Below are 103,583 nucleotides of genomic sequence, written 5' to 3'. Positions count from 1 at the left end.
CCCGCTCCGGATGGAGCGGCCTCGCCCCGGACCCCCGCTCCGGATGGAGCGGCCTCGCCCCGGACCCCCGCTCCGGATGGAGCGGCCTCGCCCCCGATCGGCGGACGGGCTGGGTTCGGACTTGTCCGGGCGACGTGACAACATGCCGTCATGTCCTCCGCACTGACCGATCTCTTCCCTCTCCCGATCGTGCAGGCCCCCATGGCGGGCGGCGTCTCCCTCCCGCAGCTCGCCGCCGCCGTGTCCGAGGCCGGCGGGCTGGGGTTCCTGGCCGCCGGGTACAAGACCGCCGACGGCCTGTACCAGGAGATGAAACAGCTGCGGAGTCTCACCTCCCGGCCCTTCGGCGTGAACCTGTTCATGCCGCAGCCGGAGTACGCGGAGACCGGCGCCGTCGAGGTCTACGCCCATCAGCTGGCCGGTGAGGCCGCCTGGTACGAGACCGAGCTGGGCGACCCGGACAGCGGCCGCGACGACGGCTACGAGGCCAAACTGGCGGTGCTGCTGGACAACCCGGTGCCGGTGGTCTCGTTCCACTTCGGTGTGCCCGGCCGGGACGTGCTGGACGCGCTGCGCCGGGCCGGCACGTTCACGCTGGTCACCGCGACCACCGCGGAGGAGGCCGTCGCCGTCGAGCGGGCGGGCGCGGACGCGGTGATCGTGCAGGGCGTGGAGGCCGGCGGCCACCAGGGCACTCACCGGGACGTCCCCGAGGCCGACGGCTCCGGCATCGGCCTGCTCTCACTGGTCGCCCAGATCCGGGAGGCCGTGAGCCTTCCGCTGGTCGCCGCGGGCGGTCTGATGCGGGGCAGCCAGATCGCGGCCGTCCTCGCCGCCGGGGCGAGCGCCGCCCAGCTCGGTACGGCCTTCCTGCCCACCCCCGAGTCCGGCGCGGCCGGCGTCCACAAGGAGGCGCTGACCAACCCGCTCTTCGCACGTACGGAACTGACCCGCGCCTTCTCCGGACGCCCCGCCCGCGGCCTGGTCAACCGCTTCCTGCGCGAGCACGGCCCGTACGCGCCCGCCGCCTACCCGGAGGTCCACCACCTCACCTCGCCGCTGCGCAAGGCCGCCGCGAAGGCGGGCGACGCGCAGGGCATGGCGCTGTGGGCGGGCCAGGGACACCGGCTGGCCCGCGCCCTGCCCGCCGGGCAGCTCGTGGAGGTGCTGGCGGGCGAACTCGACGCGGCGAGGACAGCGTTGTCGGGCGGTGGCGCGGCCGGTGCCGGTGGTGCGCGATGACCGCGCCCGTGTTCGTCGTCGAGGAACTGCCGGGCGGTCTTGCCGAGTTCGTGCTGGACGGGCCCGAGGGACGGCACGCCGTCTCCGTGAAGCGGCTGCGGGCCGGTGAGGAGGTCGTCCTCACCGACGGCACCGGCCGCTGGGCCCAGGGCGAGGTCGTCGCCGCCGAGGGCAAGGACCGGTTGGTCGTCCGTCTGGCGCGGGTGGCGGAGGAGCCCGCCGGGTCGCCGCGGGTCACCGTCGTGCAGGCGCTGCCCAAGGGCGACCGGGGCGAACTGGCCGTCGAGACGATGACCGAGACCGGCGTCGACGCGATCGTGCCGTGGGCCGCCTCCCGCTGCATCACGCAGTGGAAGGGCGACCGCGGGCTGAAGGCGCTCGCCAAGTGGCGGGCCACCGCCCGCGAGGCCGGCAAGCAGTCCCGCCGGGTCCGCTTCCCCGAGGTCGCCGACGCGGCGACCACCAAGCAGGTGGCGGCACTTCTGGCCCGGGCCGACTTCGCGGCCGTACTCCACGAGGACCGCGACTACGGCAGTGAGCCCCTCGCCACCGCCCAACTCCCCGCGGACGGCGAGATCGTGCTGGTCGTCGGACCCGAAGGGGGTGTCTCCCCAGAGGAGTTGGCACTCTTCGAGGAGGCCGGCGCCAAGGCCTACCGGCTGGGGCGGAGCGTGCTGCGGACCTCGACCGCCGGCACGGCCGCCGCCGCCCTGGTCCTGGGCCGGACCGGCCGCTGGTCCTGACCGGCCTGGGGCCTGTCGTTCGGATCACGCCGCAGACGCGGGGCCCGGCACGCTACATCTGCCGCGTTGTCGTCACTCGCCGACGCTCCGCGTCGACTCCCTCCTCCGCCTCGCGGCTGCACGGACCAGGCCCCGCTCACCGTGCTGCACATCACCGTCGATTCGCTGCGGCCCGATCCGCACGACAGGCCCTGGTCGTGGCGGCTGCCGCGCGGCTGACGGCGTCGAACAGGATCCAGCCGTCCAGCTCGGCCTCGCGCTCGTCCTGCGGGAGCAGTCCGCGGCGGACGGCCTCGTCGAGGAGGGCGCGCACGGTGCCGGGCCGGTGCAGGTTGAGGTGGTGGGTGCGGTCGCCGACGCCGCCGCTGTGCGTGTACGCGCCGCCGCCGACGTAACGGCCCTCGCCCTCCCGGAACACGACCCTGGTGCGCACGCCGTCCCGGACCAGGGTGAGGACGTCCCGGCAGCCCTGGCCGTCCCGGTGCCGGTGGCGGACCGTCCACAGGTAGGTGGTCGCGTCGTCGACGGTCAGTCTCCTCAGGCGTCGGTGGTCGCGCACCGGGCCACCGTAGACCGGGCCGGCGCTGCGGCGCATGGCGTTAAGTGCTCTACCGCGCCCCCGCGGACGGTGGCAGGCTGCCTTCCATGGGGGCATGGAGAAGACGGATGCGGGGCCGGGCGCGCGGGACACGCGCGGCGGCCGTGGCGGTGCTCGCGGTCCTGGCCGTGGGCGGGGCGGTGGCGTGCGAACCGGGCGGGATCGGCTCGGCGGCCGTCGCGTACACCACCGACGAGGCGGCGACGGCCGAGATCGAGCGGCGGGACGTCGACGTGCGGTGGCTGACCTGCACCGCCGACTACGGCGACTCCGCCGACGACGGCGCCTCCGCGGGCCGCGAGACGGTCGCCTCCGTCGACTGCGAGGGGGAGACCGGCAACGGGCGGGACATCACCGTCACCGGCCACGTCACGCGTGCCGTCGACGGCTCCTGCGTGCGCGGCGACCTCCGTGCGACGTCGGCGACAAGCAACTGTTCCGGGTGGGCGGGCTCGGCGACTGCGAGTCCGCCACCCCTTCGCCGCTCGCCCCGCCCCGCTCCGCACAGCCCGCCGAACCGGGGCGGCCCACGGTCACCGTGACCGTCACCGAGACGGTCCGGTGCGACGGCGACACGCGCTGCGGGCCCGCCGACACCAAGTGACCTGCGCGAGCAAGTGATCCGAACCCCTGTCGGTCTCCCCGACCCCCTGCTTAGAGTGATCGGGTGACACAGCCCGTGACGCCTGCCGCGTACTTCCGATACCCGCACCTGCACGGCGAGTTGGTGGCCTTCACCGCCGAGGACGACGTGTGGCTCGCACCCCTCGACGGCGGGCGCGCCTGGCGCGTCAGCGCCGACAACACGCCGGTCACCCTGCCCCGCATCTCGCCCGACGGCACCACCGTCGCCTGGACCTCCACCCGCGACGGCGCCCCCGAGGTGCACGTCGCCCCGGTCGACGGCGGACCCGCCACCCGGCTCACGTACTGGGGCAGCCCCCAGACCAGGGTGCGCGGTTGGACCCCCGACGGCCGGGTGCTCGTGCTGAGCACCCACGACCAGGCCAGCCTGCGCCGCAGTTGGGCCCGCGCGGTCCCGCTCGACGGCGGACCGGCCACCACCCTGCCGTACGGCCCCGTCGGCGGTGTCGCCTTCGGGCCGCACACCGTGCTGGTGTCCGCGTCGATGGGGCGCGAGGCCGCCGCCTGGAAGCGCTACCGGGGCGGCACGGCGGGCAAGCTGTGGATCGACCTGGAGGGTGACGGCGAGTTCACCCGGCTGCACGAGGACCTCGACGGCAACATCGAGTACCCGGTGTGGGCGGGTGACCGGATCGCCTTCCTCTCCGACCACGAGGGCACCGGCGCGCTCTACTCCTCCCTCGCCGACGGCTCCGACCTGCGGCGGCACACCCCCCATGGGGGCACCTCCCGCTCGAGCGAAGCCGAGAGCGGCGGAGGTTTCTACGCCCGCCACGCGGCCGGGGACGGGAACCGGGTCGTGTACTGCTCCGCCGGCGAACTGTGGATCCTGGACGACCTCGACGGCGCCGAGCCGCGCCGCATCGACGTCCGGCTCGGGGGGCAGCGCACCGACCGGCGGCCGTACCCGGTGCCCGCCGCCCGCTGGCTGGGCGCCGCCACCCCCGACCACACCGCCCGCGGCAGCGCCGTCGAGGTGCGCGGCGCCGTCCACTGGGTCATCCACCGCCACGGCCCGCCCCGCGCGCTGGCCGCCGAACCCGGCGTCCGCGCCCGGCTGCCGCGCACCTTCCGCACGGAGGGCGAGGAGTGGGTGGTCTGGGTGACCGACGCCGAGGGCGACGACGCCCTGGAGTTCGCCCCCGCCACCGGCCTCGCACCGGGCACGACCCCGCGCCGGCTGGCCGCCGGACGCCTCGGCCGGGTGCTGGAACTGGCCATGGCCCCCGACGGCAGCCGGGCCGCCGTCGCCGCGCACGACGGACGGCTGCTGCTCGTCGAGCGGGAGACCGGCGAGGTACGCGAGGTCGACCGCAGCGAGGACGGCGAGGTCCGCGACCTGGCCTTCTCACCCGACTCGGCCTGGCTGGCCTGGTCGCACCCCGGCCCGCGCCCGCTCAGCCACCTCAAACTCGCCAACACCGCCGACCTGTCGGTCACCGAGGCGACCCCGCTGCGCTTCCACGACTACGCGCCCGCGTTCACCCTCGACGGCAAGCACCTCGCGTTCCTGTCGACGCGCGCCTTCGACCCGGTCTACGACGAGCACGCCTTCGACCTCTCCTTCATCGAAGGGGCCCGCCCGCACCTCATCCCGCTCGCCGCGACCACACCCTCGCCGTTCGGGCCGCAGCGGCACGGCCGCCCCTTCGAGGCCCCCGACAAGGACGAGACACCCGACAGCGAGGGCACCCCGGCCACCCGGATCGATCTGGAGGGCCTCGCCGACCGGATAGTGCCGTTCCCCGTCGAGGCCGGCCGCTACTCCGGGCTGCGTGCCGCCAAGGACGGCGTGCTGTGGCTGCGCCACCCCGTGCGCGGTGTCCTCGGCACCTCCCGCGCCACCCCCGACGACGCCGATCCGGACACCGAGCTGGAGCGCTACGACCTCGTCCAGCAGCGCCTCGAACACCTCGCCCCCGACGCCGACGCCTTCGAGGTCAGCGGTGACGGCAAGCGCCTGCTGCTGCGCGCCGACGGCAAGCTGAAGGTGGTCCCCAGCGACCGGCGCGCCTCCGGTGACGAGGACAGCGACGGCAACCTCACCGTCGACCTCGGCCGGGTCCGCCAGATCGTCGACCCGGCGCCGAGTGGCGCCAGATGTACGACGAGACCGGCCGCCTCGTGCGGGACAACTTCTGGCTGCCGGACCTCGGCGGAATCGACTGGGACGCCGTCCTGGACCGCTACCGGCCGCTCCTGGACCGGGTCGCCACCCGCGACGACCTCGTCGACGTCCTGTGGGAGGTGCACGGCGAACTCCGCACCTCGCACGCCTACGTCATCCCCCGCGGCTACGGCGGCGGCGGCCGCCAGGGTCTGCTCGGCGCCGACATCTCCCGTCACGAGGACGGCAGTTGGCGTATCGACCGGGTGCTGCCGTCGGAGACCTCCGACCCCGACGCCCGCTCCCCGCTCGCCGCACCCGGCGTCGCGGTGCGCGCGGGCGACGCAATCCTCGCCGTCGCCGGCCACCCCGTGGACCCGGTCGCCGGCCCCGGACCGCTCCTCGTCGGTACGGCGGGCAAGGCGATCGAGCTGACCGTCTCGCCGTCCGGCGGGGGCGAACCCCGGCACGCGGTCGTCGTCCCCGTCGACGACGAGGAGCCGCTGCGCTACCACGCCTGGGTCGCCGGCCGGCGGGCGTACGTGCACGAGACGTCCGGCGGCCGGCTCGGCTATCTCCACGTGCCCGACATGCAGGCCCCCGGCTGGGCGCAGATCCACCGCGACCTGCGGGTGGAGGTGGCCCGCGAGGGGCTCGTCGTGGACGTCCGGGAGAACCGGGGCGGCCACACCTCCCAGCTCGTCGTGGAGAAGCTGGCGCGGCGGATCGTCGGCTGGGACGTGCCGCGCGGGATGCGGCCGTTCAGCTACCCGGAGGACGCGCCGCGCGGGCCCGTCGTCGCGGTCGCCGACGAGTTCTCCGGGTCCGACGGGGACATCGTCAACGCGGCGGTCAAGGCGCTGGGCATCGGACCGGTGGTCGGCACGCGGACGTGGGGCGGCACCATCGGGATCGACAGCCGGTACCGGCTGGTCGACGGGACGCTGGTCACCCAGCCCAAGTACGCGATCTGGCTGGACGGTTACGGGTGGGGCGTGGAGAACCACGGCGTCGACCCGGACGTGGAGGTCGTGGTGCGCCCGCAGGACCATGTGGCGGGGCGGGACGTCCAGTTGGAGGAGGCGGTACGGCTGGCGCTGCTGGCGTTGGAGGAGAACCCGGCGAAGGTGGCTCCGCAGCTCCCCCGGGCGTAGGTCGCAGGCGTCGGGTGGCCGTCCTGGGGGCTGCCGCCCCCGGGCCCCGCCTGCGGCCTGGACGGCCTCGTCCACGAACGCCGGACGGACCGGATGACGCAGGTCCGCGCCGCATCGTGGCGGCCGTCGCTACGATGCCCCACAAGAGATCACCGGTGCGAGGAGGATCCGAATGCCAGGCGAGCCGCAGGACGACTGTCTGTTCTGCAAGATCGTGGCGGGGACGATCCCCGCGACGATCGTGCGCGAGACCGAGACGACCATCGCCTTCCGGGACATCAACCCGCAGGCGCCCACCCACGTCCTGGTGATCCCCAAGGCGCACCACGTGGACGCCGCCGCCCTCGCCGCCGAGGCGCCGCAGCTCGCCGCGGACGTCCTGCGCGAGACGCGGGCGGTCGCCGACGACGAGAAGCTGGAGAGCTACCGCACGATCTTCAACACCGGCAGCGGTGCCGGTCAGACCGTCTGGCACGCCCACGCGCACGTCCTCGGCGGCCGTGGCCTCCAGTGGCCCCCCGGCTGATCCGTGTCCGTACGTGAACTGGTGGTCCTCGGCACCGCCAGCCAGGTCCCGACCCGGCACCGCAACCACAACGGCTACCTCCTGCGCTGGGACGGCGAGGGCATCCTCTTCGATCCCGGAGAGGGCACGCAGCGCCAGATGCTGCGGGCCGGGGTCGCCGCGCACGACCTGAACCGGATCTGCGTCACGCACTTCCACGGCGACCACTGCCTCGGTGTCGCCGGGGTGATCCAGCGCGTCAACCTGGACCGGGTCCCGCATCCGGTCACCGCCCACTTCCCGCGGTCCGGGCAGCGCTTCTTCGACCGGCTCAGGTACGCCACCGCCTACCGCGAGACCGTCGGCGTCACCGAGGTCCCGGTCGACGGCGACGGCCCCCTCGCCGTCACCGCGTCGTACACGCTGGACGCCCGCCGGCTCTCGCACCCGGTGGAGTCCTACGGCTACCGCCTGACCGAGCCCGACGGCCGCCGCATGCTGCCCGACCGGCTCGCCGCGCGCGGTGTCCGGGGGCCGGACGTCGGCCGTATCCAGCGGGAGGGTTCGGTCGGCGGGGTGTCGCTGGAGGAGGTCAGCGAGGTGCGGCGCGGGCAGCGGTTCGCGTTCGTCATGGACACCCGCCTGTGCGACGGGGTGGGGGAGCTGGCGGAGGGCTGCGACATGCTGGTCATCGAGTCGACGTTCCTCGACGAGGACGAGCAGCTCGCCGTGGACCACGGCCATCTGACCGCCGGTCAGGCGGCACGGGTCGCTCGGGACGCCGGTGTCCGGCATCTCGTGCTCACGCACTTCAGCCAGCGCTACGGCGACCCCGACGAGTTCGAGCGCCAGGCGCGGGCCGCCGGGTTCGTGGGGGAGCTGACGGTGGCGCACGACCTCCTGCGGGTGCCGGTTCCGAAACGACGCTAAAACACCCGTACGATGCTTTGATGCCCCTCCCCAAAGCTGAACTGCACCTGCACATCGAAGGCACGCTGGAGCCGGAGCTGGCCTTCGAGCTGGCCGCCCGCAACGGTGTCGCGCTGCCGTACGCCGACACCGAGGCGCTCCGCGAGGCGTACCGGTTCGAGGACCTCCAGTCCTTCCTGAACCTGTACTACGAGCTGATGGCGGTCCTGCGCACCGAGCGGGACTTCGAGGACCTGGCCGACGCCTACCTCGCGCGCGCCGCCGCGCAGGGCGTGCGGCACGCGGAGATCTTCTTCGACCCGCAGGCCCATCTCGCCCGGGGCGTCGGGATGGGCACGGTCGTCGAGGGGCTGTGGCGGGCGCTCGGCGACAGCGAGGCCACGCACGGCGTCTCCACCCGGCTGATCATGTGCTTCCTGCGCGACGAGTCCGCCGAGTCGGCGCTGGAGACCCTCGACGCCGCGAAGCCGTACCTCGACCGGATCACCGGTGTCGGGCTGGACTCGGCGGAGGTCGGGCATCCGCCCGTCAAGTTCCGCGCGGTCTACGAGGCGGCCGCCGCGCTCGGCCTGCGGCGGGTCGCGCACGCCGGTGAGGAGGGGCCGCCGGAGTACATCACCGAGGCCCTCGACGTCCTCGGGGTCGAGCGCGTCGACCACGGGCTGCGCTGCATGGAGGACCCGGCGCTGGTGGAGCGGCTGGTGCGGGAGCGGATCCCGCTGACGCTGTGCCCGCTGTCCAACGTCCGGCTGCGGACCGTCGACGTCCTCGCCGACCACCCGCTGCCCGCGATGCTCGACACCGGGCTGGTCTGCACGGTCAACTCCGACGACCCGGCCTACTTCGGCGGCTACGCGGGCGACAACTTCGACGCCGTACGGTCGGAACTGGGCCTGGACGAGGAGCGGTTGCGCGAACTGGCCCGCAACTCCTTCACCGCCTCCTTCCTGGAGGACGACGAGAAGCTGCGGGCGCGGTACCTCGCCGAGGTCGAGGCCTACGTGTTCTGAGGCGGGTCTCGGAGGTGGCGTCGTCCGCGCTTCGAAGCACTCCCCGGTCCTAGCCGTCCTGGCCGTCCTGGTGGACCCGGTCCACCAGGATGTCGATGACGAGCGGGGTGCGCGGGCCGAAGCCGAGCAGGACGCCGTCCTCCATGTCGACGACGCGGCGGTTCAGGCCGGCCGGGGTCTGGGCGATGCCGGGGATCTGCAGGAGGCCTTCGAGGCCGCCGACCGACTCCAGGCCCTTGGTCATCATGAGGATGACGTCCGGTTGCGCCTGGGCGAGAGCCTCGGTGGTGATCGGGGTGAAGGGCCGGTCCAGGCCCGCCTGCGTGCCCGCGTCCACCGCGCCCGCCGCGGCCAGCAGCGAGTCGGCGCCGGAGCCCTTGCCGCCGATCAGGTAGACGGCCGCGCTGCCCCGCAGGTAGAGGAAGGCGACCTTCGGCCTGCTGCCCTCGGGCACCCCGGCGCGGGCCGCCGCCAACTCGTCGGTCATGCGCTTGTTCAGGGCCTGGCCGGCCTCCTGCACCCCGAGGGCCGCCGCGATGCGGGTGGTGCGGGTGGTGACGTCGGACAGCTTGGTCGCCGGGTCCAGGACGACGACCGGGACGCCCGCGTCACGGATCTGCCGCACGGCCTCCTTCGGCCCGGTGTCGGTGTCGGCGAGCACCACCGTGGGCCGCAGCGACAGGACGCTCTCCGCGCTCACGTCGTGCGCCTTGGTGACCTGGGGGAGCTTCCTCGCCTCCTCGAAGGTGGCCGTGATGTCCCGGCCCACCACGCGGTCGCCGAGCCCGAGCGTGAACACGATCTCGGCGACGCCCCCGTTGAGCGGCAGGATGCGCGACGCGTCCTCCACGGTGACCCTCCGCCCGTCGGAGGAGTCGACGGTGACCGGCAACACCGGTGTGGGCGGGGCGCCTTCGAGCGGCACGATCGAGTTCTCGGCGAGTCTTTCCGCCGCGGCGGCGGCCCGCGCGCTCGCGGCCCCGGGGGAGGTGTCCGACGAGGCTCCGGCTCCCGTCCCGCCGCCTGCGCAGGCCGCCGTGAGCACGGTGAGGGCCAGGCCGAGGGCGGCGAGGCGGCCTCCCGCCCGGCGGTATACCGAGGGGCCTCTTCCGGTTGCGCGCATCGCTTTCCCTTCCACTCGTCCGACCCACGGCGTCTGGCACACAGTTGAGGAATAGTTTAGGTTAGCCTTACCTTAGTGTCGCGTGGTGGGGGTTTCCATGGCATCGGCAAGTGGCCTGCGTGGTAACGGAGTTGGCTGTCTTCTCGTGGTCGTCTCGGCGTCCGCCCTGTCGCTCCCCGCCGCACCGGCGCCGCCGCGGGCGGATCGGCGACGGGCCCGGAGGGGCAGAGACTCACCGTGTCCCAGTCGTCCGGCCTCGCCGCCGCGGGCGAGACGGTCACCGTGACCGGCTCCGGCTACAACACCGAGAAGGGCGTCTACGTCGCCTTCTGCGTGGACAACGGCGCCGGGAAGACACCCACCCCCTGCGTCGGGGGCGTCGACATGTCCGGCGAGTCCGGCGCCTCCGTGTGGGTCTCCTCCAACCCGCCCTCCTACGGGGAGGGCCTGGCGAAGCCCTACGGCGGGAGCGGACACAAGGGCACCTTCAGTGTCCGGCTCAAGGTCCGCGCCAAGGACGCCAACACCGACTGCACCGCAGCCGAAGTCACCTGCGCGGTCATCACGCGCAACGACCACACCCGGGGCGGTGACCAGAGCCAGACGGTCCGCATCCCGGTGACCTTCGGCACCGCGGGGGACGCGGGGACCGGCACCGGGGGCGCGTCGGCGGCGCCGAGCGCGAGCACCCCCGCCGCGGCGGGCACCACCGAGGCGTCCGGCACGGGCTCGGGCGGCTCGGGCGGTTCCGACGGTTCCATGGCGAGCACCGGCTCCGGCCTCGCGCTGCCCCTCGGCCTCAGCGCCGCCGGGCTGGTCGCCGCCGGGACCGGGACCTGGTTCTGGGCGCGCCGCCGCCGCACGGGCACCACGCCGGCGAACTGACGCGACCTCATAGGACACGCGACCTCATAGGAAACGCGACCTCATTGGACACGCGACCTCGTATGACGCAGGGAGAACCGAACATGGCGAAGAGACCCGGCGTCGTCGCCCTGGTGGCCGGCGCGCTGATCGCGCTGTGCGCCCCGGGCGCGGCGGGCGCACAGGAGGGACCCGGAGGGGACCCGCCACCGCGCGAGGTGTCCGGCGGATACGCGAACTGGGGCACGGCCGGGGCGGAGTTGTCCGACCGGGGCGTCTCGCTCGACGTGATGCTGCCCGCCGTACGGACCTCCGCGGACCGTGCCTCGTTCCCGGCGCTCGGTGGCGCTGCCGACCCCCGGACCGGTGGGGCCGACCTGGAGCTGGGCGGCGCGGCCCGCCTCGAGGGTCCGGCCGCTCAGCCCCTCGTCCTGGCCGGGCTGCGGCTGCGGCTGGCGGGCGACGGAGGCGCGCTGTACGCCCGTACGGTCGTGGACGGCCGGGCGGGCGAACTCGCCCTGGCGGACGTCACGCGGGACGCCGCACCCGCCGTACGGGCGACCGGTGTGACCTGGACGGGGCTGCGGGCGTCCCTCACCGCCGAGGGGGCGGCCCTGCTGTCCTCCTGGAGCGGTGCGCGGTTCGCGGCGGGTGACGGGCTCGGTGTGCTCGACGTGACGGTGGGCACACCGGCGCCGGAACCGGAGGCCGCCGAGACCCCGCCGGCCGCCTCCCCGGGCGCGAGGGCTCCGGAACCCGCGGCGGACCCGGAACCGGCCGCCTCCGTCGCGCACCCCACCCTCGCCCCGGGCGCCGAACAGACGGTGACGGGCGAGGGGTTCGAGCCCGGCGCGGTCGTGCTGGTCGCGATCGACGGCGACACCCGGTACCAGACGGTGGCCGGCGCGGACGGCCGCGTGGAGCGGACCTTCCCGGTGTACGCCACCGCCTTCGCGGGTGAGCACACGGTCGAACTCGCCGCGGTGACCGGCCGGCGGGCGGTGCTGAGCGTGCCGTTCGATGTCGGCGTGCCCAACTGACGGCATGCCAGGCCGTTTGCATACGCATACAGGAGCGGGCTGTACGGTCCGCTCCCCGGCATGCCAGAAAGCCATGTCTGCGCAGGTCGGTCGACGTTTCTCGGGATCCGTTGACAAACAAGCGAAGATCGTACTTAGGTTTGCCTTACTTAATTGCGCATTGATCGCGCTCGTCGATCCGAGAGGTCTTCCGTCATGAGACTCACCCCCCGCACCGCCGCCCGCGCCGGTGTCGCCGTCGTCGCCACCACCGCCCTCACCCTCGGCCTGGCCGGTTCCGCCTCCGCCGCCACCTCGACCCGTTCCGTCGTCGACGGCGCCACCACCTACAACCTGTCGGTGACCGCCCCCGACACCGCCGCCGCGTCCGGCCAGGTCATCACGGTCACGGCGCCGGCTACAACACCGGCCAGGGCATCTACGTCGGCCTCTGCGCGGTCGAGGGCAACCAGGGCGACAGCAAGCCCACCCCCTGCCTCGGCGGCCAGGACGAGAGCGGCTCCACCGGCGCCTCGCACTGGGTGAACAACCTCTTCGGCGGCATGTTCGCCAACAGCTCCAAGTTCGGCACCGGCGGCACCTTCAGCGTGCGGATCCACGTCGAGGCCACCCTCGACGACGGCCGGGTCTGCGGTCAGGACGTCGACTGTGCCGTGGTGACGCGCGCGGACCACTTCGACAGCGGCGACCGCAAGTACGACGTCCACGTCCCGATCGCCTTCCAGTAGGCACCCCGGCCGGCCCCTCACCGGGCCCGGCCTTCGGCGTCCCCCGGGTGCGGGGCGCACCCACGAGTGAGGAACCCATGAGAGACCACGCGACGGGCCGGCCGGCCCGGCACGCCCCCGGCACAGGCGCCCCGCGGCCCTCCTCGGCGCCGCCGCCCTGGTCGCCGCCGCGGCGACGGCCGTCACCACCGGCACCGCCGCCCGCGCCTCCGACACACCGAGGACGGCACTCGGCACGGACGGCCAGCGGCTGACCGTCTCCGCCTCCGCCGTCTCGCCGCCGACGGCGAGACCGTGCGGGTCACCGGCTCCGGCTACGACGCCACCAAGGCGATCTACGTGGCCCTGTGCAAGGACAACGGCGACGGCCGCGTTCCCACCCCCTGCATCGGCGGCGCCGACCAGAGCGGTACCGGCAGCTCCTCGCAGTGGATCGTCCCCGAGGGCGACGTCTACGCCGGCGACCTCGCCGTGACGTGGGGAGCGGGCGGCACCTTCGACGTCGGCATCGCCGTCAGGGCCAAGGACGGCAGCGTCGACTGCACCAAGGTCACCTGCTCCGTCGTCACCCGCGTCGACCACCGCAACGCGGGCGACCGCTCCCAGGACGTCCGCATCCCGGTCACCTTCGAGGGCCAGGACCCCGGCGAGGGCAACGGCGGCGGTGACGGCGTCGACGTGCCGCCCGGCACCCTCGGCTACGTCAGGCAGACCGACTTCACCACCGCCGGAAAGGTCCGCGACCTGCTGCTGCACCCCGAGTCGGGGAAGCTCTACGCCGGCTCGGACGACGTCGTGGACACCGGGGACGTCAACGAACGCGGCCTGTGGGTCCTGAACGCCGCCGACGGCAAGGTCCTCACCCACCTCGCGAGGTTCCCCGGCGCGGGCGGCACGGTGACCGAACGCGTCGTCAGCCGGATCGCCGGGCCCCTCGCCGGGGACGGCGTCCTCTTCCACTACCCCCTGCGCGGCCTCGGCACCGCGAAGGACGGCGACGCGGCGGCCGCCACCGTGTGGCTCAACGGCACCTCCTTCACCGCGGTCGGCGCCGGCACCGAGGCCGGCACCGCACTGGTCGCCCAGGGCGCCACGCTCTCCGAAGTGGACGCCGCCACCGGAGCCGTCCAGCGCGCCGTCGCCCTCGAAGGCGGCTCCCAGCTCGGCGTCGACCCGGCCCACAAGGCCGCCTGGTCCACCGGTTCCACCGGCGGACAGCTGCGCCGCGTGGACACGTCCGACGCCACCGCTCTCACCGTCACCGCGACGGCGGCCCTCCCCGCCGGAGGCATCGGCTTCGTCGAGGCCGACCCGGCCACGGGCAACGTCTGGGTGGGCAGCGGCAACTCCGTCCTGGTCTTCGACCCGGCCGCGAAGCAACTGACCACGATCAGCGGCCCGGACGAGGCCGTGGACGCGACCTTCGACGCCACCACCGGGCGCGCCTTCGTCGTTTGGCAGGACAACGGCGACACCGGCGACGGTGGCGATCAGACGAGCTCCCTCGCCGTGTACGACACGGCGACCTTCGCCCCGGTCACCGCGCCGGTCACGCTGGAGGGCAACCACTCGCAGCTCGGTGACGCCTCCGTGGCCGTCACCCGGGGCGGCACCTCCGTGTACGTCTCCAGTCCCACCGAGGGCAAGATCACCAAGCTCGACCTGCGGATGTCCCCCAAGGTCACCCAGGACCCCACCGACCGCACGGTCGCTCCCGGCGACGAGGTCGCGCTGGTCGCCGCCGCCGAGGGGACCCCGCGGCCCACCGTGAGCTGGAGCGTCAGCCCCGACGGCGGCCAGACCTGGACGAAGATCGCGGACGCCACGAAGAACACGTACGCCTTCACCGCCCGCGCCACCCAGGACGGCTACCGCTACCGCGCCGAGTTCACCAACGCGGCGGGCACCACACGCACCACGCCGGTCACCCTGACGGTCGAGGCCTCCGGCGGCGGCCCGACCCCGACCACCCCGCCCACTCCTGCGGCCCCCTCCGGCACGAAGACCGTCACGGGCACGGACGGCCAGAAACTCACGGTCACCCCCGTCAACGACCTCGCCACCGAGAACCAGACCCTGAAGGTCACCGGCTCCGGCTACGACGAGAGGAAGGGCGTGTACGTCGCCCTCTGCGTCGACAACGGCCCCGGTGAACTGCCCACTCCCTGCGTCGGCGGAGTCGACATGACCGGCGGCTCGCACAGCTCGGCGTGGATCTCCTCCAACCCGCCCGACTACGGCCAGGACCTGGCGACCCCCTACGGCACCGGCGGCACCTTCGCGGTGGAACTGACCGTCGACGCCAAGGACGCGTACACGGACTGCTTCAAGGCGACCTGCGTCCTGGCCACCCGCGCCGACCACACCCTCTCCGGCGACCGCTCCCAGGACGTGAAGGTCCCGGTCAGCTTCACCGGCCAGGACCCGGTCGACACGGACGAGAACCCGGCGGACCCGGGAGGCGCGGCGGGCGGCCCGACGGGCGGCACGTCCGGCGGCCCGACCGGAGACACCGGCACCACGGGCGGCACCGGCACCACCACGACCGGAGGCACCGGCACGACCACCACCGCGACCACCGGCGGCAGCCTCGCCTCCACCGGAGCCACGATCGGCACCGCGGCCGGAGCGGCCCTGCTGCTCACGGCGACGGGCTGGTACCTCCGCAGACGCGCACGGGCAGCAGCCGACAGCTAGAGCCCGGCCCCCGGCGCGCTTCCCGCGCGCCGGGGCCCGGCCGTGTCGTACGCCCCTCGGCGCGACGCGCGCGCCGGAACCTCCACCGGGATCTCCACGACCGCCTGTTCCGCCGCGCCCACCCGCGGCACCGCCCCGCTGGGCGTGCCGGTGGTCGCGGCGAGGAGGGCCGCCGGGGTCCCGCCGCGCCGCCGGACCGCGCCCGCCGGCAGCGGACGTCCGCCCGTGTGCAGCGCGACGACGGTCATCGGCACCGCCACGACCAGCAGCCCGGCGCCCAGCACCAGCCCCATCACCGGAAATCCGGCCTGCGCCGACAGGACGCTCCCGGTGAGCGGCCCGGCAGCCGTCCCCAGCGAGGACGCCGAGCCGACGAGGACCGCCCAGCGCCCGCGCGGGTCGAGCGAGGCGGCCAGCCCGATCAGGTACGACAGCACGATCGGGTAGAAGACGTTCCAGGCGATCTCCCCGGCCGCGAAACTCGCCGGTCCGGTCGCCGAAGCGCTCGCCACGACACACCCGGCGATCAGCACGGTCCCGCCGCCGATGGGCAGCGCCCGGCCCAGCCTTGCCCCCAGCGCCCCCGCCCCCAGCACGCCGAGCAGCCCGGCGCCGAGCGCCACGGCGAAGACGACGCCGACGGCGGCCTCGCTCAGATGCGCCTGCGTCAGCCCGATGCGCCCGCTGACCCCCCACAGGGAGTTCTGCACCAGCGACCAGAACGGCATGGCGGCGACCAGCAACAGCCCGGACCGCAGTTGCGGCAGTCGCGCGGACCCGTCCTCGCACCGGGCCGGAGCAACAGGCGCCCGCCCCGGAAGCCGCCCGGTCAGCGGCCATACGGCGACGGCGGTGAGGGCGATCGCGGCCAGGGGCTGCCCGTGTCCCGGCCCGAGGTGCGGCACCGTCAGATAGACGGCGCCCGCGAGCGCGGACACCCCGAGGAGACCGAGCGTGGAGGCGCGGTGCGGGTCGGGCTCGGCGGCGATCCGGGTGGCGGCGACGGTGGTGGCCGTACCGGACCCGAACCCGCCGAGCATCGCACCGGCGACGACCGTCGGCACGCTCGCGGCGAGGGCGGCCCCGCCGTACCCGACGACGGCGAGCACGAGGCCGATCCTGGCCAGGGTGCGGGCCCCGGTCCGCTCGACACGCGAGGCCAGCGCGAACCCGGCCGAGGCCGAACTCAGCAGCAGCGCACTGCCGACGGCACCGGCCTGCGTGGCCGACAGGGGAAGTCCCGAGTCCAGCCGTCCCACGACGGTCGGCAGCAGATAGGGGGCGAGATACCCGGCCGTGAAAAGGGCGACGAGGGGCCAGGGAGTGGTGCGGGGCGCGAACACGGGCGTTCCAGGGCAGGCGAAAGGAGCGGCTCAGCGAGAGAGGGGGAGGAGCGACGACCGTCGACGGACAGGAACGCGCGGCCAATTTGTATCAAGCACGCAGTTCCCAGCAGAAGCGGGAGAAGAGTGATCTGAGTCACTGGGAGTTTGGAGGCTGTTCCGCCGGGTAAGGGAATGGTTTTTTGCCCGCAGTCCGTACCGAGGGCTCCGTTGACGCGCGGGATCCACGTATCTAGCCTGCATCTCCATACATGGACAACCTTCATACAGGGAGATGGCCGGGTGGACCTCACCGTCAAGGACGTACGGCTGACGCCGATCCTGATCGCCGACCCGCCCCTCCTCAACACACAGGGTGTGCACCAGCCGTACACCCCGCGCCTGATCGTGGAGATCGTGACGGCGGACGGCGTCACGGGCGTCGGCGAGACCTACGGCGACACGAAATACCTGGACCTGGCCCGCCCCTACGCCAAGAAGCTGATCGGCCGACAGGTCAGCGACGTGAACGCACTGTTCACCCTCGGGGACGAGGTGGACGTGGACCGGTCACGGATCTCCGACCAGGTGGACGTGGGCGGCCTGCGGGGCGTCCAGACGGCCGACAAGCTGCGCCTGTCCGTGATCTCCGCCTTCGAGGTCGCCTGCCTGGACGCCCTGGGCAAGACCCTCGGCCTGCCGGTGCACGCGCTGCTCGGCGGCAAGGTGCGCGACGCCGTCGAGTACAGCGCGTACCTCTTCTACAAATGGGCGGACCACCCCGGGGCGGTGCCCCACGAGAAGGACGACTGGGGCGCGGCGATCGACCCGGCCGGCATCGTGGAGCAGGCCCGGACGTTCAAGGAGCGGTACGGATTCACCTCGTTCAAGCTCAAGGGCGGTGTCTTCCCGCCGGACGAGGAGATCGCGGCCGTACGCGCCCTCGCCGAGGCGTTCCCCGGCCACCCCCTGCGCCTGGACCCCAACGGCGCCTGGAGCGTGGAGACCTCACTGCGCGTGGCCCGCGAACTCCAGGACGTCCTCGAATACCTGGAGGACCCGGCGCTGGGCACCCCGGCCATGGCCGAAGTGGCGGCGGGAACGGACGTGCCGCTCGCGACGAACATGTGCGTGACGACGTTCGCGGAGATCAGGGAGGCCTTCGCCCGCGACGCCGTCCAGGTCGTCCTCTCCGACCACCACTACTGGGGCGGACTGCGCAACACCCAGCACCTGGCCGCGATCTGCCGCACCTTCGGCGTCGGGGTGTCGATGCACTCCAACACCCACCTGGGCATCAGCCTCGCCGCCATGACCCACGTGGCGGCCACCGTCCCCGACCTCCACCACGCCTGCGACTCCCACTACCCCTGGCAGTCCGAGGACGTCCTGACCGACCGCCTCACCTTCACCGACGGCAAGGTCACCGTCTCCGACACCCCGGGCCTGGGCGTCGACCTGGACCGGAACCGCCTCCAGCGCCTCCACCGCCGCTGGCTGGAGGACAAGGGCACCTACCGCGACCGGGACGACGAGGCGGCGATGCGAGCGGCGACCCCCACCTGGACGACGCCGTCGGTACCCCGCTGGTGACGGCCACGCACACCCCGCGACCCACCCTCGCGCGCACCCCCCCGCCGACACCCCGTCCCACCCCCCGACGCCGCCCCGCTGTCAGTCCCGTGGTGCACACTGGCCGAATCGGCACCACGTCAGGGAGCACACCGTGACCGCGTCCACCGGAGAGGGACACCACCGACACCCACGCCAGGCCCAGGTGGACCCCCTGGCCGCCCGGCGCACCCCCACCGACCCGCCCTGGGACGTCTACCTCACCGGCACGGTCTTCCTCGACATCATCTTCACCGGCCTGGACTCCGCCCCTGTCCGCGGCACCGAGTCCTGGGCCCGGGGCATGGGCTCCAGCCCCGGCGGTGTGGCCAACATGGCAGCCGCCCTGGCCCGCCTGGGCCTGCGGACCTCCCTGGCCGCGGCCTTCGGGGACGACCACTACGGCGAGTACTGCTGGGACACCCTGGAGCAGGGCGAGGGCATCGACCTGACCGCGTCCCGCACGGTCCCCGGCTGGCACTCCCCGGTCACGGTCTCGATGGCGTACGAGGGCGAGCGCACGATGGTCTCCCACGGCCACGAACCGCCCCCGGAGGAGCCCGCTCCGGCCTCCCCGCCGCACGCCAGAGCGGCCGTGGCGTCCCTGGTCCCCGGCAAGCGCGCACCCTGGATCGCGCAGGCGGCGAGCCGCGGCACCCGCGTCTTCGCGGACGTCGGATGGGACGACACGGGCGCCTGGGACCTGGCGGGCCTGGCCGACCTGGAGCACTGCGAGGCGTTCCTGCCGAACGCGCAGGAGGCCATGCGCTACACGGGCGCCACCTGCCCGCGCGCCGCGGCCCGCGCGCTGACCGAGCACGTACCGCTCGCCGTCGTCACCCTCGGTGCCGAGGGCGCGTACGCGGTGGACGGCCGCACGGGCGAGACCGCGGAGGTCCCCGCGATCGCCGTCGAGGCGCTCGACCCCACGGGCGCGGGGGACGTCTTCGTGGCCGGGTTCGTCACGGGCACGCTGGCGGACTGGCCGCTCGCGGACCGCCTGGCGTTCGCCGGCCTGACCGCCGCGCTGTCGGTGCAGGAGTTCGGCGGCTCGCTGTCCGCACCGGGCTGGGCCGAGGTCGCCGCGTGGTGGCGCCGCGTGCAGTCGGTGGAGGGCCAGAACCCGGAGGCACTGCGTCGGTACGCGTTCCTGGAGGACCTGCTCCCCACCCAGGAGGCCACCCCGTGGCCCCGCCGCAGAGCGGTCCCCACGATCGGTTTCGGCCGCTCGGCCTGAGGCCGCCTGCCGAGGGCCACCCGCCGTTCTGCCACCCACTACTCGCCGCCCGCCACCCGCCACCCGCCTCAGCGACCCCAGCTCACCTCCGCCCGGCCCGCCCACCCGCCACCCGCCCTCACGGCCAGTCCACCCGCCACCCGCCTCGGCAGTCACCCGCGGCCCGCCGAAGGCAGTCACCGCCCCCTCCGCCGGAGCACCCCTGTTCGAAAAGCCTTACAGCGTTGTCAGCCCCCTGGCGTACCCTGGAAATCGCCAGGCTGCCCTCGTGGCAGGCGAGACGCATCCGGGAGGACGTAGAGGCCTTCGGGCCGGCCTATGACTCAGACACCGACAGCTCACACGCCCGCGCAGGGCGAGGCGAGCGCACAGTTCACCGTTCCCGCCCAGCACCCGATGGTGACCGTGCTGGGGTCCGGGGATTCCCTTCTGCGCGTGATCGAGACGGCCTTCCCGGCGGCCGACATCCATGTCCGGGGCAACGAGATCAGGGTGGTGGGCGAACCGCGAGAAGTCGCCATGATCCAGCGCCTGTTCGACGAGATGATGCTGGTGCTCCGCACCGGGCAGCCGATGACGGAGGACGCAGTGGAACGCTCGATCGCCATGTTGCGGGTGAGTGAGAACGGGACGAGTGACGGCCAGGAGACCCCGGCCGAGGTACTGACGCAGAACATCCTGTCGTCCCGCGGCCGCACCATCCGCCCCAAGACCCTGAACCAGAAGCGGTACGTCGACGCGATCGACAAGCACACGATCGTCTTCGGCATCGGCCCGGCCGGTACCGGCAAGACCTATCTGGCGATGGCCAAGGCGGTCCAGGCGCTGCAGTCGAAGCAGGTCAACCGCATCATCCTGACCCGCCCGGCGGTCGAGGCGGGCGAACGCCTGGGCTTCCTCCCCGGCACCCTCTACGAGAAGATCGACCCCTACCTGCGCCCCCTGTACGACGCGCTGCACGACATGCTCGACCCGGACTCGATCCCGCGCCTGATGGCGGCGGGCACGATCGAGGTGGCCCCCCTCGCGTACATGCGAGGTAGAACGCTCAATGACGCCTTCATCATTCTGGACGAGGCTCAGAACACGAGTCCGGAGCAGATGAAGATGTTCCTCACCCGGCTCGGCTTCGACTCGAAGATCGTGATCACGGGTGACGTGACGCAGGTCGACCTGCCGAGCGGGACCAAGTCCGGACTGCGCCAGGTGCAGGACATCCTGGAAGGCCTGGACGACGTCCACTTCTCCCGGCTGTCGTCCCAGGATGTCGTACGGCACAAGCTGGTGGGCCGTATCGTCGACGCGTACGAGAAGTACGACGACACGCACGGCACGGAGAACGGCACGCACAAGGGCGGCCGGGGGAAGTCCGGGCACAAGGGGAAGTAGACCGAGCACCACCATGTCGATCGACGTCAACAACGAGTCCGGAACCGAGGTCGACGAGCAGGCGATCCTCGACATCGCCCGCTACGCCCTCGCGCGGATGCGCATCCACCCGCTCTCCGAACTCTCGGTGATCGTCGTGGACGCCGAGGCCATGGAGCAGTTGCACATCCAGTGGATGGACCTGCCGGGGCCGACCGACGTCATGTCCTTCCCGATGGACGAGCTGCGTCCGCCGTCGAAGGACGACGACGAGCCCCCGCAGGGACTCCTCGGCGACATCGTGCTGTGCCCCGAGGTCGCTAAGAAGCAGGGTGACGAAGCGCCGACGCGGCACTCCATGGACGAGGAGCTCCAGTTGCTCACCGTCCACGGAGTGCTGCACCTGCTGGGGTACGACCACGAGGAGCCCGACGAGAAGGCCGAGATGTTCGGTCTCCAGGCGGCCATCGTGGACGGCTGGCGTGCGGAGAAGGGCATGACCGGCCCGTCCCCGGCCCCGACCGTGTCATGAGCCTTCCCCTTGTCTCCGGTGCGATCGCCCTGGTCGTCGTCGCATGGCTCGCCGCCTGCGCGGAGGCGGGCCTCGCGCGCGTCTCCAGCTTCCGCGCGGAGGAGTCCGTCCGCTCCGGGCGGCGCGGCAGCGCGAAACTCGCCCAGGTCGCGGCCGACCCGACCCGCTATCTCAACGTGGCGCTGCTGGTCCGCGTGGTCTGCGAGATGGCGGCGGCCGCGCTGGTCACCTACGCCTGCCTGAAGACGATCGACGGCACGACGCCCGCCCTGCTGGCCGCGATCGGCGTGATGGTCCTCGTGTCGTACGTCGCGGTGGGTGTCTCCCCGCGCACCATCGGCCGCCAGCACCCGCTGAACACGGCGACGGCGGCGGCGTACGTACTGCTGCCGCTGGCGCGCATCATGGGCCCGATCCCGTCGCTGCTGATCCTGATCGGCAACGCGCTCACGCCCGGCAAGGGCTTCCGGCGCGGCCCGTTCGCCTCCGAGGCGGAGCTGCGCGCGCTGGTCGACCTGGCGGAGAAGGAGTCGCTGATCGAGGACGACGAGCGCCGGATGGTGCACTCGGTCTTCGAGCTGGGCGACACGCTCGTGCGCGAGGTGATGGTCCCGAGGACCGACCTGGTCGTCATCGAGCGGTACAAGACGATCCGTCAGGCCCTCACCCTCGCCCTGCGCTCCGGCTTCTCGCGGATACCCGTCACCGGGGAGAGCGAGGACGACATCGTCGGGATCGTGTACCTCAAGGACCTGGTCCGCCGGACGCACATCAGCCGGGAGGCGGAGAGCGACCTGGTGTCGACGGCGATGCGACCCGCCGCGTTCGTCCCCGACACCAAGAACGCCGGCGACCTGCTCCGCGAGATGCAGCAGGAGCGCAACCACGTGGCCGTCGTCATCGACGAGTACGGCGGCACCGCGGGCATCGTCACCATCGAGGACATCCTCGAGGAGATCGTCGGCGAGATCACCGACGAGTACGACCGTGAACTCCCGCCCGTCGAGGAGCTGGGCGAGGACCGCTACCGGGTCACCGCCCGCCTCGACATCACCGACCTCGGCGAGCTGTACGGCCTGGAGGAGTACGACGACGAGGACGTGGAGACCGTCGGCGGACTGCTCGCGAAGGCGCTGGGCCGGGTGCCGATCGCCGGGGCCTCCTCGGCCGTCGAGCTGCCCGACGGCCGCACCCTGCGGCTGACCGCGGAGGCCGCCGCCGGCCGCCGGAACAAGATCGTGACGGTGCTGGTGGAGCCGGTGGCGCCCTCGGAGGACGAGGAGGCGGAGTGACCCCCGAGGAGCTGCGCGGTCTCTGTCTGTCCTTCGAGGCGGTGGTGGAGGACTTCCCGTTCCGCCCGGAGATCTCGGTTTTCAAGGTCTGCGGCAAGCTGTTCGCCCTGACGAGCCTGGACGCGCGGCCGTTGACGGTGAACCTCAAGTGCGACCCGGAGGACGCGATCCGGCTGCGCGGGGAGCACCCCGGCCTGATCGCTCCCGGGTATCACATGAACAAGCGGCACTGGAACACGGTGACCGTCGACGGCGGCCTCCCCGACCGGCTGGTCCGGGAGCTGGTCGAGGACTCCTACGACCTGGTCGTGGCCGGTCTGCCAAGGGCGGAACGGCTCCGCCTCGACCGGCCCTGAGACCCGCCCCGGGGACCGGCCCCGGGACCTGCCCTGCCGTGAGGCCGGGCCCTGAGACCCGCCCTGAGATCGGGCCCTGAGGTCGGGCCCTGAGACCAGCCCCAGGACCCGCCGTGAGGACCCGCCGTGAGGTCGGGCCGTGAGGTCGGGCCGTGAGGCCGGGCCCTGAGGTCGGGCCCTGAGGTCGGGCACCGGGACTGACCCCGAGACGGCCCTGGGTCCAACCCTGGGACAGCCCGTGGACCAACCCCGGGACCGGCCTGGACCGGCCCTTGGACCTGCCCCGCAACCAGGCCCGGTCCCCGGGACCAGCCCCGCGACCAGGCCCGGAGACCCTTACCCTGAGCGGCTGCCGGGGCGGGCTCTTCGTATGCTCGGGTCATGACCGACATCAACGCGCTTGACCCCGAGGACCGCAAGATCGTCACCCTGGCCCGTTCGGCGCGGGCCCGCAACGGGGTGCCCGAGGGGGCGGCCGTGCGGGACGAGACGGGACGTACGTATGTCGCCGGGACGGTGGATCTGCCTTCGCTGAAACTGAGCGCGGTGCAGACGGCGGTGGCGATGGCGGTGGCGTCGGGGGCGGAGTCGTTGGAGGCGGCCGCGGTGGTGACGTCCGCGGAGGCCGCCGCTGGGGCGGATCTGGCCGCTGTCGCCGACCTCGGTGGGCCGGGGACGCCGGTGCTGGTGGCCGGCCCCGACGGTGTCGTCCGGGCGACCGTCTCCGCCGGCTGAGCCGCCCGACCGTCAGGTCGGCCGGAATTCAACCTTGTCGTTCTCGCCCGGCCACGCGTCAATGGAAGCGTAAAATCCGACGGACCGTCAGATTCATGCCCCATCGGCACCGGTGACCGCACCCACCCGTCCCGCTTCGGCCGTCCGTCTCCCCACATCCGGAAGGAGCCGGAAACTCCATGAGAGGCAAGCGAATCGGATCAGGTGCGGCACTGCTGGCGGGGACCCTCGCGGTCACCGGGCTGGCGCTCGCACCCACCGCCGCCGCCGTCACCCCGACGACGGCGACCGTCACCGCGAACTGCGGTCTGTTCGGCGGGGGTGCGGCCACCCTCACGGCCACCCAGAGCGGTACCTCCGCCACCCTCAAGCTCTCGTCCACCGCGATCACCGCGCCGATCGCGATCAACGCGAACAGCATCACCTCCACCCTCACGATGGCGAACTCGACCGGTGCCGCGAGGGTCTTCAGCGGCACGTGAACCCCGCCATGGCCGTCGGGGCCCGATCGTGGTCGGACCTCTCGCCGGGACCGTGGCCCGCGGTGACAGACTGGACTTCTACCGGGGCTCCCTGAAGATGGTCGTCTTCGGGATCACCGTCACCTGTACGGCGACCGGGCCGCAGTCGCCGGGACCGTTCGTGTTCGACTGACCGCACCGGTGAACGGAGCCATGGAGCCGTCAGTTTCCCTGCGGGAGCGGGAAGCTGACGGTTCGTCAGTTCCGCGTGCCGTGTCCATTGACTTCTCGCGCGATCCCCCTCTCAATGCCCCCTGTCGGCGCAGACGAGCCGCTGCGCCCGCATCCCTCAGGAGGGGGCACCCATGGGTCCGACACCCCAGAGTTCCCGAAGATCCCGCAGACGGCACTGGACCGCGCTGCTCGGGGCGACCGTGCTGGCGGTCACCGCGGGCGGAGCGCTGACGGCGCCCGCCGCCGTCGCCGCGGCGGTGGACGTGGACTTCCCGACGCACTGCGTCCCACCGCCCATCGCGGGCATCCCGCCGATCGACGGCACCACCACCGGGAAGATCACCGTGGACGACGCCACCCCCCAGGTCGGCGACACCGTCACCGTGACCTACACGGTGGTCGAGCCCGCCGCGAGCAACCCCACCGACCTGGCCCTGCCGGCCGACATCATGACGCCCACGGGCAAGGTCACCCTGGGCGGGGCGCAGACCGGCAGCGTCACCGTCGCGGGGCCGAAGAAGAACGACCCGGTGCCCGGCAAGGGCCCCTTCCCGCCGTTCTCCATGACCGGCACCTTCACCGTCACCGCGCCCGGCGCGATCACCCTGTCGCCCGGCGACTACAACATCCACACCAGCTACATCCTGGAACTGGACACCCCCTGCACGGTGACCAGCCCGCCCGCCCCGGTGTCGGAGACGGTCACGGCCGGGGACAACCCGCCCGCCAACACCCGAGCCATCTCCCTGGGTTCGGCCTCCGGTGCGCCGGGTGCCGCGGTGACCGTCACGGGCAGCGACTTCACGCCGGGCGCGACCGTCACCCTCGCCGGACGCTCCGGAAGCGCCCAGACCGCGGACACGGCCACCGTGACCGCGGACGCGCAGGGCCGCTTCAGCGGCTCCCTCGCCGTCGCCGACCGCACCACGACCGGGGTGGTGGCGTACGAGGGCGGCGCGTGGAGCGCGGACAAGGGCGCCGGGCCCGTCGCCTATGTCGTCCTCGACGACACGCCCGTACCGGACGGGAGCCAGAAGCTGACGACGACCGTGAAGGCGGGCACCCTGTCGATGGCGCAGGCCGGCGACGCCGTCCAGCTCTCGGCGGTCGACTTCGGGACCGGCGGCGCCTCGACCGGCAGCCTGAGGACGGTGACGGTCAAGGACTTCCGCGGCGGCCCCGCGGGCTGGTCGCTGACCGGCAAGGTCACCGACTTCACCGGACCCGGCGCCAAGATCGGTGCCGGCAAGCTGAGCTGGACACCCGCGTGCGCGACCGTCGCGGGCAGCCCGAGCACCTGCCGGGCCGGTTCGGCGGGCGTGGTGGGCACGGCCGGGGCGACCCTGGCCTCCGCCCCCGACGCCACGCTCACCGGCGGAGAGTTCACCGCCGACGCCCAGCTCTCCCTCGACGTACCGGCGTTCACGCCTCCGGGCACGTACGCCGGCGTGCTGACCCTCACGCTCACCTGACCCACGTCCACCGGTGGCCGGGCGCGCCCTCCGCACGGGCCCGCACCCGCCCGACCACCCCGCCGTGCCCGACGTCTGCGGGGGTCCGCACCCATGCGCAAGCCGTACGCCCTTCTCCTGCCGCTTCTGCCGCTCCTGCTCCTCGCCGCCGCCCCGGCCCGCGCCGCCGACAACGGCAGCTGGTCCGTGCAGCCCGTCTCCTCGGCCGTCGCCGCGCGGCCGTACTTCCACGTCTCCGCCGACCGGGGCCAGACCATCGAGGACAGTGTCGTCGTCGTCAACAAGACGGACGAGCCCCTCACCTTCCGGCTGTACGCCGCCGACGCCTACAACACCGCGCGGGACGGCGGGTTCGCCGTACGGACGCCGGGGGAGCGGATGCGGGGCGTGGGGGCGTGGGCGGAGCCCGCGAAGGACCGGGTCACCGTGCCCGGCCGGAAGTCCGTCACCGTGCCGTTCACGATCCGGGTGCCGGCGGACGCCGAGCCCGGCGACCATCCGGGCGCGATCGTGGCGCTCGACGAGCGCGTGGAGCGGGCCGACGGCTCGGTCGCGCTCGGGGTGCGGCGGGCCGTCGGCGCCCGCGTCTACCTCCAGGTCGGCGGCCCGAGGCTGCCCGCGCTGGCCGTCGAGGACGTCCGCCTCGGTCACGACCGGCCGCTCGTCCCCGGTTTCGGCGACAGCACGGCGACGATCTCCTACACCCTGCACAACACGGGCAACGTCACCCTCGATCCGAAGGTGGAGCTACGGGCCCGCGGCCTCTTCGGCCGTACGCTGCTCGCCCGCGACCTGACCGCCGTGCCCTCCGAGCTGCTGCCCGGCCAGCGCGTCCGGCTCACCGAACCCTGGCGGGACGCGCCCCAGCTCGACTGGGGGCACGTGACGCTGACCGCGAGGGCCGAGGACACCCGGGAGTCGGCCGGCGCGTCGTTCCTCGCGCTGCCCTGGCTGGTGGTGGCGGTGGCGTTCCTCGCCGGTCTGGTGGGCGGGGTGCTGCTGGTCAGAGCGCGTCGGGGCCGCGCTCGCCGGTCCGGACCCGGACGACCGTCCCGACCGGCACGGACCACACCTTTCCGTCGCCGATCTTCCCCGTCCGCGCGGCCCTGACGATCGCGTCGATGACGGCCTCGGAGTCGGCGTCCTCGACGACGACCTCGATCCGGACCTTGGGCACGAGGTCGACCTGGTACTCGGCACCGCGGTACACCTCGGTGTGGCCGCGCTGCCGGCCGTAGCCGCTGGCCTCGGTGACGGTCAGACCGTGCACGCCCAGTTCCTGGAGGGCGGTCTTGACCTCGTCGAGGCGGTACGGCTTCACGATCGCGGTGATGAGCTTCATGCCTGGGGCTTGACCTTCTGAGCGGAGGGGACGGAGGACGCGCCGACCGGGGCGCCGTGGCCCAGGACGCCGTGATCGTATGCGGTCTCGGCGTGCACCGTAAGGTCCAGACCGGTGTGCTCGTGCTCCTCGTCCGCCCGGAAGCCGAGGACGCGGTCGAGCAGCCTGGCGATGCCGTACGTCATCAGGAAGGCGTACGCGCCGACGGCGAGGACGGCCACGAGCTGCTTGCCGAGCTGGGCGAGCCCGCCTCCGTACAGCAGGCCCTCGGGGCCGCCGGTCATCGACTCGACGGCGAAGACGCCGATGAGGAGGGTGCCGATCACCCCGCCGACCAGGTGGACGCCGACGACGTCGAGGGAGTCGTCGTAGTTCAGCCTGAACTTCCAGCCGACGGCGTAGGAGCAGACGACGCCGGCGGCGAGGCCGACGGCCAGGGCGCCGAGCAGGGAGACCGAGCCGCAGGACGGGGTGATCGCGACCAGGCCCGCGACCGCGCCGGAGGCGGCTCCCAGGGTGGTGGGGTGGCCGTCGCGCTTCTGCTCGACCAGGAGCCAGCCGAGCAGGCCGGTGCAGCCGGCGGTGAGGGTGTTGAGGAAGGCGGCGGCCGCGAGGCCGTTCGCGCCGAGGGCCGAGCCCGCGTTGAAGCCGAACCAGCCGAACCAGAGCAGGCCCGCGCCCAGCATGACCATGGGGAGGTTGTGCGGACGCATCGCGTCCTTCTTGAACCCGAGGCGCGGGCCGAGGACCAGGCACAGTGCCAAACCCGATGCGCCCGACGTGATCTCCACGGGAAGTCCGCCGGCGAAGTCGAGCGCGCCGAGGCTGCCGAGGATCCAGCCGTCCGGGCCCCACACCCAGTGCGCGACGGGAACGTATACGAGGAGCGCCCAGACGGGCACGAAGACCAGCCATGCCCCGAACTTCGCCCGGTCCGCGATCGCGCCGCTGATCAGGGCCGCCGTGATGATCGCGAAGGTGAGCTGGAAGGTGGCGAACAGCAGGGTCGGCACGGTGCCCTGCACGCTGTCCGGGCCGAGACCGGCCATCCCGGCGTGCTCCAGGGTGCCGATGAGCCCGCCGCCGGCGTCCGGGCCGAAGGCGAGGGAGTATCCGGCGGCCAGCCACACCACGGTGACCAGCGCGATCGACACGAAGCTCATCATCAGCATGTTGAGGACGCTCTTCGTGCGGACCATGCCGCCGTAGAACAGGGCGAGGCCCGGCGTCATCAGCAGGACGAGGGCGGTGGCGGCGAGCAGCCAGGCGGTGTCGCCGGTGTCGATCTGTGCGGCGGCGAGGGTCACGGTCGTCTCCAACGGTGTGGGGGCTCGTCAGAGATTCACGGGCATGCGTTTCCGGTCGCGTACGGGTGTGTTTCCATGACGTTTCATTGCGTACGGGTTTCTGGAAACTCACGTCCGGGGGTGCTCTCGGGCGGTTGTACGGCAGGGCTTCGTGGATCAGGGAGAATGGGCGGCATGAGCGTTCGTACCCAGTCATCCGAACAGCCGGCCGAGGCCGCCCACCGGGCCGGCTTCGCCTGCTTCGTCGGCCGCCCCAACGCGGGCAAGTCCACCCTCACGAACGCTCTGGTCGGGACGAAGGTGGCCATCACCTCCAATCGTCCGCAGACCACCCGGCACACGGTCCGGGGCATCGTGCACCGGCCGGACGCGCAGCTGATCCTGGTGGACACCCCGGGGCTCCACAAGCCGCGCACCCTGCTGGGCGAGCGGCTGAACGACGTCGTACGCACCACCTGGGCCGAGGTCGACGTCATCGGCTTCTGCCTGCCGGCCAACGAGAAGCTGGGCCCCGGCGACCGGTTCATCGCCAAGGAACTGGCCGGGATCAAGCGGACGCCGAAGGTCGCGGTCGTGACGAAGACCGACCTCGTGGACTCCAAGACGCTCGCCGAGCAGCTCATCGCGATCGACCAGCTCGGCAAGGAGCTGGGCATCGAGTGGGCCGAGATCGTGCCCGTCTCCGCCGTCGGAGACCAGCAGGTCCAGCTGCTCGCCGAGCTGCTGATCCCGATGCTGCCGGAGAGCCCGCCGCTGTACCCCGAGGGCGACCTGACGGACGAGCCCGAGCAGGTGATGGTCGCCGAGCTGATCCGCGAGGCGGCGCTGGAGGGCGTCCGCGACGAGCTGCCGCACTCCATCGCGGTCGTCGTGGAGGAGATGCTCCCGCGCGAGGACCGCCCCGCCGACAAGCCGCTCCTCGACATCCACGCGAACATCTACATCGAGCGCCCCAGCCAGAAGGGCATCATCATCGGCCCGAAGGGCAAGCGCCTCAAGGACGTCGGCATCAAGTCCCGCAAGCAGATCGAGGCGCTCCTCGGCACGGCGGTCTTCCTGGACCTGCACGTGAAGGTCGCGAAGGACTGGCAGCGGGACCCGAAGCAGTTGCGGAAGCTGGGCTTCTAGGGGTTGGTGGAGGGGGGTTGCGCGGCCTTGGGGTGTGGTGCGCGGTGGGTGGCGCGTCCGGCACGGCTGCCGCGCGGCGGTAGCCGCAGGCTGATGCGGCCCGAGCGCCTTCGGGGAGCCCCCGGCACGAGCGCAGGCCCGGGGGCTGGGGGCTGAGCCCCCAGGGTGGGGACGGGAGAGGGCGGCGGGGGCGAAACCACGCGGTCGGCCGGCCTACGCCCCTCCCTCACCTCTGGGCCCGCAGGACCTCCCGTAGCCAGGCGTAGGACGCCTTCGGGGTGCGCCTGAGGGTGCCGGGGGCTGAGAAGTCCACGTGGACCAGGCCGAAGCGGCGTTCGTAGCCCTCCGCCCACTCGAAGTTGTCCAGCAGCGACCACACGAAGTAGCCGCGCACGTCCACGCCCGCCTCCACCGCCCGGTGGAGGGCACGCAGATGGCCGTCGAGGTAGGCGATGCGGTCCTGGTCGTCGATGCCGGGGTAGCTGCACCCGTTCTCGGTGATGACGACCGGCGGGAGGCGGTCGCCGTAGCGCTCCTGGAAACCGGTGAGCAGTTCCGTCAGGCCCTCCGGCACCACCGGCCAGCCGAAGTCGGTGACCGGGACGTTCTCGATCTGCCGGACGGTGAAGGGGAGTTCGGCCGGGATGCGCACCCCGCCGAACTCGATCTCGGTGCCTCGCGGGGCGCCGACGCGGGTGGGGGCGTAGTAGTTGACGCCGTAGAAGTCGAGGGGTTCCGCGATGACCTCGAGGTCGGACGCCACGTCGCCGGGCATCGACTCGCCGATCCCCTCGGGGTACTCGCCGAGCAGGAGCGGGTCCGCGAAGAGCCGGTTCAGCAGGAGGTCGTAGAAGGCGGCGGCCTCCTCGTCGGCGGGTTCCGGCGAGGCGGGCCAGGTGGGGCCGTGGGAGTTGGCGATGCCGACGTCCCGGGCGCCCGCCGCCCGCAGGGCCTGCACGGCGAGGCCGTGGGCGAGGAGCTGGTGATGGGCGACCGGGAGCGCGTCGAACATCAGCCGCCGGCCGGGGGCGTGGGTGCCGAGAGCGTGGCCCAGCAGGGTGTGTTCGGCGGGCTCGTTGAGGGTGATCCACTTGCGCACGCGGTCGCCGAGGCGGTCCACGACGACGGAGACGTACTCGGCGAAGCGGTGTGCGGTGTCCCGCTCCAGCCAGTCCAGCCGGGCCGGCAGGTCCCAGTGGAAGAGGGTCGGGACCGGGCGCACGCCGACCGCCAGCAGTTCGTCCACCAGACGGTCGTAGAAGTCGAGGCCGCCGGGGGAGTTCACCCGGGGCCAGGAGACCGAGAAGCGGTAGGCGTCCACGCCCAGGCCGGACAGCAGCGCCACGTCCTCGGTGTGGCGGTGGTAGTGGTCGCAGGCCACCGCGGCCGTGGAGCCGTCCTTGATCCGCCCCGGCTCGGCCGTGAAGGCGTCCCAGACGGACGGCTCGCGCGCGTCCGCCGCACCCTCGATCTGGTGGGCGGAGGTCGAGACGCCCCACAGGAAGCCGGCCGGGAACCGGGGTATCGGGTTGGCCGCCCCGCGCGGATCAGTCGCCATGGGCGCGATCATCCGTACCGCCGGTAAGGGAAGTCAACGCCCCGGCGTGGACTGCCCGTTACGCCCCCTCCTTCAGCACGCGCGAGATCAGCTCGCGCTGTTCCGGGGTGAGCCGGGGATCGGCCGCGTACACCGTCCTGCCGCCCACCGTGATCTCGTAGCTGAACCCGTCCGGGACCCCGGCGGGGCGGGACCGGTGGCCGTCCGCCACCGCCTGCTCGGCCAGGGCTTCCCAGGCGCGGGCATCGGGCCGCCCCGAGGTGTCCACCTCGGCGCCGCGCTCGATGCCCGCGAACCCGCCCGTGCGTCTCACATGAATCCGCATGGGACCGTGTCTAGTACGGATCTACAGGATCCGCACCCCCACCCGCTCCCACGCCTTCTCCACGGCCTGGAACTCCTCGCCGCCGTCGCCGAAGCGCTCCCGCGCGGCCTTCACGGTGAGCTTCGCGAAGTCGGTGAAGAACGCCCTCTCCGTCAGCTCGCCGCCGGTCAGCACGTCGTACCAGATCTGGCCCGCCTTCTCCCAGGCGAAGCCGCCGAGGGCGGTGGCGGCCAGGTAGAACGCGTGGTTGGGGATCCCCGAGTTGATGTGGACGCCGCCGTTGTCGCGGCCGGTGCGGACGTAGTCGTCCATGGTGGCGGGCTGGGGGTCCTTGCCGAGCACGTCGTCGTCGTAGGCCGTGCTGGGGGCCTTCATGGAACGCAGGGCCCGGCCGGTCACGTTCGGGGCGAGCAGTTCGGCGCCGATCAGCCAGTCGGCCTCGGCGGCGGTCTGGCTCAGCGTGTACTGCTTGATGAGCGCGCCGAAGACGTCGGACATCGACTCGTTCAGGGCGCCCGGCTGGCCGTAGTAGGTGAGGTTGGCCGTGTACTGGGTGACGCCGTGGGTCAGCTCGTGGCCGATCACGTCGATGGAGCTGGTGAAGTCGACGAAGATCTCGCCGTCGCCGTCGCCGAACACCATCTGCTCGCCGTTCCAGAAGGCGTTGTTGTAGTCCTCGTCGTAGTGGACGGTGGCGTCCAGCGGCAGGCCGTCGCCGTCGATCGAGTGGCGGCCGTACACCTTGAGGAAGTGCTCGAAGGTGGCGCCGAGGCCCGCGTAGGCGCGGTTCACCGTGGCGTCCTGGCCCGCATCCTCGCCCTCGCCGCGGACCTTGGTGCCGGGCAGGACCGTGCCGTGCCCGGCGTCGAACACGGTGCGCAGCGGCTGGTCCGACGGTGCCTTCGCCGCCGGGGCGGCCGCGAGGCGGAACTCGCTGGTCACGCGGCGCCGGGAGCGCAGCTCGCTGTCGCGCACCAGGGTGCGCCGCGCGGGTCCGGAGAGCGCGGGGTCGTCGCTGCGCGCCACGCGGTCGAGGACATGGGGCGGAACGACGGTGCAGAAGACGGGCTCGAGGCCCCCGTGGGTCGTCATGCCCGGCACCATCGCACCGCGTGACCATCCTGTCACCACCGGCAACCATGATTGGTGAAATACGCCGATAAACAGCCCTGCGTCGTACCGGTGAGTGGTATACGGCACTTTTCACCCGGTTCGTCCGCCCGGTCCCGCATACTGGAACAGGCCCACGCGCCCCGTGGGGCTCGGCTAAAGTGCGGAGCACTATGCGTTTCGGGCTGCTTCTCCTTAGCTGCCGCGGCGAGGGCCTGTAGTCGAGGCCGACTCCCTCCCCGCGGAGCTTGGCAATGCGTCGGCCGTCCTTTCGGACATCCTGAGGAGCCACCGCATCATGGCGAACCGCCAGCAGCCCAGTTCCATGCCGATCCACAAGTACGGGCAGTACGAGCAGGTCGACATCCCCGACCGCACCTGGCCGGACCGGCGCATCACCGTCGCCCCCCGCTGGCTCTCCACCGACCTGCGTGACGGCAACCAGGCCCTGATCGACCCGATGTCGCCCGAGCGCAAGCGCCGGATGTTCGACCAACTGGTCAAGATGGGCTACAAGGAGATCGAGGTCGGCTTCCCGGCCTCCGGTCAGACCGACTTCGACTTCGTGCGCTCGATCATCGAGGAAGAGGGCGCGATCCCGGACGACGTCACGATCTCCGTGCTGACCCAGGCCCGCGAGGACCTGATCGAGCGGACCGTGGAGTCCCTGAAGGGCGCCAGGCGCGCCACCGTCCACCTGTACAACGCGACCGCGCCGGTCTTCCGCCGGGTCGTGTTCCGCGGTTCCAGGGACGACATCAAGCAGATCGCCGTGGACGGCACCCGCCTGGTCATGGAGTACGCGGAGAAACTGCTGGGCCCGGAGACCGAGTTCGGCTACCAGTACTCGCCGGAGATCTTCACCGACACCGAGCTGGACTTCGCGCTGGAGGTCTGCGAGGCGGTGATGGACGTCTACCAGCCCGGCCCCGGCCGCGAGATCATCCTGAACCTGCCGGCCACCGTCGAGCGCTCCACGCCCTCCACCCACGCCGACCGCTTCGAGTGGATGAGCCGCAACGTCTCGCGCCGCGAGCACGTCTGCATCTCGGTCCACCCGCACAACGACCGCGGTACGGCCGTCGCCGCCGCCGAGCTGGCGCTGATGGCCGGCGCCGACCGCGTCGAGGGCTGCCTGTTCGGCCAGGGCGAGCGCACCGGCAACGTCGACCTGGTCACCCTGGGCATGAACCTGTTCTCGCAGGGCGTCGACCCGCAGATCGACTTCTCCGACATCGACGAGATCCGTCGCACGTGGGAGTACTGCAACCAGATGGAGGTCCACCCGCGCCACCCGTACGTGGGCGACCTGGTCTACACGTCCTTCTCCGGCTCCCACCAGGACGCCATCAAGAAGGGCTTCGACGCGATGGAGGCCGACGCGGCCGCCAAGGGCGTCACCGTGGACGACATCGAGTGGGCGGTCCCGTACCTGCCGATCGACCCGAAGGACGTCGGCCGCTCCTACGAGGCGGTCATCCGGGTCAACTCGCAGTCCGGCAAGGGCGGTATCGCGTACGTCCTGAAGAACGACCACAAGCTGGACCTGCCGCGCCGGATGCAGATCGAGTTCTCGCGGATCATCCAGGCGAAGACGGACGCCGAGGGCGGCGAGGTCACCGGCGGCGACATCTGGGCGACCTTCCAGGACGAGTACCTGCCCAACCCCGAGAACCCGTGGGGCCGCATCCAGGTCCGCAACGGCCAGTCGACCACCGACACCGACGGCGTGGACACCCTCACCGTGGACGCGGTCGTCGACGGCGAGGAGACCGTCCTGTCCGGCTCGGGCAACGGTCCGATCTCGGCCTTCTTCAACGCCCTGGAATCCATCGGCATCGACGTACGCCTGCTGGACTACCAGGAGCACACGATGAGCGAGGGAGCCTCCGCGCAGGCCGCCTCGTACATCGAGTGCGCGATCGGCGACAAGGTCCTGTGGGGCATCGGCATCGACGCCAACACGACGCGGGCCTCGCTGAAGGCGGTCGTGTCCGCCGTCAACCGCGCTACGCGCTGATCATCCGCATCGGGAGTTCGCGGGCCCCGGCCGCCGGAGAACGGCGGCCGGGGCTCCGTCGTATATCGGCCATCCGTCCGTGAAGGTCACGGAAAGGTCTCGTCCGGGGTGCTGACTCCGCCTCAATGATGTGGCTAACATCACGAAAGCGCGTGGCGATGTTGCCGCGGCGTTACGGAGGTGCGACGTGCTGCCAGAACGGGGACAAGACGGCCGTGCCGCCACCGGGTTCGCCCGCGTGCTGGGCCACCGCACCGCCTGGACGCCCGTCGGGGACGGCGAGTTCTTCTGCCCCGGCTGCGGCGGCGACCGCAACTACCAGCGGCTCACCGGCCGACGCCGCTTCACCCTGCTGGGCGTACCCGTGCTGCCGCGCGGCGAGACCGGCCCGGTCGTGGAGTGCGCCTCCTGTCGACGCCACTTCGGCACCGACGCCCTGGACCACCCCACCACCACCCGCTTCTCCGCGATGCTCCGCGACGCCGTCCACACCGTCGCCCTCGCCGTCCTCTCGGCGAACGGCACCTGCGCCCGTACGTCCCTGGAGACGGCGGCGGTCGCGGTGCGCGCGGCCGGCTTCCCGGACTGCACCCGCGAGCAGCTCGCCGCCCTCGTCGAGGCCCTCGCCGCCGACACCGGCCGGGTGCACGGCGAGCCCTGCACCCCCGGTCTGGCGATAGAGCTGCACGAGGCCCTCGACCCGCTGGCCCCGCACCTCGCCTCCGTCGGCCGCGAGTCGATCCTGCTCCAGGGCGCCCGCATCGCCCTCGCCGACGGCCCGTACACCCCCGCCGAGCGCGAGGTCCTCGCCACGGTCGGCGCGGCCCTCACCATCCGCGCGGACGACGTCACCCGGCTGCTGGCCGCGGCCCGCACCCCGTCCTGACCCGCCGGGAGCCACGCGGTCCCGCGGCCGACCGCCGCGGATCCGGGAAACCGGGCGCGCCCCGTCACCGTGGCGTACGGGTCCGGGCCGGTGGCACCGGGGACGATGGGGGCGACCGACGCCGGCCTCCGTGAGGGAAGCGATGTCCCACCCGCGCCGTACCCTGCTCGCCACCGCCGTGCTCCTCACCCCGTTCGTCGACGCCCTCCCGGCGGCCGCCGCGCCGCACTGCGCCTCCTCCGTGCCGTACGTGTCGGGGCGCGGCGGCTACGCCTCCTTCCGTATCCCCGCCGCCGTCACCACCGGGCGGGGCACCGTCCTCGCCTTCGCGGAGGGGCGACACGACGGGCCCGGCGACACCGGGGACATCGACATCGTCGTACGCCGCTCCACCGACGGCGGCTGCACCTGGGGCCCCCTCGCCGTGGTCGCCCACGGGGACGGGGACACCCGGGGCAACCCGTCGCCCGTCGTCGACCCGCGGACCGGCGCCGTCGTCCTGCTCAGCTGCGCCAACGGCGGCACCGCCACGGAGGCGCAGATCATGCGCGGGGAGGTGCCGCCCGAGCAGGGCCGGCGGGTGTACGTGCAGCACAGCCCGGACGACGGACGGCACTTCACCGCGCCCCGCGAGATCACGGCCTCGGTCAAGCCGCCGTCCTGGCGCTGGTATGCCACCGGGCCCGGCCACGCCGTCGCCCTCACCCGGGGCCCGCACGCCGGCCGCCTGGTCGTCCCCGCCAACCACTCCGCGGCCCCGCCGGCCGGTTCCTCCGACACCGGCCGGGAGTTCCGCCACTACGGCGGCCACGCCCTGCTCAGCGACGACGGGGGCCGCACCTGGCGGCTGGGCTTCGTCGAGGAGGGCCACGACGGCGCCACCAACGTCAACGAGACCACCGCCGCCCAACTCCCCGACGGGCGCCTGTACTTCAACGCCCGCGACCAGGGCGGCGGCGTCCCCGGCAACCGCCTCGACGCCCACTCCGGCGACGGCGGCCGCACCCTCGACCGCCCCTACGCCGCGCAGCCCACGCTGGCCGAGGTGCCCGTCGTCCAGGGCAGCGTCCTCCAACTCGACGGACCCGGTGCGCCGTTGCTGTTCTCGGCGCCGTCCCGGCCCACCGCACGGCAGTCGATGGCGCTGTGGCGCAGCAACGACGGCGGGGCCGGCTTCACCAGGTCGGTGACCCTGTCGGAGCAGCCGGCCGCGTACTCCGACCTCGTGCCGGTGGACGGGGAGACGGTCGGGGTGCTGTACGAGACGGGGGCCAAGGGCCCCTACGAGACCATCGAGTTCCGGCTGCTGCCGATGGCGGGACTGTAGGCGCCGCGCACCTCGCCTCCGGGCCGGGGGCCGGGCCGAACCGGTTGCCCGGACGGGCGGGGCCGGGTTCGAATGGGTCCGTGGAGACGCGGCGGGAGACTGGGTCCGTGGAGACGCGGCAGGAGACTGGATCAGTGGAGACGTGGCGGGAGACCTGGCCGGTGGAGCTGCCCGGCGTGCTGCGGCTGCCGTCCGGGCGGCTGGTGCGCGGCCGCGGACTGCGCCGCCCCCTCGATCCGGCGGCGCCGCACCCGACGTACGGGCTCTATCTGCTCGGCGGCGAGCCCCCGGCGGTGCCGTGGGAGGCGCGCTGGATCCGCTGGCCCGACTTCCGGCTGCCCGCGGACCGCGCCGACGCCCGTACGGCGCTCACCGAGGCGTGGCGGCGGGCGGTCGACGGCAGGCTGGAGGTCGCCTGCGGCGGCGGGCGCGGCCGTACGGGTACGGCGCTGGCGTGTCTGGCGGTGCTGGACGGCGTACCGGCCGCCGGGGCCGTGGAGTTCGTGCGCCGGAACTACGACCGGCACGCCGTGGAGACGCCTTGGCAGCGTCGCTATGTGCGGCGGTTCGAGGCGCTCACAGGGTGAGCGTCATGAGGAGGCGGTCGGCGCCCGGGCCGAAGTAGTCCGGGCGCGGGCCGCCGGGGTCAGCGGCGAAGCCCAGGGACCGGTACAGCGCGATCGCCGTGTCGTTGCCCGGTTCCACCGAGAGGGTGACGGAGCGCACGCCCTGGCCGTGGAGGTGTCCGAGGATCCTCGTCATCAACTGCCGTCCGAGCCCCTGCCGTTGCAGCGGCGGGGAGATGCCGAGGCTGAGGATCCAGCTCCGCGCCGCGTTCGGCGGCGTCGAGAGCACGTATCCGCCCAGGTCCTGGCCCAGGTCCACGACGAACACGAAGTCCGGGAACGAGGCCAGGAGTTGGCGCAGCACGAAGTAGGGGTACGGGGCCGTCGGGAAGGCCTCCTCGTCGAGCCTGACGATATGGGGGAGATCCTCCTCGGTGGCCGCTCTGATCCGTAATCGCGTTTCCTGGGACACCTGGCCCCCTGTCGAACCGGCGACCGACCGGGAACGATCTCGGGGAACTCGGGGAAGAGGAGTCATACGGTCCCCTTGTGAAGGATCGAGAGTGATCGGGATGGACCGAGAGGGATCGGCAAAGTGAATGGCGCGCGTGTTCGCTCTTGTCCGATATGCATACCTGGCGGTCCATCATTGCGTGATGCATCCACTCCTTCAAGACCTCGTCGCCCTGCTAGGCTGAACCAATGACCTCGGGATCGCCCACCACCGCCGAAAAGCTGAATGCCGATGTGCCCTGGGACGCCTTCGATCCCGACGAGTACATCAAGCGCAATTACCTTGAGATCCAGCCCGTGGACAGGGCGATCCTCACCCGGGTGCGAGATCACTTCAGTGATCATTTCGCGAAGCACGGCGGTCGTGGCGGCTCCGGTATCGACGTGGGCGCGGGGCCCAATCTCTATCCGGCCCTGGCGATGCTCCCCTGGTGTGGCCGGATCACGCTCCTCGAGCGGTCCGAGCAGAACCTCGAATACCTCCGCGGTCAGCTCTCGGGCTACGACGCCAACTGGGACCAGTTCTGGGAGGTGCTCAAGAGCGGCGCGCGCGGCAAGGCGGCGGCCTACACCGGGCTGGGCGCCGACCCCAGGGCGCGCTTCGGGGAAGTCGTCCGGGAACCCCTGCCGGGAAGTCTTTTCGACCTCTGCGGAAAAAAGCCCGCCTGGGACATCGGTACGATGTTCTTCGTCGCGGAATCCATCACGACCTCGCTGGAGGAATTCCGGCAGGGCGTGGGCTGCTTCATGAATGCCCTGAAGCCCGGCGCGCCTTTCGCCGCCGCATTCATGGAACATTCCGAGGGGTACAGCGTGGGCGCGCAGGAGTTCCCCGCCCGCGATATCGACGACGAGGAAGTGCGCACCGTGCTCGAGCCTTATGCCGAAGCGGGCATGAAGGTCGTCTGCCTGGACAACCCGAAGCAATTGGTGCGCCACGGATACACCGGAATGATTCTGGCCTGCGGCCGGCGACGGAAAAGGTGACGTCCCAGTGTTCCACCAGGGGGTAACAGGTGGGATTGCGTGGTGACCGGCCTGTGCGAGGGGAATGGGCATGCAGATCAAGCCGAGACAGAATCTGCTCGAAGTGTGGCAGGCCGTCGCCCGCCATTCCTTCGACGACGGTGAATGGGACTGGGGGGATGCGGGCGGCCTGAGCAGCGTCGCCGACGCCGAGCGACTGCTCTGCATGCTGTACCCGGCCACCGAGATCACCGCGTTCCGCCTCGACGACCCCGACACCACCCAGCGGGACGTGGAACGGTCGCTGCGCACCGCGGGCGACTCCAGCGAGATCCCCGGGAACCTGGTCAAGGTCCTCGCCGACTTCATGGAGAAGCACCGCGGCGAGGAGAGCCCGACCTTCTCCGGCGGCACCTACTTCGCCGCCGAGAACCCGAAGCAGGAACTCTCCAAGGAGCAGCGGGACCTCGGGGTGGTCGACAGCTTCTCCATGTCCGTCACCCTCTGCCTGGCCACCCTCGGCTTCCTCAAGGTCTACCGGGGCAAGACCCAGCGCGCGAGCACGATCAAGCAGATCGACCGGCTCTGGGACGCCACCAGCGCCCGGCTGACCGCCGCCATGGTGAGCCTGCTGCGCTCCTTCACCGTCAACGTCGTCGACGTCTCCTCCGACCAGGGGCAGTCCCTCACCCGGCTGCTCGGCCAGGGCCGGCTCTCCGAACGCCAGGTCCTCCAGCGCTTCCAGGAGCGCTTCAAGGCCCTGCGCGCCGTCATCAGCGAGAGCGTCACCCTCGGTCTCGACACCGACGTCACCGACGACCTGCGCAACGAGAACCGCCTCTTCGAGTGCGGCTGGGCATGGAGCCTGGTGAAAGGCGCCCCCGAGGTCGAGGTGGAACCGCAGACGGGCGAGGCCATCGGCAAACAGCCCGCCGGCGTCGCCCACCCCACGCCCTACCTGTACTTCACCGTCGTCGCCCTCGACGGCATCCCCGACCTGTTCTCCGAGCGCACCCTCGTCCTCGGCCTGCTCACCGCCGAACAGCAGAAACTCGCCGACGCCCTGCGGCTGCGCTGGGAGATCACCCAGCAGTACTGGTCGGCCATCGCGCGCTTCGGCGAAGGCACCTGGCCGCTGGAGGAGATCCCCTGGCGCACCACCCTCCAGCAACTGGAGTCGGAGTACTTCTCCCTCTCCGTCGCCTCCATCCTCGTCCACGACCTGGTCCGCCGCCGCGCCACCGACGACGACCTCACCCGCACCGTCGCCGTCATGGAGCGCCTCGCCGAACGCGGCCGGATCACCAGCGGAATGACCCGCGACGACCCCGCGGTCGGCCTGCACAACCCCGGTGTCACCCTGCCCCTGCTGGGCAGCGAGGCCCTCGGTCCGCCCATGAAGTGGACGATGACCGACTTCTCCGCCCAACTGCTCAAGCGGACCATCCAACTCTGCTCACTGTCCCGGAACATCGCCTCCCAGGACCGGCTGCTGCGGCTGGCCGAGGACATCCTCGACCACCTCTGGCAGCGCCGCATCAGCGACGGACCGGGCGTCGGTCTCTGGGACAACGTGCACGCCGTCTACCCGGAGTCCCCGGAACGGCAGGGCCCGGTGTCCTGGAGCATGACCGAGCGCGTCACCGAGTGCATGGTCGCCGCGCACGCCCTCTACGACCAGCCGCCCATCCGCAGCGCCGAACTCTCGCTGCTGGCAAGGGCGTTGATCAGCGAGGCGGCCCACCTCTTCGGCAAGGAGCAGATGGGCCAGCCCGCGCCCACCGCCAAGAGCCCCCAGGGCGAGGAGGTCAAGGGCATCGAGGCCGACCTGCGCCGGGCCCGCCTGCTCGTCGACGAACAACCCGGCACCGCCTACGCACTCGCCCTCGGCGTGCTCAGCCGGCTGGACTCCCTCTCCCGGGCCCGCGGCGGCTCCGACTACCGGGGGGTCTGAGACGTGCTCGTGTTCGCCGCCTCCGACAAGGGGGGCACCGGCCGGTCCGTGACCAGCGCCAACCTCGCCTACCACCGCGCGCTGGACGGGGACGACGTCTGCTACCTGGACTTCGACTTCGGCTCGCCCACCGCGGCCGCCGTCTTCGACCTGCCCGACGTCCTCTCCGAGGCCGAGGGACGCGGCCTGCACTCCTACCTCAAGGGCAAGACCGGCGAACCCCTGCGCGTCGACGTCTGGTCGCGCACCGAACACCCCGTGCTGCGCAGCCGGCCCGGCGGCTCGGGACGGCTCGTCCTGCTGCCCGGCGACCGCACCGGCGGCGAATTCGTCACCGACGAGGAGAACCTGCACCGCTGCGTCGATCTCGTCCTGCGCCTGAAACGCGAATTCGACGTCATCATCGTGGACTTGAGCGCCGGACGCAGTTATGCGATGGACCTCGCCCTCGCCGCCACCTCACCCCGCGGCGGACTCGGCCGCCTGAAAACGCGCTGGCTCGTCTATCACCGCTGGACCCGTCAGCACGTCATGGCCGCCGCCGAACTCGTGTACGGAAAACAGGGCATTGTGCAGGCCGGTGTCGCCATGGGCCACGACACCGACGCGCTTTCCGCCTCGATCCGGTTCGTCCGGGCCGCCGTACCCGATCTCGACTCCCCGATGTGGTCGCAGGTCTCGGCCGCGCAGTACGCGTGGATGCGGCAGTGCGACACCCAGCTCGAGGAAATCGCGGCCGGCCGCGGCATCGGCAAGTCACGCGTCCTGTCGTCCATTCCGCTGGAGCCCGTTCTCCAGTGGCAGGAGAGGCTCATCACCGACGAAGACGTGCACGACCGGCGGATCGCCAATGTGGAGACCTGGCAGAAGATGGGCGAACTCGCCCAGCGCCTGACCGAGGACAAGCACTGGGGGCAACTGTGAGCGGGCCGGGAACCGTCTTCCGGGAGACCAGCGCTCAGCCGCGCACCGAATCCGTGCCGTTCTCCCATCTCTCCCTGGAACTCGGCCACTTGTACATGGAGGACTTCGCCGAAGGCCCCGCCCGGCTGCGCCGCCACTTCGCCGCCGTACGGCCCTGGGTGGACGCCGCCCGCGCCGCCGTGGGCCCGCTGCCGGCCGGCAAACGGCCCCGGATCAGCACCTGCTTCCTCATCGACGACTACTTCAGCCGGCTGTCCACCCCCGCCGAACTCATACCGCCCCTGCTGGAGGCCGCCGCCGAGGCCGGCCTCAGCATCGACTACCTGGCCCGCGAGTCCGGCTGCGCCGTCGCCGAACCCGGCCACCGCGACCGGACCGAACTCGCCGAGGCGTCCTGCACCGGCTGGTGGAATCCCCGCCGCCCGGCAGCAGTGGCTTCCGCCCGCCCGTCAGCCGCACCGGCTGGCTCACCAACGGCCGGCGCACGCCCTCCCACCGCACCTCCGCCGCCCTGGACGCCACCGGCGCCGTCTGGGCACCGCCCAGCGAGACCGGCGCCCGCGGCCACTCCGTCTTCGTCGACGTCGAACTGTGGAGCGGACCCGAGGACGAACGCCTCTGGTCCTGCGCCTTCCTCGCCTCCGTCTGGCAGCTGGTCCGGCTCGGCCTGCTGCGCCACGACGGCCAGGCCGTGCTCACCCCGACCCCCTGGGACGCCGAGGAGTTCCCCGCCGAGTGGGACGCCCTGCCGCCCGTGGTGCGCCTCAACCCGCTCGCCACGCCCTTCACCGCGTACGCCACGTGCAGCGTCCTCCCGGCCCGCTTCCTGCCCGTCGAACACGCCGTGCGCGTCGTCCTCGACCAGGTCCACGTCGAGTCCGAGGCGTTACGACAGGTCGCCGAGCGGTCCGCAGCCGAGGGCCTGCCCGTCCCCACGGCCGTCGTCGACCGCACCTCCTACGTCTTCCCGCCGGGGCTGTGACATGAGCGGCCCGAAGGAGTCCGGCGAAGCGGAGACGGTCCTCGCCTGCGGGGAGGTCCGCACCTGCCTGTTACCCACCCGGGACGCGGTCGACGAGCAGGTCGCCGAACGGCTGCTGCGGCTGCGCGCCGACGAACGCGTCCGGCTCTCCCGGCGCCCCAACCGGCACGCCGTCTCCCCGGACGTCCTCACGGGCGTCGACTGCCGGCTGCCCACCGCGGGCGGCGCCAAGATCCGTGCCGTCGGCACCGTGACCGCCCGCGCCGCCCTCGTCGAAGGAAGGGTGCTCCAGGCCACCGCCCACTTCTCGGCTCCCGCCGACGGCCCCGACCGGCGGCAGCCCTGGGGCTACTACCTGGTCCGCCCCGGCGTCCTCGTCCCCGTCGGCAGACTCGCCCCACAGGCCGTCCTCAAGGGCTTCCTGGCGGGACAGCAGCCGGACGAGCTGGACGTCGGCTCGGTCGCCGAGAGCCTCCTCGCCCGGATCTCCCGCCAGCACCGGCTGCTCGACTACGACACCCCGCTCACCACCACCGACACCAGCCTGCGCTGGGCCGCCTCACCGGCCGCCGAGGGTGAGCCGGCCGCCCCGCACTTCACCGTCGCCGACGACGGCCGACGGGTCGTCGAACTGCGGCTGCCCCGAGGGACCTCACCCGCCGCGGCGGCCGCGCTCTGCGAGGACCTCGCCCTGCACGACTGGCTGCTCACCACCGTCGCCGACAAACTCGACGGCCTGCGGCTGGGCTCCGACGACGGCCGCGCCGCACTCAAGGTGCTGCGCCCGCTCGTCGACCACCTGCTGCACCTGTGGATGCCGCAGGCCCGCGTCGACCGCACCCTGAACACCCTGTGGCAGGAACTGGAGGAGACACCGGGATTCAGCAGACAGTGGACGAGCCTGGCCCAGCGCATCCGGGACCAGCTCGCCGTCCAGCTCCTCACCCGGAGCGACGCGCTGACCCCGTCCTGACGGCGGCACACAGCACGGCGGCACACAGCACGACCACACACAGCACCGCGGCACCACACAGCACGGACCCGACACGGCACCACCCGACACGGCACCACCGGCACCGCATCCGTCCGAGCACGATCCGACGCACGACTCGACGCATGATCCCAACGGGGGGAGAAAGAGAGATGAGCGCACCGACGAACTCGTACTTCCGAAGCGACCAGCAACGGCGGTCCGACAACGACAGCGCACGTCAGCTCACGCTGAAGCTCCTGGTCACCGTAGTGGTGGGCGGAGTGGTCTACGTACTCACCAACGTCCTGCTGCCGAAGGAGGAAGGACCCTGGCAGCTGGTCCTGTCCGTGCTGTGCGGCGGCACGGTCCTGATCGTCCAGTTCATGGCGTCGTTCGTGAACCAGCTCAGCGAACTGAAGGACGTCGTGGAGAAGCGCTTCGCCGACATAGGCGAGGCCACGAAACTCTTCAACGAGGTGGAGAAGCTGCGCGGCGACGGGGTGCCCCGGCTCGCCGAGCACGCCACCAAGGTCGTCTCCATGGGGCCCGACATCCTGCACGAGTTCGCGCACGAGGAGATCAACCGCCTCGCCGCGCAGATGGAGGACCTCACCAACCTCAGCGCCGAGACGCCCGGCGAGAACCACGACTGGCTGATGACGCTGACCAAGTGCACCAGAAGCAGCATCGACGCCATCAGCACCAGCGTCGTCGACGACGGCTTCTGGTCCACCGAACCCGCGAGCCGCTATCTCACCGCCCAGCGCGAGGCGATCCTCGAACGGGGCGTCACCGTGCGGCGGTTGTTCATCGTCAAGGAACGCGAGGAGCGCTCGGCGCTCGCCCCGATCTGCGAGGAACAGCGCCAGATCGGCATCCAGGTGCGGGTGGTGGTCCTGGAACAGCTCCCGGCCCATCTGCGGCGCGGCAAGATGATCGACTGGATCGTCTTCGACGGGGCGCTGACGTACGAGATCCACGCCGACCAGCTCAGCGTGAACTCCTCGACCACGGTGAACGCCCGCGCGGACGAGGTCCAGCCGCTGATCCGGCGCTTCAACCAGCTGTGGGACGCCTCCGCGGAGCCGTCCCCGAACGGCACCCCGGACACCGTTCCCGTGCTGACCCCCGGCTCCGACCCGGACGGCGCGTGAGGCACCGTCCGGGCCGGAACCGGGGGCGGCGGGGGCCGTGCCTCAGCCGAGCGTCGCCGCCAGCACCTTCGTCGTCTCCACGATCAGCTCGTGGTCGTAGGCCGCTTCCCGTTCCGGCGCGGTGACCTGGACCACCAGCACGACGGGCGTGCCGTCGGGGGTCCAGGCGATCCCGGCGTCGTTGTTGGCGCCGTACCAGCCGCCGCCGGTCTTGTCGGCGAGCGTCCAGGTGGGCGGCAGCCCGGCGCGGAAACGGTTGTCGCTGGTGCGGTTGGCGAGCATCCAGTCCGTCAGCCGCCGCCGGTCGTCGGCCGCCAGCTCGTCGCCCAGCACCAGCCGGGCGTAGGAGCGGCCGATCGCGTACGGGGTCGTGGTGTCCGTCACCCGCCAGGGTTCGGCGGAGTTCAGCTCCGGCTCCCACCGGTCGAGCCGGGTGAACCGGTCACCGATCGATCGGGCGAAGCGGGTGACCGCGGCCGGGCCGCCCAGCTCGCGCAGCAGCAGGTTGGCGGCCGTGTTGTCGCTGCGGCGGATCGCCGCGTCGCACAGTTCGGCGACGGTCATGCCGTCGAGCACGTGTTCCTCGGTGACGGGCGAGTTCTCCACCAGGTCGTCCTCGGTGAAGTGGATGCGGCGGGCCAGGACCTCGCCGTCCCGGTCCAGGTCGCGCAGCACGGCGGCGACCGCGAGGACCTTGAACAGGGAGCAGACCGGGAAGCGTTCGGCGGCGCGGTGGCGCACGGAGCGCCGGGTGCGCACGTTGTACGCGAAGACGCCGAGGCGGGCACCGTGCGCCTCCTCCAGGGCGCGCAGGCGCACGCCGACGGGGTCGGTGCCGTCGGCGGCGTGGGCGGCCTGACCGGCGCCCAGCAGGGAGGCCGCGGTGACGGCGCCCGCGGTGGTGAGCAGAGTACGGCGGTTCGTCGAGCCTGAGATCGTTCTCTCCGTCCGTCGGTGACGTGTCAGGGGACCTCGGCGGTCTCCGGGGCCCCTTTGGTCACGGACGCCCCGTCACGCCGCACGGTTGCGAGCAGCAACGGGGTCGCCAGCAGGAGCACGCCCGCCAGCGCGATGGCCGTACGCGCGCCGGTGAACGCCGCCAGGACGCCCCAGAGGGCGGTCAGCGTGGCGATGGCGGCCTTGGTGCTGACCGACCACGCCGCGAGCATGCGGGCGAGGTGGTCGGTCGGGGTCAGCTCCAGCCGGGAGGTGGCGAGGACCGGGTTGTAGACGCCGATGCAGGTGATCAGCCCCAGCTCCACGGCCATCACGAGGGCCAGTCCGGCGGGCCCCGGCCGCACGAAGGCCAGCCCCACCGGCCAGCACGCGCGCAGTGTCCCCGCGGCCAGCAACACCCGGCGCCGCCCGTACCGGGCGACCAGCCGCGGGGCCAGCCGGGCGCCGATCAGCCCGCCGGTGCAGGGCACGGCGAAGGCGAGGGCGTACTGCCAGGGCGGGAAACCCAGCGGGCCCAGCATCAGCACCGCCAGCGGCGGGGAGGCTGCCATGATCAGGCCGTTGACGAGCAGCGCGTTGAGAAACAGTGGGCGCAGCGCCGGGTGGGTGAGGAGATGGCGCCAGCCCGCGACGACGTCCCCGGCGGTCAGCCGGCGCGCGGGCTCCTTCCGCACGGGCGCCGGTTCGTGCCCGCCGACCGCGCGCAGGCCCGCCGCCGACAGCAGATGACCGACCGCGTCCGCCGCCACCGTCACCACCGGCCCGAACAGGCCGACCGCGGCCCCGCCCAGCGGCGGCCCCAGCATGGTCGCCGTCCACGTCGTCGACTCGAGACGGCCGTTGGCGACGAGCAGGTCCTCCGGCGGCAGCAGATGCCTCAGGAAGGCGCCGCTCGCCGCCGTGAAACAGATGTCGCCGCGGCCACCACCATCGACACCACCAGCAGCTGCCCGACGCCGAGAGCGCCCAGCGCGAACGCCACGGGGACGCTCGCCAGAGCCGCGCACCGCACCAGGTCCGCCGTGATCATCACCGGCCGCTTGCGGCGGAACTCCACCCACGGCCCGAGCGGCACCGCCAGCGCCGCCCCCACCGCGGGCCCCACGGCCGCCAGCGCCGCCACCTCGCCCGGCCCGGCGTGCAGCACGAGCACCGCGATCAGGGCGAACGCGTCGAACGCCAGCCGCGTCCCGAACGCACTGACCGCGTACGCCCCCCACAGCCACCCGAACGACCGCCCCAGCGCACGCCTCGCCACCGCACTCCCTTCCGCGCCTCACGAACCGGGCGATCGTAGTGGGTACGGCACACCGCCCTCCCCGCGTAGGCGAGAATGGCGGCATGAGCCTGTTCCCACACCCCCAGCCGTCCTGCGGTGGTGTGCGATGAGTCTCTTCCGGGACGACGGCATCGTGCTGCGGACGCAGAAGCTCGGCGAGGCCGACAGGATCATCACCCTCCTCACCCGAGGTCATGGTCGGGTGCGGGCCGTGGCGCGTGGGGTGCGGCGGACCAAGTCGAAGTTCGGGGCCCGGCTGGAGCCCTTCTCCCATGTGGACGTGCAGTTCTTCGCGCGGGGGAGCGAGCTGATCGGGCGCGGGCTTCCGCTGTGCACCCAGAGCGAGACCATCGCGCCGTACGGCGGCGGCATCGTCACCGACTACGCCCGCTACACCGCCGGCACGGCCATGCTGGAGACCGCCGAGCGGTTCACCGACCACGAGGGCGAACCGGCCGTGCAGCAGTACCTGCTGCTCGTCGGCGCCCTGCGCACCCTCGCCCGCGGCGAGCACGCCCCCCACCTCGTCCTGGACGCCTTCCTGCTGCGCTCCCTCGCCGTCAACGGCTACGCGCCCAGCTTCGGCGACTGCGCGAAGTGCGGGATGCCCGGCCCGAACCGGTTCTTCTCCGTCGCCTCCGGCGGCTCCGTCTGCGTCGACTGCCGGGTGCCCGGCAGCGTCGTACCCTCGCCGCAGGCCCTGGCCCTGCTGGGTGCGCTGCTCACGGGAGACTGGGAGACCGCGGACACCTGCGAGGCGCGGTACGTCCGGGAGGGCAGCGGGCTGGTGTCCGCCTACCTGCACTGGCATCTGGAGCGCGGCCTGCGCTCCCTCCGGTACGTCGAGAAGCAGTAGCAAGCCGAAACGCAAGAGGAGACGAGAAGCACATGGTCGTACGCGGGTTCCTGGGGCGGCAGCGTCGGGAGTACAAGGCACCGGAACCGCACCCGTCCGGCGCCCGCGCGCCGAAGCTCCCCGGCGAGCTGGTCCCCGAGCATGTGGCGATCGTCATGGACGGCAACGGCCGCTGGGCGAAGGAGCGGGGCCTGCCCCGCACCGAGGGCCACAAGGTGGGTGCCGAGCGGGTGCTGGACGTCCTTCAGGGCGGCGTCGAGATCGGTGTGCGGAACATCTCCCTGTACGCCTTCTCCACCGAGAACTGGAAGCGCTCGCCCGACGAGGTGCGCTTCCTGATGAACTTCAACCGCGACTTCATCCGCAAGACCCGTGACCAGCTCGACGAGCTGGGCATCCGGGTGCGCTGGGTGGGCCGTATGCCCAAGCTGTGGAAGTCGGTCGCCAAGGAGCTGCAGATCGCCCAGGAGCAGACGAAGGACAACGACCGTCTCACGCTCTACTTCTGCATGAACTACGGCGGCCGCGCGGAGATCGCCGACGCCGCGATGGCTCTCGCGGAGGACGTGAAGGCGGGCCGTCTCGACCCGTCGAAGGTCAACGAGAAGACGCTCCAGAAGTACATGTACTACCCGGACATGCCGGACGTGGACCTGTTCCTGCGCCCGAGCGGCGAGCAGCGCACGTCGAACTACCTGCTGTGGCAGAGCGCCTACGCGGAGATGGTCTTCCAGGACGTCCTGTGGCCGGACTTCGACCGCCGCGACCTGTGGCGGGCCTGCCTGGAGTTCGCCTCCCGGGACCGCCGCTTCGGCGGCGCGATCCCCAACGAGGAACTGCTGGCGATGGAGGGCAGGCAGGAGTAGCCGGGTCGCGCGGGCCCGGAGGTGACCTTGGGCCCCCGGGCCCGCGCGGCTAGTGCCGCGGCAGGCAACGGTCGCCCCGTCGCGACGCCCGGCACGCACTCTCGCCGCACCGGCCGAAAGCCCAAGTACATCCAGTACGAGGACTTCCGGCCGGCACACCGAGAGCACGCACCGGACGCCGCTCCTCAACGGGCAAACGTTGCCTGCCGCGGCACTAGCTACCGCCTGCCGCGCACTCCGCACAGGTGCCGAAGATCTCCACCGTGTGCGCCACGTTCACGAACCCGTGTTCCGAGGCGATGGCCTCGGCCCACGTCTCGACCGCCGGTCCCTCGACCTCGACCGCCTTGCCGCAGGCGCGGCAGACGAGGTGGTGGTGGTGTTCGCCGGTCGAGCAGCGGCGGTAGACGGACTCGCCGTCGGAGGTGCGCAGCACGTCGACCTCGCCGGCGTCGGCGAGGGTCTGCAGGGTGCGGTAGACCGTGGTCAGCCCCACGGAGTCGCCCTTGTGCTTGAGCATGTCGTGGAGTTCCTGAGCGCTGCGGAACTCGTCGACCTCGTCGAGCGCCGCGGCCACGGCGGCACGCTGCCGGGTGGCCCGGCCCTTCACGGGCGATCCAGCGGTGGTCACCGTTGCCTCCTCACGTCTGCGCTTTGCCGGGCCATTGTGCCAGTCCGGGCTGTGCGTGGTCGGACGCCGGTTCAGTCACCGGAACCGCGGGTTGCCGGAATCGCGCACTCCGCCGGATCTCCGGCGGGTTGGGCGGCGGCGGCCGCGCGTGCGCGGCGCCGGGCCACGGGGGTGGCCAGCGCGGTCAGCAGGACGAACGCGCCGATGGTCAGCAGCACGATCGTGGCGCCCGGCGGAACGTCCTGGTAGTACGACGTGACCGTGCCGCCGATGGTCACGCTGACGCCGATCGCGACGGAGATGGCGAAGGTCGCCGCGAAGCTGCGGCTGAGCTGCTGGGCCGCCGCCACCGGCACCACCATCAGCGCCGACACCAGCAGCAGGCCGACCACCCGCATGGCGACGGTGACGGTGACCGCCGCGGTGATCGCCGTCAGCAGGTTCAGGGCGCGCACCGGCAGCCCGGTGACCCGCGCGAACTCCTCGTCCTGGCTGACGGCGAACAGCTGCCGGCGCAGTCCGACGGTGACGAGGACGACGAAGGCCGCGAGGACGCAGATCGCGGACACGTCCGACTCGGACACCGTCGACAACGAGCCGAAGAGGTACGACGTGAGGTTGGCGTTGGAGCCGGTCGGGGCGAGGTTGATGAACATCACACCGCCGGCCATGCCGCCGTAGAAGAGCATGGCGAGGGCGATGTCGCCGCGGGTCCTGCCGTACCACCGGATCAGTTCCATGAGGACGGCGCCGAGGACGGAGACGGCGGTGGCCATCCAGATGGGGGACCAGGACAGCAGGAAGCCGAGGCCGACGCCGGTCATCGCGACGTGTCCGATGCCGTCGCCCATGAGGGCCTGGCGGCGCTGCACGAGGTAGATGCCGACGGCGGGCGCGGTGATGCCGACCAGGACGGCGGCGAGCAGCGCCCGCTGCATGAAGGCGTAGTCGAGGAGATCCATCAGCTCAGCAGTCCCGTGCGGATCGGTTCGGCGCCCGCCGGAGCGTGCGGGTGTACGTGGTCGTGGCCGGGCAGCGCGTGCTGGCCGAGTGCCCGCGGCGGCGGGCCGTCGTGCGTCACACAGCCGTCGCGCAGGACGACCGCCCGGTCGATGAGGGGCTCCAGGGGGCCCAGTTCGTGCAGGACGAGCAGGACGGTGGTGCCCTGGGCGACCTGCTCGCGCAGCGTCTCGGCCAGGACCTCCTGGCTGGCCAGGTCGACGCCCGCCATGGGCTCGTCCATGATCAGCAGCTCGGGTTCGGCGGCGAGCGCGCGGGCGATCAGCACCCGCTGGTGCTGGCCGCCGGAGAGGGCGTCGACGGAGTCCTTGGCACGGTCGGCCATGCCGACGAGGTCCAGCGCGCGGCGTACGGCCCGGCGGTCGGCCTTGCGCAGGACGCCGAAGCGGGCCCGGGACAGACGCCCGGCGGAGACGACCTCGGTGACGGTCGCCGGGACGCCGCCCGCGGCCGTGGTGCGCTGGGGTACGTAGCCGAGGCGCCCCCAGTCCCTGAAGTGCCGCCGGTCGGTGCCGAACAGCTCGATCCGCCCGGCGCTGAGGGGCACCTGGCCGATGATGCCGCGTACGGCGGTCGACTTGCCGGAGCCGTTGGCGCCGAGCAGGGCGACGACCTCACCGTGGCGCACGGTGAGGTCGATGCCGCGCAGGACGGGTCGTGCGCCCAGCTCGGCGCGGACACCGCGCAGCGATATGACGGTCTCGCTCTTGGTGTCCATCACGCCCTCCGTGAAGCTCATGTGGTTCCCAGGGCCGTCTGCAGGGCCTTGAGGTTCGCCTTCTGGACCGCGAAGTAGTCCGTGCCCCGGGACTTCTCGGTGATGCCCTCGATGGGGTCGAGGACGTCCGTCCTGAGGTTCGAGTCACCGGCGATGGTCTTGGCGGTCTTGTCGCTGACGAGCGTCTCGTAGAACACGGTGGTGACGCCGTCGGCCTTGGCCATCTTCTCAAGTTCCTTGACGCGCGCCGCGCTGGGCTCCGACTCGGGGTCGAGGCCGCTGATGGCCTCCTCGGTCAGGCCGTAGCGCTCGGCGAGGTAGCCGAAGGCGGCGTGCGTGGTGATGAAGACCTTGGTCCTGGTGTCGGCCAGGCCGTTCTTGAACTCGGTGTCCAGGGCGCCGAGCTTGGCGACCAGGTCCGCGGTGTTCTTCCGGTAGTCGGCCGCGTTGCCCGGGTCGGCCTTCTCGAAGGCCTTGCCGACGCCCTCGGCGACCTCGGCGTACTTCACCGGGTCCAGCCAGACGTGGGGGTCCTTGCCGCCGGTCTCCTCGTGCTCGTGCTCTTCTTCCTCGTGTTCCTCGTGCTCGGCCGCGTGGCCGCCGACCTCGGTGCCGTGCTCCTCCAGCGTGGTGAGGGTGGCGGCGTCGATCTTCGTCTTGATCCCGGACTGGGTGACGGCCTCGTCGACGGAGGGCTGGAGGCCCTTGAGGTAGAGGGCGGCGTCGGACTTCTCCAGCTGGGTGCGCTGCTGGGCGCTGATCTCCAGGTCGTGCGGTTCCTGGCCGGGCTCGGTGAGGCTGGTGACCTTCACGTGGTCGCCGCCGATCTGCTCGGCGAGGTAGGCCATCGGGTAGAACGACGCGACGACGTCGAACTTGTCCGTGCCGCCGGCGGCCGCGCTGTCGGTCGAGCAGGCGGAGAGGGTCCCGAGACCGAGGGCGGTGACGGCCGCTACGGCTATCCCGGATATGTGGTGTCGTCGTACGTTCATGACAGTCATTTTCAACAAATATGGAAACCGTTGTCAACAAAGCCTCGGGTAAGGACTGAGGTAAGGGGGGCGTAAGGACGTCGCCCGGGGCTGCGGAAGTCCGTGGACGGGCACCGATTTGGTCGAGGGGGAGCCCTCGCCGGTACCCTGAGGAAATTCGCTGGAAGCATCTCGCTTCGTCGCCCGTCGTCGTTATGAAGAGAGCACCGTGGCCGCCGACAAGATCGACACCATCGTCAGCCTGAGCAAGCGCCGTGGCTTCGTATTCCCTTGTAGTGAGATCTACGGCGGCCAGCGCGCCGCCTGGGACTACGGACCGCTGGGTGTCGAGCTCAAGGAGAACCTGAAGCGCCAGTGGTGGCGCTACATGGTGACGTCGCGCGAGGACGTGGTCGGTATCGACTCGTCCGTCATCCTGGCCCCCGAGGTCTGGGTCGCCTCCGGTCACGTCGCCACCTTCTCCGACCCGCTCACCGAGTGCACCTCCTGCCACAAGCGGTTCCGCGCGGACCACTTGGAGGAGGCCTACGAGGCCAAGCACAAGCGCCTGCCGGAGAACGGCCTGGCCGATGTGAACTGCCCCAACTGCGGCAACAAGGGCCAGTTCACCGAGCCCAAGCAGTTCTCGGGCCTGCTCTCCACCCACCTCGGCCCGACGCAGGACACCGGCTCCATCGCCTACCTGCGCCCCGAGACCGCCCAGGGCATCTTCACCAACTTCGCCCAGGTGCAGACCACTTCGCGCCGCAAGCCGCCGTTCGGCATCGCCCAGATGGGCAAGTCCTTCCGCAACGAGATCACGCCCGGCAACTTCATCTTCCGCACCCGCGAGTTCGAGCAGATGGAGATGGAGTTCTTCGTCAAGCCGGGCGAGGACGAGCAGTGGCAGGAGTACTGGATGGAGCAGCGCTGGAACTGGTACACCGGTCTCGGCCTGCGTGAAGAGAACATGCGGTGGTACGAGCACCCGAAGGAGAAGCTCTCCCACTACTCCAAGCGCACCGCCGACATCGAGTACCGCTTCCAGTTCGGCGGCAACGAGTGGGGCGAGCTGGAGGGTGTCGCCAACCGCACCGACTACGACCTCGGCGCCCACTCCAAGGCCTCCGGCCAGGACCTCTCCTACTTCGACCAGGAGGCCGGCGAGCGCTGGACGCCGTACGTCATCGAGCCCGCGGCCGGTGTCGGCCGCGCGATGCTGGCGTTCCTGCTCGACGCCTACGTCGAGGACGAGGCGCCCAACGCCAAGGGCAAGCTGGAGAAGCGCACGGTGCTGCGCCTCGACCACCGGCTGGCCCCGGTGAAGGTCGCGGTGCTGCCGCTGTCCCGCAACCCGGAGCTGTCGCCCAAGGCCAAGGGCCTCGCCCAGGCGCTGCGGCAGAACTGGAACATCGACTTCGACGACGCCGGCGCGATCGGCCGCCGCTACCGCCGCCAGGACGAGATCGGTACGCCGTACTGCGTGACCGTCGACTTCGACACGCTCGAGGACAACGCGGTGACCGTGCGCGAGCGTGACTCGATGAAGCAGGAGCGCGTGTCCCTCGACCAGATCGAGGGCTACCTGGCCGCCCGCCTGATCGGCGCCTGAGCCGCACCACCCGTCGAAGCCCCCGGTTCCCTTCTTGGGAGCCGGGGGCTTCGTGCTGCCCGCGCACCGCGCCTCCCCCGTCGGCTGACAAGAATGGACTGACAGATATTGAAATCTGTCAGCTGTCATGTCATGGTGGAACACATGGAGAACACGGAGAACACCACGAAGCACACGACGCAGACCCGCACCCTCGGAACCGGCGGCCCCCAGGTCTCCGCCCTCGGCCTCGGCTGCATGGGCATGTCCGCCTTGTACGGCGAGGCGACCGGGCCGAGTCCGTCGCCACCATCCACGCCGCCCTGGAGGCCGGCGTGACCCTGCTGGACACCGGCGACTTCTACGGCATGGGCCACAACGAGCTGTTGATCGGCGAGGCCCTGCGCACCGCCCCCGCGGCCCGCCGCGAACAGGCCCTGACCAGCGTCAAGTTCGGCGCCCTGCGCGCCCCGGACGGTGCCTGGGCCGGCTACGACGGCCGCCCGGAAGCGGTCAGGAACTTCGCCGCCTACTCCCTCCAGCGCCTCGGCGTCGACCACATCGACGTCTACCGCATCGCCCGGCTCGACCCGGACGTCCCCATCGAGGAGACCGTCGGCGCGATCGCCGAACTCGTCGAGCAGGGGTACGTCCGGCACATCGGCCTCAGCGAGGTCGGCGCCGGGACGATCCGCAAGGCCGCCGCCACCGCCCCGATCGCCGACCTCCAGATCGAGTACGGGCTGATCTCCCGCGGCATCGAGAAGTCGATCCTGCCCACCACCCGTGAGCTGGGCATCTCCATCACCGCGTACGGCGTACTGTCCCGCGGCCTGATCTCCGGCCACTTCAGCGCCGACCGGCAGCTCGCCGCCGACGACTTCCGTGCCCACTCCCCCCGCTTCCAGGGCGAGAACCTGCGGCACAACCTCGCCCTCGTGGACGCGCTGCGGAAGATCGCCGAGCAGAAGGGCGTCTCCGTCGCGCAGATCGCCATCGCCTGGGTGCTGGCCCAGGGCGAGGACATCGTCCCGCTGATCGGCGCCCGCAGCCGGGAGCGGCTCGCGGAGTCGCTCGGCGCGCTGGACGTCGTCCTGGACGCCGCCGACCTCGCCGCGATCGAGGCGGCCGTCCCCGCCGACGCCGCCGCCGGCGAGCGGTACGCACCGGCCGCCATGGCCCACCTCGACAGCGAGCGGTGACCACCACCCCGGGTACGGTCTGACCATGGCACCGACCCCCGAGACCCTGACCGCCGAACGCATCCTCGAAGCCACTGAGGAGGTGCTGCGCCGCCACGGCCCGGCCAAGGCGACCGTGGTCGACGTGGCCCGTGCGCTCGGCGTCAGTCACGGCAGCGTGTACCGCCACTTCCGTACCAAGGCGGCGCTGCGCGAAGCGGTCAGCAAACGGTGGCTGGACCGTACCTCCCAGGCGCTGGCCGGTATCGCCGCCGATGCGGAGCGGGACCCCGCCGCCCGCCTGCGCGACTGGCTCGCCGCCCTCTTCGAGGCCAAGCGCCGCAAGGCGGGCGACGACCCCGAGCTGTTCGCCACGTACATGGTGCTCACCGACGAGAGCGGCGGGGCGGTCGCCGAGCACCTCGCCGACCTCGTGGGTCAGCTCACCCGGATCGTGCGGGACGGCGTCGAGAGCGGCGCCTTCGCCGTCCCCGGCCCGGCGGAGACGGAGGCCCGCGCCCTGTTCCACGCCACGGGCCGCTTCCACGACCCCTGCTACGCGCGCGAGTGGAAACAGCCGGGCGTGGAGGACGAGTTCGAGGCCGTGGTCGAGTTGCTGCTGAGGGGTCTCGCCGCCCGCTGACCCGGACCGACGGGAGGCCCTCAGGGCCTGTCGTTCGGATCACGCCGCAGACGCGGGGCCCGGCACGCGCATCTGCCGCGTTGTCGTCACTCGCCGACTCTCCGCGTCGACTCCCTCCTCCGCCTCGCGGCCGCACGCACCAGGCCCCGCTCACCGCGCTGGACAGCACCGTCGATTTTCTGCGGCCCGATCCGAACGACAGGCCCTACGCGCCCGCCGGGTCCACGGTCGCCTGGTGGGCCTCGGCCAGGTGTTCCTCCGCCTTCAGCCACGGCAGGAACTGCGCCCCCTGCCGCCAGCCGCACGTGTCGCAGCTGATCGTGCGCTGGAGCCCCGCCCGCCGGACCCGGACCACGTGCTCGCGCCCGTGCTGGTCCCATCGGCTCACCTTGCTCGTGCTGATCTCCACCATGCTGCCTCCAGAAGCCGGGCCGACGCCGCAAGGAGTGTGCAGCATGTCTGACGTCAACGGGGGATCCGCCCCTGTGAGTTGTCCGACCCGCCTCCGTGGACCCGGGTGATCGTCCGAGGGGGCGCGCCCGCCCCGGCCGGGGCGGGAGCGGACCCCGGAGCGGGGAAACCGAGACTGGAGTGGCGATCCGCGGGTGAGGGGGCGCGGTGCGGGAACTCGGGCGGTCGGAGAGCTGGGGGGCGACCCGAGGAGCGAGAGCCATGACCGAGCGGAAGTCGTCGCAGGATCTCCCACAGCCGCTGCGGGCGGCGGCCTCGGTACTGAGCAGGGTGCCCGGCGCCGGCACGGTCGGCCGGGCCGCCGAGGGCGCGCTCGACAAGGTCGGCGCCGTCTCCCCGCGCGGACGACGGCTCGCCGTCTACACCGGTGCGGGAGTGCTCGGCGTCGCGGGAGTCGTGGAGTGGCCCGTCGCGGTCACCGGAGCGGCGGTGGCCTGGCTGACGCAGCCACGACCGCAGCAGGGCGCGCGGCGGCGCGCGGACGGGGGTACCGCGGGTGATGCCTCCGGGACGCCGCCCACGCCGAAGGTGCTCGCCACCGCACCCCCCAGGCCCCCGGCGGCCGGACGGGCGGCACGGGGCACCACGGCGCACGGCGTGCCGACGGGGGGCGCGGCGGAACCCGCCACCCCCTCCGACAAGCTCCCCTCGCACCATGCGACGCCGCAGGATGCCGGACGAGGCGATGAGGGCCGATGACCGCCACGGGAATCCTCACCCGCCCCACGGCGCCGCCGCCGGGCTCGTCCTGGCCGGCCCACGTCTGCTCGCCCGCGGTACGGCCCCGGCGGTGGGTGTCGCCGCGGGCGCGGTCGCGGGCACGGCCCGAGCCGGCGTCCGGGCCGCGGATTCCGCGGTGCGTCTGGCCAGAGTCACCCGCGCCGCCCTCCCGGGCACCTCCGCCGACTGGCGCGCCGGCGCCCGCACGCACCTGGCCCTTCGGGAGGCCGGGCCCCGGGATCCGGGCCGGCCGGACGACGGGGCCGGAACGCACACCCTCGGACACCGCGCCGGGCGGGTGGCCGCCGCCCTCGCCGAACATCCGGACGTCGCCCTCGCCTACTGGGACAGCGGGCTGGCCCGCCTGGTCGTGGTGGCCGTCGAGGCGTCCGTCAGCGACAGCGTCGTCGAGCGAGCGCAGGCGCTCGCGGAGCGGCACGGGCTGGTCCCCGCCGGGGACGACGTGGAGGACCTCGGGCACCCCGGTGACCCCGCATCCGTACGGACCGCCGCCGAGACCCTCGCGGCCGACGTGGCGGGTGCCGTGGCCGCGCTGGCGGGATCCGCGATGCGGCTTCCTGCCTCGCCGCGGCTGGTGACCGCCGCGGTCACACTGCTGCGCGAGAACCCCCGCTTCCGCGCCCTGCTGCGGGCCCGCCTGGGCAACGCCCGCATGGAGGTCCTCCTCGCCGTCGCCAACGCGGCCGTGCACGGCGCCGGACACTCCCCGACCTCGCTGGTGCTCGACGGGGCGTTGCGCGTCGGCCAGCTGGCGGAGGCGCTCGTGCGGACGGCCGCCTTCGAGACCGTGCACGACGAGCTGTGCGCGCCGGACCGGCACAGCGTGCCCGCCGATCCGTCCGCACGGCCGCCACTGCGCACCTCCCCGGCCCAGGAGTACGCCGCCCACGCCTCGACCGGCAGCGTCCTGGGCGCGGTGGCGGCACTGCTCGTCAAGCACGACGTCACGGAGTCGGCGGAGGCGGTCCTGGCCGGTTCGCCGAAGGCCGCGCGGTACGGGCCCGCCGTCTTCCACGCCCTCCTGAGCGTCGCCCTGTCCCGCGAGGGCGTGCTGGTGCGCGACCCGGAGCGGCTGCGGCAGCTGGAGATGGCCGGGACGGTCGTCCTGCATCCCAGCGCGCTCAGAAAGCCCGGAGAGGGCGCCGACCCGTGGACCGAGCCCGTCCTGGACGCGGCCCGCCGGGCCGGCCTGCGTGTCGTGGTGGTCGACGACCCCGCGCTGGCCGACTTCACCGGCCTCGCCGATCAGGTCGTGGGCGCGGACCGCCCGTTGAGCGAGGTCGTCGACAGCCTGCGCGGCGAGGGCGGGGTCGTCACCGTCGCCCGGCCCAGCCCGCGCGGCGACGCGGACGTCACCGCCGGACTCCTGCGCGGTGACGTGGCGGTCGCCCTCACCGACGCGGACGGCCAGGTGGTGTGGGGCGCGGACGTCCTCGCCCGGCACGGCCTGGCGGACGTGTGGCGGCTGCTGACCGCCGTACCGGCGGCCCGCCGCGTCGGTGGCCGGTCGCAGACCCTGGCCCGGTCCGGCGCCGCGCTGTCCGGCCTGCTCGTGGCCGTCGCGAGTCCCACGGACGCCCGGGTTCCCCGCTGCCCGGCCCGCGGCACGCGCCCGTAGACCTGGGCGCCGCGGCGGCCCTGCTGTCCGGAGCGCGCGCCGCCCTCGGGGTCGCCCTGGCCCGCCCCCGCACCCCCGGCCCCGGGTCGCCTGGCACACCCTGCACCCCGACGACGTACGCGAGCGGCTGGAGCGCGAGGCGCCCCCGGAACCGACCTCCGTCGAACGGGCGGCGGCCCGGGCGCGCACGGCCGCGGACGCCGTCGTACGGCTTCCCGTGCTGGCTCCGGCCCGCTGGTCGGCGCAGCTCGGCCGGGCCGTACGCCGCGAGCTGGACGATCCGCTCACCCCGGTCCTCGTCGTGGGCTCCGCGGCGTCCGCGATCCTCGGCTCGGTCGTGGACGCGCTGCTCGTCGTCGGCGCCCTCGACCTGAACGCCCTGGTCGGCGGCTTCCAGCGGCTGCGGGCGGAACGTGCCCTGTCGGGGCTGGTCGCCGGACAGAAGCAGAAGGCGCGGGTCGCCGACGACGAGCGGACCACGCACGTGGTCGACGCCGCCAAGCTCAGCCCCGGCCAGGTCATCGACCTCAAGGCCGACGACGTCGTGCCCGCCGACGCCCGCCTGCTGTGGGAGGACGGGCTGGAGGTCGACGAGTCCGCGCTGACCGGCGAGTCCCTGCCCGTCGACAAGGCCGTGGACCCCACCCCGAGCGCTCCTGTGGCGGAACGGCACTGCATGGTCTTCGAGGGGACGACCGTGGTCGCCGGACGCGCCCAGGCCGTCGTCGTCGACACCGGCGACCGCACCGAGGCCGCCCGCGCCGTCTCCCTCGCCGCGCGGGTCCCGTCGGCCGCCGGAGTGCAGGCCCGGCTCCAGGAACTCACCCGCAAGGCCATGCCGTTGACCATGGCGGGCGGCGCCGCGGTGACCGGCCTGGCGCTGCTGCGCGGCACCCCGATCCACCGGGCCGTGAGCGGCGGGGTCGCCGTCGCCGTGGCCGCCGTACCCGAGGGACTGCCCCTGGTCGCCACGGTCGCTCAGCTCGCCGCCGCCCGCCGGCTCAGCAGCCGAGGTCTCCTCGTGCGCACCCCGCGCACGCTGGAGGCGCTGGGCCGCATGGACACCATCTGCTTCGACAAGACCGGCACCCTCACCGAGAACCGGCTGCGCCTGGTCCGGGTGGCAGACCCCGACGGCACGGTCCGCACCCTCGACGACCCGGCCGCCGCCGACACCCTGCGCGCGGCGGCCCGGGCCTGCCCGCGGCTGGACAGCGACCCGCACCGCCCGGCCCACGCCACCGACGAGGCCGTCCTGGACGCGGCCGGCCCGGACCCGGACTGGCGGCAGACCGAGGGCCTGCCCTTCGAGGCGGGCCGGGGCTACGCGGCGGCGGTCGGCCGCGCCGCCGACGGCGCACCGGTCCTGGTGGTCAAGGGCGCCCCCGAGACGGTCCTGCCGACCTGCTCGGGCCTGCCCTCGCACATCCCCGACAGTTCCGGGTCCCTGGCCGGGGAGGGCCTGCGCGTCCTGGCGGTGGCCCGACGCGGGCTGGTGGAGGACGAACAGGCCTCGGACGCCCTCGAAGCGCCCCTGGCGGACCTGGAGTTCACAGGGCTCGTGGCCCTCGCCGACGTACCGCGCGAGACCTCACCCGCCCTGGTCCGCGGGCTGCGCGAAGCGGGCGTACGGCCCGTCGTGCTGACCGGCGACCATCCGCAGACCGCCCACGCCATCGCCGTCGGGCTCGGCTGGCCGGACGACGCGAACGTGGTCACCGGTGACGAACTCGCCGCCGCCGACCGTTCGGTCCGCTCCCGCATGCTCCGCGACGCCGACGTCGTCGCCCGGGTCGCGCCCGAACAGAAACTCCAGGTCGTGGAGGCCCTCAGGGACGCCGGCCGGGTCGTCGGCATGGTCGGCGACGGCGCCAACGACGCCGCCGCGATCCGTGCCGCCGACATCGGCGTCGGCATCAGCGCCCGCGGTTCGGCCGCCGCCCGCAACGCGGCCGATCTCGTCGTCACCGGAGAGGACCTGTCGGTGCTCATCGAGGCCGTACAGGAGGGCCGTTCCCTCTGGCACAGCGTCGCCGACGCCATCGCCATCCTCATCGGCGGCAACGCGGGCGAGGTCGGCTTCGGCATCCTCGGCACCCTGCTGTCGGGTTCCGCCCCCCTGTCCACCCGCCAGATGCTGCTGGTCAACCTGTTCACGGACCTGTTCCCGGCCATGGCGGTGGCCGTCACCCCCAAGGAGGAGGCCGACTCCCCGGACACCGACGCCCCCCTGGGCACGGCGCTCCTCGGCGCCCCCCTCATCCGCCAGATCCGCCACAGGGCCCTCACCACCTGCCTCGGCGCCACAGTCGCCTGGCTCATCGGCCGCTTCACCCCCGGCACGACCCGCCGCTCGACCACGATGGCCCTGTGCGCGGTGGTAGGCACCCAGCTGGCCCAGACCCTGGCCGACCGCCGGGACAGCCCGCTGGTCCGCCTCACGTCCCTGGGCTCGGCGGTCGCCCTGTTCGCACTGGTGCAGACCCCAGGCGCCAGTCAGTTGTTCGGCTGCACCCCGCTGGGCCCGCTGGCCTGGGCTGGAGTCCTGGCAGCGATCGTCGCGGCCCTGGCGGGCCAGAAGGCGCTGCCGGAGGTGGAACGGGTCCTGCTCGAGCGCTGGCCCGGCTTGGCCTCGCGCCTGGCGTGACGCCGGTTCCCCTCACGGGCACGGGGAAGTGCGCCCCCGGCCACCGACGACCCGCACGTGCCGTCCAGGAGCCGGCGCAAGGCGCTGAGCGCTACGCGCCGACCTGTTCGCGCACTTCGGGCGCGGCCAGCCGCTCAGCCGTCCGCTCCGCGGTCCCCCCGTGCCCACGCCCCGCTGCTCACCAGGCCCACCACCAGGACCACGGCGCCGCACCCCGCGAGGATCCACCAGCCGGGCACCGCGGCCGACACGAACGTCTCGCGGTACGCCGACGCCCCGATGCCCGCCGCGAGCACCGCCCCGATCACCGCGACCCCGAGGGTCTGGCCGAGCTGCCGGCTGGTGGAGGCGACGGCGGCGGCGACACCGGCCTGGGCGCGGGGCATGCCCGAGACCGCCGTGTTGGTGATGGGGGCGTTGACGAAGCCGAAGCCGATGCCGAACAGCAGGTATCCGAGGAACAGCGTGGTGTCGGACGTCTCCGCGTCGAAGGCGGCGAACAGGACGCCGCTCGCGGTCATGGCGAGCCCGGCGACGAACAGGGGCACCCGTGGCCCCCGGCTGCCGACGAGCCGTCCGGCCAGCGGGGCGCACAGGAAGGTGGGGAGGGCCATGGGCAGCATCCACAGGCCGGCGTGGAGGGCGTCGAGGCCGCGGACGTTCTGGAGGTAGAGCGTGGACAGGAACAGGAATCCGCCGAGTGCGGCGAACGCGCTGATCGCGATGACGGTCGCCCCGCTGAACGGCGCCGACCGGAAGAACCGCAGGTCGATGAGGGGTTCGTCGCGGCGGGGTTCGTAGCGCAGGAGCCCGAGCAGGGCGGCCAGGGCGACCGCCGCGAAGGGCAGGCTGATGCCGAGCCCGGCCTCGGGGGCCTCGATGATCGCGTACGTCAGGCAGCCGAAGAGGGCGATGACGAGGAGCTGGCCGACCGGATCGGGGCGGCGGGCCTTCGGGGCGCGCGATTCGGGGACGTGGCGCAGCGTCAGCAGGAGGGCGGCGAGGCCGACCGGGAGGTTGACCCAGAAGATGGAGCGCCAGCCGACGGACTCCACCAGCAGGCCGCCGATGAGAGGGCCGGCGGCCATGGAGATGCCGACGACCGCGCCCCACACGCCGATCGCGCGGGCGCGCTCGCGCGGGTCCGTGAAGGTGTTGGTGATGATCGACATGGCGACCGGGTTGAGCATCGAGCCGCCGACCGCCTGCACCATGCGGGCCACGACCAGCCACTCCAGGTCGGGGGCGAGGGAACAGAGCAGGGAACCGAGCGAGAACACGACCAGGCCCGCGAGGAAGACCTTCCTGCGGCCGATCCGGTCGGCCGTGGACCCGGCGAGCATCAGCAGGGAGGCGAGTACGAGCGTGTACGCGTCGATCGTCCACTGGAGGCCGGAGGTGCCGGCGTGCAGGTCGCGTTCCATCGCGGGGAGGGCGACATTGAGAACGGTGTTGTCGAGGCTCACGATCAGCAGGCTCATGCAGCAGATCGCGAGGACGAGCAGACGTCGTCGCTGGCTCAGCTCTGGCATGCGGTCATGCTACGCCGATGTCGATAGTGCGGCTAACTAATGACCGTTACATGATCGTCGCCGATGCGCGACAATGGGCGGATGTCCACGCCCGTTTCCCCGCTGCGGATCGGCCCGCACACCGTCCAGCCGCCGGTCGTCCTCGCTCCCATGGCCGGTATCACCAACGCGCCCTTCCGCACCCTGTGCAGGGAGTTCAGCGGTGGCAAGGGTCTGTTCGTGAGCGAGATGATCACGACCCGGGCGCTGGTCGAGCGCAACGACAAGACCATGCAGCTGATCCACTTCGACGCGAGCGAGAAGCCCCGCTCGGTCCAGCTGTACGGCGTGGACCCGGCGACCGTCGGCAAGGCCGTCCGCATGATCGCGGAGGAGGGCCTGGCCGACCACATCGACCTGAACTTCGGCTGCCCGGTCCCCAAGGTCACCCGCAAGGGCGGCGGCTCCGCCCTTCCCTACAAGCGCAACCTGCTGCGCGCGATCCTCCGCGAGGCCGTCAGCGGCGCCGGGGACCTCCCCGTCACCATGAAGATGCGCAAGGGCATCGACGACGACCACATCACCTACCTCGACGCCGGCCGCATCGCCGTCGAGGAGGGCGTGACGGCCATCGCGCTGCACGGCCGTACCGCCGCCCAGCACTACGGCGGCACCGCCGACTGGGAGGCCATCGCCCGCCTGAAGGAGCACGTCCCGGAGATCCCCGTCCTGGGCAACGGCGACATCTGGTCGGCCGAGGACGCCCTGCGGATGGTGCGTGAGACGGGCTGCGACGGAGTGGTCGTCGGCCGCGGCTGCCTGGGCCGTCCGTGGCTGTTCTCGGACCTCGTGGCCGCCTTCGAGGGACGCACCCAGGACATCGCGCGCCCGTCCCTTCGCGAGGTCGCCGACATCATGGTCCGGCACGCCACCCTGCTCGGCGAGTGGATCGGCGACGAGGCGAAGGGCGTCGTCGACTTCCGCAAGCACGTCGCCTGGTACCTGAAGGGCTTCGCCGTCGGGTCCGAGATGCGCAAGCGCCTGGCGATCACCTCGTCCCTCGGCGAACTCCGCGCCGGACTCGACGAGCTGGACCTCGACCAGCCCTGGCCGACCGGCGCCGACGGCCCCCGCGGCCGTACCTCCGGCAACAACAGGGTCGTCCTCCCGGACGGCTGGCTGAAGGACCCCTACGACTGTGCGGGCATCGGCGAGGAAGCGGAACTGGACACCTCCGGCGGCTGAAGTCCCCGGCCGGGTCGGTCCTTCGACGGGTCGGTCACTTCGAGGGGCGGGGGGTCGACCCGTACGCCGTCAGGAAACGGTCGCGGAAGAGGTCCATCTTCCAGACCGGGGCGTCCTTCGCCGGGCGGAGGCCGTCGGTCCAGTTCCAGGAGGCGACCTTGTCGAGGACCTTCGGGTCCTTGGCGACGATCGAGACCGGCACATCCCGGCTGGCGTTGTCGCCGCTGACGCGGGCGATGGGCTGGTGGTCACCGAGGAAGACCAGGACGGTGTCCTCGGTGCCGTAGCGCTCCAGCCACTGGGTGAGGGCGGTCACCGAGTACTCGATCGACTCGCCGTACGCCTTGCGGGACCTGGCCGAGTCGGAGATGACGTCGGAGGCCTTCTCGCCGGCCTTCTGGATGCCGTCGAAGACCGAGCCGTCGCCCACCTCGTCCCAGCCGACCATCTCCGGGAGCGGGGCCCACGGCTGGTGGCTGGAGGTCAGGATGATCTCCGACATCAGCGGCCTGTCGCGGTCCTTGCCGTGCTCCAGCCGCTGGAACGCCTCCAGCGCGTACTGGTCGGGCATCGTGGACCAGCTGAACTTCGGGCCCTGGTAGCCCATCTGGAAGGCGTTGTAGACCTTGTCGAGGCCGTAGTGCTTCTGCTCGGGCCACGCCTTCTGGATGCCGGGCATCACGCCGACCGTGTCCCAGGCCCCGGTCTTCTTGAAGATCTTGGGCAGGCTGAGGCGGTCGCTGTTCATGACGGTGCGATAGCGCTGCTGGTTGTCGATCCACAGCCCGGACAGCGTGGTGGAGTGGCCGAGCCAGCTGCTGCCGCCGAAGGTCGCCGAGGTCAGCCAGCCGCTCCTGGCGTGGTAACCGGCCTTCGTCAGCGCGTCGGTGCTCGCGGTGAGCGTCCGGTTGACGCCGGGGGCCATGACCGGGTCCTCGATCGCGCTGCGGCCGTAGCTCTCGATGAAGGTGAAGATGACGTCCTTGCCGCGCAGGTCGGGCACGAGCTGTTCGGGCGGGGTGTTGCCGAAGGCGTCCGCGCGGTTCTCCTTCGCGAACGCGGCCTCGTCCTGGAGGGTCTGCCGCACGGCCTTGGCCTTGACGGCGGTGGCGGTCACCGCGCGGTGGAAGGCGAGCGGCAGTCCGGCGTACTGGATCGAGAGGACCGAGCAGGTGATCCAGACCGTGCCGGCGATCAGCGTGCCGCGGGTCGACGCGGAGACGTCGCGCACCAGCAGGTTGCTCAGCCGGACCGCCGCCAGGGACATGACGGCGAACAGCGCGACGATCAGCAGGAGAAGGCCGGCCGTGGCCCCGAGGGCCACGGCCCCGCCCATCGAGTCCGCGACGTAGGACTGCGCGTCGTCCAGCAGGCCCCAGTCCAGGACCAGGTTGAAACCGCGGCCCAGGTACTCGGCGTACATCATGTCCAGCACGTTGACCACGGTCAGTGCCGCGAGGCCGGCCCCGAGCGCCGCCGCGGCCACCAGCCGGGGGCGGCGGGGCAGCGACAGCAGCAGGGCCGCAGCGATGATCGCCTCGCCGGGCAGCCGGACGAACTGGTCGGCCCGCAGGAGGTGCAGCTGGTTCGGCATCACCATGGCACCGAGCACGAGCGCGAGGGACAGCGCGGTCGTCGTCCACCACACCGCGCGCGCCGCCCGCGGACAACGGCCCCGCCAGGCCCGCCAGTGCGCGACACGGGACCTGAGGGTGCGCGCCGGGGTGTCGCTCTCCGGTGCCCCGCTCGGCGCCGCCTCGGGCTCCCCGGCCGCCGCGGTGTCGTCGGCGCTCGCGGGCGTGCCGTCGTCGCCGGAGTCGGGCAGATCGCGAGACCGTGTGAAGACAGGCACCCGAGGGGTCCTTCCGTACGAAGCCGGGTGGATCGGCGGATCCGGTGGTGGGGCCGGATCCGCCACCGTTTCGTACGGAGTGCCCCCGCCCGGTGTTCAACCGTCCCGGCCCGCAGTCGGCAAACACCCGGCAAACCGACGGCCCTACGCTCCGCCCACCGCCGTGAGCAGCGCCAACGGGGCCGCCGCCGAGCGGGATTCCCGCACGCAGGCGTGAGGGTACGGCACCGGTTCCGCGTGGGTGTCGCGGCCGTAGCCCGCGAGCACCTCGGGCAGGCGGTGGCCGGTCGCGGTCGCCGCGTCGACCAGGCCGTGCGCGACCGTGCGGGCCTCGTCGTGCAGGCCGTAGCGGGCCAGGCCCAGGGTGATCAGCGCGTTGTCGTGCGGCCACACCGACCCGCGGTGGTACGACAGCGGGTGGTACGCCGGCTGCCCGGCCGCGAGCGTGCGGACACCCCAGCCGGAGAAGAAGTCCGGTTCGAGGAGCCGCCGGCCGACCATCTCGCCGTACTCCTTGTCCAGCAGCCCCGACCACAGCAGATGACCGGCGTCGGAGGCGAGCGCGTCGACCTGGCGGCCCTCGCCGTCCAGCGCGAGCGCCGGGAAGGAGCGCTCCCGCATCCAGAAGTCCCGCTGGAAGCGGTCGCGCAGATCGGCGGCGGCCTGCTCGAGCAGGGCCGCGTAGGTCTCGTCCCGCCACGCCGTGCGCGCCAGGAACGCGGTGCGGCGCAGCGCGTCGTACGCGTAGCCCTGGGCGCCCGCCGCCATCACCGGCCCGGAGGCGCGGGTGCCGTCGGCCGAACAGATGGCGCCGGGGGAGTCCTTCCAGTTCTGGTTGGCGAGACCGCCCTGGTCGGCGCGGTAGACCAGGTAGCCGCGCGAGGTGAGGCCGCCGTGGTCGAGCATCCAGCCGATGGCGGCGCGGGCGTGCGGCTCCAGCCGGCGGGCGAGCGCCGCGTCACCGGTCTGCTCGACGTAGGCGCCGAGCAGGACCAGGAAGAGCGGGGTGGCGTCCACCGAGCCGTAGTAGCGGCCGTAGGGGACCTGGTGGAAGTGGGTGAGTTCGCCGTGCCGCACCTCGTGGACGATCTTGCCGGGCTGGGACACCGACTCCGGGCCGGTCTCGGTGGCCTGGGCCGCGGCCAGCGCGAGGAGCGTGGCGGCGGCCGGGTCGGGCCGGTAGGGGAGCGCGAAGAGCGAGGTGAGCAGGGCGTCGCGGCCCAGCAGGGTCAGGAACCAGGGGGCCCCGGCGGCCGGGACGCGGAGTTCCTCGCCGTCCGGACCGGTCGCGGGGACCTGGAGCGCGGCCAGGTCGGCGAGGCCCCGCGCGCAGGCGGCGGCCAGCTCGGGCCAGCCGGTCGGGAAGGCCACGCCCTCCACGAACTCGCCCTCCTTCGCCAGCAGCTTCTCGGTCAGTGCGGCGGGGGAGCGGGGGACGCGCAGGGCGCGCTTCTCGCCGTGCGGGCGGGCCATCACCCGCAGGGTCAGTTCGGCGGAGCCGTGCGGCTCCAGTTCCAGGGTCCACGCGAGGCGGCGGGCACCGGTGCCGGTCTCCTCGACGCCGTCCGGCGCGGGGTCGGCGGTCACCGTGGTGACGGACCGCCACTCACCGCGCCGGTAGCTGAACTCCACGCCGTCGTCGAGGATCTGGCGGGCCCGGACCGCGCCCGTCTTGGCGTAGGTGCGGTGGTCGGAGCGGAGTTCGAACTGGTCGGTGAAGTCGGCGTCGACGGTGAGCGCCAGCCGGACCGCCAGCGGCACCGGACGGTTGCTGACCACCCGCAGGGACTCCACGAACGAGCCGTCGCCCACCGCCTGCTCGCGGAAGAGCGTGCACGACGGCGGCTCGGTGCGACCGCCGCGCGGCACGAGCACACAGCGCGCCGCGTCCCCGTCCGCGACCGGCGCGAGCACCTCGGGCACCGCCCCGTCGACGGTGAGCTGCCAGCGGCTGAGGTGGCGCGCGTCCCTGACGAACAACCCGTCGGGGGCTCCGGCGCCGCGTACGCCGCTGATGTCCCCGCGGTCCCCGACGGCGGCGAACGTCCCGCCGTACACGAGCAGATGATGCCGGTCCGTCATCCCCGGTCCCCTCCCTTGAACGAGCTGTCGTCCCTGGCGATTGCGGTGCCGTGCGGCACGTGGTGCGTGCCGTGCGTGTCGTGCAGCAGGTCGAGCGTGAGCGCGGCGGTCCAGCTGAAGCCGGTCGCCCCGCAGGCCTCGCCGGTGTACGGGTCGACGTACTCCGCGAAGTTGGAGGTGTCGGCGACGTCCAGCACCGCCTCGCGCAGCGCGTCCGCGTACGCCCCCTCGCCGTGCAACCTGAGGCCCCGCTCGACGAGCCAGCTCGTGTTGAACCAGGCCGGCCCCCGCCAGTAGCGGTGCGGGTCGAAGGCCTCGCCCAGCAGGTCGTGGCTGGGGACGAGGCGGGTGGCGGAGCCCACCTGGAAGTGCGGGCCGCGCAGGGCCCGTACGAGACCGGAGACGACCTCGCGGGACAGGCCGGGCAGCAGCAGGGGGACCAGGCCGGAGACCCCGCGCTCGCGGATCAGGCCGTCGCCGTGCAGGTCCCGGCAGAGGAACAGGCCCTCGGCCGGGTCCCACAGCCGGTCGACGAGCGCCGCCGTCAGCCGCTGCGCCCGCGCGCGGCGGGCGGTGCCGGTGGCCCCCAGTTCCTCCGCGATCCGGGCCAGCGCGTGCTCGGAGGCGATGAGCAGGGCGTTGAAGGCGGGGTCCTCGACGGCGAACGAGGCCCGCCCGTCCGTGTACTCGCCGTCCCGGTAGTCCGTCGCCAGCCGCACGTACCGCCCGTAGTCCAGGTCCGTGGGCCGGTCCTCCGGCGCCCCGTGGGCGAGGTCGGCGCGCCGGAAGGAGCGGGCCGGGGCCGGGGCGATCCGGGCCAGCGGGGCGTCCCAGGACGGGGCGTTGTCCATCCCCTGCTCCCAGGGGTGCACGACCGACACCAGGCCGCCGCCGCCCAGGTCACGCCGGTGCAGCAGATAGCGGTGCCAGGCGGCCAACCGGGGGTAGACCCGGGCCAGGAAGCCGCGCGCCCGCGACAGGCCGGGGTCGGCGCGGTGCACCAGCCAGGCCGCCAGCGCGTGCACCGGTGGCTGCACGATGCCGGAGGTCTGTACGGTGCGCGGGGCGCCCGCAGCGCGCCCCGCGGTCGAGGAGCGCCAGAAGTCGGGGCTCGGGAAGTACGCGTCGAGCGGCACGGAGGGGTTGAAGACGATGTGCGGGATCCGCCCGTCGCCCCACTGGGCGTCCAGCAGCGTCTCCAGCTCGGTCTGCGCCCGGCGCGGGGAGACGTGCCGCAGCCCGATCGCGATGAACGCGGAGTCCCAGGACCACTGGTGCGGGTACAGACCACGCGAGGGCACGGTCGAGGTGCCCGTCCAGTTGCCGTCCAGTACCTCTATGGCCCTGAGGTGCACCGAACCGGCCGCGGTGGTCGGATCGTATACGGCGGTGTACTCCGCAGGGCGGGCGATGAGCTGGGCGGTGCGATCCACTCGGGCTCCCCGAAGAACGACGACGACGAGGCCACGGTCGACCAGTTCGGCAGTGGCTACCGTAGAGTTACGTCTATTTAACACGCAGAACCCAATATGTAATGCAGAGTTGGGAAACACAAGGGGGTGTGCATGACCGGACAGCCCGGACGGACGGGCAGGGGCGGCGGTCAGGCCGGCGCCGGAGATCTGCTCGCGCTGGTGCGGACCGGCCGGGCCACGACACGCGGTGCGCTCCAGCAGGCCACCGGACTCTCCCGGGCCACGGTCGGGCAGCGCCTGGACCGTCTCTTCCGCGCGGGCTGGCTGCGCGAGGGCGCGGGCGGCCCCGTCGACTCCCCGCTGGGCGGCCGGCCCTCCATCACGCTCGAGTTCGACGACGCGCACGCCGTCGTCCTCGCCGCCGACCTCGACACCCGGCACGCGCGCGCGGCCGTACTGTCCCTGACCGGCGAGATCCTGGCCGAGCACTCCGCCGTCCTGGCCGTCGAGGACGGCCCGGACGCCGTGCTCGGCGAGCTGGGCGGCTGGTTCGCGGAACTGCTGGAGAAGGCCGGCCGGGGGGCACGGGAGGCGTGCGGCATAGGCCTCGCCGTCCCCGGCCCGGTCGACAGCGAGACCGGACTGGTGGTCCAGCCGCCGATCATGCCCGGCTGGGACGGCTACGACATCCGCTCCCGCCTCTCCAGGGCGTTCACGGAGCGCACGGGCGTCGCACCCGTCCCGGTCCTCGTCGACAACGACGCCAACCTCATGGCGTACGGCGAACAGCGCACCGGATACCGCGACTGCTCGGCGTTCGTGCTGGTCAAGGTCTCCACCGGGATCGGCGCCGGGGTCGTGGTGGGCGGCGAGATCTTCCGGGGCGTCGACGGCGGCGCCGGTGACATCGGGCATATCCGGGTGGGCTCGGAGGCGCTGTGCCGCTGCGGCTCGCAGGGCTGTCTCGCGGCGGTCGCCAGCGGGGAGCGGTGGCCCGCCGGCTGGCCGAGACCGGGGTGCCCGCCGCCTCCGGCTCGGACGTACGCGACCTGCTCGCCGCCGGGCATCCGGGTGCGGCGGCGCTGGCCCGCGAGGCCGGCCGGCAGGTGGGCGACGTGCTGGCGACGGTCGTGACGCTGCTCAACCCGGGCGTCCTGATGATCGCCGGGGACCTCGCCGGCACCTCCTTCCTCACCGGGGTGCGCGAGCTGCTCTACCAGCGGGCGCTGCCACGCTCCACGGCGCGGCTGGACGTGGTGACCTCGCGGCTGGGCGACCGGGCGGGACTGGTGGGCGCCGGTGCCATGGTCGTGGAGCACCTGTACGCGCCGACGCGGGTGGAGGAACGGCTGCTGGCGCTGGGGGTGTGAGCGGCGTACGGCGACGTGCCACGAGCGGCGTGCGGCGACCTGTGTGACGAGCGCGTTTCCGTTGTGAGGCGGGTCCGCGGAGCGTCCGGATGGTGAAATTCCGCAGCCTGTGGAAGCGTGATTCTCGCCACCCTTGATAGGGGTAGCGCTCACATGAGCGGAACGCGCTCGTTTGCACTTCCTCAAGGGGTGGCACTCAGTGCCACCCCTTGATCGTTCATCGATCGAACTCAAACGTAGCTGGAGCCGCTCGTTCGAGCGGGAAGGCGGTCCATGAGGAGTGGATGCGTTCAAGAAGTGAAAACATCGGCTGTCCTGCGCTTGCCAAGCTTTGACTTTCGATCCGGTGGCGGACGACTGGTTACAGGCGCATGACGCACAAGTGGACGTACCCAGACGCCTTTGATCTGGGTATGTTCCTGCCCGTCAGGGCAGCCACCGCGTCCTCGAGGAGTCGAGACCCGTGTCGGAAAACAAAGATCTCCCGGTAGCCGGAACGGCCACGAGCGTTGAGGCCGTGAAGTTCGTCTACGACTTCACCGAGGGCAACAAGGACCTCAAGGACCTCCTCGGGGGCAAGGGCGCCAACCTCGCCGAGATGACCAACCTCGGCCTGCCGGTGCCCCCCGGGTTCACCATCACCACCGAGGCCTGCAAGGTCTACCTCGACAGCGGCGAGGAGCCGGCGGCACTGCGTGACGAGGTGAGTGCACACCTCGACGCCCTCGAAGAGAAGATGGGCAAGAAGCTCGGCCAGGCCGACGACCCCCTGCTCGTCTCCGTCCGTTCCGGCGCCAAGTTCTCGATGCCCGGCATGATGGACACCGTCCTCAACATCGGCCTCTCCGACAAGTCGGTCCAGGGCCTGGCCAAGCAGGCCGGCGACGACCGCTTCGCCTGGGACTCCTACCGGCGCCTCATCCAGATGTTCGGCAAGACCGTCCTCGGCGTCGACGGCGACCTCTTCGAAGAGGCGCTGGAGGCGGCCAAGGAGGCCAAGCAGGTCACGGTCGACACCGAGCTGGAGGCCGCCGACCTCAAGAAGCTGGTCACCCGCTTCAAGAAGATCGTCAAGGCCGAGGCCGGCCGGGACTTCCCGCAGGACCCGCGCGAGCAGATGGACCTCGCCATCCACGCGGTCTTCGACTCCTGGAACACCGACCGCGCCAAGCTCTACCGCCGCCAGGAGCGCATCCCGCACGACCTGGGCACCGCGGTCAACGTCTGTTCCATGGTCTTCGGCAACCTCGGCCCCGACTCCGGCACCGGCGTCGCCTTCACCCGCGACCCCGCCTCCGGCCACCAGGGCGTCTACGGCGACTACCTCCAGAACGCCCAGGGCGAGGACGTCGTCGCCGGCATCCGCAACACGGTGCCGCTCGCCGAGCTGGAGACCATCGACAAGAAGTCCTACGACCAGCTGATGCAGATCATGGAGACGCTGGAGAACCACTACAAGGACCTCTGCGACATCGAGTTCACCATCGAGCGCGGTCAGCTGTGGATGCTCCAGACCCGGGTCGGCAAGCGCACCGCGGGCGCGGCCTTCCGCATCGCCACCCAGCTCGTCGACCAGGGCCTCATCGACGAGACCGAGGCCCTCCAGCGGGTGAACGGCGCCCAGCTCGCCCAGCTGATGTTCCCCCGGTTCGACGAGGCCGCCAGGACCGAGCAGGTCGGCCGGGGCATCGCCGCCTCGCCGGGCGCCGCGGTCGGCAAGGCGGTCTTCGACTCCTACACGGCCGTGAAGTGGTCCCGCTCGGGCGAGAAGGTCATCCTGGTCCGCCGCGAGACCAACCCCGACGACCTCGACGGCATGATCGCGGCCGAGGGCATCCTGACCTCGCGGGGCGGCAAGACCTCCCACGCGGCGGTCGTCGCGCGCGGCATGGGCAAGACCTGCGTCTGCGGCGCGGAGGAACTCGAGGTCGACACCAAGCGCCGCCGGATGACGGTGCCCGGTGGGCACGTCGTCGAGGAGGGCGACCTGATCTCGATCGACGGCTCCTCCGGCAAGGTCTACCTGGGCGAGGTCCCCGTCGTGCCGTCGCCCGTCGTCGAGTACTTCGAGGGCCGTATGCACGCCGGCGCCGACGACGCCGACGAACTGGTCGAGGCCGTCCACCGCATCATGGCCTTCGCCGACCGCAAGCGTCGGCTGCGGGTCCGCGCCAACGCCGACAACGCGGAGGACGCGCTGCGCGCCCGCCGCTTCGGCGCCCAGGGCATCGGCCTGTGCCGCACCGAGCACATGTTCCTCGGCGACCGCCGCGAGCTGGTGGAACGCCTGATCCTGGCCGACACGGAGGCGGAGCGCGAGGAGTCCCTCAAGGCCCTGCTCCCGCTCCAGAAGCGGGACTTCGTGGAACTCTTCGAGGCCATGGACGGCCTCCCGGTGACGGTCCGGCTCCTCGACCCGCCGCTGCACGAGTTCCTCCCCGACATCACGGAGCTGTCCGTGCGGGTCGCCCTCGCGGAGTCCCGCGAGGAGTCCCACGAGAACGACCTGCGCCTCCTCCAGGCGGTCCACCGCCTCCACGAGCAGAACCCCATGCTGGGCCTGCGGGGCGTACGGCTCGGCCTCGTCATCCCCGGCCTCTTCACCATGCAGGTCCGTGCCATCGCCGAGGCCGCGGCCGAACGCAAGGCCGCCAAGGGCGACCCGCGCGCCGAGATCATGATTCCGCTCGTCGGCACGGTCCAGGAGCTGGAGATCGTCCGCGAGGAGGCCGACCAGGTCATCGCCGAGGTCCAGGAGGCCACCGGCACCGACCTCAAGCTGGCCATCGGCACGATGATCGAACTGCCGCGGGCCGCGCTGACCGCCGGTCAGATCGCGGAGGCCGCGGAGTTCTTCTCCTTCGGCACGAACGACCTCACCCAGACCGTGTGGGGCTTCAGCCGCGACGACGTCGAGGCCTCCTTCTTCACCGCCTACCTGGAGAAGGGCATCTTCGGCGTCTCCCCCTTCGAGACCATCGACAAGGACGGCGTCGGCTCCCTGGTCAAGGCCGCCGTCGAGGCCGGCCGTGCGACCCGCCCCGACCTCAAGCTCGGCGTCTGCGGCGAGCACGGCGGCGACCCGGAGTCCGTCCACTTCTTCCACGAGGTCGGCCTCGACTACGTCTCCTGCTCGCCCTTCCGCATCCCGGTCGCCCGACTGGAGGCAGGCCGCGCGGCCACCCAGTCGGAGGGCAGCGACCACCGCTGAGCCGGGGGTGGGGACGCTTCCCTGACGGAGCGTCCCCACCCCCACCGAACCCCGGAGCCGCCGCGGTCCCCGACCCTCAGCACCGATCGCGGCGGCTCCGGCGCACCGAGAGAGGGCGGCACCCGTGCGGGGGTGCCGCCCTCTTGGGCGGTCGCGGTGCGCCGGGAACCGCCCCTTGCGGGTCCTACTCGCAGGCCGTCCCGTCGCCGTCCCTGTCGAGGTGCCTGCCGTAGCCGGGGTCGCCCGCGTGGACGGGGGCCGCGCCCGCGGCTCGGGCCGCGGTGCAGTTGGCGTAGTGGACGGTGGTGGTCGTGTCCTCGGAGTCGGCGGGCGGGTCCTCCTCCCGCGTGTCCGCCGCTGCCGCCGGCACGGTCACCCGTACCTTCATCGTCTCCGTGGCGGTCACCGTCTCCGCCGGCTCGGGCGCGGCCGTCGCCGTGGCCGTGGCCGTGGCCGTCGTCGTCACCGTGACGGTCGGCCGGGGCTTGGCGGACAGGGGTTCCGTGTCCTTCGTGGAGTCTTCGTCGCTGCCGCCTATGCCGACCCCGATGAACAGGGCGAGGGCGAGCGCCGGCAGGACATAGCGCTTGCGGGCCCATCTCGGCGCCGGGTGAGTGGTGTACGGGTTGCTCATGTCGTCCCCCTGAGCTGGTGTCAGGGGGACGACCGTAGGGCGCCGAGGCGGGGAGTGAAGGCTACGTGTCTTATTTGTGATGAGAATGTGTGTGGCGTCGGTCGGAGGAGGCGGGGAGTCGTCCCCGGTCGTGCCCTCGCTCAGAGGCTCACCGCCACCCCCGTGAACGTCGTCGTGGGAGTCTGGGGGCTCGTGAAGCGGGCGTTGACCAGGTAGAGGCGGTTGCCGTAGCGGGCGGCGGTGGTGGGGACGTCGAAGTGGGGGGAGGTGATCGTGCGGGTGAGCGTGGCGGTGGTGGACGTGCGGTCCAGGGTCCAGACGCTGACCAGGTTCAGGCGGTTCTGGACGACGTACAGGGTGCGGCCGATGCGGTGGAGGCCGTCGCCGTTGACGACGTTCTCCTGTCCCACCAGCGTGATCTTCGTGGTGAGGCCCGTCCTGAGGTTCACCTTGTGCAGCTCGCCGGGGGTGCTCTTGACGACGATCAGGGCGCGGCCGTCAGGGGTGTCGACGATGCCGTTGGCGTTGTTGACGTCGGGCAGCTGGGTCCAGTCGCCGGTGAGCGGGAGGGCGCGGATCTCGCCGGTGCGGCCGCCGCGCGGGACGCCGTACAGGACCGCGTCGCGGGAGTCGGTGAACCAGGCGCGGCCGCCCAGCAGGGTCACGTCGTTGATGAAGTGACCGGTGGGTGCGGTGAGCTGGTGGGTGGTGAGCAGCTCGCCGGTGCGGGAGTCGATGACGCGGGCCACTCCGGTGCTGCCCGCCACGTACAGCAGGCCGTCGTGGTCCAGCTTGAGGCCGACGGCGATCTGGCCGGCGCCCCCGGCGTGGAGCACCGTGCCCTCACCGGTGCGCAGGTCGGTGCGGTAGATGCCGCCGTTGGCGCGGGAGCCCAGGTAGGCGTACGGCTTGCCGCCGATGGCGATGCCCTCGGGAAGCCAGCCGTCGGGGAGGGGGAAGACGGTCGGCCAGGTCGGCCTGGCGCCGGTCGCGTCGGCGGGGGCCGCCGTGGCCGTCAGGGTGAGGGTGGCGAGAGCGGTGCCGGCGAGGAAGGTGCGGCGGGACGGGGTGGGGGTCATGCTCGGTGCCTCCGGGGTGGGGTCGGGCGGCGGACGCGTCCTGTGGCGAGGCTCGTAGCGCCGTGAGCTGTATGTCGTACGCGACACACCGCTGCTGTGACACTTCGATGGCGAGTAACGAGCCGCCGTCCGACCGTGTTCCACCCCTTGGCTGTCAGGTTCCTTTCAATCCCGGGAGGGGCTCGGCGCCGGGACGGACCTCACGCCCGGAACGGGCCCCTCACCTCGTACGTGATCCCGCCGGACGAGCTGCCCGTCGTGCCGCGCTGGCTGGAGAAGTACAGCCGGGTGCCGTCGGGGGAGAAGGCCGGGCCGGTGATCTCCGAGCCGGACTGGCCGTCGACGCGGAGGAACGGGGCGACCACGTCGCCCGGGGTGATGATGCAGATGTCCATGGTGCCGCCGTCCTCCGCGACGAACAGGTCACCGGAGGCGGAGCCGGTGATGTTGTCGACCCCGGTGAGAGGGGCCGTGCCGGAGGTGACCAGGGAGTCGTCGTACGCCAGCTCGTAGGTGTTGCTGGTGAGGTTGAGCTGCCAGACCCGGTTGTCGCCCTTGGTCGTGAACCAGACCGTGTCGTCGGCGTAGTGGCAGCCCTCGCCGCCGTTGAAGGACTTCGAGCCGGAGACCTGGGTGCGGGTGGTGGTGGGGGAGCCGTCCGGGTCGGGGACGTTCGCCCAGGTGAAGGAGCCGGACGTGGCGCTGCCCGCGACCATCACCTGGAGCGTGCCGGAGGCCAGGCTGCCCCAGGTCGTCGGCACGAAGCGGTAGAAGCGGCCGTTCGTCTCGTCCTCGGTCAGGTAGATCACCTTGCGCACCGGGTCGGCGGCGGCGGCCTCGTGCTTGAAGCGGCCCATCGCCGGTCGCTGCACGGCCGCGTTCACGCCCCACGGGTCCGTCTCGTAGACGTAGCCCAGGGAGACCTCCTCGCAGGACAGCCAGGTGTTCCACGGGGTCTTGCCGCCCGCGCAGTTCTGCCGCGTGCCGGACAGGATGCGGTACGCGCCGGTCACCGTGCCCGTCGACGAGAACTTCACCGCACTGGCCCCGCCGGACGGGTTGATCTCCGAGTTGGAGACGTAGATCCAGCCGGTGCCGTCCGCGTAACAGGCGCCTCCGTCGGGGGCGTTGTGCCACGTGTACGACGTGCCGGGCACCGTCTGCCCGGAGCGGGCGATCACCCGGCTGGTGAAGCCGGCCGGAAGCCTGATGCCGTTCGCGTCCGGCGAGCCGAGTGCCCCGTACGGGCTCGTGCCGGGCTGTGCCGGCGCGGCGTACGCGGCGCCGCGCCACAGGGTTCCGCCGAGCACGGCGGAGGACCCGCCGAGGACGGCCGCACGCAGGAGGGTACGACGTTCCACGCTCACTCCCAAGGGGTGTCGTGACCCCCCGCGGCCGGCCGGCTGCGGGGGTCGTGCGGTCAGGGACGCTACGAGCACCGGGTGACCGTGTCGTGGACACGCCGTGACGGGAAGATGCCGGGGCCGGGACAGCGGCGGAGGGAGGACGGCCATGTCCGGCCGGAGCACGCGCGACATCCCCGACCAGGGCGGCCGCACCGCCGTCGTCTCAGCCGCCGACGGCGGGCCTTCTCCACCGGCCCGCACCCTCCTGGTGGGTGCCCTGGACTCTTCTCGACGACCGGGCGGGAGAACGGCCGTGGACGGAGTCGCGGCGGCTGACCGGGGTGTCGTACGGCGTGACGGCGTGACGACGGGGCGGGCGGGGTGAGCCGTCAGTGGGGGGCATGCCCCCGCGGGTAACTCTGCGCGTAGCCGTCCGTGTACCCCGGGCCGTACCCGTGGGCGGCGTGTTCCTCCGTGTACCCGGGGGCGTACTCCTGCGCGTACCTCTCCGCGAAGTCCTCCGGCATCGGGCGGGTGTCCAGGTAGAACCACTCGGCGGCGGTAGCGACGCGGAAGACGTCCCCGTCGGTGAACAGGGCACGTTTGACGTTCTCGGCCCCGGTGACGATGCAGCACATGGCGTCGGAGAGGTCCGGGGTCATGTGGGAGAGGTTGTCCAGGGCGGTGACCCATCCGGCGGCCACGGCCGCGATCAGGTTCTCTTCGTCCTTGGGTGCCCGGCGGAGGTCCCCGGTCATGCCCTCGATGATCCGTACGAGCATCCGCCCACCGGTGGACTTGCCCGCGCCCTGCGGCCCGGTGAGGAACGGGGCCGGGACGGGCACGGACGGCCCGAGACAGCCGATGAGCCAGGCGATTGCCAGGCACTCCGTTTCGGCGTTGGCGAAGTTGCACAGCCGCATCAGCAGGTCGATGCCTTTGCCGTCGGTGTCCTTGGTCGGCAGGGGCAGTTCCCCGGTGAGCTGGGTGCGGCGCCAGCAGACTTCCTGCGGGTCAGGGGTGAGGATGTCCCAGCCGGTGGGGTGGATACGCACGGACTGCCCGTCACTGCGGCCTAGGTCCAGCCATGTGGCCCCGTCGTATCCGGGGGCGACGCGGATGTGCACGGGCTGGACGTCCTCGGTCAGTGCGAGTGCTTCGATCAAGTCGAGCGCCTCCTTCATGGCGGTGCCGTTGAAGACGCCGATGCCGTCCTTGAACAGTCCGACCATGAGTTCTTGCCGGTGGCTTCCCGTGGTGCCCTGGGAGCGGATCGGGCGGGCCACGGGGTGGCCGTTGCGCTGCGCGTACACGGTTCCGTCGGCGGTGCGGAAGTACCGGAAGTGGGATTGCGCGTAGTCGGTGATGACCTTGCGGGCGGGGTCCTTGTCGTCGTCGGACATGGGTCACAGTCCCAACGTGGTGGAGGCGTTGTTCCACGCGTCCGTGCAGTGCCGCAGGGACTCGCCCTTGGCCTGCGCGGCGGTGAACAGCCGGGCGACGTGGGTGTCGGTGAGGCAGCCGCACCGGCCGTGCCTAGACAGCACCGCGAGGAACGTCCGGTACACGGTCGCGTGGATCGCGCTGTGCGCCTCGGTGATGCGCCGTTCGGCCATCGCGATGCCGCGCTCCAGGTAGGAGGGTGTGCGGTGCGGGCACTCCCCGGCCCCGGCCCCTGCGGGCACGGTGCCGACGTGCTGCGCCGACCGGACGGAGGAAGGCTTCTTGACCGCGAGGGCGCGCACGGCGTCTGGCAGGTCGGTCATGGTGCCGGTGCCGGGTCCGAGGTAGCGGGCGTAGGACATGGACGACTTGATGTCGACGCCGGGCCGGACCGCGTTGCGCGATGGCATGGTGCCCCGGTAGATCCAGTGCTCACCGCGTGTCGTCGGCACCGTGCGCGTGGCCGGCAGGGCGGTACGAGCCCACGCGATGGCGTCCGCGTTGTCCAGGTCGACGACGGTCAGCCCGGCGGCGCCGGGGTGGTACGCAATGCAGACGGCCCGCCGCCACGCCGCCGCCCACGGGGGCGAGACGATGACCGCCGGGTCGGTGGTGGCGGCGGCCCACGCGTGGCAGACGCCAGGGCACGAGCAGGGCCCCGGTGTTTTCATGTTCGGTCGGCCGCCGCACGTGTTGCCCGCGCAGGTGGGGCAGTTGCCGAACGGGACCTTGCCTCGGCGCAGGGGCAGCACTGGCACGCCGGTAGCGGCCAGTGCCAGAGCAGTCGGCAAGGGTTCGGGGAGCGCGCTCATGCCGCCGTGCCCTCGCCGGATCAGGGTCGGTTGCGTCATGCTGGGAGACCTCCACAGGTCAAGTGGTTGGCAGGTGGACAAGGGCGGCCCCGGTGTTCTTGGCGGAATCGGGGGCCGCCCTTGGCGTAGCTAGAAGTCGGTGCCGGTCATGTGGGCGATGGGGCCGGGGCAGTAGCTGTCGGGGCAGTCGCAGCCGTTGCACTCGTTGCAGATGTCGCCGGAGCACTCGTCACACAGGAAGTGGCCGGGGCATCCGTAGTCGCCGCACTCGTCGCAGTACTCGTCTTCGAACATGCAGTGATCTCCTCTGGTCAGCCGTGGAAGTGGTTGCGCTTGATCACGGCTTTGCGGATGTTGACCGTGGTTCTGCCGTGGTGGCCGCTCGCGCTGAAGACCTGGACAGCGATCCATCCGCCGAAGATCACGGCGGCGAGGATGATGAGCTGGCCGATGAAGGCGGTCAGGGCGGCGATGAACGAGGTGAGCAGGAGTAGACCGCCGCACACGGCGAGGAACCCGATGCCCCCGAGGGCGACGTTCACCGCCATGCGGGACACGGCCGGCTTGGTGGTGATCGGTTCCGGCTGAGCCGGTGCCACGGCGTAGCCGGTGACGACGCGGCCGTCCGGCAGGACGACGCTCGCCACGGCCGGGATGTGGCCCGGCTGGACGGGAACGACCGGCGCCGCGTGTACGGCGGGGGTGATCGGGGTGGGGTGGTGGACCACGAGGGGCGCGGTCCGGTGGGTGGTGGGTTCGTTCACGGCCGGGTCTCCTTCAGTTGCCGAGCGCGGACAGGGCGTCGGCGGATGCCTGCACGAGGTTGTGGATGGGCTCGTACGCGCCGGTGCCGGCGGCGAAGAAGCCGAAGAGGAACAGCACGATGGCCGCGCCGCCCCCGGCGGACTTGGTCTTGACGGCGAGGGCGGAGGCGGCGCCGAACAGCAGCACGGCGGAGATGTTGAGGATCATCGGAGTCCTTCCGGGCGGGGGGCGTCGGTTCCGGCGCGGTAGATGCGGGCCCAGCGGTTGTAGAGCCAGCGACCGACGCGGATGCGCTTGCCGGTGGCCTTGCAGTGGCGGCAGTCCTTGCCGCGCTTCATGCGGCCCTTGCGGTCGGTCTTGAGTGCGTGGCCCATGCCGCGGCACTTGCGGCAGTCGCCGAACGGCGAGGCAGCACACACGGCGACATAACACAACGTGACGCCGAGAATCAGGACGATAGCGAGCAGGGCAGAGGGCATGACGGGCCCTTCCAGGCAGGTTTCAGGGGTTTCCGCAGGTGGGCCGCTATCCGCTAGCGGCCTGATCAGAGTGGGTTTGGGGCGCTAGCGGGGCCGCTAACGTTAGCGGGGTGTGCCGCTATCGTTAGCGGCCCCGAAGCGTCAGCCCGCGTCCCGCTTCCCGTCACGCTCCGCAACAGCGGCGGCGATGTGGGCGCGGACGATGCCGCGTCGGTTGACGACCTTGCCGTCCACCCGTCGGCCGATCTGCACGGTCTCGACGCCGTGCGGCTTGAGCGCGGCGGCGAGGGATTCGGCGTCCCAGCCGCTGTAGACGTCCTCGCGCAGTTCGGCGAGGCGGGCGACGACGGTTTCGGACCACGCCTTGGGTTCGTCGGCGGGGACGACGGCGAGGATGTCGGCGAGCAGGTCGTAGCCGGACGCGACCGGCTCGGGTGCCTCCCCGAGCGCGTAGCCGGACAGCAGTCCGGCCTTCTCGCGGATCCTGCGGGCGCGGGCGGCGATGCCGTCCGCGCCGGGGGCGTCCACGTAGACGGAGGAGACGATGCGGGCATCGGAGCCTTCACCGACGAAGTAGTGGATGCCCTTGTCTCCCCAGGCGAACATGGTGGCCCGCACGCCGCGTTTGTAGGCGGAGGTGCCGAGCACCATGTCGTTCTCCAGCTGGCCCATGACCTTCAGGCACCAGCGGGCCGACGCGTTCGCGCTGATGCCGGTGGGCAGTGCCTTGGCGTCCGGGCGCTGGGTGGCGAGCAGCAGCACGATCCCGGTCGCGGGGCCGCGCTTGACCAGGTCGGTGCCGATCTCCTCGAACTCCTTGCCGTGCTCGGGGTGTTCGAAGAGCACCTGGCACTCGTCCACGCCGATCACGATCGGGTGCAGTCCAAGCGAGCGCTTGTCTGCAAGCTGGCTGGTCACCTTCGACTCGGGGCAGATGTCCCGGGGCAGGGAGCGGATCACCTTGGTGCGGCGGCGCAGTTCCTCCCGCAGCGCCCGCCAGTCGTTCAGGCAGTACAGGATCGCTTCGTCGTCGTCGCCGGCGGCGTGCCGGTGGGAGACGGCGTTGCCGACCGGGTCCAGGTCGCCGGTGCCCTTCATGTCGTAGGTGTGCAGCTCGGCGCGCGGGTCCAGGGCGGCGATGAGCAGAAGCAGCCTGAGCAGGAACGTCTTGCCCATGCGGGGGATGGCGCCGATGATGCCCGCGATGTACATCAGCGTGACCTCGACCCAGCGTCCGCGCTGGTCGGTGCCGTACGCGACGGGCTTGAACAGATCCACGCTTCCCGCAGTGAGCAGCGGCCACTTGGGCTTCTTGGCCTTGTTCATGTCCTGATCGCCCACCCACAGCACCAGGTGCCCGGTGTGCTCGTCCGGCACCGCCTCCGGCCACACACACCCGAGGGGACGCCGCAGGCCGGAGGCGAGCCGGTCGCGGCGCTCGATGACGTCGGTGACCGTGACGCCGTAGGGGAGGTTGCCCTCCGCCTGCCAGCCGGGGCCGTCGCGGGTGATCGGGGCGGTGAACTCGAACCCGTCGCGGCCCTTGGCCTGCGCCTGGTTGATGGCCGGGATGCCGAGCGAGCCGAGCGCCCGCAGCACGATGTCACTGGTGAGCTTGACCGCGGTGGGCAACTCCACAGCCCGGTGGATGACCGGGGCATCCGCGCGGCGGCCGGCCGCTCCGAGCGCCAGCACGACCGCGCCGACCGACAGGGCCTGAAGCCAGTCGGGGGCGAGCACGTAGATGGCGAGCGCGGCCCCCAGTCCGGTGAACATCGCCAGCACGGCGACGAGGGTGCGCAGTCGAACCCGTCCGTCGCGCTGCCGCGACAGCTTCAGGTACTCCGCCGCGTCCTCGCGGCGCACGGTGGCGAGTCGGACCGGCTCGCCCTCGCGGTCGGCCACCCACCGCATCGTGCCGCCCACGAACCTCGCGGCCCCGGACGGCGCTTGCAGGGTGAGGCGGAGGGCGTAGACCGGGGCACGGAGTGCGTGGTAGCCGACCGAGTGGGCGTAGTGGCGGGCCACCCACGCGGCGGCGGTCCGCAGTTCCGCCAGGGACCGCAGCCACACCGGTACGACCGCCCGGCGCTGCGCTGCGGCCAGCCGACCGAGGTAGCCCGGACCGACGGCGGTCACGGTCGGCTGGTCGACCATGACGGGCGCGGTCGGGTCGGCCGACTCGGCATCGGTCACCTTCTCGCGTGCGGCGCGGTGCTTGTCGAGGTCGACCACCGCAGCGGCCGGCGCGGCGGGGGTGTCGGCCATCTCGGCTTCCAGCCGGTTGAACAGTTCGTCGTCGTCGGGGTGCTTCACTGAGTGTCCTTCCACTTCTGGTGTGAGGGAGGGAGGGCGGCCCGGCCGGCGCTGTGAGAGGTGGGCGGCCGGGCCCGTCGGTTCATGCGGCGCGCTGTTCGTCGGGGTAGGCGCAGGGCACGCACATGCCGAGCGAGGTCGGGATGACGTAGCCCGCATCCCGCCCGCACTCGGGGCAGATACGGCGGGCGGTGTTGGCCTTGGCCAGCGCCGCCCACTTCGCCTCCGTCATGGGCCGGACCGGTTTGGCCAGGTCGATGCGGTAGAGGTAGGCGACCAGCGGCGGACGGCGCCGGCGCGGCCCGTGGTGCTCGCATCCCGACGCACCGACGTTGGCGGCGTCCAGGACCGTCACGGCCACCGGCCCGGAGCAGGCATCCGGGTCCTCGGGGTGGGCCGCAGGGCAGCGCGTCACGACCGCTCCTCCCGGACCGCGAGCGGGTCACCGGAGGTGGCCGCGACCACGCGCTTCCACGCAGCTCGCAGCCGGACTTCGGAGGCGGAGTGTCCGGCGGTCCGGAACCGGTGAGCCATCTCCCGGTACGACAACGGCGGGGTCTGGCTGTGCCGGATGTGATCCACCAACGCGTCCAGCGCATCGTCACTCAGTGCGGGGGCCGTCTCCAGTGCCAGCGTCGCCACCGGCTCGATGGGGCCCCAGACGGGCAGGTCCCATCGGGGTGTGACGCCGGGTGTGACGTCCCGCGTCACGCTGGTCAGCGCCCTGTCGGTGTCCTCGCCATGACGAGCCGTCTCCAGCGTCGACCACGCCCGCGACAGCGCTTCGGCGGTCTTTGCCTGCACGCGTGCGACGCGGGCACCGGCCGCCGTCACGGCCGTCAGCCGCGTCTCCTCCGTGGCGGCCTCCGCCCGCAATCGGGCACGGGCCACGGCCGCCTCGTCACGGGCCTCTTGCTGAATACCCCGGATCGCCCCGAGCGCCGTCGGAGTGAGCGCGGTGCGCTCCCACAGCCCATGCACCAGCCACAGCGCCTTGGCCGCAACCGGCAGCCACGCCACGGCCAGCCACGCGCCGGCGGACTCCTCAGCGGTCAGCGCGTGGGCCACCAGGACGCCGGCCGCGATCAGACCGAAGAACCAGCCGACACCGGTCACCGCGGGATTGTGGTCACCCTGCGCGGCCAGTCGGCGTTCGTAGGCGAGGGTGGCCAGCCATCCCCCATCGATCCCCAGACCGACGACCACGGCCACGGGCCATGGCACCGCCGTGCCCAGCCACATCACGACCACGGCCAGGGTGAGCACCATGGACACCGCCGTCATCGCTACGGCGGGCAGTACGGTCTTGGCCCTCATGCCGCACCCCCCGGCAGGCTCTCACCGGCCGCACGGTTGACCAGCGCGACCCGCGCGGCCAGCGCCCGTCGGCGGGCCCGACGGATGCGGCGGTCGTCCAGCTCACTCGGGGTGCGGTCCAGGGTGACGATGTGCGCGTCCAACAGGTCGACGTCCGCCAGGATGACGGGCATCTCCTGCTCGGTCGCGTCCAACTCAGCGTCCGTCGGCTCCATCCACGGAGCGAACGCGGTAACAGCGTCCTGAACAGTGACGATGTGGCTCATTGGGTCGTGGTTCCTTTCGCAGAGGGACGGCCCGAACAGCGGCCCCGGAGTTGCACCTCCGGGGCCGCGCGCCGTTGTGGTGAGGACCTCTCGTATTCACGAGCGGCCACGGCCACCCGGCACCAAGCGCCGTGTATGACGCTGGTGTCGGGGACCGTGAGCACGGGTGCTCAGCGCGGGTTCAGACGGCCCGCGAAGGTTCTATGCAGTCAGATCAAGCAATGCCAGCTACCGCCCCGGAGGGCGGATCCGGGCAGGTCACCCGGCCCGACATGGGCGGTCGGGATGGTGACCCGCACCCATCGACCACCCCTGTTCAGGTGGCTGGGTCGGCACTCTGTTGAGTTCTTTGCAGTGCGGAATCCGGGCCTTGCTTCCGGGCACTGACACGGCCGGTGAAGCCCTCTTCGGGCCTCGCGTTCCGGCGTGAGCTCAGATTGACCTAGGTCAATCTGACTGTCAAGAGGGTGCGGCAGAAGAGCGTGAGATTGACCTAGGTCCGGTTACTCTCGGAGGTATGGATCAGAGCCCTGAAGTGCCCAAGCCCACACCGACGGCCAAGGAGATTGCGGCGCACTTCCGCGGAAAGATCACGGGCCCCGATCGCGAGTACGACCCGGGGGACCGGCTTCCGGCTGCTCGCTCGCTCGCCAAGGAACTTGGCGTGCAGCTCATGACCGTTCAAAGTGCGTACGGCCAACTCCGTGACGAGGGGCTGATCCTCACTCAGCAGGGACGCGGGACGTTCGTCCGTGATCCTGCGGTACCCCTCGGCACCGAGCCAGGCAGCAGCCCTGCTTTCGCGGCCCTGGCCGCAGAGCTCAGCACGATTCATGACGCTCTCCATTTGCTCGGGGAGCGGCTTGACCGGCTTGAGCGTCTTGTGGGTAGCGAGACTCCACCTGCGCCGTGAGTTCGTCCGCACGCTTCAGCAGTCGCTCAACCTTGACGCGGGCATCCCTCAAACTCGCTTTGATCAAAGCGAGTTCAGCAGGAGTCATGCCTTCCAGCTCGCCGCTTCGCTCATTGATCCCTGACATGCCAATGAGCATGTGGCCGTGAACGGCAGAGGACCCGGACAAAGTGTCCGGGTCCTATTTCCTTGCAGGTCAGGAGGGTTGACGCCTCGCTATCTGGTGACTTCGTCCACGGCGTCCAGCACTGCCCCCCAGGGGAGATCCCTCCCCGCCGGCGCCTCGCGCGGCTCGTACAGCGGCCACACCGCCGGGCCGGAGATAATGCGCACGCCTCCGGCCTTAAGGGTCTCGATGTGGTGCTGCCATGCCGGATGACGAGCGTGCGCCGCGTTCACCCGAGGGAAGACGACTACCGGCAACCCGATGGTGCCGATTGCCTCGCCCACCTGCGTCAGCGCCTGGTTGTCCATCAGGCCCGTGGCGAGCTTGGCCACCATGTTGGCCGACGCGGGGGCTACCACGTAGCAGTCAACCGGCGGGTGCGGTCGGGCCTCGCCAGGCAGGCGCCGTTCATCGCGTACGGGCAGGCCAGTCAGCTTCTCCAACTGCTCAACCTCGCCGCCTATCCGCAGCCATTGACCGGCGGTCGGCGTCAGAGTGACGGCCACCTGCCATCCGCGCTCCATGGCAGGCTCAACCAGCCCGGTGCGCAACGTCTCTACGCCTCCGGCTGCTGACCCGACGACTCCAAGCACCCCGCGCTTGCCTGAACTCACTGCACCGCCCTGCACCGTTGAGCCATCACGAACACCTCGGACGATCGCGAGCCGCCGGTGACTGGTGATTGTTTGATCAAGTCCCGCAGCGTCTCGCGCACCCTTGGATTGTTGCGCACGAGCTGCGGCGATGTTCGCTCAGCCGTGCGGAGTTCTGTGAACGCTTCATCGCCTTGCCCGTTGAGCGACAGCGCACGAGCGAAGTCGATGCGGTGGGACACGCTGCGTTCCTGCGGCATGTGGTCGACGTTGATCCGGCCGTGTTCCACCACGTACGACACATTGTCGAGGTCCAACTCAACCGACAGCCGGTGAAGCAGGGCGTTTGTGGGTCCGAAGCTGGTCTGCCAGTAGTTCTCATCCGAGCCGAGGTCATCCGCGAGTGCCTCGGCTCGATCCAGCAGGTCGGTTGCGGTGGGCCGGTCCTGGTGGCGGGCCGCTGCCACAGCGGCCCGCAGGTGGATCATCCCCAGCAAACTCAGTGCCGCGGGGTCGTTGTCGGTCACCTGAGACGAGAGCCATGCAGCGGCCGTGTTACCCAGCTCCAATGCGTCGTCGTACCGGCCGTTGGCCAATAGGGCGTGCGTGCCGGACCGTGCGGCAGACGCCAACACGAGCGGGTCATCCGACTCGTCTGCGGCACGCATCGCGCGCTCGGCAGCGAGCCATGAGATGTCCGATTCACCGATCTTCGCGAGCGTCGTTGCCGCGAGGTGGTGGGTACGGGCCGACACTGCCCAGCAGTCGCTCCGATCCTCGCCGCGCCGTGCGGCTCGCTCCTCCAGCTCATGTGCGGTCTGGAGGAGCGCGGGAAGGGCGGCGATGACGCTACCGAGCCGCCCGCCCTGGTAGTCGTTCCATGCCTGCTCCACACGGACGGCCACGGGCGCCGGCACGGGGAGCTGAACCTCAGCCTCGGGGCCGAAGAGCAGACGAGACAGCCGGCGCGGGCTCATGAGCGCGTCGCGCACGGCCGGAACGTCGTCCTGCTGCTTCTCGTCCTCCATGAGCACGGTCTGACCGAGCAGGTCTCCGAGAGGTACGCGCAGGATGCGTGACAGCTCTGCGAGCATGTCGATACGGGGCGGCTTCCTACGGCCAGTTTCAATCTTTGCCAGCCAGTCGGTGCTACGCCCGACCAGGCCGGCGAGCACCTCTTGCGTGTAGCCGCGACGCTTCCGGTAGAACGCGATCCGCTCACCGATGCTGAGGTGATCTCCAAGACCACGCATTACGTGCTGCCTCCCGGTGGCTGTAGGGACCCGTTTCACCGTACAGAGCTGACGAACGGGCGGGTAGCCGGCGCATCCTCTGCCGCATGCCCACGGCAAGAGTGCCGGTCTAAGCAGACGGCGACCCGGGGACACTTTGTCCGGGCCGTAGGTGTCCGGTTGGCACCAGCGGTCGCTATCGTCGTCCCCTGACGGCCGGGGGAGGAATCATGTCAACAGTCACAGCACGAGCGAGCCTCGCTGCAGTGTCCGTAGTGGTCGCTACAGCGGCGGGGATTGTGACCAACATAGCTACCGATGAGCCGAATATTGCGTGGTGGGTAACGCTCGGATGCCTATTACTACTCGGAGCCCTCACTCAGGTCGGACTGACGCTTTTCGAGGGGCGTTCTTCTGACGTCACGGCAGCCGGAGTGGGCAGCGTCGCAGTAGGCGGTACGACGCGCGGGTCAGTCACTACGCATGTACAGGCGACAGGCCAGCAATCGTCCACCAGCATGGTGGGTGGAATTAATGCTCAAGGGCCCGGGAGTATTGCCATTGGTGGGGAGGCCCTCGGAGACGTATCTACAGACGTTACCGAAAGCGGGGGGTCTCAGGGCACATGAAGCCGAAGAATGTATCCTCCGACGGTAACGCGTCCGTGGCTGTCGGGGGAGACGTCAACGCACCCATCTTCACTAATCCTAGGTTTTACCTGACTAGCGATGTGTCCGTCCCGGATCCGGGTGACTGGCCCAGAGTTAGAGAGACTAACGCCCTTTCATTGGGTGTACACAGAACGTGGAACGCTGCGGGGGCCCCTACCTTGCCCGCATATGTTGAGCGAGACGTTGATGTCGAATTAGCTGAACGAGCTATGGACATAATTTCTGGCGGCGTTCTATTGCTCACGGGCGACTCAACATCTGGAAAGACCCGAACGGCCTACAATTTCCTTAGACGCTTTATGCCGAACTACAGGGTTTACGCGCCCACACCGGGGACTCATCTTTCCGGCCTGCCTCAGTTGGTGCAGTCTTCCAGTGATGGCCCTTTCTTGGTCTGGTTGGATGACCTCGACGGCTTTTTGGGACGGAATGGCGTAGACCCCCTATTTGTAGAAGCTATGCAGCGTCTCGGAGTACCCCTGGTTTGTACAATCCGCGACGACCTATTCGACAGTTATACAGGTCAGCCTCGCGAAGTGGCCGGTAGGGAGGGGCAGGATAGATGGCACGTGGGTAATCGCCTACTTCGCATGCTGGAGCCCGTAAGACTGGAAAGGATTTGGAGCCCTTCGGAACTTACGCGAGCATCCAGGATTTCCGACGAGCGTGTATCGGAAGCCCTCAAACATAGCTCCAGCTACGGGGTGTCCGAGTATCTAGCTGCCGGGCCATCGCTGATGCAGGTATGGAGGAGAGCTAGCCGCGTTGGGGGCCACGCCAGAGGGGCAGCCTTGGTGCGAGCCAGTGTCGACCTGGCACGTGCGGGTTTCACTGGCGGGGTTGACATCGAAGTCCTACGGGACATCCATGTCCGCTACCTGACGAATCCCTCGCTTCGGCCGGAGTCCTGGGAGGAGGCCCTTTCGTGGGCAACCGAAGTGATGTACGGCGTGTCGAGCCTGCTAGTCCCTGGTGCATACGAGCAGACATGGCAGGCGTTTGACTATCTCCCTGACGCGCTGTCGAGGGATCGTAAGGCCTCGCTGGCGATTCCTAACTTCATTTGGGAGGAGGCCTTGGCTCTGAATTCTGAGAATGAAGGCCAATGGCTTATTGGCATGCGTGCATATATGGCAGGTCAAACAGAATATGCTATTACCGCTTGGCGACCGTTGGCTGAGCACGGATATTATGAGGCGGCATCTAACCTTGTCGCAGTATACCTAGAGAAGGGTGACGCTCAGGAGGTAAGGCACTGGCGGAGAATTGCTGCACAGGATGACTTCTACTCGCAGAAGCTAGACTTCCCGGGGGTCGAATACGACCCTGAAGACGGCACGGTGGCCACGGGGTGGAGTCGACGCGGCGAGCGGGTCAAATTCCAATTGCATAAACCGGGTGATGGCGTCCGTCATGCCATGATTGTCGGGGCGCCAGGAATTGGAAAAAGCAACACACTAAGCATCGTTCTGCTTGGTGCGCTAAGTTCTCAGATATTCACCCTAGGTCTGCTTGATTGGTCTCACGAGCAGAAGCACTTCGCTGAACTTAGGGAAGCGGCTTTCTTGAACGCCGGGAACAACTTGCAGGAGTCCCTTGAACTCCTTGCGAAAATTGAAAGGGCCATCGACTTCCGCATCGGTGATGGTCGATACGAAGTTCCCGCACGAGAGCGGCCAGCCATCCTCTTGGCGATCGAAGACGCGCATCTCCTCTTTAATCGAAGCGTGGAAGCTGTACGGATAGCTCTGCGCATATTGCGAGACGGTAGGCCAGCCAGTATATGCCTTTATGTCACTATCCCCGACATTTCCCTTGAGAGTTTTGGTGGCGATGACCAATTAAGGCAGGCGTTCGCCGACCGGAACAATACGGCGTTCTTTATGGGGGACGCTGGATTGCAAATGTGGCGAGATCTCGATTTGCTTCGTTCGGGTTGGGAGGCTGGGGAGTCGGGCTAGAGAAACGAGACCATGCGAGGAAGGCAGCTTCCTCTGACGAGTGAGCGCGACCCTACTCGCAGCTTGCTTCAGGGGCCGTCTGGGGGCCGTCGAAGGGTGGCCCACAGTGACCAATAACGACTAATGACGACCGCTCGACCGCAGGTCAGCGCTGCGCCGATCTCGATCGTTCGAGGTCGCTCCAGGCCGCCGTCACTTCCTGCGCAACAAGAAGAGCGAGTGGGAGGAGTACCGCTCCGAGGTCACCGCCTTCGAGCTGCGGAAGAACCTGCCGGTGCTGTAGGGCCTGTCGTTTGGATCACGCCGCAGACGCGGGGTCTGAACAGCGCTGTCGACTTCCCGCGACCGGATCCGAGCGACAGGCCGTGGGCGCGCGCGGCGCGTCTCGTGCGTACGGCGAGGGGCCGGCGGCCGATCATCGGTCGCCGGCCCCTCGTGGTTCCCTGCGCGTCGGGCAGCGGTGGTGTTCCGGGCCGTGGCCGGCGGGGGCTACTCCTGTTCCCGTCGCGCGGCGAGGTCCGCGAGAAGCTGGTGCAGGGGTTCGGTCGCGCGGCGGCGGTACTCCTGGATCGCCCAGCCGTTGCCGTCGGGGTCCTTGAAGTACATGAAGGTGGCGCCGTCCTGCGGGGCGAACTGCTGCGGCTCGCTCACGTCCAGGCCGCGGGCGGTCAGCTCCGCGTGGGCCGCCTTCGCGTCCGTCACGCAGAGCTGCAGGCCGTGGTACGTCCCCGGGGCCGGCGTGCCCGTGGGCGTCTGGAAGCCGTCCGCCAGGGCGATCGAACAGCCCGAGCCGGGCGGCGTGAGCTGCACGATCCGCACCCCTTCCATCACCTCGTCGTCGAGGTCCACATGGAAGCCGACCTTGTCCCGGTAGAACTCCTTGGAGCGGTCCACGTCGGACACCGGCAACAGGATGACTTCGAGGGTCATGTCCATGGCGTGACTCCTTTGTCGCGACCGTCATAGATGCCGTACGGCCGCCTCGGGGCAGCCCTGAGGCACATGGCTGCCTCCCACACAACCCGAAACCCGGCCGGGGCGCCACCGTGGCGGCGCGGGTTACGCTCGAGCCCGTACGACCTTGATCGGAGTCGAGGAGGCCGGGATGACGGGGCCGGGGCGCAGGAGCAGTACCTTCACGCGACTGCTGCGGCACGGGTTCACCGATGCCTCCGGCGCCGAACGCCTCCTGGACGGCGCCGAGCTGTCCCCCGTGCGCAACGACCCGGTGCTGCTCGAAGCCCTCGGCCGCACCGCCGACCCCGACCTGGCCCTCCACGGACTCGTCCGGCTGCTGGAGGCGCAGCCCGGTGCGAGCGCCCGGCGGGAGCTGCTCGACACCGTGATAGCCGCCAAGCCGCTGCGGGACCGGCTGCTCGGGGTGCTCGGCGCGTCCGCCGCCCTCGCCGACCACCTCGCCCGCCACCCCCGCGACTGGGAGGCCCTGGTCACCTACGAGCCGCGGGACCTCCACCCCGGGGTGGAGGAGTTCGAACGCGGGCTCGCCGAGGCCGACGACCCGGTGGCGCTGCGGATCGCCTACCGGCGCTGCTTGCTGTCCATCGCCGCCCGCGACGTGTGCGGGACCACCGACCTCGCCGAGACCGCCGCCGAACTGGCCGATCTCGCCACCGCCACCCTCCGGGCCGCCCTCGCGCTCGCCCGCGCCGCCGCCCCCGACGACGCCGCACTGTGCCGGCTCGCGGTGATCGCGATGGGCAAGTGCGGCGGACGCGAGCTGAACTACGTCTCCGACGTCGACGTCATCTTCGTGGGCGAGGCCGCCGACGGTGCCGACGAGGGCAAGGCCCTGCGCGCCGCCACCAAGCTGGCCGCGCACATGATGCGGATCTGCTCGGAGACCACCGTCGAGGGGTCCATCTGGCCCGTCGACGCCAACCTGCGGCCCGAGGGCCGCAACGGCCCGCTGGTGCGGACCCTCAGCAGCCATCTCGCCTACTACCAGCGCTGGGCCAAGACCTGGGAGTTCCAGGCCCTGCTCAAGGCCCGGCCGGTCGCCGGGGACCTCGCGCTGGGCGAGGAGTACGTCACCGCCGTCGCGCCGCTGGTGTGGCAGGCCGCCGAGCGGGAGAACTTCGTCCCCGACGTGCAGAAGATGCGGCGGCGGGTCGTCGAGAACATCCCCGTCGCCGAGGTCGAGCGCGAACTCAAGCTCGGCCCCGGCGGACTGCGGGACGTGGAGTTCGCCGTACAACTGCTCCAGCTGGTGCACGGGCGGGCCGACGCGTCGCTGCGCAGCGGCACCACGCTCGACGCCCTGCGGGCGCTCGCCGCCGGCGGATACGTCGGGCGGACCGACGCCGTGCAGCTCGACGAGGCGTACCGGTTCCTGCGGTCCATGGAGCACCGGATCCAGCTCTACCGGCTGCGCCGGACCCACCTCGTCCCCGTGGTCGAGGGCGACCAGCGGCGGCTCGGACGGTCCCTGGGCCTGCGGACCGATCCGGTGGCCGAGCTGAACCGCGAGTGGAAGCGGCACGCGGCCGTCGTACGGCGGCTGCACGAGAAGCTGTTCTACCGGCCGCTGCTGGACGCGGTGGCGCAACTCCCCTCGGGTGAGACGCGGTTGAGCACCGAGGCCGCCCGTGAGCGGCTCGTCGCCCTCGGGTACGCCGACCCCGCCGCGGCGTTGCGGCACCTGGAGGCGCTGGCGTCCGGGGTGACGCGCAAGGCGGCGATCCAGCGGACGCTGCTGCCCGTGCTGCTCGGCTGGTTCGCCGACTCCGCCGACCCGGACGCCGGACTGCTGAACTTCCGCAAGGTGTCGGACGCGCTGGGCAAGACGCCCTGGTACCTGCGGCTGCTCCGCGACGAGGGGGCCGCCGCGGAGAACCTCGCGCGCGTCCTGTCGGCCGGGCGGCTCGCCCCCGACCTGCTGATGCGGGCGCCCGAGGCCGTCGCGCTCCTCGGCGACGGCGACGCCGGCGGGCTGGCGCCGCGCGGGCGGGCCCACCTGGAGCAGGAGATACTCTCCGCGGTCGGGCGCGCCGGAAGCGCCGTGCAGGGCGTCACCGCGGCGCGCGGGGTGCGGCGGCGGGAGCTGTTCCGGACGGCCGCCGCGGACATCGTCGCCTCCTACGGCACCGAGGCACAGCCCGTCGAGGCCGACCGGGGCACGCTCGTCGACCTGGTCGGTGGGGCCGTCTCCGACATCACCGCGGCCACCCTGGCCGGCACCCTGCGGGCCGTCGTGAGGGAAGGGTGGGGCGACACACTGCCCACCCGGTTCGCGATCATCGGCATGGGGCGGTTCGGCGGGCACGAGCTGGGCTACGGCTCCGACGCCGACGTGCTGTTCGTGCACGAGCCCCGGGACGGGGTCGACGAGCACGAGGCCGGGCGGGCCGCCAACACGGTCGTCTCCGAGATGCGGCGGCTGCTCCAGGTCCCCAGCGCCGACCCGCCGCTGCTCGTCGACGCCGACCTGCGGCCGGAGGGGAAGTCCGGGCCGCTCGTGCGGACGCTGAAGTCGTACGAGGCGTACTACCGGCGGTGGTCGCTGGGATGGGAGTCGCAGGCGCTGCTGCGGGCCGAGCCGGTCGCGGGGGACGAGGAGCTGGGGCGGCGGTTCGTCGAGCTGATCGATCCGCTGCGGTATCCGCGCGCCGGGCTCGGGGACGACGCGGTGCGGGAGATCCGGCGGCTCAAGGCCCGCATGGAGTCCGAGCGGATGCCCCGCGGGGCCGATCCGAAGCTGCACACCAAGCTGGGGCCGGGCGGGCTGTCGGACGTCGAGTGGACCGTGCAGCTGCTGCAACTGCGGTACGGGGCCGAGGAGGCGGGGCTGCGGACCACGCGTACGCGGGGGGCGCTGGCGGCCGCCCGGGCGTGCGGGCTGCTGTCGGAGGAGGACGCGGCCACGCTGGACGAGGCCTGGGTGCTGGCCACTCGGGTGCGGAACGCGGTGATGCTGGTGCGGGGGCGGGCCGGCGACACGTTTCCGTCCGATCCCCGCGAGCTGGCCGCGGTGGGGCGGTATCTGGGGTACGGGCCCGGTCATGTGGGGGACATGCTCGACGACTACCGGCGGACCGGGCGGCGGGCTCGGGGGGTTGTGGACGCGCTGTTCTACGGAGCGTGAGCGCGGTGTGACGGGGGAGGCGGTGCGCTGCCGGATGCGGCGTGGGTGCGGTGCTGGGTGCGCTGCCGGGTGCGGCGCGGTGTGCGCCGACCATGCGTCGCGGGCGGCGGGCGGCGGGTCGCGGGTCGGGGCCGTGGCGGTGCGCCGATCCCGTCGGCCATGCGCGGCTGTACGGCTACGGTCTCGGTGCGGACTGTCTCGGTGCGGGCTGTCTCGGCAGGGCGTGGGGGAAGGCGCCGGACCAGGTGCGGGTCACCGTGTAACCGAAGGCCAGGCAGATCATGCCGCCCACCGCGTCGAGCCAGAAGTGGTTGGCGGTGGCGACGATGACGATCAGGGTGGCCGTGGGATAGAGGAGGCCGAGGATGCGTACCCAGGGCAGCTTGGCCAGGGTGAAGATCGTCAGGCCGCACCACAGGGACCAGCCGATGTGCATGGAGGGCATCGCGGCGTACTGGTTCGACATGTTCTTGAGGTCGCCCGAGGCCATCGAGCCCCACGTCTGGTGGACGACCACCGTGTCGATGAAGTCGTTGCCGTTCATCAGGCGCGGGGGAGCCAGTGGATACAGGTAGTAACCCACCAGGGCCACCGCCGTGGTGGCGAACAGGGCCGTGCGCGCTGCCCCGTAGCGGCCGGGGTGGGCGCGGTAGAGCCAGACCAGGACGGCCAGGGTCAGCACGAAGTGCAGCGTGGCGTAGTAGTAGTTCATGCCGACGATGAGCCAGGTCACCGCGTTGACACCGTGGTTGACGGACTCCTCGACGGCGATGCCGAGGTGTTGTTCCATCCGCCAGATCCAGTCGGCGTTGCGCAGGGCCTCGGCGCGCTGCTCCGGGACCGCGTTGCGGATCAGCGAGTACGTCCAGTAACTCACCGCGATCAGCAGGATCTCGAACCAGAGGCGGGGGCGGCGCGCAGTGCGCAGGCGCTGGAGCGGACCCGGGCGTTGTGCGGCCGTCACAGGCGCTGGAACGGCCTGTTCACGGCCTTCCAGTGACGTCGTCACGGTCGATTCACCCATGGACACAGAGTCTGCCAGAAAAGCCTTCTTCTCCGATCATCCCCTGGTCCGATACGGCCCGCATGTTCTCCCACCGGTGGACCCTGGGGGGATACGGCGAACGTACTGCCCGAAAACGGGCTTCTCCGCCCTACGGACGATTGCGGTCACCGGGGGGCCGAGGCCGTCGAGCCGCGGACCACCAGCTCCGGCATGAACACGAACTCGCTGTGCGGGGCCGGCGTACCGCCGATCTCCTCCAGCAGGGTGCGCACCGCGGCCTGGCCCATCGCGGGGACCGGCTTGCGGACCGTGGTCAGGGGCGGGTCGGTGAACGCGATCAGGGGGGAGTCGTCGAAGCCGACGACGGAGATGTCGTGGGGGACGGACAGGCCGCGCTGGCGGGCCGCCCGTATCGCGCCGAGGGCCATCATGTCGCTGGCGCAGACCACCGCCGTGCAGCCGCGGTCGATCAGGGCCATGGTGGCGGCCTGGCCGCCCTCCAGTGTGTAGAGGGAGTGCTGGACCATGTCCTGCTCGACCGTCTCCGCGTTCAGCCCGAGGGTGTCCTGCATGGCGCGGACGAAGCCCTCGATCTTGCGCTGGACCGGGACGAAGCGCTTGGGGCCGAGGGCCAGGCCGATCCGGGTGTGGCCCAGGGACGAGAGGTGGGTGACCGCCAGGGTCATCGCCGCCCGGTCGTCGGGGGAGATGAACGGCGCCTGCACCTTGGGGGAGAAGCCGTCGACGAGGACGAAGGGGACGCCCTGCGCGCGCAGCTGCTCGTAGCGCTGCATGTCGGCGGTGGTGTCCGCGTGCAGGCCGGAGACGTAGATGATGCCGGCGACCCCGCGGTCCACCAGCATCTCGGTCAGCTCGTCCTCGGTGGAGCCGCCCGGGGTCTGGGTGGCGAGGACGGGGGTGTAGCCCTGGCGGGTCAGCGCCTGGCCGATGACCTGGGCCAGGGCCGGGAATATGGGGTTCTCCAGCTCGGGCGTGATCAGACCGACCAGGCCGGCGCTGCGCTGGCGCAGGCGGACGGGGCGCTCGTAGCCCAGGACGTCCAGTGCGGCGAGCACGGACTGGCGGGTGGTGGCGGCGACGCCGGGCTTCCCGTTGAGGACGCGGCTGACGGTCGCTTCGCTCACCCCCGCCTGCGCAGCGATGTCGGCAAGCCGTGTGGTCACAGGGTTGGACTGTACCGGCCAGGTGTCCCCTTGCACACCAAACGGGCGCCGCGGGCGACCTGTTGGACGGCCCCGGCCGGGCTGCTGCGTCATCGCGCTCCCTCGTGAAAGTGATGGCAAGAGCTTGCAGAGTCTTGCACAACCCGTCTCTGGCCGCTCCACCGTTGGAAACAAGCGTCTCATGACGGTCGCCAAGAGGTCACGCACGAATAACTTCGGAGATCCCTTGCACTTCTTTTCTGCAAGGTCTTTCGCAACGCTTACATCGCTGTTACGTTCTGGACGCCCGGCGGCCTCCCCCACTCTCGACTTCGCTCGAGCGGGGGGACCCCCATGGCGCAGTCGGCAAGTCGACAGGAGCGGCGGACGGGGCCGTTTCCTGGGCTACACGGGCTTTCACCCTCAAGGAGAACTCAATGCGGCGTGGCATAGCGGCCACCGCGCTGGTGGCGTCCCTCGCCCTCGCGGCGACGGCCTGCGGCGGAAGTGACGACAGCGGCGACTCGGCCGACGGCCCGGTCACCATCACCTGGTGGGACACCTCCAACGCCACCAATGAGGCCCCGACGTACCAGGCCTTGGTCAAGGAGTTCGAGGCCGCCAACAAGGACGTCAAGGTCAAGTACGTCAACGTCCCCTTCGACCAGGCGCAGAACAAGTTCGACACCGCCGCCGGTTCCAAGGGCGCGCCGGACGTGCTGCGCTCCGAGGTCGGCTGGACCCCCGCCTTCGCCAAGAAGGGCTTCTTCCTGCCGCTGGACGGCACCGAGGCCCTCGCCGAACAGGCCAAGTTCAAGCCGAACCTGATCGAGCAGGCGAAGTACGAGGGCAAGACGTACGGCGTGCCGATTGTCACCGACACCCTCGCGCTGGTCTACAACAAGGCGCTCTTCGCCAAGGCCGGCCTCACCGAGGCGCCCAAGAGCTGGGACGACCTCAAGAAGGCCGCCGCCACGATCAAGGACAAGACCGGGGTGGACGGCTACTGGGGCTCGACCCAGGCCTACTACGCCCAGTCCTTCCTCTACGGCGAGGGCACCGACACGGTCGACGCCGAGGGCAAGAAGATCACCGTCAACTCGGCGGAGGCGAAGAAGGCGTACGGCACCTGGCTCGGCATGTTCGACGGCAAGGGCCTGCACAAGGCGGACACCACCGCCGACGCCTACGCCCACATCCAGGACGCGTTCGTCAACGGCAAGGTCGCCGCGATCGTCCAGGGCCCCTGGGAGATCACGAACTTCTACAAGGGTTCGGCGTTCACGGACAAGAGCAACCTGGGCATCGCCACCGTCCCGGCCGGCTCCACCGGCGAGGCGGGCGCCCCGACCGGCGGCCACAACCTCTCGGTCTACGCCGGCTCGGACGCCGCCCACCAGAAGGCCGCGCTGAAGTTCGTCAACTTCATGACCTCCGCGAAGTCGCAGGCGGCCGTCGCGCAGAAGAACTCCACGCTGCCGACCCGCGACGACGCCTACACCGCCGAGGTCAAGGCCGACCCGGGCATCGCCGGCTACCAGACCGTGCTGTCCGCCGCCCAGCCGCGCCCCGCGCTGCCGGAGTACAGCTCCCTGTGGGGTCCGCTGGACACCGAACTGCCCAAGATCGCGGGCGGCAAGGTCTCCCTCGACAAGGGACTGAGCAACGCCGAGACCGCCATCGCCAAGCTGGTGCCGGACTTCAGCAAGTGAGTCCCGAGTGGCCGCCGGATCACCCCGCGCATGGGGGAGTGATCGGCGGCCACCGGCCTGTCCCCCAGCCCGCCCCTGATCTTCGAATTTCCAGAAGGTGTCGAACCATGACAGTCGCCATCGACCGCGCGACCGGCAAGCGCCGCGGTGACGCGCCGCGCCCCGGGCTGGGTCAGCGCCTGAAGCACGGTTACCAGAAGCACTGGTACGCCTACGTCATGATCGCCCCCGTGGTGGTCGTCCTCGGCGTTCTCGTGCTGTATCCCCTCGGGTACGGCATGTACCTCACCCTCACCGACGCCAACAGCCTGAACACCGGCCGCACGATCGGCGTCAACGAGATCGAGGCCACCTACAAGTTCATCGGTCTGGACAACTACGCCGACATCCTGTGGGGCGAGACCGCCTACGACCGCTTCTGGTCGCACTTCATCTGGACGATCGTCTGGACGGCCGCCTGCGTCGCCCTGCACTACACCATCGGTCTCGGCCTCGCCCTCCTGCTCAACCAGAAGCTGCGCGGACGCACCTTCTACCGGCTGATCCTGGTCCTGCCCTGGGCCGTGCCGACCTTCGTCACCGTCTTCGGCTGGCGGTTCATGCTCTCCGACGGCGGCATCATCAACTCCGCCCTGGAGAGCCTGCACCTGCCGACGCCGCTGTGGCTGGAGGACACCTTCTGGCAGCGGTTCGCCGCGATCATGGTCAACACCTGGTGCGGTGTGCCGTTCATGATGGTCTCCCTGCTCGGCGGCCTCCAGTCCATCGACTCCACGCTCTACGAGGCCGCGGAGATGGACGGCGCCAACGCCTGGCAGCGCTTCCGTCACGTCACCCTGCCGGGCCTGCGCTCGGTCAGCTCGACCGTCGTGCTCCTCGGCATCATCTGGACCTTCAACCAGTTCGCCGTGATCTTCCTGCTGTTCGGCACCACCGCGCCGGATGCCCAGATTCTTGTCACCTGGGCGTACTACCTCGGCTTCGGACAGCAGCCGCGTGACTTCGCCCAGTCGGCGGCCTACGGCATCCTGCTGCTGGCCATCCTGATCGTCTTCACCTCGTTCTACCGCCGCTGGCTGAACCGCAACGAGCAGCAGCTCGCGATCTGAGGCAGGAGTTCCCATGAGTACCACCACCGTCGAGACCTCCGCCGACGTGACCGAGCGGCCCACGGCCGGCCCCGCCGGGGGCCCCGGGCGAGGCAAGCGCGGTGTCGTCGCCTCGCTCGCCTCGCACGGCGTGCTGATCGTCGCCTCGCTGATCGCGCTCTTCCCGATCGCCTGGCTGGTCTTCCTCTCCCTCGGCCCGGACAAGGACGACTACCTCCACCCCGGGCGCATCTGGTCGAAGATGACCTTGGACAACTACTCGTTCGTCCTGCAGAACACGAATTTCTTCGACTGGCTGAAGAGTTCGCTGATCGTGTCGCTGGGCACCACGGTGATCGGCGTGATGATCGCCGCCACCACCGGTTACGCCGTGTCCCGCATGCGCTTCCCGGCCTACCGCAAGTTCATGTGGGTGCTGCTGGTGACCCAGATGTTCCCGGTCGCCGTGCTGATGGTGCCGATGTACCAGATCCTGTCGGACCTCCAGCTCATCGACACCTACCTCGGTCTGATCCTGGTCTACTGCTCGACCGCCGTGCCGTACTGCGCCTGGCTGCTCAAGGGGTACTTCGACACCATCCCGTTCGAGATCGACGAGGCCGGCCGGGTCGACGGACTGTCCCCCTTCGGCACGTTCGCGCGGCTGATCCTGCCGCTCGCCAAGCCGGGCCTCGCGGTGGCCGCGTTCTACAGCTTCATCACGGCCTTCGGCGAGGTCGCCTTCGCCACCACGTTCCTGCTGGACGACGAGAAGTACACCCTCGCCGTCGGACTGCAGAGCTTCGTCAGCGAGCACGACGCCCAGCGCAACCTGATGGCCGCCACCGCGGTGCTGATCGCGATACCGGTCTCCGCGTTCTTCTACCTCGTGCAGAAGAACCTGGTGACCGGTCTGACCGCGGGTGGCACGAAGGGGTGACCCTCCGCCGGGAGGCCGGGACGCCCCCCGAAGACCCGAGGCGGCCGCGGTCACCATCCGACCCCGCTGTGACCGCGCCGCCTCGTCAGCACCGCCGTACGCATGCCTGATCCCGATGACCCGTCCCCCACTCTCGACTCCACGTGAGCGGGGGGGACCCCCACCGCATCAAGGAAGCCATGAGCCAGCAGTACTCCGCCGCCCCGGCCCCGACCACCCGGCCCGACCCGGCCGTCGCCACCGTCGCGCAGCGCGGCGACTGGTGGCGGGACGCGGTCATCTACCAGGTGTACCCGCGCAGTTTCGCCGACAGCAACGGCGACGGCATGGGTGACCTGGAGGGCGTACGCTCCCGTCTCCCGTACCTGCAGGGCCTCGGCGTGGACGCCGTGTGGCTCAGCCCCTTCTACGCCTCGCCGCAGGCCGACGCCGGCTACGACGTCGCCGACTACCGTGCCGTCGACCCCATGTTCGGCAACCTGCTGGACGCCGACGCCCTGATCCGCGACGCCCACGAGCTGGGCCTGCGGATCATCGTCGACCTGGTCCCCAACCACTCCTCGGACCAGCACGAGTGGTTCAAGCGGGCGCTCGCCGAGGGCCCCGGCTCCCCGCTGCGCGAGCGCTACCACTTCCGCCCCGGCAAGGGCGCTGACGGCGAACTCCCGCCCAACGACTGGGAGTCCATCTTCGGCGGCCCGGCCTGGACGCGGGTCACCGAGCCCGACGGCACGCCCGGCGAGTGGTACCTGCACCTCTTCGCCCCCGAGCAGCCCGACTTCAACTGGGAACACCCGGCCGTCGGCGACGAGTTCCGCTCCATCCTGCGGTTCTGGCTCGACATCGGCGTCGACGGCTTCCGCATCGACGTGGCGCACGGCCTGGTGAAGGCCGAGGGCCTGCCCGACCTTGGTTCCCACGACCAGCTCAAGCTGCTGGGCAACGATGTCATGCCGTTCTTCGACCAGGACGGCGTGCACGAGGTCTACCGGCAGTGGCGTCTCGTCCTCGACGAGTACGCGGGCGAGCGCATCTTCGTCGCCGAGGCATGGACCCCGACCGTCGAGCGGACCGCCAACTACGTCCGCCCCGACGAGCTGCACCAGGCGTTCAACTTCCAGTACCTGGCGACGGAGTGGGACGCCAAGGAGCTGCGTCAGGTCGTCGACCGCACCCTGGAGGCCATGCGCCCGGTCGGCGCCCCCGCCACCTGGGTCCTGTCCAACCACGACGTCACCCGGCACGCCACCCGCTTCGCCAACCCGCCCGGCCTCGGCACGCAGATCCGCACGGCGGGCGACCGCGCGCTGGGCCTGCGGCGCGCCCGCGCGGCCAGCCTGCTGATGCTGGCGTTGCCCGGCTCGGCGTACGTCTACCAGGGCGAGGAACTGGGCCTGCCGGACGTCGTCGACCTGCCCGACGAGGTGCGCCAGGACCCGGCGTACTTCCGCGGCGCGGGCCAGGACGGCTTCCGTGACGGCTGCCGCGTCCCGATCCCGTGGACCCGCGAGGGCTCGTCCTACGGCTTCGGCGCGGGCGGCAGCTGGCTGCCGCAGCCGCGGGCTGGGGCGAGCTGAGCATCGAGGCGCAGCAGGGCGTGCCCGGCTCGACGCTGGAGCTGTACCGTTCGGCGCTGGCGCTGCGCCGGTCCCTGCCGGACCTCGGCGCGGGCGACTCGGTGGAGTGGCTGCGCGCCCCCGAGGGCGTGCTGGCGTTCCGGCGCGGTGAGTTCGTGTGCGTCGCCAACACCTCCGGCGAGGCGGTGACGACCCCGGCGTACGGCCGGCTGCTGCTCGCCAGCGGTGAACTGACCGAGGCGGAGGGCGAGGCGAAGGTGCCGGCGGACACGACGGTGTGGTTCACGACGGTCTGACGGCCCCGGGAAACTTCTTGCATCAACTTCACACGGCCCGCTGCCTTTTCAGGCAGCGGGCCTTTAACATCTGCGTCACCGCAAGATTGCGGGAATCTTTCAGCAAGAACCTTCAACGTCGAAGGAACCCCACATGGCACGCAGAACCCTCTCCGGGGCGCTCGCCCTCTCGGCCGCCGCCCTTGTCATGACCCCGTCGCTCGCGCAGGCCTCCCCGCCCGGCACCAAGGACGTCACCGCCGTCCTCTTCGAGTGGAACTTCGCCTCCGTCGCCAAGGAGTGCACCACCACCCTGGGCCCCGCGGGCTACGGATACGTGCAGGTCTCGCCGCCCGCCGAGCACATACAGGGCGCGCAGTGGTGGACGTCGTACCAGCCGGTCAGCTACAAGATCGCGGGACGCCTCGGCGACCGCACGGCCTTCCAGAACATGGTGAACACCTGCCACGCGGCGGGCGTGAAGGTCGTCGTGGACACCGTCATCAACCACATGTCCGCGGGCAGCGGCACCGGCACCGGCGGCTCGTCGTACACGAAGTACAACTACCCCGGCCTGTACTCCTCGTACGACTTCGACGACTGCACCTCGCAGATCACCAACTACGGCGACCGCTGGAACGTCCAGCGCTGCGAACTGGTCGGCCTCGCCGACCTGGACACGGGCGAGGACTACGTCCGCAGGACGATCGCCGGGTACCTGAACGACCTGCTGTCCCTCGGCGTCGACGGCTTCCGCATCGACGCGGCCAAGCACATCGACACCGCCGACCTCGCCAACATCAAGTCCCGGCTGACGAAGCCGAACGCCTACTGGAAGCAGGAGGCCATCCACGGCAGCGGCGAGGCCGTCCAGCCCTCCGAGTACACGGGCAACGGGGACGTCCAGGAGTTCCGCTACGCCTACGACCTCAAGCGGGTCTTCAACAACGAGAACCTCGCCTACCTGAAGAACTACGGCGAGGGCTGGGGCTACATGAACAGCTCCGTCTCCGGTGTCTTCGTCGACAACCACGACACCGAGCGCAACGGCTCCACGCTGAGCTACAAGGACGGTGCCACCTACACGCTGGCCAACGTCTTCATGCTGGCCTGGCCCTACGGCGCCCCGGACGTCAACTCGGGCTACGAGTTCTCCGACACGGACGCCGGACCGCCGGCCGGAGGCTCGGTGAGCGCCTGCTGGCAGAACGGCTGGAAGTGCCAGCACGCCTGGCCGGAGATCCAGCGCATGGTCGCCTTCCGCAACGCCACCCGCGGCGAGTCGGTGACCAACTGGTGGGACAACGGCGGCGACGCGATCGCCTTCGGCCGGGGCTCCAAGGGCTATGTCGCGATCAACCACGAAAGCGGTTCCCTGAGCCGGACCTACCAGACCTCCCTGCCCGCCGGGACGTACTGCAACGTGCAGAACAACACGACGGTGACGGTCGGTTCGAGCGGCCAGTTCACCGCCACCCTCGGCGCGAACACCGCGTTGGCGATCCACGCGGGCAAGTCGAGCTGCTGACCGGGTGACAGCAAGGGTCGTGAAATTTCTTTCCATGTCTTTCACGACCCTTGCTGTAAGCCTTGCGCCGGGGTTACGGTCGCGCCGGCGCCCGGCGACACAGCCGTCCCGTGGCGCAGGGGTCGGACCCAATGAGCCGTAATCGCAAGGAGTTCACACCTGTGACACCGAGATGGCCGGCGCCCGGGACGCGCCGCACCACCCATGCCGGACGGGTCGCCGCGGTCACCGCGGCCGCCCTCGCGGCAGCCCTCGTGCAGCCCCTCGCGGCCCGCGCCGCCA

General features: G+C 71.5%; 76 protein-coding genes and 14 pseudogenes. 52 read left to right on the top strand and 38 right to left on the bottom strand.

What is annotated here, in order from left to right:
- Positions 1-150: 150 nt before the first annotated feature.
- Together BM536_RS11830 and BM536_RS11825 are read left to right on the top strand one after the other, a co-directional pair.
- The gene (locus BM536_RS11830; RefSeq protein ID WP_094102906.1) at positions 151-1,242 is read left to right on the top strand and encodes a nitronate monooxygenase; all 1,092 of its coding nucleotides are present in this window, start codon (positions 151-153) and stop codon (positions 1,240-1,242) included.
- Positions 1,239-1,985, top strand: coding sequence for a 16S rRNA (uracil(1498)-N(3))-methyltransferase (locus BM536_RS11825; RefSeq protein WP_073497004.1), 747 nt, complete (start codon positions 1,239-1,241; stop codon positions 1,983-1,985). The genes BM536_RS11830 and BM536_RS11825 overlap by 4 nt, the downstream gene beginning before the upstream one ends.
- 151 nt (positions 1,986-2,136) lie before the next feature.
- Here the strand turns inward: BM536_RS11825 and BM536_RS11820 are convergent, their stop codons facing one another.
- Positions 2,137-2,544 carry a hypothetical protein gene (locus BM536_RS11820; protein ID WP_073497017.1) on the bottom strand — a complete coding sequence of 136 codons (408 nt, stop codon included), beginning with the start codon at positions 2,542-2,544 and terminating at the stop codon, positions 2,137-2,139.
- Positions 2,545-2,651: 107 nt separating this feature from the next.
- Between BM536_RS11820 and BM536_RS11815 the strand changes: the two are divergent.
- The 5 genes and pseudogenes from BM536_RS11815 to BM536_RS11795 all read left to right on the top strand — a co-directional run bounded on the left by BM536_RS11815 (position 2,652) and on the right by BM536_RS11795 (position 8,934).
- Positions 2,652-3,187, top strand: a pseudogene (locus tag BM536_RS11815) (hypothetical protein).
- Between the two features lie 63 nt (positions 3,188-3,250).
- Positions 3,251-6,489: pseudogene (locus BM536_RS11810) on the top strand (S41 family peptidase).
- A 172-nt stretch (positions 6,490-6,661) separates the two neighbouring features.
- Positions 6,662-7,015 carry a histidine triad nucleotide-binding protein gene (locus BM536_RS11805; RefSeq protein ID WP_073497006.1) on the top strand — a complete coding sequence of 118 codons (354 nt, stop codon included), beginning with the start codon at positions 6,662-6,664 and terminating at the stop codon, positions 7,013-7,015.
- A gap of 3 nt (positions 7,016-7,018) precedes the next feature.
- The gene (locus BM536_RS11800) at positions 7,019-7,924 is read left to right on the top strand and encodes a ribonuclease Z (RefSeq protein WP_094102905.1); all 906 of its coding nucleotides are present in this window, start codon (positions 7,019-7,021) and stop codon (positions 7,922-7,924) included.
- Positions 7,925-7,944: 20 nt separating this feature from the next.
- Entirely contained in the window at positions 7,945-8,934 is a 990-nt protein-coding gene (locus tag BM536_RS11795; protein WP_073497008.1) for an adenosine deaminase, read from the top strand.
- 49 nt (positions 8,935-8,983) lie between these two features.
- Here the strand turns inward: BM536_RS11795 and BM536_RS11790 are convergent, their stop codons facing one another.
- Positions 8,984-10,057 (bottom strand): heme/hemin ABC transporter substrate-binding protein, encoded by a 1,074-nt coding sequence (locus BM536_RS11790; protein ID WP_073497009.1) that lies wholly within the window; start codon positions 10,055-10,057, stop codon positions 8,984-8,986.
- Between the two features lie 237 nt (positions 10,058-10,294).
- Here BM536_RS11790 and BM536_RS11785 point away from each other — a divergent pair, with 237 nt between their 5' ends.
- The 4 genes and pseudogenes from BM536_RS11785 to BM536_RS40300 all read left to right on the top strand — a co-directional run bounded on the left by BM536_RS11785 (position 10,295) and on the right by BM536_RS40300 (position 15,386).
- Positions 10,295-10,942 carry a hypothetical protein gene (locus BM536_RS11785; RefSeq protein ID WP_094102904.1) on the top strand — a complete coding sequence of 216 codons (648 nt, stop codon included), beginning with the start codon at positions 10,295-10,297 and terminating at the stop codon, positions 10,940-10,942.
- An 83-nt stretch (positions 10,943-11,025) separates the two neighbouring features.
- Positions 11,026-11,961 (top strand): HtaA domain-containing protein, encoded by a 936-nt coding sequence (locus tag BM536_RS11780; RefSeq protein WP_158086522.1) that lies wholly within the window; start codon positions 11,026-11,028, stop codon positions 11,959-11,961.
- A 195-nt stretch (positions 11,962-12,156) separates the two neighbouring features.
- Positions 12,157-12,689: pseudogene (locus tag BM536_RS41740) on the top strand (hypothetical protein).
- Positions 12,690-12,983: 294 nt separating this feature from the next.
- Positions 12,984-15,386, top strand: coding sequence for an immunoglobulin domain-containing protein (locus BM536_RS40300; RefSeq protein ID WP_245873460.1), 2,403 nt, complete (start codon positions 12,984-12,986; stop codon positions 15,384-15,386).
- On the opposite strand, the gene BM536_RS11765 is transcribed toward BM536_RS40300, so the two are convergent.
- The gene (locus BM536_RS11765) at positions 15,383-16,729 is read right to left on the bottom strand and encodes an MFS transporter (RefSeq protein WP_094102902.1); all 1,347 of its coding nucleotides are present in this window, start codon (positions 16,727-16,729) and stop codon (positions 15,383-15,385) included. The genes BM536_RS40300 and BM536_RS11765 overlap by 4 nt on opposite strands.
- Positions 16,730-17,011: 282 nt before the next feature.
- Here BM536_RS11765 and BM536_RS11760 point away from each other — a divergent pair, with 282 nt between their 5' ends.
- The 10 genes and pseudogenes from BM536_RS11760 to BM536_RS11715 all read left to right on the top strand — a co-directional run bounded on the left by BM536_RS11760 (position 17,012) and on the right by BM536_RS11715 (position 27,116).
- A complete protein-coding gene (locus tag BM536_RS11760; RefSeq protein ID WP_073497015.1) occupies positions 17,012-18,301 on the top strand; it encodes a glucarate dehydratase family protein in 1,290 nt (429 codons plus the stop codon).
- Between the two features lie 133 nt (positions 18,302-18,434).
- Positions 18,435-19,556, top strand: a complete 1,122-nt coding sequence (locus BM536_RS11755) for a carbohydrate kinase family protein (protein ID WP_094102901.1) — start codon at positions 18,435-18,437, stop codon at positions 19,554-19,556.
- Positions 19,557-19,874: 318 nt separating this feature from the next.
- Positions 19,875-20,945, top strand: coding sequence for a PhoH family protein (locus tag BM536_RS11750; protein ID WP_073493564.1), 1,071 nt, complete (start codon positions 19,875-19,877; stop codon positions 20,943-20,945).
- A 13-nt stretch (positions 20,946-20,958) separates the two neighbouring features.
- Complete coding sequence (ybeY, locus tag BM536_RS11745; protein ID WP_073493566.1) at positions 20,959-21,456, top strand: rRNA maturation RNase YbeY; 498 nt, start codon at positions 20,959-20,961, stop codon at positions 21,454-21,456.
- Entirely contained in the window at positions 21,453-22,748 is a 1,296-nt protein-coding gene (locus tag BM536_RS11740; RefSeq protein ID WP_094102900.1) for a hemolysin family protein, read from the top strand. Before ybeY ends, BM536_RS11740 begins: the two co-directional genes overlap by 4 nt.
- The gene (locus BM536_RS11735; protein ID WP_073493568.1) at positions 22,745-23,104 is read left to right on the top strand and encodes an MmcQ/YjbR family DNA-binding protein; all 360 of its coding nucleotides are present in this window, start codon (positions 22,745-22,747) and stop codon (positions 23,102-23,104) included. The genes BM536_RS11740 and BM536_RS11735 overlap by 4 nt, the downstream gene beginning before the upstream one ends.
- Before the next feature lie 381 nt (positions 23,105-23,485).
- Positions 23,486-23,839 (top strand): cytidine deaminase, encoded by a 354-nt coding sequence (locus BM536_RS11730; RefSeq protein ID WP_094102899.1) that lies wholly within the window; start codon positions 23,486-23,488, stop codon positions 23,837-23,839.
- A 179-nt stretch (positions 23,840-24,018) separates the two neighbouring features.
- Positions 24,019-24,493, top strand: a pseudogene (locus BM536_RS11725) (hypothetical protein).
- Between the two features lie 172 nt (positions 24,494-24,665).
- Complete coding sequence (locus BM536_RS11720) at positions 24,666-26,006, top strand: beta-xylosidase (protein ID WP_211362868.1); 1,341 nt, start codon at positions 24,666-24,668, stop codon at positions 26,004-26,006.
- A 93-nt stretch (positions 26,007-26,099) separates the two neighbouring features.
- Entirely contained in the window at positions 26,100-27,116 is a 1,017-nt protein-coding gene (locus BM536_RS11715; RefSeq protein WP_094102898.1) for a WxL protein peptidoglycan domain-containing protein, read from the top strand.
- Here BM536_RS11715 and BM536_RS11710 read toward each other — a convergent pair.
- Positions 27,010-27,348 carry a P-II family nitrogen regulator gene (locus BM536_RS11710; RefSeq protein WP_073493574.1) on the bottom strand — a complete coding sequence of 113 codons (339 nt, stop codon included), beginning with the start codon at positions 27,346-27,348 and terminating at the stop codon, positions 27,010-27,012. The genes BM536_RS11715 and BM536_RS11710 overlap by 107 nt on opposite strands.
- The gene (locus BM536_RS11705; protein WP_281258563.1) at positions 27,345-28,667 is read right to left on the bottom strand and encodes an ammonium transporter; all 1,323 of its coding nucleotides are present in this window, start codon (positions 28,665-28,667) and stop codon (positions 27,345-27,347) included. The genes BM536_RS11710 and BM536_RS11705 overlap by 4 nt, the downstream gene beginning before the upstream one ends.
- Before the next feature lie 162 nt (positions 28,668-28,829).
- Between BM536_RS11705 and era the strand changes: the two genes are divergently transcribed.
- The gene (era, locus tag BM536_RS11700) at positions 28,830-29,783 is read left to right on the top strand and encodes a GTPase Era (RefSeq protein ID WP_073493610.1); all 954 of its coding nucleotides are present in this window, start codon (positions 28,830-28,832) and stop codon (positions 29,781-29,783) included.
- Positions 29,784-30,009: 226 nt separating this feature from the next.
- On the opposite strand, the gene BM536_RS11695 is transcribed toward era, so the two are convergent.
- The 3 genes from BM536_RS11695 to BM536_RS11685 are packed head-to-tail and all read right to left on the bottom strand — an operon-like array spanning position 30,010 to position 32,758.
- On the bottom strand, positions 30,010-31,341 hold the full coding sequence (locus BM536_RS11695; RefSeq protein ID WP_073493612.1) for a GH1 family beta-glucosidase: 1,332 nt from the start codon (positions 31,339-31,341) through the stop codon (positions 30,010-30,012).
- Positions 31,342-31,399: 58 nt separating this feature from the next.
- Complete coding sequence (locus BM536_RS11690) at positions 31,400-31,666, bottom strand: protealysin inhibitor emfourin (protein ID WP_073493575.1); 267 nt, start codon at positions 31,664-31,666, stop codon at positions 31,400-31,402.
- A gap of 21 nt (positions 31,667-31,687) precedes the next feature.
- Positions 31,688-32,758 carry a M4 family metallopeptidase gene (locus BM536_RS11685; protein ID WP_073493614.1) on the bottom strand — a complete coding sequence of 357 codons (1,071 nt, stop codon included), beginning with the start codon at positions 32,756-32,758 and terminating at the stop codon, positions 31,688-31,690.
- 316 nt (positions 32,759-33,074) lie between these two features.
- On the opposite strand from BM536_RS11685, the gene leuA reads away from it, so the two are divergent.
- From leuA to BM536_RS11660, 4 genes are all read left to right on the top strand, one after another.
- The gene (gene leuA, locus BM536_RS11675; protein ID WP_073493577.1) at positions 33,075-34,796 is read left to right on the top strand and encodes a 2-isopropylmalate synthase; all 1,722 of its coding nucleotides are present in this window, start codon (positions 33,075-33,077) and stop codon (positions 34,794-34,796) included.
- 187 nt (positions 34,797-34,983) lie between these two features.
- Complete coding sequence (locus BM536_RS11670) at positions 34,984-35,682, top strand: TerB family tellurite resistance protein (RefSeq protein ID WP_094102896.1); 699 nt, start codon at positions 34,984-34,986, stop codon at positions 35,680-35,682.
- 142 nt (positions 35,683-35,824) lie between these two features.
- On the top strand, positions 35,825-37,009 hold the full coding sequence (locus BM536_RS11665; RefSeq protein ID WP_073493579.1) for a sialidase family protein: 1,185 nt from the start codon (positions 35,825-35,827) through the stop codon (positions 37,007-37,009).
- A gap of 134 nt (positions 37,010-37,143) precedes the next feature.
- Complete coding sequence (locus tag BM536_RS11660; RefSeq protein ID WP_245873458.1) at positions 37,144-37,596, top strand: phosphatase domain-containing protein; 453 nt, start codon at positions 37,144-37,146, stop codon at positions 37,594-37,596.
- On the opposite strand, the gene BM536_RS11655 is transcribed toward BM536_RS11660, so the two are convergent.
- Entirely contained in the window at positions 37,586-38,047 is a 462-nt protein-coding gene (locus BM536_RS11655; protein WP_245873456.1) for a GNAT family N-acetyltransferase, read from the bottom strand. The two genes, BM536_RS11660 and BM536_RS11655, sit on opposite strands and share 11 nt — an antisense overlap.
- Before the next feature lie 230 nt (positions 38,048-38,277).
- Between BM536_RS11655 and BM536_RS11650 the strand changes: the two genes are divergently transcribed.
- The 6 genes and pseudogenes from BM536_RS11650 (at position 38,278) to BM536_RS11625 (ending at position 45,041) form a co-directional block, all read left to right on the top strand.
- Positions 38,278-39,075 carry an SCO2525 family SAM-dependent methyltransferase gene (locus BM536_RS11650; RefSeq protein WP_073493584.1) on the top strand — a complete coding sequence of 266 codons (798 nt, stop codon included), beginning with the start codon at positions 38,278-38,280 and terminating at the stop codon, positions 39,073-39,075.
- A 70-nt stretch (positions 39,076-39,145) separates the two neighbouring features.
- On the top strand, positions 39,146-41,008 hold the full coding sequence (locus BM536_RS11645) for an SCO2524 family protein (protein WP_073493615.1): 1,863 nt from the start codon (positions 39,146-39,148) through the stop codon (positions 41,006-41,008).
- A 3-nt stretch (positions 41,009-41,011) separates the two neighbouring features.
- Positions 41,012-41,932, top strand: a complete 921-nt coding sequence (locus tag BM536_RS11640) for an SCO2523 family variant P-loop protein (protein WP_073493586.1) — start codon at positions 41,012-41,014, stop codon at positions 41,930-41,932.
- A 95-nt stretch (positions 41,933-42,027) separates the two neighbouring features.
- Positions 42,028-42,914 (top strand): annotated as a pseudogene (locus tag BM536_RS11635) (SCO2522 family protein).
- Between the two features lies 1 nt (position 42,915).
- Positions 42,916-43,887, top strand: a complete 972-nt coding sequence (locus tag BM536_RS11630) for an SCO2521 family protein (protein WP_094102895.1) — start codon at positions 42,916-42,918, stop codon at positions 43,885-43,887.
- A gap of 170 nt (positions 43,888-44,057) precedes the next feature.
- The gene (locus BM536_RS11625) at positions 44,058-45,041 is read left to right on the top strand and encodes a hypothetical protein (protein ID WP_073493590.1); all 984 of its coding nucleotides are present in this window, start codon (positions 44,058-44,060) and stop codon (positions 45,039-45,041) included.
- Positions 45,042-45,083: 42 nt separating this feature from the next.
- On the opposite strand, the gene bla is transcribed toward BM536_RS11625, so the two are convergent.
- Positions 45,084-45,977, bottom strand: coding sequence for a class A beta-lactamase (bla, locus tag BM536_RS11620; protein WP_073493591.1), 894 nt, complete (start codon positions 45,975-45,977; stop codon positions 45,084-45,086).
- A gap of 26 nt (positions 45,978-46,003) precedes the next feature.
- Positions 46,004-47,256 (bottom strand): annotated as a pseudogene (locus BM536_RS11615) (MFS transporter).
- 127 nt (positions 47,257-47,383) lie between these two features.
- Between BM536_RS11615 and recO the strand changes: the two are divergent.
- Together recO and BM536_RS11605 are read left to right on the top strand one after the other, a co-directional pair.
- Positions 47,384-48,133 carry a DNA repair protein RecO gene (gene recO, locus BM536_RS11610; protein ID WP_073493593.1) on the top strand — a complete coding sequence of 250 codons (750 nt, stop codon included), beginning with the start codon at positions 47,384-47,386 and terminating at the stop codon, positions 48,131-48,133.
- Between the two features lie 32 nt (positions 48,134-48,165).
- Positions 48,166-48,999: an isoprenyl transferase gene (locus BM536_RS11605; protein WP_073493594.1), complete on the top strand. Its 834-nt coding sequence runs from the start codon at positions 48,166-48,168 to the stop codon at positions 48,997-48,999.
- Between the two features lie 214 nt (positions 49,000-49,213).
- Here the strand turns inward: BM536_RS11605 and BM536_RS11600 are convergent, their stop codons facing one another.
- From BM536_RS11600 to BM536_RS11585, 4 genes are all read right to left on the bottom strand, one after another.
- Positions 49,214-49,630, bottom strand: a complete 417-nt coding sequence (locus BM536_RS11600) for a Fur family transcriptional regulator (RefSeq protein WP_073493596.1) — start codon at positions 49,628-49,630, stop codon at positions 49,214-49,216.
- 71 nt (positions 49,631-49,701) lie between these two features.
- Positions 49,702-50,592, bottom strand: coding sequence for a metal ABC transporter permease (locus BM536_RS11595; RefSeq protein ID WP_073493598.1), 891 nt, complete (start codon positions 50,590-50,592; stop codon positions 49,702-49,704).
- A complete protein-coding gene (locus BM536_RS11590) occupies positions 50,592-51,389 on the bottom strand; it encodes a metal ABC transporter ATP-binding protein (protein WP_211362867.1) in 798 nt (265 codons plus the stop codon). The genes BM536_RS11595 and BM536_RS11590 overlap by 1 nt, the downstream gene beginning before the upstream one ends.
- Positions 51,386-52,360 (bottom strand): metal ABC transporter substrate-binding protein, encoded by a 975-nt coding sequence (locus tag BM536_RS11585; RefSeq protein ID WP_073493600.1) that lies wholly within the window; start codon positions 52,358-52,360, stop codon positions 51,386-51,388. Before BM536_RS11585 ends, BM536_RS11590 begins: the two co-directional genes overlap by 4 nt.
- Before the next feature lie 208 nt (positions 52,361-52,568).
- On the opposite strand from BM536_RS11585, the gene BM536_RS11580 reads away from it, so the two are divergent.
- The 3 genes and pseudogenes from BM536_RS11580 (at position 52,569) to BM536_RS11570 (ending at position 55,754) form a co-directional block, all read left to right on the top strand.
- Positions 52,569-53,951, top strand: a complete 1,383-nt coding sequence (locus BM536_RS11580) for a glycine--tRNA ligase (RefSeq protein WP_073493602.1) — start codon at positions 52,569-52,571, stop codon at positions 53,949-53,951.
- Positions 53,952-54,095: 144 nt separating this feature from the next.
- Positions 54,096-55,132, top strand: a pseudogene (locus BM536_RS11575) (aldo/keto reductase).
- 25 nt (positions 55,133-55,157) lie between these two features.
- Positions 55,158-55,754 (top strand): TetR/AcrR family transcriptional regulator, encoded by a 597-nt coding sequence (locus BM536_RS11570; protein ID WP_073493604.1) that lies wholly within the window; start codon positions 55,158-55,160, stop codon positions 55,752-55,754.
- 205 nt (positions 55,755-55,959) lie between these two features.
- Here BM536_RS11570 and BM536_RS11565 read toward each other — a convergent pair whose 3' ends face one another.
- Positions 55,960-56,166: a hypothetical protein gene (locus BM536_RS11565; protein ID WP_073493605.1), complete on the bottom strand. Its 207-nt coding sequence runs from the start codon at positions 56,164-56,166 to the stop codon at positions 55,960-55,962.
- 260 nt (positions 56,167-56,426) lie between these two features.
- Here BM536_RS11565 and BM536_RS42735 point away from each other — a divergent pair, with 260 nt between their 5' ends.
- Together BM536_RS42735 and BM536_RS11555 are read left to right on the top strand one after the other, a co-directional pair.
- Positions 56,427-56,924 carry a hypothetical protein gene (locus tag BM536_RS42735; RefSeq protein WP_245873454.1) on the top strand — a complete coding sequence of 166 codons (498 nt, stop codon included), beginning with the start codon at positions 56,427-56,429 and terminating at the stop codon, positions 56,922-56,924.
- Positions 56,911-61,231, top strand: a pseudogene (locus tag BM536_RS11555) (HAD-IC family P-type ATPase). The gene BM536_RS42735 and the pseudogene BM536_RS11555 overlap by 14 nt, the downstream one beginning before the upstream one ends.
- 91 nt (positions 61,232-61,322) lie before the next feature.
- On the opposite strand, the pseudogene BM536_RS11550 reads toward BM536_RS11555, so the two are convergent.
- Positions 61,323-62,763 (bottom strand): annotated as a pseudogene (locus BM536_RS11550) (MFS transporter).
- A gap of 81 nt (positions 62,764-62,844) precedes the next feature.
- Here BM536_RS11550 and dusB point away from each other — a divergent pair.
- Positions 62,845-63,987, top strand: coding sequence for a tRNA dihydrouridine synthase DusB (dusB, locus tag BM536_RS11545; protein ID WP_073497348.1), 1,143 nt, complete (start codon positions 62,845-62,847; stop codon positions 63,985-63,987).
- A 34-nt stretch (positions 63,988-64,021) separates the two neighbouring features.
- Here dusB and BM536_RS11540 read toward each other — a convergent pair whose 3' ends face one another.
- From BM536_RS11540 to BM536_RS11530, 3 genes are all read right to left on the bottom strand, one after another.
- Entirely contained in the window at positions 64,022-65,839 is a 1,818-nt protein-coding gene (locus BM536_RS11540; protein ID WP_245873452.1) for an alkaline phosphatase family protein, read from the bottom strand.
- Positions 65,840-65,983: 144 nt separating this feature from the next.
- Positions 65,984-67,921 carry an amylo-alpha-1,6-glucosidase gene (locus BM536_RS11535; protein WP_094102894.1) on the bottom strand — a complete coding sequence of 646 codons (1,938 nt, stop codon included), beginning with the start codon at positions 67,919-67,921 and terminating at the stop codon, positions 65,984-65,986.
- On the bottom strand, positions 67,918-69,354 hold the full coding sequence (locus tag BM536_RS11530; protein WP_073497347.1) for an MGH1-like glycoside hydrolase domain-containing protein: 1,437 nt from the start codon (positions 69,352-69,354) through the stop codon (positions 67,918-67,920). The genes BM536_RS11535 and BM536_RS11530 overlap by 4 nt, the downstream gene beginning before the upstream one ends.
- Positions 69,355-69,486: 132 nt before the next feature.
- On the opposite strand from BM536_RS11530, the pseudogene BM536_RS11525 reads away from it, so the two are divergent.
- A pseudogene (locus BM536_RS11525) lies at positions 69,487-70,706 on the top strand (ROK family transcriptional regulator).
- Between the two features lie 463 nt (positions 70,707-71,169).
- Positions 71,170-73,917, top strand: coding sequence for a pyruvate, phosphate dikinase (gene ppdK / locus BM536_RS11520; RefSeq protein ID WP_073497345.1), 2,748 nt, complete (start codon positions 71,170-71,172; stop codon positions 73,915-73,917).
- A 184-nt stretch (positions 73,918-74,101) separates the two neighbouring features.
- On the opposite strand, the gene BM536_RS11515 is transcribed toward ppdK, so the two are convergent.
- The 3 genes from BM536_RS11515 to BM536_RS11505 all read right to left on the bottom strand — a co-directional run bounded on the left by BM536_RS11515 (position 74,102) and on the right by BM536_RS11505 (position 76,991).
- Entirely contained in the window at positions 74,102-74,551 is a 450-nt protein-coding gene (locus BM536_RS11515) for an excalibur calcium-binding domain-containing protein (RefSeq protein WP_073497344.1), read from the bottom strand.
- A 140-nt stretch (positions 74,552-74,691) separates the two neighbouring features.
- Positions 74,692-75,630, bottom strand: a complete 939-nt coding sequence (locus BM536_RS11510) for an SMP-30/gluconolactonase/LRE family protein (protein ID WP_094102892.1) — start codon at positions 75,628-75,630, stop codon at positions 74,692-74,694.
- A gap of 200 nt (positions 75,631-75,830) precedes the next feature.
- A complete protein-coding gene (locus tag BM536_RS11505) occupies positions 75,831-76,991 on the bottom strand; it encodes an alkaline phosphatase PhoX (RefSeq protein WP_073497350.1) in 1,161 nt (386 codons plus the stop codon).
- Between the two features lie 151 nt (positions 76,992-77,142).
- Here BM536_RS11505 and BM536_RS44795 point away from each other — a divergent pair, with 151 nt between their 5' ends.
- The gene (locus tag BM536_RS44795) at positions 77,143-77,361 is read left to right on the top strand and encodes a hypothetical protein (RefSeq protein WP_211362898.1); all 219 of its coding nucleotides are present in this window, start codon (positions 77,143-77,145) and stop codon (positions 77,359-77,361) included.
- Positions 77,362-77,518: 157 nt separating this feature from the next.
- Here BM536_RS44795 and BM536_RS11500 read toward each other — a convergent pair.
- From BM536_RS11500 to BM536_RS11460, 10 genes and pseudogenes are all read right to left on the bottom strand, one after another.
- A pseudogene (locus BM536_RS11500) lies at positions 77,519-78,379 on the bottom strand (ATP-binding protein); the annotation flags it as partial.
- Between the two features lie 3 nt (positions 78,380-78,382).
- The gene (locus tag BM536_RS11495; RefSeq protein ID WP_211362866.1) at positions 78,383-79,270 is read right to left on the bottom strand and encodes a bifunctional DNA primase/polymerase; all 888 of its coding nucleotides are present in this window, start codon (positions 79,268-79,270) and stop codon (positions 78,383-78,385) included.
- A 90-nt stretch (positions 79,271-79,360) separates the two neighbouring features.
- Entirely contained in the window at positions 79,361-79,525 is a 165-nt protein-coding gene (locus tag BM536_RS41190) for a hypothetical protein (RefSeq protein WP_170109904.1), read from the bottom strand.
- A gap of 17 nt (positions 79,526-79,542) precedes the next feature.
- Positions 79,543-79,995 carry a hypothetical protein gene (locus BM536_RS11490; protein WP_073492948.1) on the bottom strand — a complete coding sequence of 151 codons (453 nt, stop codon included), beginning with the start codon at positions 79,993-79,995 and terminating at the stop codon, positions 79,543-79,545.
- Between the two features lie 13 nt (positions 79,996-80,008).
- Complete coding sequence (locus tag BM536_RS11485; RefSeq protein ID WP_073492950.1) at positions 80,009-80,203, bottom strand: hypothetical protein; 195 nt, start codon at positions 80,201-80,203, stop codon at positions 80,009-80,011.
- Entirely contained in the window at positions 80,200-80,475 is a 276-nt protein-coding gene (locus BM536_RS11480; RefSeq protein WP_073492952.1) for a hypothetical protein, read from the bottom strand. The genes BM536_RS11485 and BM536_RS11480 overlap by 4 nt, the downstream gene beginning before the upstream one ends.
- A 141-nt stretch (positions 80,476-80,616) precedes the next feature.
- Positions 80,617-82,791 (bottom strand): cell division protein FtsK, encoded by a 2,175-nt coding sequence (locus tag BM536_RS11475; RefSeq protein WP_094102891.1) that lies wholly within the window; start codon positions 82,789-82,791, stop codon positions 80,617-80,619.
- Between the two features lie 82 nt (positions 82,792-82,873).
- Positions 82,874-83,152, bottom strand: coding sequence for an RRQRL motif-containing zinc-binding protein (locus BM536_RS11470; RefSeq protein ID WP_094102890.1), 279 nt, complete (start codon positions 83,150-83,152; stop codon positions 82,874-82,876).
- A 50-nt stretch (positions 83,153-83,202) separates the two neighbouring features.
- The gene (locus BM536_RS11465; protein WP_073492955.1) at positions 83,203-84,108 is read right to left on the bottom strand and encodes a protein spdB; all 906 of its coding nucleotides are present in this window, start codon (positions 84,106-84,108) and stop codon (positions 83,203-83,205) included.
- Positions 84,105-84,374, bottom strand: a complete 270-nt coding sequence (locus tag BM536_RS11460; protein ID WP_073492957.1) for a DUF6284 family protein — start codon at positions 84,372-84,374, stop codon at positions 84,105-84,107. The genes BM536_RS11465 and BM536_RS11460 overlap by 4 nt, the downstream gene beginning before the upstream one ends.
- Positions 84,375-84,891: 517 nt before the next feature.
- On the opposite strand from BM536_RS11460, the gene BM536_RS11455 reads away from it, so the two are divergent.
- Positions 84,892-85,287, top strand: coding sequence for a GntR family transcriptional regulator (locus BM536_RS11455; protein WP_073492959.1), 396 nt, complete (start codon positions 84,892-84,894; stop codon positions 85,285-85,287).
- Positions 85,288-85,503: 216 nt separating this feature from the next.
- Here BM536_RS11455 and BM536_RS11450 read toward each other — a convergent pair whose 3' ends face one another.
- Both BM536_RS11450 and BM536_RS11445 read right to left on the bottom strand, forming a co-directional pair.
- Entirely contained in the window at positions 85,504-86,046 is a 543-nt protein-coding gene (locus BM536_RS11450) for a flavoprotein (RefSeq protein ID WP_073492981.1), read from the bottom strand.
- Between the two features lie 17 nt (positions 86,047-86,063).
- Complete coding sequence (locus BM536_RS11445) at positions 86,064-87,299, bottom strand: helix-turn-helix domain-containing protein (protein ID WP_073492961.1); 1,236 nt, start codon at positions 87,297-87,299, stop codon at positions 86,064-86,066.
- A 1,240-nt stretch (positions 87,300-88,539) separates the two neighbouring features.
- Between BM536_RS11445 and BM536_RS40295 the strand changes: the two genes are divergently transcribed.
- Complete coding sequence (locus tag BM536_RS40295) at positions 88,540-89,910, top strand: hypothetical protein (protein ID WP_143650902.1); 1,371 nt, start codon at positions 88,540-88,542, stop codon at positions 89,908-89,910.
- A gap of 196 nt (positions 89,911-90,106) precedes the next feature.
- Positions 90,107-90,193, top strand: a pseudogene (locus BM536_RS39475) (glutamine synthetase); the annotation flags it as partial.
- 206 nt (positions 90,194-90,399) lie between these two features.
- On the opposite strand, the gene BM536_RS11440 reads toward BM536_RS39475, so the two are convergent.
- Positions 90,400-90,846 (bottom strand): VOC family protein, encoded by a 447-nt coding sequence (locus BM536_RS11440; protein ID WP_073492963.1) that lies wholly within the window; start codon positions 90,844-90,846, stop codon positions 90,400-90,402.
- A gap of 169 nt (positions 90,847-91,015) precedes the next feature.
- Here BM536_RS11440 and BM536_RS11435 point away from each other — a divergent pair, with 169 nt between their 5' ends.
- A complete protein-coding gene (locus tag BM536_RS11435; protein ID WP_094102889.1) occupies positions 91,016-94,012 on the top strand; it encodes a bifunctional [glutamine synthetase] adenylyltransferase/[glutamine synthetase]-adenylyl-L-tyrosine phosphorylase in 2,997 nt (998 codons plus the stop codon).
- 175 nt (positions 94,013-94,187) lie between these two features.
- Here the strand turns inward: BM536_RS11435 and BM536_RS11430 are convergent, their stop codons facing one another.
- A complete protein-coding gene (locus BM536_RS11430) occupies positions 94,188-95,036 on the bottom strand; it encodes a phosphatase PAP2 family protein (protein WP_073492967.1) in 849 nt (282 codons plus the stop codon).
- Positions 95,037-95,166: 130 nt separating this feature from the next.
- A pseudogene (locus BM536_RS11425) lies at positions 95,167-96,202 on the bottom strand (LacI family DNA-binding transcriptional regulator).
- Positions 96,203-96,618: 416 nt separating this feature from the next.
- Here BM536_RS11425 and BM536_RS11420 point away from each other — a divergent pair.
- From BM536_RS11420 to BM536_RS11400, 5 genes and pseudogenes are all read left to right on the top strand, one after another.
- Positions 96,619-97,893, top strand: a complete 1,275-nt coding sequence (locus BM536_RS11420; RefSeq protein ID WP_073492969.1) for an extracellular solute-binding protein — start codon at positions 96,619-96,621, stop codon at positions 97,891-97,893.
- A gap of 107 nt (positions 97,894-98,000) precedes the next feature.
- Positions 98,001-99,002, top strand: a complete 1,002-nt coding sequence (locus BM536_RS11415; protein WP_073492970.1) for a carbohydrate ABC transporter permease — start codon at positions 98,001-98,003, stop codon at positions 99,000-99,002.
- A 13-nt stretch (positions 99,003-99,015) separates the two neighbouring features.
- A complete protein-coding gene (locus tag BM536_RS11410; protein ID WP_073492971.1) occupies positions 99,016-99,921 on the top strand; it encodes a sugar ABC transporter permease in 906 nt (301 codons plus the stop codon).
- A 179-nt stretch (positions 99,922-100,100) separates the two neighbouring features.
- Positions 100,101-101,794: pseudogene (locus BM536_RS11405) on the top strand (glycoside hydrolase family 13 protein).
- Positions 101,795-101,927: 133 nt separating this feature from the next.
- The gene (locus BM536_RS11400) at positions 101,928-103,301 is read left to right on the top strand and encodes an alpha-amylase (RefSeq protein WP_073492973.1); all 1,374 of its coding nucleotides are present in this window, start codon (positions 101,928-101,930) and stop codon (positions 103,299-103,301) included.
- Positions 103,302-103,583: the final 282 nt, after the last annotated feature.

Source organism: Streptomyces phaeoluteigriseus, assembly GCF_001896135.2.
In the GTDB taxonomy this organism is placed as follows: Bacteria; Actinomycetota; Actinomycetes; order Streptomycetales; family Streptomycetaceae; genus Streptomyces; species Streptomyces phaeoluteigriseus.
Note: the sequence above shows the minus strand (reverse complement) of the source record. Positions and strands in the feature narration are given on the sequence as shown.

Coding starts and splice junctions, on each gene's coding strand:
- BM536_RS11485 (WP_073492950.1), bottom strand. CDS start 80,203: ATGATCCTCAACATCTCCGCCGTGCTGCTGTTCGGCGCCGCCTCCGCC.
- BM536_RS11480 (WP_073492952.1), bottom strand. CDS start 80,475: ATGCCCTCTGCCCTGCTCGCTATCGTCCTGATTCTCGGCGTCACGTTG.
- BM536_RS11535 (WP_094102894.1), bottom strand. CDS start 67,921: ATGACGGACCGGCATCATCTGCTCGTGTACGGCGGGACGTTCGCCGCC.
- BM536_RS11435 (WP_094102889.1), top strand. CDS start 91,016: ATGACGGGGCCGGGGCGCAGGAGCAGTACCTTCACGCGACTGCTGCGG.
- BM536_RS11445 (WP_073492961.1), bottom strand. CDS start 87,299: ATGCGTGGTCTTGGAGATCACCTCAGCATCGGTGAGCGGATCGCGTTC.
- BM536_RS11465 (WP_073492955.1), bottom strand. CDS start 84,108: ATGAGGGCCAAGACCGTACTGCCCGCCGTAGCGATGACGGCGGTGTCC.
- BM536_RS41190 (WP_170109904.1), bottom strand. CDS start 79,525: ATGTTCGAAGACGAGTACTGCGACGAGTGCGGCGACTACGGATGCCCC.
- recO (WP_073493593.1), top strand. CDS start 47,384: ATGAGTCTCTTCCGGGACGACGGCATCGTGCTGCGGACGCAGAAGCTC.
- BM536_RS11790 (WP_073497009.1), bottom strand. CDS start 10,057: ATGCGCGCAACCGGAAGAGGCCCCTCGGTATACCGCCGGGCGGGAGGC.
- BM536_RS11780 (WP_158086522.1), top strand. CDS start 11,026: ATGGCGAAGAGACCCGGCGTCGTCGCCCTGGTGGCCGGCGCGCTGATC.
- BM536_RS11495 (WP_211362866.1), bottom strand. CDS start 79,270: ATGACGCAACCGACCCTGATCCGGCGAGGGCACGGCGGCATGAGCGCG.
- BM536_RS11605 (WP_073493594.1), top strand. CDS start 48,166: ATGGTCGTACGCGGGTTCCTGGGGCGGCAGCGTCGGGAGTACAAGGCA.
- BM536_RS11650 (WP_073493584.1), top strand. CDS start 38,278: ATGACCTCGGGATCGCCCACCACCGCCGAAAAGCTGAATGCCGATGTG.
- BM536_RS11455 (WP_073492959.1), top strand. CDS start 84,892: ATGGATCAGAGCCCTGAAGTGCCCAAGCCCACACCGACGGCCAAGGAG.
- BM536_RS11515 (WP_073497344.1), bottom strand. CDS start 74,551: ATGAGCAACCCGTACACCACTCACCCGGCGCCGAGATGGGCCCGCAAG.
- BM536_RS11795 (WP_073497008.1), top strand. CDS start 7,945: ATGCCCCTCCCCAAAGCTGAACTGCACCTGCACATCGAAGGCACGCTG.
- BM536_RS11750 (WP_073493564.1), top strand. CDS start 19,875: ATGACTCAGACACCGACAGCTCACACGCCCGCGCAGGGCGAGGCGAGC.
- BM536_RS11645 (WP_073493615.1), top strand. CDS start 39,146: ATGCAGATCAAGCCGAGACAGAATCTGCTCGAAGTGTGGCAGGCCGTC.
- BM536_RS11565 (WP_073493605.1), bottom strand. CDS start 56,166: ATGGTGGAGATCAGCACGAGCAAGGTGAGCCGATGGGACCAGCACGGG.
- BM536_RS11695 (WP_073493612.1), bottom strand. CDS start 31,341: ATGGCGACTGATCCGCGCGGGGCGGCCAACCCGATACCCCGGTTCCCG.
- BM536_RS11400 (WP_073492973.1), top strand. CDS start 101,928: ATGGCACGCAGAACCCTCTCCGGGGCGCTCGCCCTCTCGGCCGCCGCC.
- leuA (WP_073493577.1), top strand. CDS start 33,075: ATGGCGAACCGCCAGCAGCCCAGTTCCATGCCGATCCACAAGTACGGG.
- BM536_RS11710 (WP_073493574.1), bottom strand. CDS start 27,348: ATGAAGCTCATCACCGCGATCGTGAAGCCGTACCGCCTCGACGAGGTC.
- dusB (WP_073497348.1), top strand. CDS start 62,845: ATGTCCACGCCCGTTTCCCCGCTGCGGATCGGCCCGCACACCGTCCAG.
- BM536_RS11625 (WP_073493590.1), top strand. CDS start 44,058: ATGAGCGCACCGACGAACTCGTACTTCCGAAGCGACCAGCAACGGCGG.
- BM536_RS11665 (WP_073493579.1), top strand. CDS start 35,825: ATGTCCCACCCGCGCCGTACCCTGCTCGCCACCGCCGTGCTCCTCACC.
- BM536_RS11630 (WP_094102895.1), top strand. CDS start 42,916: ATGAGCGGCCCGAAGGAGTCCGGCGAAGCGGAGACGGTCCTCGCCTGC.
- BM536_RS11440 (WP_073492963.1), bottom strand. CDS start 90,846: ATGGACATGACCCTCGAAGTCATCCTGTTGCCGGTGTCCGACGTGGAC.
- BM536_RS11590 (WP_211362867.1), bottom strand. CDS start 51,389: ATGAGCTTCACGGAGGGCGTGATGGACACCAAGAGCGAGACCGTCATA.
- BM536_RS11805 (WP_073497006.1), top strand. CDS start 6,662: ATGCCAGGCGAGCCGCAGGACGACTGTCTGTTCTGCAAGATCGTGGCG.
- BM536_RS40295 (WP_143650902.1), top strand. CDS start 88,540: ATGCTGGAGCCCGTAAGACTGGAAAGGATTTGGAGCCCTTCGGAACTT.
- era (WP_073493610.1), top strand. CDS start 28,830: ATGAGCGTTCGTACCCAGTCATCCGAACAGCCGGCCGAGGCCGCCCAC.
- BM536_RS44795 (WP_211362898.1), top strand. CDS start 77,143: ATGTCCGGCCGGAGCACGCGCGACATCCCCGACCAGGGCGGCCGCACC.
- BM536_RS11690 (WP_073493575.1), bottom strand. CDS start 31,666: ATGCGGATTCATGTGAGACGCACGGGCGGGTTCGCGGGCATCGAGCGC.
- BM536_RS11740 (WP_094102900.1), top strand. CDS start 21,453: ATGAGCCTTCCCCTTGTCTCCGGTGCGATCGCCCTGGTCGTCGTCGCA.
- BM536_RS11460 (WP_073492957.1), bottom strand. CDS start 84,374: ATGAGCCACATCGTCACTGTTCAGGACGCTGTTACCGCGTTCGCTCCG.
- BM536_RS42735 (WP_245873454.1), top strand. CDS start 56,427: ATGACCGAGCGGAAGTCGTCGCAGGATCTCCCACAGCCGCTGCGGGCG.
- BM536_RS11685 (WP_073493614.1), bottom strand. CDS start 32,758: ATGACGACCCACGGGGGCCTCGAGCCCGTCTTCTGCACCGTCGTTCCG.
- BM536_RS11830 (WP_094102906.1), top strand. CDS start 151: ATGTCCTCCGCACTGACCGATCTCTTCCCTCTCCCGATCGTGCAGGCC.
- BM536_RS11570 (WP_073493604.1), top strand. CDS start 55,158: ATGGCACCGACCCCCGAGACCCTGACCGCCGAACGCATCCTCGAAGCC.
- BM536_RS11730 (WP_094102899.1), top strand. CDS start 23,486: ATGACCGACATCAACGCGCTTGACCCCGAGGACCGCAAGATCGTCACC.
- BM536_RS11410 (WP_073492971.1), top strand. CDS start 99,016: ATGAGTACCACCACCGTCGAGACCTCCGCCGACGTGACCGAGCGGCCC.
- BM536_RS11715 (WP_094102898.1), top strand. CDS start 26,100: ATGCGCAAGCCGTACGCCCTTCTCCTGCCGCTTCTGCCGCTCCTGCTC.
- BM536_RS11595 (WP_073493598.1), bottom strand. CDS start 50,592: ATGGATCTCCTCGACTACGCCTTCATGCAGCGGGCGCTGCTCGCCGCC.
- BM536_RS11415 (WP_073492970.1), top strand. CDS start 98,001: ATGACAGTCGCCATCGACCGCGCGACCGGCAAGCGCCGCGGTGACGCG.
- BM536_RS11825 (WP_073497004.1), top strand. CDS start 1,239: ATGACCGCGCCCGTGTTCGTCGTCGAGGAACTGCCGGGCGGTCTTGCC.
- BM536_RS11510 (WP_094102892.1), bottom strand. CDS start 75,630: ATGACCCCCACCCCGTCCCGCCGCACCTTCCTCGCCGGCACCGCTCTC.
- ybeY (WP_073493566.1), top strand. CDS start 20,959: ATGTCGATCGACGTCAACAACGAGTCCGGAACCGAGGTCGACGAGCAG.
- BM536_RS11430 (WP_073492967.1), bottom strand. CDS start 95,036: ATGGGTGAATCGACCGTGACGACGTCACTGGAAGGCCGTGAACAGGCC.
- BM536_RS11585 (WP_073493600.1), bottom strand. CDS start 52,360: ATGAACGTACGACGACACCACATATCCGGGATAGCCGTAGCGGCCGTC.
- BM536_RS11420 (WP_073492969.1), top strand. CDS start 96,619: ATGCGGCGTGGCATAGCGGCCACCGCGCTGGTGGCGTCCCTCGCCCTC.
- BM536_RS11720 (WP_211362868.1), top strand. CDS start 24,666: ATGGGTCCGACACCCCAGAGTTCCCGAAGATCCCGCAGACGGCACTGG.